This window comes from Thermobacillus sp. ZCTH02-B1 (assembly GCF_002159085.1).
Classification (GTDB): domain Bacteria; phylum Bacillota; class Bacilli; order Paenibacillales; family Paenibacillaceae; genus Thermobacillus.
This window is the reverse complement of the sequence record NZ_LZRU01000017.1, coordinates 1-81,747: the sequence shown is the minus strand read 5'-3', so window position 1 is coordinate 81,747 and position 81,747 is coordinate 1. Positions and strand designations below refer to the sequence as shown.

At 61.9% G+C, this 81,747-nt stretch carries 62 protein-coding genes, 2 pseudogenes and 1 CRISPR repeat array; of the genes and pseudogenes, 45 read left to right on the top strand and 19 right to left on the bottom strand.

What is annotated here, in order from left to right:
- The first annotated feature begins 727 nt into the window (after window positions 1-727).
- Window positions 728-1,303, top strand: a complete 576-nt coding sequence (locus A9Z00_RS07930) for an LOG family protein (RefSeq protein WP_296975638.1) — start codon at window positions 728-730, stop codon at window positions 1,301-1,303.
- 257 nt (window positions 1,304-1,560) lie between these two features.
- On the top strand, window positions 1,561-2,769 hold the full coding sequence (locus A9Z00_RS07925; RefSeq protein ID WP_296975637.1) for an NAD(P)/FAD-dependent oxidoreductase: 1,209 nt from the start codon (window positions 1,561-1,563) through the stop codon (window positions 2,767-2,769).
- 97 nt (window positions 2,770-2,866) lie between these two features.
- On the opposite strand, the gene paiA is transcribed toward A9Z00_RS07925, so the two are convergent.
- Window positions 2,867-3,397 (bottom strand): spermidine/spermine N(1)-acetyltransferase, encoded by a 531-nt coding sequence (gene paiA / locus A9Z00_RS07920; RefSeq protein ID WP_296975636.1) that lies wholly within the window; start codon window positions 3,395-3,397, stop codon window positions 2,867-2,869.
- Window positions 3,398-4,298: 901 nt separating this feature from the next.
- Between paiA and csaA the strand changes: the two genes are divergently transcribed.
- The 7 genes and pseudogenes from csaA to rpiA all read left to right on the top strand — a co-directional run bounded on the left by csaA (window position 4,299) and on the right by rpiA (window position 8,632).
- A complete protein-coding gene (csaA, locus tag A9Z00_RS07915) occupies window positions 4,299-4,628 on the top strand; it encodes a chaperone CsaA (RefSeq protein WP_296975635.1) in 330 nt (109 codons plus the stop codon).
- Window positions 4,629-4,784: 156 nt separating this feature from the next.
- On the top strand, window positions 4,785-5,291 hold the full coding sequence (locus A9Z00_RS07910; RefSeq protein ID WP_296975634.1) for a GNAT family N-acetyltransferase: 507 nt from the start codon (window positions 4,785-4,787) through the stop codon (window positions 5,289-5,291).
- A 214-nt stretch (window positions 5,292-5,505) separates the two neighbouring features.
- Entirely contained in the window at window positions 5,506-5,985 is a 480-nt protein-coding gene (locus A9Z00_RS07905) for a DUF2975 domain-containing protein (protein ID WP_296975633.1), read from the top strand.
- A 10-nt stretch (window positions 5,986-5,995) separates the two neighbouring features.
- On the top strand, window positions 5,996-6,217 hold the full coding sequence (locus tag A9Z00_RS07900) for a helix-turn-helix domain-containing protein (protein WP_296975632.1): 222 nt from the start codon (window positions 5,996-5,998) through the stop codon (window positions 6,215-6,217).
- Between the two features lie 104 nt (window positions 6,218-6,321).
- Window positions 6,322-7,116, top strand: a pseudogene (locus tag A9Z00_RS07895) (DUF817 domain-containing protein); the annotation flags it as partial.
- 98 nt (window positions 7,117-7,214) lie between these two features.
- Window positions 7,215-7,910 (top strand): Dph6-related ATP pyrophosphatase, encoded by a 696-nt coding sequence (locus tag A9Z00_RS07890; protein ID WP_483316284.1) that lies wholly within the window; start codon window positions 7,215-7,217, stop codon window positions 7,908-7,910.
- A gap of 38 nt (window positions 7,911-7,948) precedes the next feature.
- Window positions 7,949-8,632 (top strand): ribose-5-phosphate isomerase RpiA, encoded by a 684-nt coding sequence (rpiA, locus tag A9Z00_RS07885; RefSeq protein WP_296975630.1) that lies wholly within the window; start codon window positions 7,949-7,951, stop codon window positions 8,630-8,632.
- Between the two features lie 128 nt (window positions 8,633-8,760).
- On the opposite strand, the gene A9Z00_RS07880 is transcribed toward rpiA, so the two are convergent.
- On the bottom strand, window positions 8,761-9,759 hold the full coding sequence (locus A9Z00_RS07880) for a helix-turn-helix transcriptional regulator (RefSeq protein WP_296975629.1): 999 nt from the start codon (window positions 9,757-9,759) through the stop codon (window positions 8,761-8,763).
- Window positions 9,760-9,872: 113 nt separating this feature from the next.
- Here A9Z00_RS07880 and A9Z00_RS07875 point away from each other — a divergent pair, with 113 nt between their 5' ends.
- Window positions 9,873-10,796: an SDR family oxidoreductase gene (locus A9Z00_RS07875; protein ID WP_296975628.1), complete on the top strand. Its 924-nt coding sequence runs from the start codon at window positions 9,873-9,875 to the stop codon at window positions 10,794-10,796.
- Between the two features lie 21 nt (window positions 10,797-10,817).
- On the opposite strand, the gene A9Z00_RS07870 is transcribed toward A9Z00_RS07875, so the two are convergent.
- From A9Z00_RS07870 to zwf, 4 genes are all read right to left on the bottom strand, one after another.
- The gene (locus tag A9Z00_RS07870) at window positions 10,818-11,336 is read right to left on the bottom strand and encodes a hypothetical protein (protein WP_296975627.1); all 519 of its coding nucleotides are present in this window, start codon (window positions 11,334-11,336) and stop codon (window positions 10,818-10,820) included.
- Window positions 11,337-11,808: 472 nt separating this feature from the next.
- The gene (gene fsa / locus A9Z00_RS07865; RefSeq protein WP_296975626.1) at window positions 11,809-12,474 is read right to left on the bottom strand and encodes a fructose-6-phosphate aldolase; all 666 of its coding nucleotides are present in this window, start codon (window positions 12,472-12,474) and stop codon (window positions 11,809-11,811) included.
- A 158-nt stretch (window positions 12,475-12,632) separates the two neighbouring features.
- Window positions 12,633-14,624 carry a transketolase gene (tkt, locus tag A9Z00_RS07860; protein WP_296975625.1) on the bottom strand — a complete coding sequence of 664 codons (1,992 nt, stop codon included), beginning with the start codon at window positions 14,622-14,624 and terminating at the stop codon, window positions 12,633-12,635.
- Window positions 14,602-16,104 (bottom strand): glucose-6-phosphate dehydrogenase, encoded by a 1,503-nt coding sequence (gene zwf, locus A9Z00_RS07855; RefSeq protein ID WP_296975624.1) that lies wholly within the window; start codon window positions 16,102-16,104, stop codon window positions 14,602-14,604. The genes tkt and zwf overlap by 23 nt, the downstream gene beginning before the upstream one ends.
- A 120-nt stretch (window positions 16,105-16,224) precedes the next feature.
- Between zwf and A9Z00_RS07850 the strand changes: the two genes are divergently transcribed.
- Window positions 16,225-17,127: a LysR family transcriptional regulator gene (locus tag A9Z00_RS07850; RefSeq protein ID WP_296975642.1), complete on the top strand. Its 903-nt coding sequence runs from the start codon at window positions 16,225-16,227 to the stop codon at window positions 17,125-17,127.
- Between the two features lie 723 nt (window positions 17,128-17,850).
- Window positions 17,851-18,249, top strand: a complete 399-nt coding sequence (locus A9Z00_RS07845) for a hypothetical protein (RefSeq protein ID WP_296975623.1) — start codon at window positions 17,851-17,853, stop codon at window positions 18,247-18,249.
- Between the two features lie 353 nt (window positions 18,250-18,602).
- Here the strand turns inward: A9Z00_RS07845 and A9Z00_RS07840 are convergent, their stop codons facing one another.
- Window positions 18,603-19,292, bottom strand: coding sequence for a putative immunity/bacteriocin fusion bifunctional protein (locus tag A9Z00_RS07840; RefSeq protein WP_296975622.1), 690 nt, complete (start codon window positions 19,290-19,292; stop codon window positions 18,603-18,605).
- 250 nt (window positions 19,293-19,542) lie between these two features.
- Here A9Z00_RS07840 and A9Z00_RS15775 point away from each other — a divergent pair, with 250 nt between their 5' ends.
- The 4 genes from A9Z00_RS15775 (at window position 19,543) to A9Z00_RS07825 (ending at window position 23,419) form a co-directional block, all read left to right on the top strand.
- Window positions 19,543-19,776 (top strand): Ger(x)C family spore germination C-terminal domain-containing protein, encoded by a 234-nt coding sequence (locus A9Z00_RS15775; RefSeq protein WP_367189314.1) that lies wholly within the window; start codon window positions 19,543-19,545, stop codon window positions 19,774-19,776.
- Window positions 19,777-20,213: 437 nt separating this feature from the next.
- On the top strand, window positions 20,214-21,122 hold the full coding sequence (locus A9Z00_RS07835) for a hypothetical protein (protein ID WP_296975621.1): 909 nt from the start codon (window positions 20,214-20,216) through the stop codon (window positions 21,120-21,122).
- Window positions 21,123-21,398: 276 nt separating this feature from the next.
- On the top strand, window positions 21,399-22,475 hold the full coding sequence (locus A9Z00_RS07830; RefSeq protein ID WP_296975620.1) for an NAD(P)/FAD-dependent oxidoreductase: 1,077 nt from the start codon (window positions 21,399-21,401) through the stop codon (window positions 22,473-22,475).
- Between the two features lie 365 nt (window positions 22,476-22,840).
- Window positions 22,841-23,419 carry a glycerol-3-phosphate responsive antiterminator gene (locus A9Z00_RS07825; protein ID WP_296975619.1) on the top strand — a complete coding sequence of 193 codons (579 nt, stop codon included), beginning with the start codon at window positions 22,841-22,843 and terminating at the stop codon, window positions 23,417-23,419.
- Here the strand turns inward: A9Z00_RS07825 and A9Z00_RS07820 are convergent.
- From A9Z00_RS07820 to A9Z00_RS07800, 5 genes are all read right to left on the bottom strand, one after another.
- Window positions 23,409-24,227 (bottom strand): carbohydrate ABC transporter permease, encoded by an 819-nt coding sequence (locus A9Z00_RS07820; RefSeq protein WP_296975618.1) that lies wholly within the window; start codon window positions 24,225-24,227, stop codon window positions 23,409-23,411. The two genes, A9Z00_RS07825 and A9Z00_RS07820, sit on opposite strands and share 11 nt — an antisense overlap.
- Window positions 24,224-25,087: a carbohydrate ABC transporter permease gene (locus tag A9Z00_RS07815; protein ID WP_296975617.1), complete on the bottom strand. Its 864-nt coding sequence runs from the start codon at window positions 25,085-25,087 to the stop codon at window positions 24,224-24,226. Before A9Z00_RS07815 ends, A9Z00_RS07820 begins: the two co-directional genes overlap by 4 nt.
- Before the next feature lie 94 nt (window positions 25,088-25,181).
- Window positions 25,182-26,549 carry an ABC transporter substrate-binding protein gene (locus tag A9Z00_RS07810; protein WP_296975616.1) on the bottom strand — a complete coding sequence of 456 codons (1,368 nt, stop codon included), beginning with the start codon at window positions 26,547-26,549 and terminating at the stop codon, window positions 25,182-25,184.
- A gap of 89 nt (window positions 26,550-26,638) precedes the next feature.
- Window positions 26,639-28,264: a response regulator gene (locus A9Z00_RS07805; protein WP_296975615.1), complete on the bottom strand. Its 1,626-nt coding sequence runs from the start codon at window positions 28,262-28,264 to the stop codon at window positions 26,639-26,641.
- Window positions 28,239-30,044, bottom strand: coding sequence for a cache domain-containing sensor histidine kinase (locus tag A9Z00_RS07800; protein ID WP_296975614.1), 1,806 nt, complete (start codon window positions 30,042-30,044; stop codon window positions 28,239-28,241). Before A9Z00_RS07800 ends, A9Z00_RS07805 begins: the two co-directional genes overlap by 26 nt.
- Window positions 30,045-30,220: 176 nt before the next feature.
- Here A9Z00_RS07800 and A9Z00_RS07795 point away from each other — a divergent pair, with 176 nt between their 5' ends.
- From A9Z00_RS07795 to A9Z00_RS07715, 17 genes are all read left to right on the top strand, one after another.
- The gene (locus tag A9Z00_RS07795) at window positions 30,221-31,126 is read left to right on the top strand and encodes a helix-turn-helix transcriptional regulator (RefSeq protein WP_296975613.1); all 906 of its coding nucleotides are present in this window, start codon (window positions 30,221-30,223) and stop codon (window positions 31,124-31,126) included.
- The gene (locus tag A9Z00_RS07790) at window positions 31,123-33,669 is read left to right on the top strand and encodes a hypothetical protein (RefSeq protein WP_296975612.1); all 2,547 of its coding nucleotides are present in this window, start codon (window positions 31,123-31,125) and stop codon (window positions 33,667-33,669) included. Before A9Z00_RS07795 ends, A9Z00_RS07790 begins: the two co-directional genes overlap by 4 nt.
- Window positions 33,666-34,784, top strand: a complete 1,119-nt coding sequence (bglB, locus tag A9Z00_RS07785; protein WP_296975611.1) for a beta-galactosidase BglB — start codon at window positions 33,666-33,668, stop codon at window positions 34,782-34,784. The genes A9Z00_RS07790 and bglB overlap by 4 nt, the downstream gene beginning before the upstream one ends.
- Complete coding sequence (locus tag A9Z00_RS07780; protein WP_296975610.1) at window positions 34,781-37,267, top strand: TIM-barrel domain-containing protein; 2,487 nt, start codon at window positions 34,781-34,783, stop codon at window positions 37,265-37,267. The genes bglB and A9Z00_RS07780 overlap by 4 nt, the downstream gene beginning before the upstream one ends.
- A 203-nt stretch (window positions 37,268-37,470) precedes the next feature.
- Entirely contained in the window at window positions 37,471-39,135 is a 1,665-nt protein-coding gene (locus A9Z00_RS07775) for a glycerol-3-phosphate dehydrogenase/oxidase (protein ID WP_296975641.1), read from the top strand.
- 130 nt (window positions 39,136-39,265) lie between these two features.
- Entirely contained in the window at window positions 39,266-40,723 is a 1,458-nt protein-coding gene (locus tag A9Z00_RS07770; RefSeq protein WP_296975609.1) for a serine hydrolase domain-containing protein, read from the top strand.
- A gap of 305 nt (window positions 40,724-41,028) precedes the next feature.
- Window positions 41,029-42,945, top strand: coding sequence for a site-specific DNA-methyltransferase (locus tag A9Z00_RS07765; RefSeq protein ID WP_296975608.1), 1,917 nt, complete (start codon window positions 41,029-41,031; stop codon window positions 42,943-42,945).
- A 75-nt stretch (window positions 42,946-43,020) separates the two neighbouring features.
- Complete coding sequence (locus A9Z00_RS07760; protein WP_296975607.1) at window positions 43,021-44,886, top strand: site-specific DNA-methyltransferase; 1,866 nt, start codon at window positions 43,021-43,023, stop codon at window positions 44,884-44,886.
- A gap of 15 nt (window positions 44,887-44,901) precedes the next feature.
- Window positions 44,902-47,964 (top strand): type III restriction-modification system endonuclease, encoded by a 3,063-nt coding sequence (locus tag A9Z00_RS07755; RefSeq protein ID WP_296975606.1) that lies wholly within the window; start codon window positions 44,902-44,904, stop codon window positions 47,962-47,964.
- A 13-nt stretch (window positions 47,965-47,977) separates the two neighbouring features.
- Window positions 47,978-48,889: a hypothetical protein gene (locus A9Z00_RS07750; RefSeq protein WP_296975605.1), complete on the top strand. Its 912-nt coding sequence runs from the start codon at window positions 47,978-47,980 to the stop codon at window positions 48,887-48,889.
- 599 nt (window positions 48,890-49,488) lie between these two features.
- Window positions 49,489-50,559, top strand: coding sequence for an efflux RND transporter periplasmic adaptor subunit (locus A9Z00_RS07745; protein WP_296975604.1), 1,071 nt, complete (start codon window positions 49,489-49,491; stop codon window positions 50,557-50,559).
- Window positions 50,556-51,245, top strand: a complete 690-nt coding sequence (locus A9Z00_RS07740; RefSeq protein ID WP_296975603.1) for an ABC transporter ATP-binding protein — start codon at window positions 50,556-50,558, stop codon at window positions 51,243-51,245. Before A9Z00_RS07745 ends, A9Z00_RS07740 begins: the two co-directional genes overlap by 4 nt.
- Window positions 51,242-52,432 carry an ABC transporter permease gene (locus tag A9Z00_RS07735; RefSeq protein WP_296975602.1) on the top strand — a complete coding sequence of 397 codons (1,191 nt, stop codon included), beginning with the start codon at window positions 51,242-51,244 and terminating at the stop codon, window positions 52,430-52,432. Before A9Z00_RS07740 ends, A9Z00_RS07735 begins: the two co-directional genes overlap by 4 nt.
- Window positions 52,433-52,670: 238 nt before the next feature.
- Window positions 52,671-53,771: an alpha/beta hydrolase gene (locus tag A9Z00_RS07730; RefSeq protein WP_296975601.1), complete on the top strand. Its 1,101-nt coding sequence runs from the start codon at window positions 52,671-52,673 to the stop codon at window positions 53,769-53,771.
- A 537-nt stretch (window positions 53,772-54,308) separates the two neighbouring features.
- Window positions 54,309-55,055 carry a peptidylprolyl isomerase gene (locus tag A9Z00_RS07725; protein WP_296975600.1) on the top strand — a complete coding sequence of 249 codons (747 nt, stop codon included), beginning with the start codon at window positions 54,309-54,311 and terminating at the stop codon, window positions 55,053-55,055.
- 190 nt (window positions 55,056-55,245) lie between these two features.
- A complete protein-coding gene (locus A9Z00_RS07720) occupies window positions 55,246-55,824 on the top strand; it encodes an RNA polymerase sigma factor (protein ID WP_296975599.1) in 579 nt (192 codons plus the stop codon).
- The gene (locus A9Z00_RS07715; protein ID WP_296975598.1) at window positions 55,821-56,372 is read left to right on the top strand and encodes a hypothetical protein; all 552 of its coding nucleotides are present in this window, start codon (window positions 55,821-55,823) and stop codon (window positions 56,370-56,372) included. The genes A9Z00_RS07720 and A9Z00_RS07715 overlap by 4 nt, the downstream gene beginning before the upstream one ends.
- A 23-nt stretch (window positions 56,373-56,395) precedes the next feature.
- Here the strand turns inward: A9Z00_RS07715 and A9Z00_RS07710 are convergent, their stop codons facing one another.
- Window positions 56,396-56,875 (bottom strand): DUF6530 family protein, encoded by a 480-nt coding sequence (locus tag A9Z00_RS07710; RefSeq protein WP_296975597.1) that lies wholly within the window; start codon window positions 56,873-56,875, stop codon window positions 56,396-56,398.
- Between the two features lie 283 nt (window positions 56,876-57,158).
- Here A9Z00_RS07710 and melA point away from each other — a divergent pair, with 283 nt between their 5' ends.
- The 4 genes and pseudogenes from melA (at window position 57,159) to A9Z00_RS07690 (ending at window position 63,400) form a co-directional block, all read left to right on the top strand.
- The gene (gene melA, locus A9Z00_RS07705) at window positions 57,159-58,457 is read left to right on the top strand and encodes an alpha-glucosidase/alpha-galactosidase (protein ID WP_296975596.1); all 1,299 of its coding nucleotides are present in this window, start codon (window positions 57,159-57,161) and stop codon (window positions 58,455-58,457) included.
- A 563-nt stretch (window positions 58,458-59,020) separates the two neighbouring features.
- Window positions 59,021-60,140 (top strand): annotated as a pseudogene (locus A9Z00_RS07700) (BMP family lipoprotein).
- A 108-nt stretch (window positions 60,141-60,248) separates the two neighbouring features.
- On the top strand, window positions 60,249-61,904 hold the full coding sequence (locus tag A9Z00_RS07695) for an ABC transporter ATP-binding protein (RefSeq protein WP_296975640.1): 1,656 nt from the start codon (window positions 60,249-60,251) through the stop codon (window positions 61,902-61,904).
- Complete coding sequence (locus A9Z00_RS07690) at window positions 61,901-63,400, top strand: ABC transporter permease subunit (RefSeq protein ID WP_367189308.1); 1,500 nt, start codon at window positions 61,901-61,903, stop codon at window positions 63,398-63,400. Before A9Z00_RS07695 ends, A9Z00_RS07690 begins: the two co-directional genes overlap by 4 nt.
- A gap of 99 nt (window positions 63,401-63,499) precedes the next feature.
- Here the strand turns inward: A9Z00_RS07690 and A9Z00_RS07685 are convergent, their stop codons facing one another.
- The 4 genes from A9Z00_RS07685 to A9Z00_RS07670 all read right to left on the bottom strand — a co-directional run bounded on the left by A9Z00_RS07685 (window position 63,500) and on the right by A9Z00_RS07670 (window position 68,756).
- Complete coding sequence (locus tag A9Z00_RS07685) at window positions 63,500-65,530, bottom strand: YjhG/YagF family D-xylonate dehydratase (RefSeq protein WP_296975595.1); 2,031 nt, start codon at window positions 65,528-65,530, stop codon at window positions 63,500-63,502.
- Window positions 65,531-65,543: 13 nt separating this feature from the next.
- Window positions 65,544-67,001, bottom strand: a complete 1,458-nt coding sequence (gene gucD / locus A9Z00_RS07680; protein ID WP_296975594.1) for an alpha-ketoglutaric semialdehyde dehydrogenase GucD — start codon at window positions 66,999-67,001, stop codon at window positions 65,544-65,546.
- A gap of 26 nt (window positions 67,002-67,027) precedes the next feature.
- Entirely contained in the window at window positions 67,028-67,927 is a 900-nt protein-coding gene (locus tag A9Z00_RS07675; RefSeq protein ID WP_296975593.1) for a fumarylacetoacetate hydrolase family protein, read from the bottom strand.
- Window positions 67,928-68,000: 73 nt separating this feature from the next.
- Window positions 68,001-68,756 (bottom strand): IclR family transcriptional regulator, encoded by a 756-nt coding sequence (locus tag A9Z00_RS07670; protein WP_296975592.1) that lies wholly within the window; start codon window positions 68,754-68,756, stop codon window positions 68,001-68,003.
- A gap of 271 nt (window positions 68,757-69,027) precedes the next feature.
- Between A9Z00_RS07670 and A9Z00_RS07665 the strand changes: the two genes are divergently transcribed.
- Complete coding sequence (locus tag A9Z00_RS07665) at window positions 69,028-70,632, top strand: glycoside hydrolase family 43 protein (protein WP_296975591.1); 1,605 nt, start codon at window positions 69,028-69,030, stop codon at window positions 70,630-70,632.
- Between the two features lie 117 nt (window positions 70,633-70,749).
- Here the strand turns inward: A9Z00_RS07665 and A9Z00_RS07660 are convergent, their stop codons facing one another.
- The gene (locus tag A9Z00_RS07660; protein ID WP_296975590.1) at window positions 70,750-71,601 is read right to left on the bottom strand and encodes a helix-turn-helix transcriptional regulator; all 852 of its coding nucleotides are present in this window, start codon (window positions 71,599-71,601) and stop codon (window positions 70,750-70,752) included.
- 129 nt (window positions 71,602-71,730) lie between these two features.
- On the opposite strand from A9Z00_RS07660, the gene A9Z00_RS07655 reads away from it, so the two are divergent.
- The 7 genes from A9Z00_RS07655 to A9Z00_RS07625 all read left to right on the top strand — a co-directional run bounded on the left by A9Z00_RS07655 (window position 71,731) and on the right by A9Z00_RS07625 (window position 79,390).
- Entirely contained in the window at window positions 71,731-73,662 is a 1,932-nt protein-coding gene (locus tag A9Z00_RS07655) for a glycoside hydrolase family 127 protein (protein WP_296975589.1), read from the top strand.
- 150 nt (window positions 73,663-73,812) lie between these two features.
- Window positions 73,813-74,529: a lantibiotic protection ABC transporter ATP-binding protein gene (locus A9Z00_RS07650; RefSeq protein ID WP_296975588.1), complete on the top strand. Its 717-nt coding sequence runs from the start codon at window positions 73,813-73,815 to the stop codon at window positions 74,527-74,529.
- Complete coding sequence (locus A9Z00_RS07645) at window positions 74,526-75,290, top strand: lantibiotic immunity ABC transporter MutE/EpiE family permease subunit (protein ID WP_296975587.1); 765 nt, start codon at window positions 74,526-74,528, stop codon at window positions 75,288-75,290. Before A9Z00_RS07650 ends, A9Z00_RS07645 begins: the two co-directional genes overlap by 4 nt.
- A gap of 2 nt (window positions 75,291-75,292) precedes the next feature.
- Window positions 75,293-76,078 carry a lantibiotic immunity ABC transporter MutG family permease subunit gene (locus A9Z00_RS07640; RefSeq protein ID WP_296975586.1) on the top strand — a complete coding sequence of 262 codons (786 nt, stop codon included), beginning with the start codon at window positions 75,293-75,295 and terminating at the stop codon, window positions 76,076-76,078.
- Between the two features lie 133 nt (window positions 76,079-76,211).
- Window positions 76,212-76,901, top strand: a complete 690-nt coding sequence (locus A9Z00_RS07635) for a response regulator transcription factor (RefSeq protein WP_296975585.1) — start codon at window positions 76,212-76,214, stop codon at window positions 76,899-76,901.
- 28 nt (window positions 76,902-76,929) lie between these two features.
- Window positions 76,930-78,387 (top strand): sensor histidine kinase, encoded by a 1,458-nt coding sequence (locus tag A9Z00_RS07630; RefSeq protein WP_296975584.1) that lies wholly within the window; start codon window positions 76,930-76,932, stop codon window positions 78,385-78,387.
- A gap of 106 nt (window positions 78,388-78,493) precedes the next feature.
- The gene (locus A9Z00_RS07625; RefSeq protein WP_296975583.1) at window positions 78,494-79,390 is read left to right on the top strand and encodes a fructosamine kinase family protein; all 897 of its coding nucleotides are present in this window, start codon (window positions 78,494-78,496) and stop codon (window positions 79,388-79,390) included.
- A gap of 236 nt (window positions 79,391-79,626) precedes the next feature.
- Window positions 79,627-81,264: direct repeats of the CRISPR family, unit length 30 nt; unit sequence GTTTTGATCGTACCTATGAGGGATTGAAAC.
- 241 nt (window positions 81,265-81,505) lie between these two features.
- Here A9Z00_RS07625 and A9Z00_RS07620 read toward each other — a convergent pair.
- Window positions 81,506-81,747 (bottom strand): transposase (locus A9Z00_RS07620; protein ID WP_296973011.1); only part of this gene is annotated, 242 nt, incomplete at its 5' end.

The window sequence follows — 81,747 nt, the reverse complement described above, 5'->3', positions numbered from 1 at the left end:
GGTGACCATATCCCCTTCGCTCAACCGGGGTACCCGCCGCCCTCATTTCGATCCTATCCCCTTCGATCAACCGAAGTACCTTCCGCTTCATTTTGATCCTATCCCCTTTGATCAGCGGCATCGGCCGACGGAAGTCGGATTCGGTTGGAAATGCGCCGCTTGTTCGACCGGATCGGTCCCGGAGTCCGGTGACCCGGCATCCGTAACAGGAAGCGGGGGTTGCTGAGCGAAGGGGATAGGATCCGAAAGGGGCGGGAAGAGCCGTCCTGCTGAGCGAGGGGGATATGATCAAAAAGCGAAGGGAATGCAGCAGGGATGAGCGAAGGGGATATGATGGAAAAGGCGCGAAAGACAACCAAGCCCCGCTCGGCTGATTGCGCTGATCTACGGGGACGTCAAGGTCGGCCAAATGGCGCACTTGCGGATGCCATTTTCCGCCGCCCTGCGGAATATCTGCCCCATGCGATGAACCGATTGCGGGACAATCCGACCGAACGCGATCAGCCGACTGCGGATGACCCGCCCGGACCCGGTCATGCCCGCAAGCGGGCGCTTGTCGTCGCGCGAACAGTACCGGCCGGTGAACAGCTTGCATATGTGCATGATCCGATGCTCTTCGGTTGCGTTTTGGATGCGCGATCGCGGGGAGGTGGCGGACGGAGCACGCGGATGGTAAGATGAATGGAAGGTGTACATAACATCAATTCCGGATATGGAGCGTTTGGTCATGAAAGCCATTGCGGTCTATTGCGGCTCCGGAGAAGGCGCCTCCCCCGAATACCGGGAGGCTGCGGCCGGACTGGGGCGGGAACTTGCAAAACGCGGGATTGCGCTGGTCTATGGAGGGGCCAGCGTCGGCCTGATGGGCGCGGTTGCGGATGCCGTGCTGGAGCGGGGCGGAAAGGCGATCGGGGTGCTCCCCCGTTTCCTGCGGGATCGGGAAATTGCCCACGGCGGGCTGACCGAGCTCATTCTGGTCGATACGATGCACGAGCGGAAGGCGAAAATGATGGAGCTGGCGGACGGGTTCATCGCATTGCCCGGCGGCCCCGGGACACTGGAGGAATTGTTTGAAGTGTTCACGTGGGGCCGGCTCGAGCTGCACCGGAAGCCGGTCGGCCTGCTCAATGTCCGCGGATATTACGATCCGCTGCTCGCCATGTTCGACACGATGGAACGCGAAGGGTTCATGAAGCCCGGCAGGCATTTGCGATTGGGCAGGCACGCGCAGATCCTCACGGACAACACGCCCGAAGGACTGCTGGAACGGTTCCGGGCCTTTGAAGAGGAGCGGGAGCCGTAAGCGGCCGGGGGCCTGACGGCTGCGACCGCTGCGGCTCGGTTCGGCGGGATGCCCGCGGAGACAAGTCCGCGGCCAACCAATTTTTTGGTTTCGGGAACGGATGGCATCAGGCAGCCGCCTGATCCGCCATCCGTTTTTTGGGTATTCACAAATCCGTCACAAGATGCTATAGTATGGAGCAAGATCCACGAAGCGGTTATTTTTGTATCGAGTGGATTGTGAAAGAATTCACAAACGATGAAACGGAGGGATCCGAAATGGCCGGGACGAAGAAAATCGTGGTCCTGGGCGGCGGTTATGCCGGTATTTCGGCGGTCCTCGCGCTGCAGAAACGGTTGGGGCGCGGCGAGGCGGAGATTATCCTCGTCAACAAGCACGACTACCACTATTTCACTACCTGGCTCCACAAGCCGGCGGCCGGAACCGACAGCGCGGACAGGCCGAAGGTCGACATCCGGGACATCATCGATCCGCGCAAGGTGTCGTTCCGGAAACGCGATATCCGGCGCATCGACACCGCCGCGAGAACCGTGGAGACCGACGAGGGCGACATCCCGTACGACGTGCTGATCGTGGCGCTGGGCGGGGAGCCGGAGACCTTCGGCATTCCGGGCCTTGCAGAGCACGCCTTCTTCATCCGAAGCCTGAACAGCGCTCGCATCATCCGGGAGCACATCGAGCGCCGGTTTGCGGAATTCCGGTCGGACGAGAGCCGCACGGAGCTGCTCACATTCGTCGTCGGCGGAGCGGGCTTGACCGGGATCGAGTTTGCGGGCGAGCTGGTGAACCGGATTCCGGAGTTGTGCCGGGAACATGGCGTCGATCCGGCTCTTGTGAACATCTATGTCGTGGAAGCCGCACCGACCGCACTTCCGGGATTCGACGCCGGCCTCGTGGAGCACGCGATGGAGCATCTGAAGCGGAAGGGCGTTGTTTTTCAGTTGGGGACTCCTGTGAAAAAATGCACAAGCGAAGGCGTGGAGATCGGCGAAGGGGAGTTCATCCGTGCGGGCACCGTCATCTGGGCTGGCGGCATCCGGGGCAACCGCGTGCTCGAGGCATCGGGGTTCGGGACGACCCGCGGGCGGGTGGCCGTGAATGCGTATTTGCAGGCGCCGGGGTTCGGGGACGTTTTCGTCATCGGCGATTCGTCCATGGTGATGAACGATCAGGGCAGGCCCTGGCCGCCGAGCGCCCAGATTGCGATCCAGCAGGGCGAGGCCGCGGCCCGCAACGCGATCGCGCTGCTGCGCGGACGGGAGATGACGCCTTTCCGTTACGTCCATCGGGGCACGGTCGCATCGCTGGGCAGGGGTGAAGCGATCGGCAGCGTCGGCCGGTGCAAGGTGAAGGGCCTTGCGGCCGCCATTCTCAAGACGGTCATTGATGCGCGGTACCTGTACAGAATCGGCGGAGTGCGGCTGGTGTTGCGGAAGACGGCGTTTTTCCCGCATCAAAGCCGCTGAACGGGCGAGGCAAAACGGCCGCCGGGCACCGCGATGCCGACGGCCGCATGCGTCACCGTTCAGCCGCGGGCAGCCGAAAGGACCCGACGAGAAATCATCATTCGAGCGTCCTCGTCATGATGAGGTCCGTCTGTTCGTCGTCGCCGACAAAGAACGAATGGCTTCCCGTCTGAACGAAGCCCATCCGCTTGTAGAAGGCGAGGGCGTTGTCGTTGTGTTCCCAAACGCCCAGCCAGACTTTCTTCTTTCCCTGCCGCCGGGCGATGTCCAGGGCGTGGGTCATCAGCATTTTGCCGAATCCGCGTTTCTGGAATTCGCGTTTCACATAGAGCCGTTCGACTTCCAACGCATCGTCTCCCATGTCTTCCGTCTGGGCGCCGCCGGTGTTGATTTTCAGGTATCCGGCCGGCTCGAGGCTTGCATGGTCGTCATAGAGGAGAAAAAATTCGGACGACGGGTTGGACAATTCCCTTTCCAATTGTTCAAGGTTGAAGGCCTTCTCCAGATAGGCGTCCATGTTCTCGGACGAAGTGGTGCCGCGGAAAGTCTCGAAGAACGTCCGGCGGCCGATTTCCCGGATGACGGGTGCGTCATCGATCGTGCATTTCCTGATGATAGGCTGCTGCATATAAGTCGTTCTCCTTGTCATGAAAACTTGCATCCAGCACCATTTTACTGTATTTCCGTGAAGAATGCCTTGCGGATTCCGGGGTCGGTTCGGCTTCCATTCCGCCATTCTTTGCTGCCGGCCCGGGAAGGGAACGTGCGGGGCGCAAGAGGGACGGATATCATGATAAAATGGACCCGCGACAGGGAGGGGTTACGGCATGGAAGTTATGGAAGACGGTCATCCGGTGCTGCTGATCTCTTCCGCGCTTCTGTGATCGTCGCGGCCGGCGCATGGGCTGTAGGCAATGCGGGAATACGGGACGAGAGGCCCGGTGCTGCGGGCGCCTATGGGCGGACAACTGCTGCAGCGCGAGGTGGATTTCGGCGCATCGGTGTCTCCCGTTCTGCTGCTTGCGTCTTTCGTCGGCACCGCGGTGGTCTGCGGGATCGTCATCGAGGCCGTCAGGCGAATCAGGAGACAGAAAGGCAAACCGGACGGCGTCCGGAGGGTACCGGATGCCGTCCGGTTTTTGGTTGGGCAAGCCGGAGCCCGACCTACTTCGCAAGCAGGAGGAGCACCGCGGCCGCCGCTCCCGCATACAGCCAGACCGCATTTTTCCGGCTGCATTGCGCGAAGGTTCTCCAACGCATCGCACCCACCTCCGCTTCGGGCAGGACCGGAACTTCCTGATTCCACTATAGCATAACTGGGGCGGGCTGCGGTCGACATTTCCCGGGACGATCGGCGATGGCCGCGATGAGAAGATGCAGCCTGCATCGGGCCTGGCCTGCCGAACGAATGCGGTGCGCCGCATGCCGGCCGCAATAGCGAAATGCGCGATGCCGGATGTTCAGCCACACTGGACAAGAAGCGGGCCAAGTGGAAAGATAATATCAGGGCGATGAGGGAGGTTTTGGATATGGCGACCATCGAAGACTTTCAGAAACTGGACATCCGGATCGGCACCGTGGTGCATGCGGAGCCTTTTCCGGAGGCGAGGAAGCCGGCGATCAAGCTGAAGATCGATTTCGGCGAACTCGGGATCAAGCAATCTTCCGCACAGATCACGCGACGGTATGCGCCGGAACGGCTGGTCGGCCGCCAGGTGGTCGCGGTTGTCAACTTCCCGCCGCGGCGCATCGCGGGGTTCAGCTCGGAGGTGCTTGTGCTCGGCGGCATTCCGGAGGAGAGCGACGTCGTGCTGCTCAGGCCCGATGAGCCGGTGCCGAACGGCACGCCGGTCGCGTAACCGGCCGCGGTCCGTTTCGTTCAGGCGGCGAGGGGACCGGAACTTGCGCCCTTCGTTCGTCTGCGAGTCCGTGTTGCAAGCGCTTTCTATGCATGCTGACCGACCCGAACGGCGTCTGCATCATGCCGGGCGCGGAAGGATAGGGGGAAGGACGGGATGATCGAGGTGGTGCAGGCGGCGCCCGAGCATGCGGCGGGCATCTGCCGGGTGTGCGCAGACGGCTGGCGGGCGGCGTATGAGGACCTGTGCAGCCGGGAGTACATCGAGCGGATCATCGCGGAATTGTACAACGAGGAGCGGGTGCTGAAGGAAATCATGGAGACCGGCCGCGAATGGGGCGGCTGGTTCGTCGCCATCGAGAACGGACGGGTCGTCGGCGCCGGCGGAGACGGGATGACCGGCGAGCGGACGGGGGAAGTGTTCGTGCTCTACGTGGACCCCGACCGGCGGAACGAGGGCATCGGCACCCTGCTGCTGGACGCGATCACGCGGCAGCAGAAGGAGCTCGGCGCCGTCGAGCAATGGGTATCCGTGTTCAAGGGGAACCAGAAAGGCATCCCGTTCTACGAGGCCCGGGGGTTCGTCTTTCATCACGAGCAACCGGCCAACGGCAACCGGGACGGGGAGTCTTACGTGTCGTTGAGGTACAGGAGGTTGATATGAACGCGATCATGCGCCGCCTGCCGCGCTGGCAGGCGGTTTTCTGTCGGAGCGACCTGGCGTCGCCGGGCTGTGGCGAGACTTCCGGGTTGCAGCGAGTTGCACCTTCATATATGCAGCACAACAAAAAATTAATCCGAAAGAATAAAAATTTATTGTAAAACGATAAATCCCGCGCTATACTGGGGGCCGACACCACATCGGAGAGGTGCATGCGGTGAAACTGGAGACGCTTTTTCTGAAAATCGTCGTGGTGCTGCTCGGTGTTCCCGTATTGGCGTTGTGCATATTTGCGGTGCCGGTGCTGGGCGGGATCGCCGCGGAACTGGTGCCGGGCTTTCCTCTGATCGAATATCTCGTCCGCCTGGACTTCTACGCATCCGCGGTTCCGTTCTACTACGCCCTGTACCAGGCGTTCCGGCTGTTGCAGTACATCGACCGGAACACCGCCTTTTCGGAATCGTCCGTCATCGCGCTGCGGAAGATCAAGTATTGCGCCGTCGCCATCTTCGGCTGCCACGTGCTGGTGCTTCCGCTCGTCTACCTGTACGCGCTGGCGGACGATGCGCCGGGCGTCGTCATCGCCGGCTGCGTCGGGCCCTTCGCGAGCGTGGTGATCGCCGTCTTCGCGGCCGTCCTGCAGAAGCTGCTGCGGCACGCCATCGACATCAAGACCGAGAACGAACTGACAATTTGAGGTGAGGCCCGTGGCAATCATCGTCAACCTCGATGTGATGCTGGCCAAGCGGAAAATGAGCGTGACCGAGCTGTCCGAGCGGGTCGGCATCACGATGGCGAATCTGTCGATCCTGAAGAACGGCAAGGCGAAGGCGATCCGGCTGTCCACGCTGGACGCGATCTGCGAGGCGCTCGACTGCCAGCCCGGCGACATTCTGGAATATCGGCGCGACGACGCGCGGAGGTCATGATGCGCGGGACCGCCATGCGCCGGTCGAACGGGCGGGGAGTTGAGGGGGGTGACAGCATCGTGCGCCGGACGGATGGATTCGGGCATGCCATGGGGGGAATCGTCATGCGCCTCGCGATCGTGCGCGGGGGCTCCGTTCGCCGTACATTTGCGCGCCTGGCGGTGCAGCTTGTGCATTTCGGCGTGCAGCAGGCGCTGTCGTGCGTATTTCCCGTTGTCATCTTCGCTTCGCTGGCGCTGACCCGGTACATCCCGCTGCCGCTGATGCCGCGGTACGACTGGCTGCTCGTGATCTGCCTGCTCATGCAGTGGTGGATGGTCCGCTCCGGCCTCGAGACGAAGGACGAGCTGAAGGTCATCTGCCTGTTCCACCTGATCGGCCTCGCGCTCGAGATCTTCAAGGTCAACATGGGCTCCTGGTCGTACCCGGAACCGGGGTTCTTCAAGGTGTTTGGCGTGCCGCTCTACAGCGGGTTCATGTACGCGAGCGTGGCGAGCTACATGTGCCAGGCGTGGCACAGGCTCCGGCTCGAATTGGTGAGCTGGCCGCCCTTTCCCGTGGTCGTGCCGCTCGCGGCCGCGATTTACCTGAACTTTTTCACCCACCACTATTGGATCGACATCCGCTGGTGGCTGACCGGTCTTGTGTTCATCGTCTTCTGGCGGTCATGGGTGCTGTTCGGGGTGAACGGTTCGCGGTACCGGATGCCGGTCGCCTTATCGTTCGTGCTGATCGGCTTTTTCATCTGGGTCACGGAGAACATTGCCACCTTCTTCGGCGCCTGGGAATATCCCGATCAGGCCGGCACCTGGCGGCTCGTCCACACGGGGAAAATGAGCTCCTGGTTCCTGCTCGTGATCGTCAGCTTCCTGATCGTGGCGACGCTGAAGCTCGTGAAGGAAGGCCGGTCCCGGACGGAGCGGACCGCCGGCGGACGGATGCCGGCCGCATACGCGCAGGGGAAGAAAGGGGGGAAGCGCCGGATATGGAAGCGAATATGGCCGCGAAGCCGAACTGGAAACATAACGCGCGCGGGCGCACATTCGTCGCCTCGTTCAGCGGCGGGAAGGACAGCGCCCTGGCGCTGCATCACGCGATGAAATCCGGCGAGCCGGTCGGGCTCATCGTCGTGATGGAGGAGGAAGGGAAGCGCTCCCGGTCCCACGGCATTTCCGAAGCCGTCATCCGCGCCCAGGCGGAGGCGATCGGCCTGCCCGTCCTCGCGGCGCCCGCAAGCTGGGCGGAATACGAGGACGTGTTCATCCGCCTGCTGGAGCAGGCGAAGCGGATGGGCGCGGAAGTGCTGGTCACGGGGGACTTGGACATGCCGGCACACGGCTGCTGGCACGAACAGGTGGCGAGCCGCGTCGGGCTTCTGCTCGGCATGCCGCTCTGGGAGCGGGATCATGTCGGGACGGTCCGGGAGTTCATCGACCTCGGCTTCCGGGCCTTCGTGGTCACTGTCAACCTGTCCATGGGCATGCGGGAAGAGGATCTGGGCCGGCCGGTCACCCATGCCTTCGTGGACGAGCTGATCGCGCGCGGGATCGACCCGTGCGGGGAGAGCGGGGAGTTCCACACGATGGTGTTCGACGGTCCGATTTTCGCCCGTCCCGTCCCCGTTCGCCGACGCGAGGTGGTCCGGGACGGGGAGTACGCCTTCTTGACGCTTGAACTTGACGGCGGGGATTGAGGAGCGAAAAGAGACATCGATTTATGGGGGTGTTAAACGTGCATGAGCAGCAGACGGCGGAAAAGCGGCGGGTTGGCGAAAAGGCGGCCGAGTTGGTTGAAGACGGCATGATCGTGGGACTCGGGACGGGATCCACCGCCTATTGGTTCATCAAGAAGCTGGCGGAGCGGGTCGCGGGCGGTTTGCGCATCACGGGCGTTGCCACATCCGTACGGACCGCCGAACTGGCGGAATCGCTGGGGATTCGCGTCGTGGACGTCAACGAGGTCGGGGAGGTCGATCTGACGGTCGACGGGGCGGACGAGATTGACGATCATTTCAACGCCATCAAAGGCGGCGGGGGCGCGCTGCTGCGGGAGAAGATCGTGGCTTCGATCTCCCGGAGAATGGTGGTGATCGTCGATTCCACCAAGCGGGTCGAGCGCCTGGGGCGTTTTCCGCTGCCCGTCGAGATGGTCCCCTTCGGATACAAACATACGTTGCGGAAACTTGAGCAGGCCGGCTGCGCGCCCAGACTCCGGGAGAAGGACGGGGCGCCGTTCGTCACGGACGGGGGCCATTACATCGTCGACCTGCACCTGGGCCGGATCGACGATCCGGAGCGATTGGCCGGATCGATCGGCAACATGCCGGGGGTTGTCGAGCACGGCCTGTTCATCGGCCTCGTCACCGACGTGCTGATCGCGGAAGACGGGGAAGTCCGGATGATGAAGAGAGCATGACCCGTGGTGATGGCATGACGCTGTATCGGATTACCGGCGGCGCGGTGGTGTTTGACGGGAACAACCGGATGCTGTTGAAGAAAGATCCGGAGCGGGGATGATGATCGGGCGTCCGCACCACCGGCTCCTCATGATGGCGGGGAGGGACCCTTGCGCTTTTCCGCCTCGTACTGCGCCATCGCCGCCTTCGCCTCTTCCACGACGAGCGGGATCAGCGACTCCGGCGACACGATCCGCATCTTCCCGCCGAAGCCGAGCACATACCGCGCCGCCTCTTCCTCCGTCTGGAAAAAAAGCACCGCCGGCCGCCACCCGCCTTCCTCTTCCGCCTCTTCGATCTCCCCGATTTCCACGAACCGCTCCGAGAATGTCAAGCGGCCGACGACCGACGGGTCGGCGAGCACCCGCACTTCGATCCTCGGCAGCGCGTTGACGAACCGCTCCTTGCTCTCCTTCCACCAGGCGGCGAGATCGAAATGCACCGGCCTTTCGAACGTGTCGGGCAGGATTTCGGCGCCGGCGATCCGGGAGACGCGGTACGAGCGGCATTCGCCGTCCGCTTGCATCGCGGCCAGATACCACGCGCTGCCCTTCGCGACCAGCCCGAGCGGACAGACTTCTCGTTCCGTGGTCTCGCCGTCCGCCTTCCGATACCGGATGCGGAGCCTGCGGTCCTCCCAGAGCGCCGCCATCACGGTCTGGAGCGTCTCCGGCTGTCTGCCGCCCCCGGGCTTCCATGTCCCGGTGTCGATATGAATCTTCTCCAGATACTGCCGCGCGCTGCTCCGCATCGCCTGCGGCACGGCGGCCGCGAGCTTGCGCCTGATCCCGGCTCCGCCCGGACGGATGCCGAGCTGCTCCAGCACCTGATCGGACGGCAGGATGAACAGCGATTTCAGCTCGTCCAGCGTCAGGCCGCTGATCGAACTGCGGAACCGGTCGATCAGCTTCCAGCCGCCGGACTTGCCGCGCTCCGCGACGACCGGGATGCCGGCCGCGCTCAGGGCGTCCATGTCCCGCAGAATCGTGCGATCGGACACCTCCAGCGTTTCCGCGAGCTGGCGGGTCGTCATTTTGCCGTTTGCCTGGAGCAGCAACATGATTTGCAGCAGCCGGTCCGCCCGCATCGTTCCCGTCCCCCCTTGCGGTTTCATTTTGCCCGTCAATTATGACAAGAGATGTCGTAATGAAAATCTACCATAAGGCAGGGAATCCTGAAACCGCTCGGGAGGGAATGCCGATGAAACCATTCGCAGGCAAACTGGAAGGCAAAGTCGCGCTGGTCGCCGGCGGAACGCGCGGCGCCGGACGCGGCATTGCGATCGAGCTCGGGGCGGTCGGAGCGACGGTCTACGTGACGGGGCGGACGACGCGGAAGCAGCGCTCCGAATACAACCGGCCGGAGACGATCGAGGAGACGGCCGAACTCGTGACCGAAGCCGGAGGACAGGGGATCGCCGTGCAGGTCGATCACCTCGTTCCCGAACAGGTGAAAGCGCTCGTGCAGCGCATCGAACGCGAGCAGGGAAGGCTCGACATTCTCGTGAACGACATCTGGGGCGCGGAGTACATGACCGAATGGAACGTGCCGATCTGGCAACATTCGCTGGAGAAAGGGCTGCGCATGCTGGATCTCGGCGTGCGGACGCACCTCATCACGAGCCATTTCGCGCTGCCGCTGCTCATCCGCCGGCCGGGCGGGCTCGTCGTGGAGGTGACGGACGGCACGGAGGAGTTCAACCGGAGCGAATACCGGCTGAACGTCTTCTATGATCTGGCGAAAATCTCGCTGAACCGTGTGGCGTGGGCGCTCGCGCAGGAGCTGAAGCCGCACGGGTGCACCGCGGTGTCGCTCACGCCGGGCTGGATGCGATCGGAGATCATGCTGGAGCATTTCGGCGTGACGGAGGACGATTGGCGAAAGGCGGCGGAGAAGGAGCCCCATTTTCTCATCTCGGAGACGCCGCGGTATGTCGGCCGGGCGGTCGCCGCGCTCGCGAGCGATCCGGATGTGAGCCGGTGGAACGGCCGGTCGCTCTCGAGCGGCGAGCTTGCCGAGGTGTACGGCTTCACGGACATCGACGGCTCGCGGCCGAACTTCATGAAGTACTACCGGGAAGTCATCGGGCCGGGCAAGCCCGCGGACGCGGAAGCGTACCGGTGACGGAGTTCCCTGATCGCCCGTTCAATCGGAAACGGACAGCGGCACGGTGATCCTGATCGCTCTTGGTTCCTCCGTGTTCTCGTACCGCAGTTTGATGCTTTCGAAATGGACAACCAACGGTTCCCGGCGGTCGGTGTCCGGCGGAATGGTAAAGGCGACGGTGACGGCAGAGTTCGGCGGAATTTCATCGAACGAACCTTCCAGCACCCGCACCGGCGTGTCCCGCGGCGGATCGTCGGCCGAGGTTGTACCGCCGCCTTCGTTTTTGCCGTCTTGGTTCTCGTGATGCGTGCCTTCGGACGTCTCGGGCACGACGGTCAGGCGATTGCCCGCCAGCGTGACGTTGGGGCTGCGGTTCGCGATTTGGGCCGTCACGTCGATGGAGTGGTCCTGCCGCTTTTCCGCGCTCAGGATGGTCACTTGAATGTCGATGTTGTCCGCGGGAGCAGGCGAGGGTTTCAGCATATCCACCGCCATGACCAGCAGAATGGCCGCAATCAATACGATTGCCCGTTCGACGGGGCTGAAGGCGCTTCTCATGGGCCTTGCCTCCCGGTTCGGTTATGTTCGGGTCATATATCCATTAAACGCCGGAACGGCATGGCCGGGTGCAAATTCGCGGTGAAAAAACAACCGTTTACACCGGAGCCTTTACTTGCGCTGCGGCGTCCGGCCGGCGGGGAACCCTTTTCCCCTGCCGATCCCCATGAGGAGGGCCATGATGATCCTCCTCTCGGGACGTTCTCGGCGATTTGTTGTCTTTCCTGTAAAGCCCGCTTGCTCAATGAAAGTTTCATAAAAAGGGGGATCATCACACGGCTGATTAAATTATGCAGAAAAATAAAATGAAAGGAAATATCCAAATCAATCAAAATCTCCGGTTCCGGGTGGGTTGAACATCAAAGGATGGAAGCAGCAAGCGGGGGGATGCGCGGCACCTGGCGGGAATTGACACAAAAAACGACCGGACAGGAGGTCTGCTCCTGCCCGACCGTTGAACCAACGCTATGCGTTATTTCACGGCGTTTTGCCAGTCGGCGGCGAATTTCGCGATGCCCTGGTCCGTCAGCGGGTGCTTCGCGATCTGCTCGATGACCTTGTACGGGATCGTCGCGATGTGCGCGCCGGCCAGCGCGACGCGGGTGACGTGGTCCGGATGGCGGACGGACGCGGCGATGATCTGCGTGTCCAGCCGGTGGACGCGGAACGCCTCCGCCACCTTCGTCACGAGCTGCACGCCGTCCTCCGAGATGTCATCGAGCCGTCCGAGGAACGGCGAGACGTACGTGGCGCCGGCGCGTGCGGCCAGCAGCGCCTGGTTGACCGTGAAGATGAGCGTGACGTTCGTCTTGATGCCTTTCTGCGAGAGATGGCGGCATGCTTCCAGGCCCTCGAGGGTCATCGGGAGCTTGATCGTGATCTTGGGGTCGTTGTTGTTGAGTTTGGCCAGCTCGAGCGCCTGCGCGATCATCTGCTCCGCCGTCACGGCGTCGGGCGTTACCTCGGCCGAGACCGATTCGGCTTCGGGCACGGCCTGCAGAATCTCGACAATCCGGTCTTCGAACTTGACGCCTTCCTTCGCCACAAGCGACGGGTTCGTCGTGACGCCGGCCAGAATGCCCGTCTTGTAAATCTTCTTGATCTCGTCCAGGTTGGCGGTGTCGATGAAGAATTTCACGCTGCTCGACCTCCTTGGATGGGGGTATCGGTGCGGGCCGTCCTGAACACGCCGGTTAACGGTTCGCGGGACCGTTAACGGGCCGTCCGGCGGCCGAATGGCGGGCGATAACGGTCCGCGGGACCGCTAACCGCCCACCGCCGTCGCCACAAGGTCCGTTATGACAGCTCGCGCGCGAGACGGACAACGTTCTCGACGGAGAAGCCGAAATGCTTCATCACCGCGCCGCCCGGGCCCGAAGCGCCGAACGTCTCGATCGACAGCACCTTGCCGTTCGGTCCCGCGTAGCGCTCCCAACCGAGCGAAATGCCGGCTTCGATCACGAGCCGCTTCGTCACGCCGTCCGGCAGGACGGACTTGCGGTAATCCTCCGGCTGGCGATCGAACAGCTCGCGGCTCGGCATCGCGACGACGCGCGCCTTGACGCCTTCCTTGTCGAGCTCCTTCTTCGCATCGAGCGCCAGCGACACTTCCGAACCGGTCGCGATCAGGATGACGTCCGGCTGTCCTTCCGCGTCGGCGATCACGTAACCGCCCTTCGCGACCGCATCCTTGTTGCGCGCCGTCGCCTCGAGCACCGGCAGGTTCTGGCGGCTCAGCACGAGCGCCACCGGGCCGTCCTGCTTCTCGAGCGCGTACGCCCAGGCGCTGGCCGTCTCGTTCGCGTCGGACGGACGGATGACCGTCACGCCGGGGATCGCCCGCAGCGCGGCGAGCTGCTCGATCGGCTCGTGCGTCGGCCCGTCTTCGCCGACGGCGATCGAGTCGTGGGTGAACACGTACACGACCGGCAGCTTCTGCAGCGCCGCGAGGCGGATTGCCGGACGCAGGTAATCGCTGAACACGAAGAACGTGCCGACGAAGGGTTTCACGCCGCCGTGCAGCGCCATGCCGTTCGCGGCCGCGCCCATCGCGTGCTCGCGGACGCCGAAGTGGACGTTGCGGCCGGCGTACGATTCGATCGCGAACTTCGGCTCGCCCTTGATGTCCGTCATCGTCGAGTGCGACAGGTCGGCGCTGCCGCCGAAGATGGCCGGAATCTTCTTCACGAAATGGTTGATCGCCTCACCGCTTGCGACGCGGGTCGAGATCGCCTTCGCGGGATCGAACGTCGGGATGTCGGCCACTTCGATCGCATATTTGCCTTCGATGGCCTGTTCGAGTTCCCGCGCGAGTTCCGGATACTGCGCCTTGTAGCGCTCGAACAGCCGGTTCCACTCCGCTTCTTTCTCCGCGCCCTTCCGCTTCAGCTCTTCAAAATGCGCCCGCACCTCGTCCGGCACCGTGAACGGTTCCTCATACGGCCAGCCGTAGAACGACTTGGCGTGCTTGGCGTCCTCTTCGCCGATCGGGGCGCCGTGCACCTTGTTCGTGCCGGCGTTCTTGCTGCCGTAGCCGATGATCGTGCGCACCTCGATGATCGTCGGCTGCTCCTTGTTCGCCTTCGCTTCCGCGATCGCGGCCGACACCGCGTCGATGTCGTTGCCGTCTTCCACGCGCAGGTATTGCCAGTTCGCGGATTCCGCGCGCAGCCGGATGTTCTCGCTGAAGCTGAGCCCGAGCTCGCCGTCGAGGGAAATTTCATTGGAATCGTACAGCACGATCAGCTTGCCGAGCTTCATGTGCCCGGCCATCGACATCGCTTCGTAGGAAATGCCCTCCATCAGGCAGCCGTCGCCGACGAGCGCGTAGGTGTAGTGATCGACGACCGGGAAGCCCTCCCGGTTGAACCGGGCCGCGAGATGCGCCTCGGCCATCGCCATGCCGACCGCCATCGCGATCCCCTGCCCGAGCGGTCCCGTCGTCGCCTCGACGCCGTCGGTATGCCCGAACTCGGGATGGCCCGGGGTCCGGCTGCCGAGCTGGCGGAATTGCTTGATGTCGTCGAGCGTCACATTGTAGCCGAACAGGTGCAGCAGGCTGTACAGCAGCATCGAGCCGTGGCCGGCCGACAGGACGAACCGGTCGCGGTTGAACCATTTGCTGTTGGCCGGGTTGTGGTTCAGATGCCGGCTCCAGAGCGCGTACGCCATCGGCGCGGCGCCCATCGGCAGACCGGGATGGCCCGATTTGGCGGCGTTGATCGCGTCGATTGAAAGCGTGCGGATGGTGTTGATGGCAAGTTGTTCAACCGTTCGATTGGCAGACATAGCGTTCCCCCTCGCTCTTGTCGGATTTCGCGTCGCTTCGGTCGTCGAGCCACCAGCGGAAGCCGTCCTTCGCGGGCAGCGCGTCGGATTCGGCGGGGCCGAAACCGCCGGCCGCATACCGGTGGAGCGGCACCCGATTCTCCGCGAAGGCGTCCAGGACCGGCTGGACCCACCGCCAGGACAGCTCGACTTCGTCCCAATGGGCGAAGAAAGTCGGGTCGCCGGCGAGCGCGTCACCGATCAGGTTTTCGTAGGCTTCGGGTGAATTGTCCCCATTGATATCCAATTCGACGGAAACCTGCTCAATGCCTTCCGCCGAACCGGCAAATTGCACGCCGCGCTGCAGCGTGACGCGTTCGTTCGGCCCGATTTCGATGACGAGCAGATCGGATCCGTGCTCCGGCTGCCCCTCGGGCGCCCCGAACTCGACGACGATGCGCGTGGATTTCTCCCTGAGCCTTTTCCCCGTCCGGATGTAGAACGGCACGCCGCGCCAGTCATCGTTGTCGATCTCGAGCCGGGCGGCGATGAACGTGTCCGTCTGCGAGTCCGGCGCGATGCCCGGTTCCGCCGTGTATCCGACGACCGGACTGCCGCCGATGAAGCCCTCGGCGTACTGTCCGCGGACGATGCAGGCGGCCGCTGTCTCCTTCGTGACCGGACGGAGCGCCTCCATGATCCGCTTTTTCCGCTGATGCACGTCTCCGGAACCGCCGCCGGGCAGATGCACCGCCGTCATCATGAGCAGCTGCAACAGATGGTTTTGGAACATGTCCCGCAGGGCGCCGGACTTGTCGTAGTAGCCGGCCCGTTCCTCGACGCCGACCGATTCGTCCGCCACGATCTGCACGTTGGCGGGCCTTCTTCCGGTCCACAGCCCGCGGACGGCCGGATGCCTGCCCAGCGCCTCGAGCCGCTGCACGACCGGTTTGCCGAGATAATGGTCGATGCGGTAAATCTCGTGCTCCGCGAACGACTCGCCGAGCTTCCGGTTCAATTCCCGGGCGGATGCCAGGTCATGGCCGAAGGGCTTTTCGATGACGAGCCGTTTCCAGCCGCGTCCGGAGCCGAGACCGCTCGAGCGGATGTTGTCGGCGATCGGCCCGAAATGCTCGGGGCCCACCGACAGGTAGAACAGCCGGTTTTCCGGTATGCCGAGCTCCGCCTCCCGCTCCTTCACGAGCTTGAGCAGTCTCTGGTAGTCCGCTTCGCGGCCGATGTCGAGCACGCAGTACCGAAACGCCCGCAGGAAGCGGCCGAGCGCAGCCTCGTCGTCCGGCTTCGTGCGGGAGAACCGCCGCAGCGACTGCTCCACGTTGGCCCGGAGCGTCTCGTCGGTCCACTCCCTTCGCCCGAGGCCGATGACGGAAAACGCCGACGGCAGTTTGCCGCGGACGAACAAATTGTAAAGGGCGGGGTAGATTTTGCGTTTCGCAAGATCCCCGGTTGCCCCGAACAGCACAAAGGTCGTCGGCTCCAAAGTCCTTCTCCTTTCCGACTGTCGCATGCCAGGCTGGCTATAAGCCTTACATATCACTATAATACGAGTCAAGGTCATACGAAAAATCGATTGATTTGAGAGGAGATATAGACAATGTCTATGGGAATAAATCACGAACTATACAAGGTGTTTTATTGGGCGGCGAAGACCGGCAGCCTCACGCAGGCCGCCCGGAAGCTGTACCTGACGCAGCCGAGCGTCAGCCACGCGATCAAGCAGCTGGAGGAACGGTTCGGCGTCACCCTTTTCTCCCGGACGGCGAGGGGGGTGGAGCTGACGCAGGAGGGCGCCGTGCTGTATTCGTACATCGAGCAGTCGCAGATGCTCATCACGCTGGCCGAGGAGAAAATGGCGGCGCTCCGCAACCTCGAGAGCGGCGAGCTGCGCATCGGCGGCAGCGACTCGCTGTTCAAGCATTATCTCCTTCCGTATCTGGAAAAATTCCACGAGCGTTACCCCGGCATCCGGCTTCATCTCAACCACGGCACGACGCCGGAAATCATCGGCTTCCTGAAGGAGGGACGGATCGACCTGGGCGTCGCGCGCATGCCGATCGTCGATCCGCAAATCCAGGCGACGGAGACCTACCAGCTCCAGGACTGCTTCGTGGCGGGCATGCGATACGCGCATTTGAAGGACGAGGTGCTGTCCCTGGAACGGTTGCTGGAGTACCCGATCATCCTGTTCTCCCGCAACAGCCGGGCGCGCATGACGATCACGGAAGTGTTCCAGAGCAGGGGGCTTTCGCTCCGGCCCGAGATCGAGGTCGGCAGCGTCGACCTGCTCATCGAGTTTGCGAAGCGGGGGCTCGGCATTTCCTACGTGGCGAAGGAATTCGTGACGAAGGAACTGGAAGAGGGCGTGCTGTTCGAGGTGCGCATCGACGTGCCGCTGCCGCCGGCCAGGGTCGGCATTCTGACGATGAGCAATGTGCCGCTGTCCGGCGCGGCTTCCGCCTTCATCGAGCTGGTGTGCGAGGGAAACGGGAATCGGAATGTTTAGTTCTATTTTTTCATGTAAAGACAAGATAGAGCGTTTCCCGGGACAGGTTCGTATGGAAGCGAAGACGGGAAGCGCTTTTTTTGCGCCGGAAGAAAGATCCGTGAAAATTCCGTGAAGCGGGTGGCCGGATGCGGGTCCGTTCCATCAGGAAGAGGACTGACAGATGTGGAACTTTAACCATGTTGAAGATAAACAGACAAATACATACAATTTTCGACGGTATTATTATGGTATTAACAATTTTATAAAATGTGGTTTTGAAAGACTTGTGTCGCTGAAAGATTGATCTTTCGATTCCGGGTGTCGGAGGTAGAGTCGGTCATGAAACGGAACAGGATCGCACGGTACGTCTCGTGTTTTGGGCTGATGCTGGCGCTGGCTTTTCCACGCCGGGCGGCGGCTTGCCGAGACCCGGGAGAAAATTGTGCGTGCGCTGGGTTGACAGGCGGACCTTCTTCCCGAACCGATCGAGGGTCCATGCGTATAATGGTTCCACAGACGAACATACTTGATCAGAGAATCATCATAGTTTATATAACGAGAGAACCGCAACAGAACCATTATGAAACGAAATCTTTAATGCAGATTTCTTCGGGTCTTTACACCGCATTAAAATGGGATAAGATATAAATAATGGAAATCATGTATGGAATCAGGCGCTCATATATTTGTTCAGTCTCGGTTCGTGGGGAAATTTGAAATTAGCGGGAAAGGAGAGGCACAATGAGAAGAACCGCCGAAATATGGAATTTGACTTTTCGTGCCGCGAATATTTTGATCGGCACCTTGCTTGGATTGGCCCTTGTTTACGTGATCCAGAAAGAGGTGAATTTGAGCGTTTTGCTCGGGGCGTTGACCGGGGCATTGCTCCTGTTCGGGATCAATTTGATCAGGGTTCGAATGCCGAACGGTATCGTTTCCAGGCCCGATGAAAGCTTGCGCAAGAAATCAGTGAAGTTTCTCCTGGTGTCCTCGCATATTCTATTGGGAATTCTTTTTCTTGCCCTCAGCATCATCAATTTCTTGGGAGTGGAGTCTGTTCCGACAAGTTTGCTGTGGTGCGGCATGATCGGCTATTTGCTGATCGCCGGAATCGGTGTGTTTTTCATGAACCGCAAATGAGCGGTGGGCGTTGAACGGAAATTCTCCCAAATTAACGGGTTAACGGGTAAACTCCCCTCAAAGCCTGACACCTGAATTTTAAAATATTCAGGACTGCTTCGAGGGGAGTTTTTCTGTTGGGAAGAAGCGGGGAAGGCAACACCTTCAACGGCATAATCGAAGCGGTGGAGAAGCATCTGCGTGGGCAACGCTAATTGATTGCGTGTGAAGCACGAAAAACGGACTCCGCAATTCACGGAGTCCGACCATTCATTTTTGGTTATTGTAGCTGTCTACTCGACCGGGAGCGGTTCAATCCGGGCTTTTTCTTCTGTTCACTTCATGTGAACTTTGATGATTGATCGCGCGTTTAATCAAGCGCCTGAACAAGCAAATGCAAAGGCAGTGCCACACAGAATATCACAGGTAACCCCTGCGGCCGGATTCACCAAATGCCATATTCCACAATAGGTGATGCAAGCAAACAGCCCTGTGAGACTGCAAGCGAAGGATTGGCCATTGAATTCGAAGTCGAACGGAATGATCTGTCCGGGTGCATTACTATTGGAACCGGCTGAATGGAAGATCAAGTTTACATTTTGTTCTGCATCGATGTGGGTAACCGTGATTTCAAGCAATTTTTTGACTTTCAAATCAACCCAAGCTGCCAGCGTTATATATTCCCCCTTTGCAGCATTGAAATAAACATTATAAAGTACAGCCACGTAATTGTAATTGCGATTGTTGAACTCTACATTTTTAAAACCTTTATACATGTCAGCCCCATTTATGGGAGTGTAATTACGAAATCCGTAAAGTTCGAGTTGTCTTCTGTGAATTGCGAGTTGTCCGTTTACCAGTCCGTTAACAATGGCCTTTTCGTTTGCTTTGAGAGAGTCTACAATTTCAACCCCATTTGCCTCCAATTCACTTCGAATTTGATTCAATGCGATCTCATTTCCGGACGAACATTGGCAATTGGAAGATGCCGTTTGTGCGTTGGCTGAAGGTACAATGAAAGCAAAAACAAGTACGATGGCTAAGCACAGTTTCATAAATTTCATTACATGTTCCCTCCATTCAGAGTTTTTATAATGATGGAGCAAATGATGACATCACAAAGGAGTACCATTATATGGCATCCACATTATAAATCATCTCCTTTATCTATTTGTTGATATGGATGTTTCCATTAATATTGAATTCCATGATGGATGAGAAACAAAATATTGGTATATATAATTGAAATAGGACCATAAAATGGATTATCCAAATCTATCCTAATATTATATCAAATGTTATTAAATTTAAATATTGGAATTTAAGACATCCGATTCCGATGTTCAAGTACGGTTCGAACGTTTTGCAGAGCTGGTACCGGCTGTTCGAGAGAAGCTCGAGCGGACGATTGTTCTCCGCATCGAGCAGACGGTGAAGCGGAACCTGAGGACGGACATCATCGGGATCGCAGAGGTTTTCCATCGCAGGTATCCGCTTGAATGGCGCAAGGTGAAGGTCCGGTGGGATATGAGAAGTTTCCGGAGGTGAAAGTGCGCAAGGAAATGATGCGAGCATCTTGCGGCCAGGCGAGGGACGTTCGACGATTGCACGGCCGGGGGGCGGGAGCGGCCGGCGAAGAAGGGGTGAATGCCGGCTGTCTTTATTCTTGCGGAGGCGCTGATATTTCCGGGGGAACGGCCGGAGATCGGCGCGGCGCGGAAGAGGGAGCGGTCGGCAATTCTGACGCTGCTTGTCCTGGGCGCGCTTCCGGCCGTCTTCCTGCGAATCTTCCCGCGCCGCCCGGGCCGACCGATCTCGTCGAGGCGATGTTCCACCCGCTCGCGAACCCGGACGGCCTGTAGGGGCGCGTCCGGCTGCGGATGCCGTTGATGTTGTGGTAAAATCATGCATAATACCATCATATTGCACGGATTGCGCGGTCATGTCAACGGATGTCCGTTACGGGATGGGGGGTGGATTTGAACATGGCAATCGTCAAACGGACGATTGGACTGTTGATTTTTTCCGTGCTCTTGTTTGCGGCGGCATGCACGGGTCGTTCTTCCGGCAAGGCGCCCGTGTCCGAGACGCCGCGGATCGACGAGGTTTCCGTCCCGCTTCGCCCCGCTCCCCTGAACACCGGGGATTCCGGGACGGATCCCGCTCAGCCGGCGAATGCCGAAAACGGGGACGTGACGTTACGAATACCGGCCCCGGACAAACTGCGGGAATATCTGCAGAAGAAGGAATGGGACGAAATCGTGCTGGTCTGCGAAGATGCGAATTATGCGCCGGCCACGATTCCGATCGAACATCCGAAATTGAAAGAGGAGCTCATATCCATATTCACCTTCATTACCGGAGAAGAGACGCATACTCCCCACAATTTGCTCGAGGTTTATTTTCACCTCGGCGACGGAAACGAGCGGATCCGGATTCAGGTCGGGGATCACGGGCTGATTGCGTTTCCCGACTGGTACGGGATGAAGGGGTTCGGCACGAACGGCGACTTGCGCCCGATCGTGGACGCTTTGCTGAAGCGTCCCGATTACATGCCGGAGGCTCCGTTCGAAGAAAGGCTTTGGGATACGGGGCTGATCTATTTTTATGAAGGGGAAGGAAACCACGATGGATACCTCACATCGACCCATCGCATGAAGCTGGTCGCCCAGAATTTCATCCCGGCTGAAAAGAAACAGGTTCCCGCGCCCGATCCCCATCCGGAAAAGATCCGCTACCTGCTGAGGCTGTATGCCCACGGGGGAACCATCGAATTCGTATCCTACGAGGGATTGGACAACCTGCTCAAAGTGGCGGACAACGGCAAGGAGACGTGGTACGAGATGGACGAATGGACGGTATGGAACTTTCGATATGTCTTCGCCGCCGGTTGACGGATCGCATGTCCCGGCGGTTCGAGACTTGCGGCATCGGGCCGTGATGAGGCATGGCGCGCCCCGTGACGCCGGTTATTGACACGCCGACGGCGCGATGATAATATGGGATGCGGCATTTGATATGATAATGATTCTCAATATCGCAAGGCCAACGGCCTTCTTCGGGCGCCTGCTTCTGGACGGCGCGAAAGAAAATCCGGCAGCGTGACGTGAATCCGGCCGTCCGGCGGTGTCACGGCATGTTGCCGCAAGGACGCAAGGAGAGGAACCGTCATGACGAAAGAACGCGAACTGTTCGACGTGACGATCATCGGCGGCGGCCCGGCCGGCCTGTACGCGGCCTTCTACAGCGGGCTGCGCGAGATGAAGACGAAGCTCATCGAGTGCCAGCCTTTCCTGGGCGGGAAGCTCAACGTCTATCCCGAGAAGGTGATCTGGGATGTCGGCGGCCTGCCGCCGACGACGGGCGAGAAGCTGATCGGGAACCTCGTGCGGCAGGCGATGACGTTCAACCCGGAGATCGTGCTGAACGAGAAGGTCACCGGGATCGACAAAGACGAGGACGGCCTGTTCGTGCTGCGGACGGCGTCGGGCAGGCTGCACCATTCGCGGACCGTCATCCTTGCGATCGGCGGCGGCATCCTGAAGCCGACGAAGTTGAATCTGGAGGGCGCGGAGCGGTTCGAGGCGTCGAACCTGCACTATACCGTGAAGTCGATCGGCCGCTTCCGGGACAGGACGGTGCTCGTCGCCGGCGGCGGCAACTCGGCGATCGACTGGGCGAACGAGCTGAGCGAATTCGCGCGCAAGGTCTATCTGACGTACCGCAGGGACACGCTGAAGGGCCACGAAGCGTCGGTCACGATGCTGGAACGGAACGGCGTCGTATGCCTGCCGAACACCGAGATCATCCGTCTGATCCCGTCGGAGCGGGACGAGGATCTCATCGGCCGGGTTGCGCTCAAGGATCTGGAAGACGGCGCGGTCGCGGAGCTCGAAATCGACGACCTCGTCGTCTGCCACGGCTACGAGCGGGAGACGGACATCATCGGGAACAGCGGCGTCCGCATCGAGATGAAGGACGAATACTGCGTGAAGGGCACGCCGTCCGGCGAGACGAGCGTACCGGGGCTGTTCGCGGCGGGCGACATCCTGTGGCACGAAGGGAAGCTCCATCTGATCGCCGGCTGCTTCCAGGATGCCGCGAACGCGGTCAACCGGGCGAAGCAGTACATCACGCCCGACGCGCCGGGATGGGGGATGGTGTCCTCGCACAACGAGCTGTTCCGGGAGCGCAACCGCGCGCTCAAGAAGCGGCTGTTCGCGGAGCTCGCCGGCGCGCCGAAATGACGCTCCGCCGGACCCGGTCCGCGGCGCGGCGGGGAATGTCCGGGCGGTGCGGCCGCGAATCGTTCCGGGAGCGGAGCGGCCGCGGCTCGTCCCGGAGACGCGGGGCCGTGATCGTTCCGGAAACGGATCGGAAGCGGATTGTCTTTGAGAAGCGGGGCGGGGACCGTTCCGGAAGCGACACGGATGTCAGGGCCTGCCGGCATGATCCGTCGGGATCGCGCCGGCAGGTTTTTTCATCGCATCCGGAGAAATGATGGGCAACCGTGACGGACAACCGGATCCGGTCACGGCCGGACGTCCGGCATCACGGACCGGCTATCGGAACGGACAGGACGGCGTGAGGCCGATTACGGGAGGGATGAGCGGTGGCGACGGACCATCCGTTCGGCGGACAGCGGCTGCTGCCCGCCTTCCGGCATCCGAAGGAACTGGAGCGGCTGCTGAAGACCGAAGCCAGGTGGATCGTCATGCTGGGCGGGCGCCTCGGCCTGCTGCAGTCGTTGGTGAAGCTCGCGGCGGACCACGGCAAGCGCGTGCTGCTGCACGCCGATTTGATCGACGGGCTTAAGAACGATGAATACGCCGCGGAATTTCTGTGCCGGCAGATCCGGCCGGCCGGGCTCATCTCCACGCGGGCCGCGGTCATCCGCAAGGCGAAGCAGAACGGCGCGCTCGCGATCCAGCGGCTGTTCCTGATCGACTCGGGCGCGATCGACACGAGCGTCGAGGTGGCGAAGCAGGCGCAGCCCGACCTGATCGAGGTGTTGCCGGGCCTGCTGCCGCAATGGATCCGCGAGGTGCGCGAGCGGACCGGCGTCCCCGTCATCGCCGGCGGGCTCATCCGCACGCGGGAAGAGGTGGCGGCGGCGCTGGAGGCGGGGGCGGCGGCCGTGACGACGTCGCGGATGGAGCTGTGGGACGGGTGGCTGGGCGTCAGCCCTTGATGCCCGTCATGACGATGCCCTTGACGAACTGCCGCTGGAAGATGAGGAACACGATCAGGACCGGGATCATCGAGACGACCGACATCGCGAGCAGGCTGCCCCAGTCCACGTCGTATTGCCCGATGAAATTGGACAGGGCGAGCTGAATCGTATATTTTTCGGGCGTGCTGATGACGATCAGGGGCCACAGGAAATCATCCCAGCGCCACATGAACGAGAAGATGGCGAGCGTGGCCACCACCGGCGTCGCGATCGGCAGGATCACCCGCGTGTACAGCCGCCATTCGGAAGCGCCGTCGATGCGCCCGGCCTCGAGCAGATCGTCGGGCACGGTCAGCAGGAACTGGCGCATCAGGAATACGCCGGTCGGCGTGGCGGCGGGCGGGATGATGATGCCCCAGTACGAGTTGTACATGCCCAGCCAGCTGATCACCTTGAAGATCGGGATCATGATGACTTCCAGCGGGATCATGAGCGTCGAGATGATCGCGATCAGAATGAACGTGTCCCCTTTGAAGCGATACTTCGCCAGCGCGAATCCCGCCATCGTGTTGATCAGAATGAGCAGCAGCGTGGACGTGATGGTGACGAAGGCGCTGTTCAGGAAATAGCGGCCGAAATTCCCTTCTTCCAGTGCGGTCGTGTAGTTTTCCAGCGTGAAATGCTTCGGAAACAGCCGGGGCGGCCAGGCGTACAGTTCGTTCGCGTCCTTGAAGGACGACAGGACCACCCAGACCACCGGGAACAGGTACAGCAGGGACAGGGCGATCAGCGCGATGTAGAGCAACGCCTTGTTGCGGGCGGTCATTCGATGGCCCCTCCTCTCGTCAGCCGGAACTGGAAGACGGTGAACACGGCGATGATCACGAACAGGACGACCGACATGGCGCTCGCCATGCCGAGCTGCATCTTGATGAAGCCCGTCTGGTAGATGTACTGGACGATGTTGGTCGTCGCTTTGCCGGGACCGCCGCCTGTCAGGGCCATCATGAGCGGGTATTGCTTGAACGCCTCGATGACCGACAGGATCAGCACCAGCAGGCTCGTCGGTTTGAGCAGCGGCAGGGTGATGTTGAAGAACGTGCGAATCCGGTTCGCGCCATCGATCCGGGCCGCTTCATAGTAGTCCTGCGGAATGGATTGCAGGCCGGCGATGAAGATGACCATGTAGAATCCGATCCGGGACCAGAGCGTCGCCAGGATCACCGACAGTTTCGCGTAGGTCGGATCCGACAGCCATTTGACCGGTTCCAGTCCGATCCGCTCCAGCAGGTAATTGACCACGCCGAAGCTGTCGCCGAGGATCCATTTCCAGGTCAGACCGACGATGATGAACGAGATCATGACCGGCCAATAGTAGACCGCGCGGAACAGTCCCCTGCCCCGGATCTCCTGGACCAGCATCATGGCGATCAGCAGCGCCCCCGCGAAAATCAAGGGAACGGCCGTGACGACGTATACGAAGGTACGGCGCATGACCTCCCAGAACTCGCGGCTTTGGAGCAGGGAGGCATAATTCCTGAAGCCGACGAATTCCATCGGGTTCAGCCCGTCGTATTTGTGGAAGGAGTACACGATGCCGAACAGGGCCGGAAAGACGATGAACACGGAGAAGATCAGCAGGTTGGGCATCAGAAACACATAGGGCACATAGGATTTCGGTCGCATGGAATCACCTCGCCGGAACGTGCTGCCGATGGAAAAGGGCTGCCGGATAGGCAGCCCGATCGGCGGAATGCCGCTTGCCATCGGTTGTTGGCGCTCAGTTCGTATTCGCGATGATGGCGTTGATCAGCGCGGCCAACTGATCCATGGCTTTCTGCGGCGTCATGTTGCCGGCCACGGCTTCGACGATTTGGTTGCGCATGTCCGTCGTGAACTGGGTGATCAGTTCCTGCCTGGACCAGTCGTTCGCCGCCTCCGCCGGCGTGTTCGCCAGTTCGTTGGAGAAGATCTCGAACATTTCCTTGCCGAAGGCATAGTCAAGCTGCGCGTTGTCCTTGCGCGGGCTGATGAACAGCGATTCCTGGCAGTAACGGCCGTTGACCTCCTTCGACGAGAGGTACAACAGGAACTTGGCCGCCTCGTCCTCCACGCCGGATCCCTTGAAGGCCATGACGTACTTGCCGCCGGGCACCGACGAACGGCGTTCCGCCTTCGGCATGTAGGTGACGCCCCATTCGAATTCGGTGATTTCCCGGTAGTTGCTGAGCATCCAGTTGCCGGCGAGGTGCGCGGCCACCGTGCCCGTGCGGAACAGGTTGTTCGGATTTTCGCCGCCCAGCCAGACGGACTCCGGAATGATGCCGTCCTTGTGCAGCTGGACGAAATATTCGAGCGCCTTGACGCCCGCATCGTCGTTGATCGCCGCCGCCGTGCCGTCCGCATTGAAAATGCTTCCGCCGAACTGGTACAGCAGCGTGGAATAGCGGTGCGGCGTGAAGTCCCAGACGAGGCCGAACTTGGCGCCGCCCTTCTCCATGACCTGTTTCAGCGCATCCTTGAACTCGTCCCAGGTCCAGACTTCGTCCGGCGATTGCGGAACCTGAACGCCGGCCTTGTCGAACAGCGTCTTGTTGTAAATCAGCCCGTTCGCGGTGACGTCCATCGGCACGGCGATAACCTTGCCGTCCATCACGTAGTACGGTTTGATCGAATCCATGAACTGGGACGTGAACGCTTCCTGATCGCCGATGTAATCATCCAGCGGAAGCGCCTGGTTCTTGTAATACCCCGTATCCGTCACGCGGGCCAGCGCCGGAGGCCTTCCGCCCGCGATCATCGTCCTGAGCTTCGTGCTCAGATCGCTGTAAGCCACTTCCACCAGGTTGATCTTGACGTTGGGATTTTCCGCTTCATAGTCCTTGATAATCGCTTTCATGACTTCGCCTTCGATGCCGTCGGTGAACCAGACGAAGTCCAGCGTGACCTGCTTTCCTCCGGTGTTTCCGCTGCCGCTGTCGTCGCTTGCGCCGGTGTTGCCGCTTCCGCCGCCATCGCCCTCGCTTTGCCGGCTGCCGTCGGAAGCATTGCCGCCTTTGCCGCTTCCGCCGCCGCAGGCGGCCAGTCCGAAGACCAGCATGACGGCGAGCAGCAGGATCCCCAGAATTCTCCCCTTCTTGTTGTCCATTCATCGACACCCCGCATTTCCGAGAAGTTCGACTCGATTATAGGGTCCGGGCAGGTGTCGACGCATTCAATATTCTCGGCAATCGATCTTCAAATTGATCGGTTTCCGTCGCGTCCCAGCTCCCGGTTCCGGTATTCGAGCGGGCTCATGCCCGTCTGCTTCTTGAACACGATGCTGAAGTAGTTCGGATTGGAAAAACCGGTGAGCTCCGAGACATCGACGACCCGGAGCAGCGGATCCTTCAGCAGCGTCTTGGCCTTGTCGATGCGGAGATTCATCAGGTACTCGGTATAGGTTTCCCCGGTGTGCTTCTTGAACAATTCCGACAGATACGTCGGGTTGACGTGGAAGGTCTCCGCGAGCAACCCCAGGCTGATGTCGCTGGACGCATAATTGTCATGCAGATAGCGCTTGATCGCGGTCACGATTTCCGCGCCGCCGGAGGCTTGCGTTTCCCGGACCTGCCGGATGGCGCGGGCAGCGAGATCCGCAAGGAGCGTCTTCATGCGGATCCCGTTCTGCAGCTGCCAGACGCTGTCCGGCATGCCCAGCAGGATGCGGTCGATCTCCGGCGACTCCAGTTCATGCCGCCGGCAGAACGTTTCGAGCACGAACAGGATTTTCAGGAACCGCACGGCAAGGCTGCGGAAGGACAGTTCGGGTCCCAGCAGTTCGTTCAGGCAGGCTTCAAAGGCCCGGGCGTCCAGGTTCTGCAGCTGGGTGGCGAGCTTCCGCTCCGTCTGGGGCGGAAAGCCGGGATCATCCTTCATGGCGCGGTCGGCGAGGATGATGCCGGATTTCAGGCCGGAGGGACTCAGCGACCAGGCGTACAGGCTCGACTGGAATCCTTCCCTCAGGTTCCCGAGTCCGGACACCGCGGAGCCGATGCCGACCACGCATTCGGCCTTGAGATACCGCCGGACGGCGGGTTGCAGCGTCCGGTCCGCCCACGCTTCCACGGCTCGCTCGTCCTCGTCCGCGCCCACGATCAGATGCAGCATGTTCCGCCTGGCCGGATCATGGAAGACGAACGCGTCCCGCCGCCATTCCTGGCAAAGTTCCCGAACGAGATAATAGAACGCGAGAAACAGCAGGTCATCCCGCCGCCCGCCGGGTTCATACATCGATTCGTGGCGGATCTCCGCGACCAGGAAGCGGACCTTCGCGTCATCCGCCAGGTAGGCGTCAAGCCCGAGCCGCGCGGCATGCTCCCGGATCTGTTCGGGAAACGGGCGGTCCGCCCCCTTGACCAGATCCAGCAGGAACTGTTCGCGCAGGAAATGGGCCGTCTGCTCGTTCCAGTCGGACGGCGCCTGCCCTTCCCGCGGGTCCCGCCGCTGCTCCTCGAACTCCCGCCGGATCCGTTCCAGCAGCCCGGTCAGTTCCTTGCGGATGATCGGCTTCAGCAGATAGTCCTTGGCTCCGTAACGAAGCGCGACCTGCGCGTACGAGAACTCGTCGTAGCCCGACAGGACGACCGTCTTCACGTGCGGAAACCGCTCGGCGCACTCCTTGAGCAGCCGGAGTCCGTCCATGACCGGCATGCGGATGTCCGTGAACACGACGTCCGGTTCGTGCGTCTCGATGGCCCGCAGCGCTTCCTCGCCGTCGGCGGCTTCGGCGCAGATCGCGAATCCGAGCGCATCCCAGTCGATTTTCGCCTTCAAGCCTTCGCGGATCGTGACCTCGTCATCCACGATCAGCACTTTGAACATCGTCCGTCACCCCGTCTGCCGGTATGATGAGTGTCATGGTCGTGCCTTCTCCGGGGGCGGACCGGATGTCGAACCGGAACAGGTCTCCGTAATGCAGCCGGCATCTGGCCAGCACATTGGCCAGGCCGATCTTGCTGCCCCCGGAATCGATGACGTCGTAGACGCTGTCCGTTCCGGTTGCCGCCTGTCCGATTCTCGCGATCTGATCCGCATCCATTCCCTTTCCGTTATCCCGGATCGAGATCCGGACGTCGTCGCCTTCCCTCCGGGTCAGGATGTCCACCACGGCCGGATTGGCGTGCTCGACGCTGAACTTCACCGCGTTCTCGACGATCGGCTGCAGCATGAACTTGAGCACGCGGACGTCGCTCGCCGCAGGGTCTTCGTCGATCCGGATCTGCAGCCGGTCGCCGAACCGCGTCTCCATGATGAACGCGTAATGCCGGAGGTTGCGGATGTCGTCCCTGAGCGGTGCGGTTTCCTCGCCGAGCTTCAGCGAGTACCGCAGCATCATGCCCAGCGCTTCCACGACGTCCAGCACCTGCCCATGCTTCCCGCGTGCCGCCAGTCCGCTGACCACTTCGAGCGTATTGTACAGGAAATGCGGATTGATCTGCATGAGCAGCGCCTTGTACTCGGCGTGTTTGCGCCGGAGATTGGCCTTGTATTCCTCGTTGATCAACTGATTCAGGGTGCGGGCCATCCGCTTGAACGTCCGGATCACGTAGCCGACTTCTCCGCCGCGGGGCTCTTGCAGCTGCTCCACGGTCGTGAACACGCCCTGCTCCACCAGGCGCATCGCCTGCGCGAGCCGGCTGAGCGGACGCGCGATGCCCGACGAGATCCAGAACGCCGTCAGCACGGTCATGAACAGGAGAAGCGCGCCGATCCCGAACATGAGCTGCCGCGTGGACACGATGCTGCGGAACAGCTCTTTCTCCAGTATTTTGCCGACGACGATCCAGTTCTGGCCGGGAAGCCGGTTATAGAAGACGAGCACGTTCCGGCCGTTCTCCTCCGTCCGGATCGCGCCTTCGGACCGCGGGCTGTTCTTGATTTCGCCGAGCAGCTCGCCGCCCAGCCATGCCAGATCCGCCGATGCGGAGATGACGGATCTTCCGTCCGGTCCGATCAGTTCAACCGAGTCCGTCTCCCCGATCTTGATCGCGCTGAGCGGCTCCTTGATCAGCGAAGTCAGAAAATTGACCTTGATGGCGCCCACGACTTCGAACGTCCGCAGATTCACCAGCGGGAAGAGCAGGCTGTTGACGGGCTGGGTATGCAAAAATTGCGCCTGATACGGATCCAGATGGGAAGGCAGCCAGACCGCCCCCTGCTCCCTGACCAGATCCACCCATCCGAAATTTCCGTAGGATACCAGCTCGTAGACGGAGTCGTTGCTCACGGCGAAACCGTCCTCATAGAAGACGGCCATGGAGACGATGTTGGAATGGCTGAGCGTGATCGAGGTCAGATAGTCTTTCAGCCTCGCGTTCATGAGATATTTCTCGATCCGGCTGTAGGCGTTCGAGCTGCGGTGCTCGATCCATTCCTGCGTCAGATTGCTCCCCATGACCTGCAGCGCCGCGTCTTCAATCTGCTGGCTGAGCAGGTTCATGAAGGTGTTGTACTGATTCAGGGTCTGGGCCGAGGAGGAGATGAGCACCTGCTGCACGTTCTGCTTCGATTGCTCCGAGAAGATAAGCACCATCATGACGAACGGCACGATCATGATGAGGGAAAAAGTGATCGCCATCCGCGTTCTCAGTTTGTAGACCATCGCACCACCATCCGTTCCGGGCGCAAGTTTTGTTAAATGCAAGACAACTTTTGGGCGGTTCAGAACGCGCGGCCTGTGCTATGATGGGATCAATCCTCCTTCGGTGTTCCGTCCGTGCGGACCGCCGATGTCCGGGTAAGCGTTTCCAATCTTGTGGTCGCGAGGTGCAGCCAGCCGTGTATGTGGAATCCCATTCCATCACCAATCGCGCGATCGAACGGGAGCGGATCTACATCCGCCACCGCGTGACGGAATGGCAGGACAACTGGCCGTTTCATACGCATGACGGATTCGAGATTTATTTCTTTCACGAAGGACAAGCCCATTTTATCATCAACCGCGAAATTTATGTATTGTCACCCGGCGACATGCTGTTGTTCAGGGGAGACGTGCTCCACCGGCCGAACCCCTCCAGGGACGTGCCGTACATCCGGAGCTACATGAATTTTTCCGCGGATTACGTGCGCGAGATGGTCGGAGCGGACTGGCACCGGCAGCTCATGCGGCTCTTCGCGAATCCGAACGGACTCCTGGTTCATTGGGACGAAGAGGAAGCCGCGGAGATCGAGCGCGTCTTCCGGGAGATGCTGCGCGAGCAGCAGGAGAAGGCGGCCGGATACGAGTGGATGCTGCAAAGCATGGCCGCGCAGCTCCTGATCCGGATCTTGAGGAAAACGGAGCGGAGCGGTTCGCTGCCGGCGGCGGTCGCCCCGACCCGGAAGGAGCGCATCGTGCGCGAGATTCTCGCGTATCTGGACGAGCATTACCGGAGCCCCGTCTCCCTGGACATGCTGGAAGCCCACGCGCATCTCAACAAATATTACATTTGCCATTGCTTCAAGGAAGTGACGGGCATGTCCATCCGCCAGTACATCCTGCGCCGGCGAATCAACGAGGCCAAGAAGCTTCTGTGGCTGACCGACGAGCCGGTCGAGGCGCTGTCGGAGCGTCTCGGGTTCGGCTATCCGATGCATTTCAGCCGCATGTTCAAGCTGATGACCGGCGTATCTCCGCGCCAATACCGGCAGCAGGCCCGGGCCGCCGGCAAGGTTCCGGATTCCGGTCGGGAGGTGTCCAGATGAGCGCCGTGCTCCGATACCGCCCGCTCGCATTGGGCCGGCAGGTGATCAACCGCTGGCTGATGACCGGCGTGCTGACCCGGAACGAACGTTTTGTTCCCGTCACGATGGAAGGCGATGTCAACGATTGGCTGATTCGGGGGTTCTCCATCCACGAGAATCCGTGCCGCAGGGAATTCGTGGAACGGCGGCGCGCGGCGAAGCCGGAGCTTCCGGTCCGCAAGGCGCCGCTGCCCGGCGAGCGCGTGTCGCTGTGGGGGAAGGAAGCGGTGTGGAACGTCTATTTTCCCTGGGGGAATCCGCGGGTGGAGGAATCCGGATTCTACTATGTTCCGACCCATCTCAAGCGTTACGGCTACACGGTCGTCCGCAGCCCGGCCGCACACCGGGCGGTCTTCGTGCTGGGGACGTGCGGAAGCGTCACGCTGTGGGTGAACGGCGGGATGGTCTGCGATTTTGCGCCCTTCACCCGGAACATCGAGCAGAAGCTGGAGATCGAAGTCGAACTGCTGGCCGGGGACAACACGTTCGTCGTCTGCCACGAGGACCTGGCGGAACGCGATACGCTGTACCATTTTACGCTGGAGTACGCGGGTCCGGAAGAGCTCGAGCTTCTTCTTCCCGTCGCGGACGAAGCGGCGGCGGAGGCCGTGCTGCGGCTCGAGGAGGCGCTGGAAACGGCGTACTTCCCGGCCAACCACGCGACCGACGGCGAGGTGCGGCTCGAGTTCGAACGTGCCCTGGACGAACCCGTTACCTTCCGCGTCCGCACCCGGTCGGATTTTCCGAGCGTTCCCCGCGATCCGGAAGAGCCGCTCCGGCGGACCCTGCTTCCCGGCGAGCGGCATCTGGTCCTCGGCCATACGCGGGATTGGGGAACGCGCTACCAGTATTTCATCCTGGAGGCGGACGTCGGGGACATCACCGTTCAGCGGCGCATCGGCATCGAGCTCTACGACGGCAGCTTCCAGCCCGAAGACAGCGGGCGGTTGAGCGTGAAGGAGCGCAAGCGGATCGCGCTGTCCTGCGTGGCCCGCTACGGAAGCCCGAACATCCATACGGCGATGGCCCGGCTGGCCGCGGGCGAGTCGCCGGCGCGATGCAGGGAGTTGATTTTGGAGGGGCTGGGGGGCATCCGGGAACGGCACGATTGCGCGGATTTTTACCTGGTGGCGCTGTTCAGGCTCTGGCGGGACTACCGCGACAGCGGCCTGTTCGACGAGGCGTTCTGGGCCGCGATCAAGGAAGCCGTCCTCGGCTTCCGGTACTGGATCGACGAGCCGGGCGACGATGTCATGTGGTTCTTCAGCGAGAACCACGCCCTGCTGTTCCACACCTGCCAGCTTCTGGCCGGGCAGCTATTCCCGGACGACCTGTTCACGAACAGCGGGGAAACCGGCGCCGAGCGGCGCGGGAAGGCCGAACGGCTGCTCCGGGCCTGGTTCGACCGTTTCTTCGCGGAAGGGCTTGCGGAATGGAACTCGAGCGCCTATATACCGATCGACGTGCTCGGGCTGGTGCACCTCCACGACCTCGCGGAAAACCCGGAGCTCCGGGAGAAGGCGAAGCAGGCGCTGGACCTGCTGTTTCACTACATGACGGCGGAGGCGCACGGAGGGATGCTCGCGTCCACCTTCGGGCGAAGCTACGAGAAGGAACTGATGGGCCATCGCGCGGCCGGCACGACGTCCCTGATCTGGGCCGCATACGGAGCGGGCTGTGTCAACTGCCATTCGTACAACGTTCCGTTCTATCTGTCGGATTACGAGCCGCCGCGCGAGTACGCCCCGCGGCTGCGGATCGGGCTGCGGGAAGAGCTGGAGTTCCGGCTCGAGCAGGGCAAGGGCGGCTACGCGCGGCTGGTCCACTACCGCACCCGCACGTTCGTCCTGAGCAGCGTATCCGATTTCCGGCCGGGAGCGGCGGGCTACCAGGAGCATGTGCAGCATCTCGCGTTCTCGCCGGAAGCCCAGATCTGGGTGAACCATCCGGGCGAGCTGCATCCGTTCGGTTACGGACGGCCCTCGTTCTGGGCGGGCAACGGCTGCCTGCCGAAGGTCGGACAATACAAGGGGCTGGCCGTGCTCATGTTCGACATCGATCCCGGCCACGACGCGGATTATACGCACGCCTATTTCCCGGTTCCCGCGTTCACCCGGGTGGAACGGCGGGGGAACTGGATGTTCGCCTCCTTCGGCGATGAGGCCTGGGCCGCCGTATTCGCCTTGAACGGGCTCGGCATGACCGGCCGCGGGCCGAACCGGGATCGCGAGCTCGTCTCGCCGGGAAGGCGCAATATCTGGATCGTCCGGGCATCCGACCGCCTGGAATTCGGCACGTTCGAAGCGTTCGCGGATGCGATGACGCGCATGCCGCTGGATGCGTCCGCGGATGAACAACGCGTACGGCTCACGGATCCCGCATACGGAACCGTCGCGATGGATCGGCACGCGCCGCTGACCGTGAACGGACGGCCGGCGTTCGCCGAAGGATGCGGCGTGCGGGGCGTTCTGACGATCAGGGAGAGGGGGACGGCCGGCGAATGAACCGCGAAATGCTGCTTGACGCCATCCGCCGGGTATCCGGCGCGATGAAGACGATGAAGAACGAAGGGATGCGGGAGATCTACCCCATCGGGCTGATCGACATTCACCTTTGGGAGTGGCCGCAGGGAGTCGGACTCTACGGGCTGTATCAATATTTCGAGCATACCGGGGATCCGGACGCGCTGCGGTTCCTGCTGGACTGGTACGACGCCCGGATCCGGGAAGGACTGCCGGAGCGGAACGTCAACACCTGTTCCCCGCTGCTGACGCTGATCCGCCTGGGGCTCAAGACGGGCCGGGAGGATTTCCTCCACGTGTGCGAGGACTGGAGCCGCTGGATCATGGACCCCGTGTCCGGCCTGATCCGGACGGGGGACGGCGCGTTCCAGCACATGATCACCGGCGATCCGAACGACGGGCAGATGCTGATCGACACGCTGTTCATGACCGTCCTCTTCCTCGCGAAGGCGGGCGTCGCCTTCGGCCGCCCGGACTATGTCGAGGAAGCCGTCAGGCAGTTCCTCGTGCACATCAAATATCTCCATGACCGCCGCACCGGTCTGTTTTTCCACGGATGGGATTTCAACGGACGCCACAATTACGGGGCCGTGCGGTGGGGACGCGGCAACGGCTGGTACACGGCCGGCGTCGTCGAGTTTCTCGATATCGTCGAACCGGGACCGGCCGTCCGGGACTACCTGCTGGACACGTTCCGCGGCCAGGTGCGGGCGCTGGCCTCCCTCCAGGCGGAGGACGGCATGTGGCACACGGTGCTGGACGATCCGTCGTCCTACAAGGAAACGTCGTGCACCGCGGCCTTCGCTTACGGGATCCTGAAGGGCGTACGCCTGGGCTATCTCCCGGAGGAATTCCTGCCCGTCGGACGGAAGGCGCTGCGGGCGGTGCTGGACCGGATCGACGAATCCGGCATCGTGCGGGAGGTGTCCTACGGGACGCCGGTCGGTCCCGACGTTCAATTCTACAAGGAGATTCCGATCTCGCCGATGACCTACGGGCAGGCGCTCGCGCTGCTGGTCCTGATCGAAGGGCTTCGCCATGCCGACGCCGCGGAACGGCAGGCCGCGCCGTCGCGGGAAGGGGGCGGGAAGCCGTGAAGGTCTGCCGCAGATTGATCGGGTACGAAAATCACGTCCGCCATCTCGATCTGCTGACGGACGCCGCCCGGTTCCGCCTTTATCTGCTGACCGACGACATCATCCGCGTGCGGTGCGCGTTCGGCGACGGGTTTCCGGAGGAGGCGTCCTACGCGCTCGTCCTGACCGCCTGGCCGGATCGCCTCGACGGGGTCATGCCGGAACGGAGAACCGTCGATCCCGTCCCGGTGGAAACGGAGGACCGGCCGGATGAGCTGGTTCTGGCGACGAAGCATCTGCGCATCCGGGTGCGGAAGGATCCGTTCATGATCGCCATCACCGACAGGGACGGCAGGGTGCTGCATGCGGATCTGCCGGGCAAGCCGTGGATGCAGGACGGTCTCGGGCGATTGTACCACTACAGCCGCATGGGCGAGCGGGATTGTTTTTACGGATTCGGGGAAAAAGCGGGCCCGCTCAACAAAAGGCACCGGCGCATGCGCATGCACAACGTGGACACGATCGGCTACGATTCCGAGCTGACCGATCCGCTGTACAAGCACATCCCGTTCTACATCCGGTGGGACGGCGAGAACCGCATCGCTTCCGGCCTGTTCTACCACAACGCGCATGACGCGGTGTTCGACATGGGCTGCGAGCGCAGCGGATACTGGGACAAATACACCTACTACTGCGCGGACGGCGGCGAGCTGGACGTCTTCTTCATCCACGGGCCGAATATCCGGGACGTCGTCCGGCGCTATACGGATCTGACCGGCAAGACGGTCCTGCAGCCCAAGTTCTCGCTCGGATACATGGCATCCACCATGTACTACACCGAGCTCGACCGGGATTCGGACCAGGCGATCCTCGGGTTCCTGGACCGGTGCCGCGAGGAAGGCATCCCCTGCGACGGGTTCTTCCTGTCCTCCGGTTACACGACCGGCCGGGACGGCAAGCGCTACGTGTTCAACTGGAACCGGGAGCGGTTCCCCGATCCCGGATCGTTCATCCGGCAGGCGGCCGAGCGGGGCGTGGCCATCGTGCCGAACGTCAAGCCGGGCATGCTCGTCACGCATCCGCTTCATGCGGCATTCGACCGGGCCGGCGCCTACGTGCGGGACGGCGACGGGAAGTCGCTGACCGACCGGTATTGGGGCGGCATGGCGTCCTTCGTCGATTTCACGAATCCGGAAGGCCGCCGCCTGTGGAAGCAGCACATGAAGGAAGCCCTGCTCGATCTCGGCATCCTGTCCGTCTGGAACGACAACAACGAATACGAGATTCACGACGAGGACGCCGTATGCCACGGCGACGGCGCGACGCAGAAGATCGGCGGGCTGCGGCCGATCCAGCCGAACCTGATGGCCCGGACGGCGCACGAGGTGGCGGAGGAGGCCCGTCCCGGCATGCGCCCGTATGTGGTCAGCCGGGCGGGATTCGCCGGCATCCAGCGCTACGCGCAGACCTGGGCGGGCGACAACAGCACGAGCTGGAAGAGCCTGAAATTCAACATTCCCCTCATCCTGGGCATGGGGCTGTCCGGGGTGGCCAATCAGGGCTGCGACATCGGCGGGTTCCACGGTCCGGCGCCCGAGCCGGAGCTGTTCGTCCGCTGGGTGCAAAACGGCATCTTCCAGCCGCGATTTTCCATTCACTCGTGCAACACGGACAACACGGTCACCGAACCCTGGATGTATCCGTCCTGCACCCGTTACATCCGGGACGCCATCCGGCTGCGCTACCGACTGGTCCCCTATCTCTACTCCCTGTTTCACGAGGCGTCGACGGAAGGATCGCCGATCATGCGGCCGCTGGTGTACGAATTCCAGCATGACGAACGGGTGTGGGAGGAAAGTTTCGACTTCATGTTCGGGCCGTTCCTCTTGGTCGCCAACGTGTTGGAGAAAGGGGCGCAGACGCGACGGGTCTATCTGCCCGAAGGGGCGGAATGGGTGCATTGGGAAACGGGGGAGCGGCATGCCGGCGGACAGACGGTCGAGCTGCCGGTGACGCTCGGTTCCATTCCGATGTTCCTGCGGAGCGGAGCCATCGTGCCCATGGCGCCGGAACTGACGAACCTTCACCGTGACACGGTGGAAGAATTGCACATTCTGATCGAGCCGTCGGCGGAATCGCGGTTCGTCCTGTACGACGATGACGGGGTGACGAACCGCTACCGTCAAGGCGAATATTTGCGGACGACGATCGACATCCGGAGGGACCGGGATGTGACGATCGCCTTCACCCACGAAGGCGCCTGGGATCCCGGATGGAAGAGGCTGCGCCTCGATGTGCTGTTCCGGGAGATCGCGCCCGCCGAAATCCGGCTGGGGGATGCGGTGCTGCCGCGTTTTCTCGACCCCGTCCGGTGGGAACGGGCCGGTATCGGCTGGTATTGCGACATGGAAACGCGGACGGCCCGGATCAAGGTGCCGTGGCGCCGGGAGGATGGCCGGGTTCGGATCCGGTTCGACGTCAAGGATCTGATCTCCGTGTTCTGACCGCGTTCCGGGAACGGCCGGTCGGCATCGGACTGTCCTTTTTCGACGGATTCGCGTATAATGGGATGAAGACAGACAAGTTGATACCGGTTGGAGAGCAGGAGAAACCGCGTGTTGGACTTCCGTCGTTTTCGCAGCAGCGGACGGCGGGGGTCGGGCGCGGTTTTGTTTTTTTCCGGCCGGGAGGGGAGGATGTGATCACCATGCATGCGAAGCGTTTCGTCTGGTCGGCTCCGGACCGGGAGTGGATCCTGCGGTCGCTTGCCGATGAGACGGTGGATCTTCTGGTCATCGGCGGCGGCATCACCGGCGCGGGCATCGCCCTCGACGCGGTCAGCCGGGGCTTGCGCACGGCGCTCGTGGAGATGCAGGATTTCGCGGCCGGCACGTCGAGCCGTTCGACGAAGCTGATCCACGGCGGGCTGCGGTACCTGAAGCAGCTGGAATTCCAGGTGGTGGCCGAGACCGGGCGGGAACGGGCGGTCGTCTACGAGAACGGGCCGCACGTGACGATGCCGGAGTGGATGCTGCTGCCGTTCTACCAGGGCGGACAGCTCGGTCCGTTCACCACGAGGGTGGGGCTCACGCTCTACGATTGGCTGGCGCGTGTCAAGCGGGACGAGTGGCATGTGATGCTGAGCCCGAAGGAGACGCTGGAGCGCGAGCCGCTGCTGCGCCGCGAGGGACTGAAGGGCGGCGGTTACTATGTCGAATACCGGACGGACGACGCGCGGCTGACGCTGGAGGTGCTGAAGCGGGCGGTCGAACTCGGCGCTTCGGCCGTCCATTACGCCGAGGTCACGGAGCTTCTGTATGACGGCGGTCGGATCGCGGGGGCGGTCGTGCTGGACCGGATCGGCGGCGAAACGTATGAACTGCGTGCGCGCCATATCGTGAACGCGACCGGGCCGTGGGTGGACGGCATCCGCGAGTTGGACCGCTCGAAGCGTGGCAAGACGCTGCGGCTCACGAAGGGCGTCCATCTCGTGTTCGACGGGGCGCGGTTCCCGCTGCGACAGGCCGTCTATTTCGACACGCCGGACGGGCGGATGGTGTTCGCGATTCCGCGCGACGGCAAGACGTACGTCGGCACGACGGACACGGACTACGCCGGCGATCCGGCGCATCCGCGCATGGAGGCGGAGGATCTCCGCTATCTGCTCGACGCCGCCAACCACATGTTCCCGTCGCTGAATCTGAAACCGGAGGATGTGGAATCGAGCTGGGCGGGCCTCCGGCCGCTCATCCGGCAGGAGGGGAAAAGCCCGTCGGAGATTTCGCGCAAGGACGAAATCTTCGTGTCGCCGTCCGGCCTCATCTCGATCGCGGGCGGCAAGCTGACCGGCTACCGGAAAATGGCCGAGCGGATCGTGGACCTCGTCTCCCGGAAGCGCGAGGCGGAAGGGTTGTCCGCGCTGCCGGCGAGCCGCACGCGGACACTTCCGATCTCGGGCGGCGACGTCGGGGGAAGCGCCGGATTCGAGGCGCATGTCCGCCGGCAGACCGAAGCCGGCATCGCCGCCGGGCTTCCGGCGGACGAGGCGGAGCGGATCGCGCGCCGCTACGGCTCGAACGCGCCCCGGCTGTACGAGCTGGCGGGTGAATCGCGCGATTTCGCGGCACGGCACGGGCTGCCGCTCGCCCTCGCGGCGGAGATCCGGTACGCCGTCGAAGCCGAGATGGCCGCGACCACGGCGGACTTCTGGATCCGCCGGACGGGCCGGCTGTACTTCGACCGTCCGGGCGTGCTGCGATGGAAGGACGCGGTGTCGGCCGCGATGGCCGAGCTGCTCGGTTGGAGCGCCGAACGGCGCGAGGCGTGCGACCGGGAGCTGGAGCGGCTGCTCGCGGAGGCGGTGCAGCCGTAAGCATGCCGTCGGGAATCGGATTTCTTCGGCCCCGTCCACCCGATCATGCGGACGGGCCGAAGAAGGAATGCGGCCGTTTCCTGCCGAACTGAATGGGGTGTGATGCCAGCGGGAAAGGCGGGATGTTTGCATGCTACAGGCTCGGGCCGGCGGCGGATTGCCGGGGAGCGATCCGGAATCGCAGGGAATCCGGTCGGAGGCGATCCTCGGGTTTCTGCGGCGGATCGAGGCGGACGATCTGGAATTGCACGGCCTCATGATCGTGCGGAACGGGCATGTCGTGGCGGAGGGCGCCTGGGCGCCCTACCGGACGGACGTTCCCCATGTGCTCAATTCGCTGAGCAAGAGCTTCACTTCCACGGCCATCGGGCTGGCGGCGGAGGAGGGCCGGCTTACGCTCGATGATCCGGTCATCTCCTTCTTTCCGGAGGAGGTGACGCCGGCGATCGAAGCGAACATGGGGGAACTGAAAATCCGGCACCTGCTGTCGATGACGACCGGCCACACCGTCGACACGATTCCGATCATGCACGCGCGCCGGGACGGCAACTGGGTGAAGGCGTTCCTCGAGACGCCGATCGAGCGGCCGCCGGGGACGCATTTCCTCTACAATACCGGGGCGTCGTACATGCTGTCGGCCATTCTGCACAGGGCGACCGGCGAACAGCTGCTCGACTGGCTGAGGCCGAGGCTGTTCGAACCGTTGGGCATGGCCGGGGTGAAGACGGTGACCTGCCCCCGGGGCATTCACGCGGGCGGCTACGGGATGTACATGAAGGTGGAGGACATCGCGAAGTTCGGGCAGCTGTATCTGCAGGAGGGCGTCTGGGAAGGCCGGCGCATCCTGTCCGCGGAGTGGGTGCGCATGGCGACGTCGAAGCAGGCCGACAACGGCGACGATCCGTCCAGCGACTGGGCGCAGGGGTACGGCTTCCAGTTCTGGCGGTGCCGGCACGGGGCCTACCGGGGCGACGGCGCCTTCGGCCAGTTCTGCGTCGTCATGCCGCACAAGCGGGCGGTCGTCGCGATGACCGCGGGCGCGATGGAGATGCAGGACATGCTGAACGCGGTGTGGGAAGAATTGCTGCCGGGCATGGAAGATGCGCCGGTCGGGCGTCCGGATGCCGCGGCGCGCCGGGCATTGGCCGATCGGTTGCAAACGCTCTCGTATCCGGCCGCCGTATCGGCGAAGACGGGCGACGCGTCCCGTTGGTCGGGCAGGACGTGGCAGGCCGCGGACAATCCGGCGGGCATCCGGACGCTCGGAATCCGGTTCGCCGACGGCGGCGCCGAACTGGAGCTCGGGTTCGCCGCCGGCACGCAGCGGCTCATGATCGGGCACGGGGAATGGCGGGCGGGAGAGCTGCACATCGCCGGCATGTCGCTGCCGGTTGCGGCCTGCGGACGCTGGATCCGGCGCAATGTCTACGAGCTCGATCTCCGCTACCTCGACCAGCCCTTCCATGACCGGCTGACTTGCCATTTCGTGGACAACCGGCTCAGGGTGACCGCGGTGCGGAACGTTTGGATGACGCCCGGTTTGTCCGACGCCTGGCTGCTGCCGGAACTCTATGCGGAGAGCCGGTGAAGATCGGATGCGGTATACGGGATGCCCCCGCCGGGAAGGCGGGGGTTTTTTGTTGGACGAGTATGAAGTCTTTCCCGGCATGACCTTGAAGTGATCCAAATCGAATCGGCCGTCCGCCGGTTCAACCGAAGCAAGGATTTTCACGAACGATATCGAAATGCATAAGGATGGCGCTGTTCTGACCGACACATAAAAAGCCAGTCGTGCGGCAGGGGCGGAGGCTCGTTCCGCCTCTCCCGCTTTCTTTGTCAGAATGGATAAAATCTCAATGGATAAAACAGAACGCGATAAACGGGAGGAAACCGATGCGAAAATTGACGATGAAGTCCCCGGATCTAACGCAGTCCAACATCGACCGAATCGCGGAATGGTTCCCGCACGTAATCACGGAGACGCGGGACGCGGACGGGAACCTGAAGCGCGCTATTGATTTCGAGCTGCTTCGGCAGGAATTGTCCGGCGATCTGGTCGAGGGTGATGGGGAGCGGTTCCAACTAACCTGGCCGGGGAAGAAGCGGGCCATCCTGCTCGCGAATGCGCCTACCGACAAGACGTTGCGGCCTGTCCGGGAAGAAAGTGCGGACTGGGAGAACACGCGGCATCTGTACATTGAGGGCGACAATCTCGACGTGCTAAAGCTGCTTCAGGAGTCGTACCTGAACAAAGTGAAGTGTATCTATATCGATCCGCCGTACAATACGGGCAAGGACTTCATCTACAGGGACGATTTTCGGATGTCTAAGCGGGAGTACTTAGAATCCTCCGACCAGCTCGACGTGGAAGGGAACCGACTCTTCCTGAACACCGAGTCCAACGGCAGGTTCCACAGCGACTGGCTGACGATGATGTATTCCCGCCTTAAGATAGCGCGGAACCTGCTGCGCGATGACGGCGTCATCTTCATCAGCATTGACGACCACGAACTCGAGCATCTGCGCATGATCTGTAACGAGATTTTTTCCGGCAATTTTGTTGCGCAGATCACGCTGCTATGCAATCCGAAGGGAAGGTCGCAAGACAAGTACTTTGCGACCAACCACGAGTACATATTGGTCTATTCGAAGTCGGAGCTGCCCAAGGGGTACTTCTCGGTCAGCAAGGACGAGGAGCAGATCGAGGCGGAGTATCCCGAAATCGACGAGCACGGAAGATATCGGCTGCTCGAGCTCCGGAACACACATCGGGAATTCGGACGGCACAACCGGAAGAACCTGTTTTATCCTTTCTATGTAGATCCGGAGACGGCCGACGTGTCGCTCGAGCCCGGGGAAGGACGCGTGAAGGTGGAACCGATTTGGGACGACGGGTTCGAGGGCTGCTGGACGTGGGACCGGAATAAGGCGCGGCGGGAACTGCATCTGTTGACAGCGAAGCGCTCCGCGAACGGCAGTTGGAAAATTTACCGCAAGAGTTACGCCGAGGGCGCCGTGAAGATGCTGAAGACGATCTTCGATGACAGAAGATTCTACACGGAGAAGGGACAGGCCGCGTTTTCGTCCCTGTTTGGCACGAAGGCGAAGCTGTTTCAGGCGCCGAAATCCGTGGAGCTGATCAAGACGCTGCTCCGCACCGTCACGAAGGACGACGACATTGTGCTCGACTTCTTCTCCGGCTCGGCCACGACGGCGCAGGCAGTCATGGAGCTGAACGCGGAGGACGGTCATCGGCGACGCTACATCCTGGTGCAGCTGCCGGAGCCGACCAGAGAGGATTCGGACGCTTACCGGGCGGGGTTCCGGACGATCGCCGAGATCGGCAAGGAGCGGATTCGCCGCGCAGCCCGGAAGATCCGGGAGGAGACCGGCGCTGGCATCGATGGCGGCTTCCGGGTGTTCCGGCTCGACTCCTCCAATATAAAAGACGTGTATTACACACCAGGTGAGTTCGTCCAGACGGAACTTTCCGGCTTTGTCTCCAACATTAAGGAAGACCGCACGGGAGAGGATCTGCTCATCCAAGTCATGCTCGAGCTCGGACTGGATTTGTCCCTGCCCATGGAGTCGCGACGGATTGACGGGAAGACGGTCCATTACGTCGCCGGCAATTCGCTCATGGCCTGCTTCGAGGACAACGTGCCGGAATCCGTGATTCGCAAGATCGCGCAGGAACGGCCGTTGCGGGTTGTTTTCCGCGACGGCTCGTTCGCGGACGACGCCGCGCGCATCAACGTGGAAGAGCTGTTCCGGATACTGTCGCCGGGGACAGACATCCGCGTGCTGTGAAATGCGAAAACTTCATACTGCTACGCAGAAAGTGGGGAGCGAACCGCCACACGAATTTCGACAGGGGGTAGCCCGATGCGGAAGCTAACGATGAAGTCGCCGAATCTGACCCAATTCAACATCGATCGGATCGCCGAATGGTTACCAAACGTGATCGTCGAGACCTGCGACGAGGCGGGAAACGTCCGGCGGGCCATCGATTTCGAGCTACTGCGGCAGGAACTGTCCGAGATTCTTGTGGAAAGCGACAAGGAGCGGTATCAGTTGACATGGCCGGGAAAAAAACGGGCTATCCTTATCGCTAACACGCCTACGGATAAGACGCTGCGTCCCGTCCGGGATGAAAGTGTGGACTGGGAAAATACGCGGAACCTCTACATCGAAGGCGACAACCTGGAAGTGCTGAAGCTGCTGCAGGAATCGTATCTGAATAAGATCAAGCTGATCTACATCGATCCGCCGTACAACACCGGGAACGACTTCATTTACCGGGACGATTTTCGGGATTCCGTGCAGGAATATCTAGAAGCGTCAGGGCAGAAGGACGCCGAAGGTAACCGCCTCGTGCCGAATCCGGTGACCTGGGGCCGATATCACAGCGATTGGATCACCATGATGTATCCGAGGCTAAAGGTGGCCCGAAATCTTCTTGCGCAGGACGGAGCCATTTTCATCAGCATCGACGATCACGAAGTGCACAACATGCGTAAGCTGTGCGACGAAATCTTCGGGCCGGGGAACCACGTGGCGACGATCGTCTGGCAGCGCGCATTCTCGCCCAAAAACGACTCTAAATTTTTCTCAACTAATCACGATTACATCTTGGTATACGCCCGCGATATTGATCGGTTCAACATCAGGAAGTTGCCGCGGACCAAAGAATCCATCAACCGATACAAAAATCCAGACAACGATCCGCGCGGTCCGTGGATGTCTGACAACCTGACAGTCAAGACGTTCACGGAGGACTACTATTATCCGATCACATCCCCGAGCGGCAAGGTGATCTACCCAACTAAGGGGAGATGTTGGTTTACGTCCCGCGAGAACATGCAGAAACTGATCGACGACAACCGGGTCTGGTTCGGGGAGACGGGAGATAATATGCCGCGACTCAAGCGGTTCCTGAGCGAAGTGCAAGAAGGCATGGTGCCGCTCACAGTCTGGCTGTACAACGAAGTCGGGCATAATCAGGAGGGGCGTCAGGAACTGAAGAAGCTGTTCGACGGAGATGCGTATTTCGACGGTCCGAAGCCAACGCGGCTGCTAAAGCAGATTATTCGTATCGCGAACTTAAGGTCGGGGGACATCGTGCTTGACTTCTTCTCGGGGTCGGCTTCTGTAGCGGATGCAGTCATGCAACTGAACGCAGAAGACGGAGAGCGAAGGCAATACATCCTCGTTCAGCTTCCGGAAGAAGTGGAGGAACATTCAGATGCGTATAGAGCAGGTTTCAAAACCATCTGCGACATTGGCAAAGAGCGAATTCGCCGAGCAGCCAGGAAAATCAGGGAAGAAACCGGTGCCGACATCGACTACGGTTTCCGAGTGTTCCGGCTCGATTCCTCGAATATGAAGGATGTTTATTATAAGCCGGACAAGCTCAACCAAATGGAAATCGGCAATCTTGTTAGCAACATTAAGGAAGATCGCACAAGCGAAGATCTGCTCATTCAGGTTATGCTGGAACTGGGACTGGAGCTTTCCTTGCCCATGGAGACACGACAAATCGAAGGCAGGACAGTCCATTATGTCGATGAAAATTCGCTGATCGCTTGCTTCGATGATGACGTACCGGAATCCGTGATTCGCGAGATAGCGAAGTCGCAGCCGTTGCGGGTGGTGTTCCGGGACAGTTCGTTCAGGGACGATTCCTTACGCATCAATGTGGAAGAATTGTTCAAGATGCTTTCACCGCTAACGGATGTTCGTGTACTGTAAGGTGGTGAACAGACATTGAAGATCAAATTCAAACACCAGCAATTTCAGTTGGACGCGGTGCAAAGTGTCGTTGATTGTTTCTGCGGGCAGCCAAATGAGACATCACAATTTACCCTGGATCGTGGCAACAGACGAAAACCCGAACAGCTTCGATTGGGGGAAAATCTTGAACGGGTAGAAATTTGGGACGTCGGTTTCAGGAACAAACCGATTCAATTGACTGACCTGGAAGTGCTGGAGAATATCCGGACGGTCCAGCGCCGAAACGGGCTGAAGCCCTCGGAGAAAATCGAGCGAAGAAAAGGCGAGACGATTTACAACCTGACGGTTGAGATGGAGACGGGAACCGGAAAGACATATACGTATATTCGCACGATGTTCGAATTGTACCGGACATACGGATGGAGCAAGTATATTGTCGTCGTGCCGTCCATCGCGATCCGGGAGGGTGTGCTTAAAACGTTCCAGATAACGGAGGACCACTTCATGGCCGAATACGGCATGAAGGCGCGGTATTTTGTGTACAATTCGAAACAACTGCATCAGATCGAGAGTTTCGCCAGCGATGCGGGACTCAATGTCATGATTATCAATTCGCAGGCATTCAATGCGAGGGGCAAGGACGCTCGGCGGATTCATATGGAACTCGATGATTTCCAAAGCCGTCGTCCGATTGATGTGCTGGCGGGCACAAATCCAATTCTGATCATCGACGAGCCGCAATCAGTCGAAGGTAAGCAAACGATTGAGTCTTTAAAAGCATTCAACCCTTTATTTACTCTGCGCTATTCGGCCACCCACCGGGAAGAATTCAACAAGGTGTATCGCCTGGACGCGCTGGACGCCTACAATCAGAAGCTGGTCAAGAAGATCAGCGTCAAGGGGATTTCAGTCAAAGGGACAAGTGGTACGGACTGCTATCTATATTTGGAAGGAATTGACATAAGCGCGAATCATGCCCCTGTGGCTCGTATGGAACTGGATGTAAAGACGAAAACCGGCCTCACAAGGAAAACGCTAAAAATCGTCCAGAACGATGATCTGTACCAATTGTCAGGTGAATTGGAGCAATACAAAGGATTCAGGGTTGCCGAAATTAACGGACTGAAGGGTAGCGTAAGCTTCGCCAACGGAGTGACGCTTTATGCGGGTGATGTCCGGGGGGATGTAAGCGAACTGCAATTTCGTCGGATCCAGATTCGGGAGACGATCAAGTCGCATTTCGAGAAGGAACGGATGCTCTATCCCAAAGGCATCAAGGTGCTCTCGCTTTTCTTTATCGACGAGGTAGCCAAGTACCGTGTGTATGACGAGGACGGTACGCCAAAAAACGGCATTTACGCGGATATTTTTGAAGAGGAATATACGGCGCTGCTAAACGAGCAATTGTCCCTGTTTGATGATGATCCTTATATTCAATATCTGAAGCGGATTGACGTGAAGAAAACCCATAACGGCTACTTCTCGATCGACAAGAAGAGCAACCGGATGGTCGATCCGAAGGTGTCGGCCCGGGAGACCGACTCCGACGACGCGGAAGCCTACAGTCTCATCATGCGGGAGAAGGAGCGGCTGCTGAGCTTGTCGGAGGATGTGCGGTTCATTTTCTCGCACTCGGCGCTCAAGGAAGGCTGGGACAATCCGAATGTGTTCCAGATCTGCACGCTGAAGCACAGCGATTCCGTCGTCAAGAAGCGGCAGGAGGTCGGCCGCGGGCTCCGGTTGTGCGTGAACCAGCACGGGGAGCGGATGGATGCGAGCGTCCCCGGCATCGATGTCCACGAAATCAACGTGCTGACGGTCATCGCGAGCGAATCGTACGAGCAGTTCGCAAGGCAATTGCAGCAGGAGATCGCCGAGACCCTGAGCGACCGTCCGCGAACGGTCGACGAACATTTCTTCCGGGACAAGGTGCTGACGAACGAGCGCGGCGAGCAGTGGAAGCTGGACGAAGCGGCGGCGAGAAAACTGCATGTCGCGTTCATCAAGAATGATTATGTGGATGATCAGTTTCATCTCACAGACGACTATTTCCGTGCGGTCGAGGCGGGTGAGCTGAAGTTACCGGAGGAATTCGCGGACTTCGGGGAATCGATTGTCAAACTGTTAAAATCGGTCTACATTGAGGGCAAGACGAACCTGGCCGAGGATGAGAGGAAGAAGACGCTTGTCAGCGTCAATCAGAATTTTTACAGAAAAGAGTTTCAGGAACTCTGGAATCGAATCAACCGGAAATCGGTATATACTGTTAAATTTGATTCCGAAGAATTGATTAAAAAATGCATTCAGGCGTTGGACAGCCAATTGTATGTGCCAGCGATCCGGTTTTCGATTCGGCATGGTGAAATGCGGAAGATTGACAGCAAAGAGCAACTGCAGTCGGGAGAAGCCTTCGAAATGCGCGAATCTGGAGTGGAGACGATAGAGACGGGCTCGGGCGTTCGGGTGAAATACGATCTGGTCGGGAAGCTGGTGGATGAGACGAAGCTCACGCGGAAGACGATCGTCGCGATCCTGACCGGGATCCGAGAATCAACATTCTTGCAATTCCGCCGAAACCCGGAAGAGTTTCTGATCCGCGCCGCTCGGATCATCAACGAGCAGAAAGCCACTACGATCATTGAGTCCATCACCTATGACGTACTGAACGACCGGTTCGAGAACGAAATCTTCACGAAGAACACGCTTTCGGGCAAGCAGGGCGAGAACATGTTGCCGGCGCAGAAGCACATCTATGATTATGTCGTGACGGATTCGAAGATCGAACTCGATTTTGCTAAAAATTTGGAATCCAGTGAAGAAGTCCAAGTGTACGCCAAGCTGCCCAAGGGTTTCTTCATCCCAACGCCAGTAGGCAACTACAATCCGGACTGGGCAATCGTGTTCCGGGAAGGACACGTGAAGCACATCTATTTCATTGCCGAGACGAAGGGCTCCATGGAATCGATGGAGCTCCGGGAGACGGAGAAGGCGAAGATCGAGTGCGCGCGGAGGCATTTCGCGAAGCTGGGCGACGGGCGGGTCCGCTACGATGTCGTCGACAGCTACGAGAAACTGCTCGAGATCGTGAAGGGATGAGGCGCGGGAAGCAATGCGGGATTTGCCGGAAACGCCCGTTCGCATGACGCGCAAGGCGCCGCCCGTTCGTGCCGGGCTGCGCCTTCAAACTTTTTCCACCCATGGATCGTCTGGTATCAGGCAAGTTCGCAACATGATCCGATGTTCCGCGCAAGGGTGGGACTTGAAGATGCGATGGCTTTGGGCAGCATGGTTGTCGGTTTGGTTGGTATCGGGATGCATGGACACACGGGGAACCGGTGATGCGGGTGTCGGGATCGGGGAAGATCCGGCTGCGCCCGTCCGGGAGGAGGCGCCGGACGCGCTTCCTCTTCAAGTGCCGCATGGCGGTCGACGAGGTGATCCAGGAGCAGCTCCGGAAGAGCAATCGCAGGCGCCCAAGGAGCCGCCGGAGCAAGCCGCTCAACCCCGGACGCATGACGAACCGTCCTCGGCGCATGACGAACAGTCGCCGGCCGACCGCTCGCCGTACATTGCGCCCGACGGGTATCGGGTCGTGGAGGCGGACCGGTTTACCTTCGCGGTGCCGGATGACTGGCAGGTCGGGGAGAAGCAGCAGGACGAGTTCACGTTTCGGGTCGATGGAGAAAAGGTCGGGGAGACCGAAATTCTGGGATGGTTCGACGCGGATAGCTGGCCGGATTTCAAACCCAACCATTCGGAGCAGACCGGTTTCGAGGAGCGGGAAGACCTGACGGCCGGACGGAACGGGAGCATCCGGATTTACCGGATCGAACTCATCCACACGAAGCCGGCCGCGGATCGGGATCCGGAATGGCGGTATGAAGAGATCCGATGGTACGTGGCGGACCGGGATGACGGGCGCGCGTACGGCTTCTGTTTCGCCGACGGGAAGGTGGACGAAGCGGTAATGGAAACGATCGTGTCCTCGTTTCGATTGCGCGAAGCAAAGGATGGCAAATGAAACGCGGTGGCTGCCGGGGCACGGGATCTACGCGGATCGGGAGGGCTGTTCAGGTCCCGCAGACCGGCATGAGGCACAGCCCGCACATGGAGCCGGGCCGCGCCGTTCTGCAGAGGGTCAACGCCGGACGCAGCTTCGCTTGATGGCGGGCTGCGTTTTTGCTTCTGAGCGATGCAAAACCGAGAAACGATTATGCCGCTCCCTGTCGTGACCATCGGGTTCCCGTGGAACCACCGGACGAAGCGGGCAGATTGTCCGCGCCGATCAACGGGACGGCAGCCAAGTTGAAACGTTCAATCCAAGAGAACGTAAGAGAGAAGCGGGAACTCCTCACCAGCGGTTCGCACGATCCGAGCGCATGCCGGCGACAAACGACCTTTGACGAACTTCCGCGGGGACGGGTCCGGCAACTTCCTTGAGCCGGGCTCAGGTCCGGCATCACACCCGGACTTGAGTCGGTGGTTGAAACGGGACAGACGGTTATAGTGAAAGGTAAGTCCGAGGTCTTTCTCCGGTTCAAGCCCGCCATTCGTTGATGACATAAATTTTTGATACCATTAATTTTTTACATATTTGGATTGGAACGGGTGAGTCGCTTGTTGAAATGGTTGAAGAAGAAGCGGTTTTGGTTTGCCGTCATCGGTCTGGCGGTCATCGCGTTTATCGCGGCCCATATGCTGAACGCGATGAACCGGGAAATCGAAGTGCAGGTCGCCGTCGTGGAGACGGGCAAAATCATCGAGCAAATCTATGCGAACGGCAAGTTGGAGCCGGCTGAGACGACCCGGGTGTACGCTCCTGCGAGCGGAGTGGTGGAAGAGGTCAAGGTGAAGCCGGGCGATACGGTGGAGGAAGGACAGGTTCTCCTTACGCTGGACATGAAGCAGGTACGGGATCAGCTGGAGAAGGAGCGCATCAATCTGGAACTGGTCGAGGCGGAACGGCTGGCGGCCCGGAAGCAGCATTTCGAGCGCTTCAGACAAGCCCGTCTCGCAAACCCGGACGCCGAACCGGAGGAGCTGGATCTCACCGCCTATGATCTGCGCATTCGTGCCATTCAACTGACCATCGAATCGCTCGAGAAGCAGCTCGCCAACCGGCAGGTGCTGGCTCCCGCCGGCGGCGTGGTGACCAAATTCGCGGTGAACGCCGGCCAAATGCTGGCCGAAGGCAGCGAAGTCGCCGTGATTGCCGATGTGAACCGGCTCAAGGTCGTGGCGCACCTGAATGAGCTGGACGCGGGCAAGGCGGAACCGGGGATGAAGGCCGTGGTGACCGGGGAGGCTTTTTCGGGCCGTTATGAGGGCAGCATCTCGTACCTGGCTCCCGTGGCCGAGGCGATCGATCCGTCTTCCCGGGACGCGGCGGTGGAGATGGAGGTCATCCTGGATCAGACATCGCCGGAGCTTCGTCCGGGTTACAATGTCACGGTGGAGTTGGAAATTCCGGACCAGGATCGCCTGCTCGCGCCGATCGAAGCGGTGCGGTACGACGGCGAACAGTCCTACGTCTACAAGGTGCAGGGCGATGTCGCCGTCAAGGTGCCGGTGACGACGGGGAAGGAAGGCGACGAGCTGATCGAGCTGGTCACCGGGGCGGCCGAAGGCGATCGGGTCGTGGTGGCAGGCGGCGAACGGCTGCGGGACGGCGCCCGGGTGAAGGTGAAATGATCACGCTCAGAGGCATCACGAAAGTCTACAAAAACGGCTCCCTGGAGGTGCAGGCGCTGCACGGCATCGATCTGCACATCGGAAAGGGCGAGTTCGTGGCCATCATGGGGCCGTCGGGTTCGGGGAAATCGACGCTCATGAACATCATCGGCTGCCTGGACGTCCCGACCTCCGGCAGCTACGAGCTGGACGGCATCCCGGTGGAGTCGCTGAGCGAGCGGGAGCTCGCCCGCATCCGGAACCGGAAGATCGGGTTTGTCTTCCAGAGCTTCAACCTGCTGCCCCGGCAGACGGTTCTGCAAAACGTCATGCTGCCGATGATGTACGCCGGCGTTCCCCTGGAAAAGCGCCGCGAGCGGGCGCTGGAGCTGCTGCGCAGGGTCGGGCTGTCCGAACGCGTCAAGCATCGTCCGAACGAGCTGTCCGGCGGGCAGAAGCAACGGGTGGCGATCGCCCGGGCGCTGACGATGAACGCACCGGTCCTGCTGGCGGACGAGCCCACCGGGAACCTGGATACGAAATCATCCCGCGAAATCATGGCGCTGTTCAAAGAGATCCACGCCGACGGAACGACGATCGTGCTGGTGACCCACGAGCCGGACATCGCCGAGCATGCCGAGCGGATCATCACCTTCGGGGACGGCCGGATCCTGAGCGACAGGCGCAAGGGAAGTGGCGGCGGATGAGCATCCGGGAGAGCATCCTCGTCGCCCTGGACAATCTCCGGGTCAACAAGATGCGCTCGTTCCTGACGATGATCGGGATCGTCTTCGGCGTCGCCGCGGTGGTCACGGTCGTGTCCATCGGCCAGGCCGGACAGCACGCGATCATGGCGGAACTGTCGAATTACGGGGACGGGTACTTTCTGATATATCCTAAGGGCAGCGCCGCTGAAGAGGGCAATCCCTTTTTCCGGCTGCGGGAGCTTGCGGAGATTCGCAAGCTTCCGGGGGTCCGTTACGTCTCGACGTCGCAGACCTTCGGGATGACCGGCAGGCACAAGAAGGAAACGCTGCAATTCAAAGTGACGGGAACGACGTCGGATTCGCCCAGAATGAAAAAAATCGACATGGTGGCGGGCAGATTTTTCACTTCGCAGGAGGAGCGGGCGCGTCAGAAAGTCCTTGTCGTGGAGACCAAATTTGCCGACAAGGCATTCGGGTCTCCGCAAGCGGCGATCGGCCGGAGCGTTCAGCTGTCCGGCGGGGTTTTCCGGATCGTCGGGGTCTACAAGGAGCAGGAAGGTTTGATGGTCAACGTTGGGGCGCGCTATTCCGCCTACGCGCCGATTACGGCCATTCCGGGCGGAGCATGGGTCAGCGAAAATCTGAGCATGCTTGAAATCCTGCCCGCATCGCCGGAGCGCATGGACGAGACGATCCGGGAGCTCAAGACCTGGCTGGCGGAGCGGAAGCGCGTCAGCAAGAACGCGTATGCGACGGAATCGGCCAAGGATGCGGAGCAAATGATCAAAAACACGTTCTCCATCCTGCAGCTCGTCATCGGTTCGATCGCCGGCATTTCCCTGGTCGTCGGGGGAATCGGGGTCATGAACATCATGCTGGTCTCCGTCACGGAACGGACCCGGGAAATCGGGATCCGCAAGGCGATCGGCGCGACGCCGGGAAATATCATGTTCCAGTTCCTGGTCGAGGCGGTCATGCTCTCCTTTATCGGAGGCGCGATCGGCGCGCTGTTCGGGCTGCTGGTAGCCTTCGGGTTCGCCGTGATGACGGGATTGCCGTTTGTCGTCTCGATGGAGGCGATCGTGCTGGCCTTCTGTTTCTCGGCCGCGGTCGGGATTTTCTTCGGCCTGTACCCGGCCCGCAAAGCCGCGAAGCTGCAGCCGATCGAATCGCTGCGTTACGAATAGCGGGCATCAACCGGAACCCGTTCCGGCAGGGCCGGCATGCGGGCCCGAAACGCCGCGGGTTCGGGGAAAGATTCCGGAGCGGTCAGCCGCTCCTTTTTTCTTTTGGGAGACGGGAACCCGGCATGTCCGTTCCGGGGAATGGTCGTCATTTGAAAAATAAAAGGTCGTCTTTCGGCAAGCGCATCCGCGCCGCATGGGCTAGAATGAAATATCAAAACATCCGGGGGAGGAGTCCGACATGAACTACGAGCAATTGCTGGCCGCATTGCGCGCGAGAGCCCGCACGGAGCAGCGGGACGGATATGAATGGATCGTCAAGCCCATTCCGGATTCGGAGGAGGGATGGGGCGAGCTGGACCCCCGCGTCCTGGAAGTCCACAAGGAGACGGCCGCCCGGATGAAGGGGCAGCAGCCGCCCGAGATTCCGGAAGACCCGGTGGAGTTCGCGAAGATGATGCGGCGGATGATGGGATGGGAAAACCGCGACGTAACCGGTGGCGCCGTCGCGACGGAATGCCGGGAGATTGAAGGAAGCGAGACGAACATTCCGGTCCGCATCTACACGCCTCCCGTGGGCGGGAAACGGCCGGCCGTCGTGTTTTTCCATGGCGGCGGATTTATCGGCGGATCGCTCAAGACGGTCGAGAATCCGTGCAAATGTCTGGCGTATCACGCGGGAGCGGTGGTCGTGTCCGTCGATTACCGGCTCGCGCCCGAACACCCCTATCCCGCGGGGCTGACCGACTGTTTCGATGCCGTTCGCTGGGTTCACGATCATGCGGACGAGCTCGGCGTCGATCCGGCGAGTATCGCGGTGGCCGGGGACAGCGCCGGCGGCAACCTGGCGACGGTATGCGCGATGATCGACCGGGACAGGAAACTGGGGCTGATCAAGTACCAGGCGCTGATCTATCCGTCGGTCAACATGGCGGGCGCGGAAGAAGAAGGGCACAGATGGTCGCTGGAAGCCTATGAGATCCGCAATCACCGGGAATACATCGAGCAGATTCTCGGCTTCGTCGGCGCCGATCATGGCCGTCCCAAGCTGCACGAACTGTATTTGCAGGGCCGCATCGACGTGACGCATCCCCACATGTCGCCCCTGCTGGCCGATTTGCACGGGATGCCCGAGACGCTCATCATCACCGGCGAGTTTGACTTTCTGCGGCTGGAGAATGAAGCCTATGCGCGCAAGCTGGCCCGTTCCGGCGTAAAGACGACGGTGATTCAATACAACGGCGTGGATCACGCGTTCATGGACAAGATCGGCCTTTACCCGCAGGCGGAAGACTGCATGACGGAAATCGCCCTGAGGGTCCGCCGCAAGTTCAACCGGTGAAATTCGCTTTCCGGGTTGTCGCTCCTCTTGTTGTCTGCGATTGTCTGCGGGCGACGCGTCCGCAAGCGATACAATGAGAAAAGGCGACTGCAGCAAGGGAGACACAGAATGCGCAACCGCCTCGCGTCATCCGAACAGCTCTGCACGGCCCCCGCAGCCGGGACACCCCTCCGTCAAGTGACAGCCCGAAGCAGCGACGTTTCGGACGGGACGGGAGCAAACGCTTCTTCGCGTTCCGGATCAAGGGGGCCCCATTCCGTCTCAATCCCCGCTCTTGCCAAAATCCAGTTGATTCAATATCCAAAATTGTTTAATAATAAAAGAAAAAGTATCAAAATGTATGAAAACCGTGCAACCTCCTCGTCAATTAAAGTGTTATTACCTTATGAAGGGAATAACACCGGATCGGGTACAGGTGAATCGCGCTCTGCCCGCGGTTTGCATCCATTGCCGGGGCAAGCGTCGGTGCATCGATATCCGCACGCGGATGCCAGTCCCTTGGCCTCTTGATCAAAACTTCGGAAAAGGCGGGAGTTTATGAATTTTCGTCTGTCATGGGGGATATTTTTGCTGCTTGCGTGTTTGCTGGGGGGTTGTTTTGGCTCGAATGACCGCAATGCTCTCCCTGATGCCCCAAACATGGAACCGTCAGCTCCATCTGAATCCCGGGATCGTACAGCGCCTGCGCCATCCGATGACGCCGACGCGGACGATCGGGATGATACACCGGTTGATGTCGCGGAAGATGAGGTTCCGCAGCTGTACATTTACAATCTGTCGGACCGATGGAATGCCGCCGCGGCGGCCGTTCTGGAGGAAACGGAACACCATGACCTGGGCAAATTTGAAGTATCGGGATGGGGAGAATCCCTTGAAATCCGCCGTGCCTGGGGAGATGAGAAAAACGATGACTTCGTCATGCTGACGGGATATGTCCGCAAGGACGACGGACGAATCGAACGGTTGTACATCAGGGGAAAACAGACCGCGTTTGACGAGTCTCATCTAAGGCATCTGCAGCCCTACTATGAGATCTTGATTGCCGCAAGCAACCCCGGTTTGTCCTCCGATGAACGCGCCTCGCTGATGAACGAATTGTCACTTGCCGGAGATGTCGCAACCTTGGCCGAACGTTCCAGTGAGGATGGGAAAAATTCCGTTACGAAGCATTCGATCCAATATGATGTGGCCATCATTTCGTCCGGCGAGGGAAGAACATACGCGCTTGTCGTGACAATGGACGCGGCCTGCAACGGCAACAGCATACTTTCGTCTTGTCGATAAACCTGTGCCGAAATCAAGGAGTGTTGTTGCGCCGTCCGAGGAATCGGACGGCGTTTTGCTCGTGTATTGGAAACCGTATACAAGCGAAATCGAATTGCGGAAAAAGAAAATGCGGCGTGATTCAATCAAACATGAACCTTGATACGAGCAGCGACCGGATGACGGCTTTCGGGCAAGGAGAGGGGAAGGGATGACGGAGGGGATTTTGCTGCTGATGGCGTCACCCGATTTTCCAAGCTTGAGCATGCAGACGCAACAGAAAGTATACCAAGCCTTCTACAGACTTGCTTATCAAGTCATCATTCAGATCACCAAGGATCATGCGGCCACGGAGGATATCATTCAGGAGTCGTTCCTGAAGGCCATTGACCACAAACCGGCGATTCGGAGCGAAGCCCAACTGATCAATTGGCTGAAGGTGGTGATACGCAATTCCACCTACAATTACTTGAGAAAACACAAGAAGCGGTTGAACAAAGTGGATGTGGAAAGCGTCTTCATCGACAATACGATCGATTATGCGACCGAAGTGGATTTCATCGAAAGAGAGATCAATGTCAAAGAACTTGAAGCAGCGATCGGCAAATACCTTCAGGAGTTGAAACCGGATTTTCGATGTCTGATCGAGATGCGCTGGAAATACGACATGTCCTACAAAGAAATCGCGGAGGTTCTGGGCACGGACGAAAAAACCGTCAAATACAAACTCCATCGGGCAAGATCGGCCATCAAGTGCAAATTTCTCCAAGAATGGAGTGAAAGTCTGTGAACCGGACCGAGTTTGACAAACTGTTCGATGAAATTTTCGAGAAGGTGGTGAAGGAGCAGCAGGTTGTTCCCGATCCGGATGTGTCGTGGAACCGGATCAAGGACAAAGTGGGCGCCCGGGCAAAAAACAGGTCCCGCAGGAAATACGCCGCCATCGCTGCCATTTTTGCCGCGGTTGTCATGGTGATCGCCAGTCCGGCCATCCCGGAGGCCTACAATCCATTTCGGTCCATCATCCAATCCATACGGCAGGGCACGTTGAGTTTCATATTGGAAAATGCCGTTGAACATCGGGGGACAACCCCTCCGCCGGACGATAGGACCGGCACCGTGCTCTATGAGTATACGGCCCGGAAGCTGATCTTCGATACCTGGGATGAAGCCAAAGCCCTGTTCGCCACCTCCCCGCCGGAGATTGGCTATATCCCGGATGCGTACAACCCGGATATCGTGATTCTGCGAAGTCTCGAGGAAGCATTTGTTGCCATCCTCAAGGCGGATCCGGAAGATGCCCATGTCGGGTTTCATCTGTTTGTACGGTTCGATTAACGCTTTGCGGCGGTCGGCCAAGTTCAGTACCCCATTTCTTTCAGCAGCCTTGACAAGACGCGCAGCCGCTCGCCGAGCGTCTCGCCCTGTTCGCCAAGCGCCTGGTTGAACAGGCGGATGTCTTCGTCGATCATCTCGTTGTCTGTGCATACCTCCACCGTCATCGCGTCGCCCTGAAGGCCGACCCGGTCGATCCGCGGGTTGGCCGGGTCGTACAGCTTTTCGTACCGGTAGGCATCCTGGAAATAGAGCTGGGCGCGCACGATCAGGATCGCGAGATCGAGCACGCGGTGCAGCGGCAGCTCTTCCGACTGCCTCGACCATTTTCCGCCGGTGTGGCGCCACACCTTGGCGGAGATATCGATCCGGCCGCGGTCGTTCCATTGTGCGAGGCCCAGGGAAAGTCCTTTCGCGTCCGAATGATAAGCGTATTTGCCGTCGACGTTCCCGTAGTTTTCGCAAACAATGACCGGTTTGTGCTTGAGGTTTGTCGGGATTTTCATGTGCAATCGCCTCGGTCGGTGAATGAAATTGCTGATTTAGTAATTTACTTAATCAGTAGTTTGATTATAGCCCGGGGGCGGGAAAGTGTCAAATGGCGTATTCACGGACCTGCTTGCGGCGGTTTGGGGTTAAATTTGGCACCGGGATTCAGGTTTGCGCCGTGCCGCGAACAACCGGTCCTACATTCATCCATATGGGGCTGGCATCCTTCCATGTTGCGAATGCGGCGCGTGAAGTATAATCGAGTCAACCATATCCGTCGGGAAATGGAGGCCATGGACCATGTCGAAAATAACATTTCTCGGCGCCGGCAGCACCGTCTTCGCGAAAAACGTCCTCGGCGACTGCATGCTGACGCCGGCGCTGCAAGGCTTCGAGCTCGCGTTGTACGACATCGACCACGAGCGGCTGAAGGATTCGGAGAACATGCTGAACAACCTCAAGGCGACGACCGGCAGCACCTGTCGCGTGAAGGCGTACACCGACCGGAAAGAAGCGTTGCGCGGGGCGAAGTACGTCGTCAACGCGATTCAGGTCGGCGGCTACGACCCGTGCACGATCACCGACTTCGAAGTGCCGAAGAAGTACGGGTTGCGCCAGACGATCGGCGACACGGTGGGGATCGGGGGGATTTTCCGCAATCTGCGGACGATCCCGGTGCTGCTCGGGTTCGCCCGCGACATCCAGGAGGTCTGCCCGGACGCGCTGTTCCTGAACTACACGAACCCGATGGCCGTGCTCACGAACGTGATGAACACTTACGGCGGCGTCCGCACCGTCGGCCTCTGCCACAGCGTGCAGGTGTGCGTGCCGCACCTGTTCGAATCGCTGGGCATGGACCCGACCGGCGTGCAATGGAAGATCGCGGGCATCAACCACATGGCCTGGCTGCTCGAAGTGACGAAGGACGGGATCGATCTCTATCCCGAGATCAAGCGGAGGGCGCGCGAGAAGCAGAAGGAAAAGCACCACGACATGGTGCGCTTCGAGCTGATGTTCCGCTTCGGCTACTACGTGACGGAGTCCTCGGAGCACAACGCCGAGTATCATCCGTATTTCATCAAGAAGAGCCGCCCCGAGCTGATCGAGAAGTACAACATCCCGCTGGACGAGTATCCGCGCCGCTGCGTGAAGCAGATCGAGGACTGGAAAAAGATGCGGGATTCGCTCGTGAACAACGTCCATCTGACCCACAAGCGCACGCACGAGTACGCTTCATATATCTTCGAGGCGATCGAGACGAACGTGCCGTTCAAGATCCACGGCAACGTCATGAACACCGGCCTGATCACGAATCTGCCGAAGGAAGCGTGCGTCGAGGTGCCGTGCCTGGTGGACGCGAACGGCGTGCAGCCGATATACGTCGGCGCGCTGCCGCCGCAGCTCGCCGCGCTGAACATGACGAACATCAACACGCAGCTGCTGACCATCGAGGCCGCGATCACGCGGAAGAAGGAACATATCTACCACGCGGCGATGCTCGATCCGCACACGGCGGCCGAGCTGACGCTCGACGAGATCGTCGCGCTGTGCGACGACCTGATCGAGGCGCACGGCGACTGGCTGCCGAAGTTCCATTGAAACTTGCGACCGGGCAACTTGCGGTTCATATGGAGGATGCGATTCGCCCCGAGCGCCGGCGGGCTTCAGGCCCGCCGGCGCCCGGGGCATCGTTTTGGTCTTCGGCCGGACCTGCCGCGCCGCGCTGCCCCGCCGATCCAGACCCGGCCGGGACAGGCAGTATCGGGGAGATATGTGTAATATAAGATAACATAAATTGATAGATCAGAGCGGTATTCGGGACGGAAAAGGCGGGGGGTTGTGCGATCTCCACAATATACGGGCCGGTTTTTAGTTTTCGTACGGAATTCGGGCGGATTTTTCTTTGGTTTATGTCAAGAATATTTACATACAAATTCGTCTCAGATATACTGGAGCAAAATGCTGAATACATATTTTACATCTTGTTGATCGAAGGCCCTGCGGCCATGTTTCATTCCGCCGGCCCGAAGCCGGGCGGACGAAGGGGGTGAACGGCGGGACCGACGGGAGGGAACCATCGGACAACGGAAGACGGAGCGGAATGGCGGGAGCATTTTTTTTCGTGCACGCATTCATCCGATCCGGAGAGGGGTTATGTGCAGATGTTGGCCTGGCGCAGATGCCAAATCGCCTTGATCGGGATCATCTTTGCGCTTGCCGTCATGGCGGCCGGCTGCGGAGGTGCGGAGAACCGTTCGGGCGGCGGCTCGAACAGCGGTCAGAGCGCCGGCACCGGGACCGCGGAGACGCCGGGAGGACAGCAGCCGGCGGAACAGCCCGCGGAATCGGGCACGGATTCGCCCGGCGGTACGGACAAGCAATATTTCGTCGCGATGGTCACCGACATCGGCGGCGTGAACGACAATTCGTTCAACCAGAGCGCCTGGGAAGGCCTGCAGGCGTTCGGCGCGGAATACGGCGTTAAGGTCGATTATCTGCAAAGCCAGAGCGACGCCGATTACGTGCCGAACCTGACCCGGTTCGTGCGGAACGGAGCGGATCTGACCTGGGGCATCGGATTTCTGATGGCCGACGCCGTGAGGCAGGTCGCCGAACAGAACCCGGACGCGAAGCTGGCCATCATCGACGAGACGGTGGATGCGCCGAACGTCGCTTCGGTCACGTTCAAGGAGCATGAAGGCTCGTTCCTCGTCGGCGTCGTGGCGGGGCTCATGACCAGGACGAACAAGATCGGCTTCGTGGGCGGCATGGAAATCCCCGTCATCAAGCGGTTCGAAGCGGGCTTTACGGCCGGCGTGAAAGCCGCCAATCCGGACGCGGAAGTCATCATCGACTACACGGGCGCCTTCGACGCGCCGGACCAGGGGAAAGCGTCGGCGGCGACGCTGTACAACAACGGCGCGGACATCATCTTCCACGCGGCGGGCGCGACGGGCGACGGGCGTGTTCAACGAAGGCAGCGAGCGCAAGAAGGCGGGCGCCGACGTCTGGGTCATCGGCGTCGACAAGGACCAGTCGATCACCTTCGGGCACGAGATCACGCTTACGTCCATGATGAAGCGGGTCGACCGGGCGGTGGCGAAGATCAGCGCCGATCTCGTGAACGGAAGGTTCACGCCGGGTAGCGTCGTGCTCGGCCTGGCGGATAACGGCGTCGGCCTGCCGGAGAGCAATCCGAACCTTCCCGACGATGTGCTGGCCAAGGTGAAGGAGTACGAGCAGAAGATCATCAGCGGCGAGATCGTGGTGCCGACCGAGTAGCCGGATGCGAATCCACAACGCGGCCCGGGCGGGACGGACGCGCGCGTCCCTTCCGCCCTGCCGCCACAAGCGGGGGATGAAGCGGTGAAAAGCGGGATCGCGGTGGAGATGCGGGGCATCACGAAGCGTTTCCCCGGCATTGTCGCGAACGACCGCATCGATCTGCAGGTCCGGAAGGGCGAAATCCACGCCCTGCTCGGCGAGAACGGCGCGGGGAAGACGCCCCTGATGAACATCCTGTTCGGCCTCTGTCAGCCGGATGAGGGCGAGATTTACATCCACGGACGGAAGGTCGGGATCACCGGTCCGCAGAAGGCGATCGAACTCGGGATCGGGATGATCCACCAGCATTTCATGCTCGACGAACCGTATACGGTGCTCCAGAACATCATTCTCGGCGCGGAACCGCGCAAGGGCGTCATGATCGATTACCGGGAGGCGCTCGCCCGCGTGAAGGAACTTTCCGCGAAATACGGGCTGCACGTGGATCCGCACCGGACGATCCGCGAAATCTCCGTGGGGATGCAGCAGCGGGTGGAAATTTTGAAAACGCTGTACCGGGGCGCGGACATCCTCATTTTCGACGAGCCGACCGCCGTGCTGACGCCGCAGGAGATCCGGGAGCTGATGGCGATCATGCGCCGGCTGGCGGGCGAGGGCAAGACGATCATCCTGATCACCCACAAGCTGAAGGAGATCATGGCCGTCGGCGACCGGGTCACCGTCATTCGCCGCGGCCGGGTGGTGGGCAGCCTGCCCGTCCGGGACACATCGCCCGAAGAGCTGGCTTCCATGATGGTCGGGCGCAACGTCAGCTTCGTCATTCCGAAGAAGGAAGCGCGGCCGGGCGAGACGATTCTGGAGATCGAGAACCTGACGGCCCACGATGAACGGGGCATCCAGGTGCTGAAGGGGCTGTCGCTGGAAGTGCGCAGGGGCGAGATCCTCGGCATCGCGGGCGTGGAAGGCAACGGCCAGCGCGAACTCATCGAGATTCTCACCGGGCTTCGCACGGCGGCGTCCGGGGAGATCCGCGTGGGGGGCCGTCCCGTCCGGAACGAACCGCCGCGCCGGATCGCGGAATCGAAGGTCGGCTTCATTCCCGAGGACCGGCAGAAGCGGGGGCTCGTGCTCGATTTCAGCGTGGGCGAAAATCTGGTGCTGAAAAATTATTACGCTCCCCCGTTCAGCAGGCGCGGCCTGCTGAAGTACGACCGGATTTTCGACCACGCCGCCGGTTTGATCGGGGAGTACGACATCCGCACGCCGGACGAGAAGACGCCCGCGCGGGCGCTGTCGGGCGGCAACCAGCAGAAGGTGATCGTCGCGCGCGAGGTGGCGGGGGATCCCGATCTCCTCATCGCGACGCAACCGACGCGCGGGCTGGATGTGGGCGCCATCGAGATCATCCATCGGAAGCTGATCGAGCAGCGCGACAGCGGCAAGGCGGTGCTGCTCCATTCGCTCGAACTGGACGAGATCCTGAACCTGTCGGACCGCATCGCGGTCATGTACGAGGGCCGGATCGTCGGCGTGCTGGACCCGCGGGAGACCGATGAGCAGGAGATCGGCCTGCTGATGTCCGGCGGCGGCGTATCCGGAGGCGGGACGGGCGGCGACGGGAAGGGGGAAGGCGGTGCGGCCGCCGATGGGGAGAGGGAAGTCGCAGTCGGCGACGGGACGGCTGAAGGCCGTGCGAACCGCGATGATGGATCCGTAGGCGGAGCGGGAGACCATGCGGACGGAAGCGGGGAACGCGCATGAACGGGTTTGTCAGGCGGCCGTTCGGAGAATCGGCGCTGATCCCCGCCGCTTCCGTCGCGGTCGGGCTGCTCCTCGGCGCCGTCATCATGCTGGCGGGCAGCTACAATCCGATCCTGGCCTACGGATCGCTGTTTTCGCGGGCGTTCGGAGACCTGTACAACCTCGGCGAGACGATCCGGCAGATCACGCCCTACATCTTCACCGGGCTGGCGGTGGCCTTCGCGTTCCGGTCCGGCCTGTTCAACATCGGGGCGGAAGGCCAGTTCATCATGGGGGCCGTTGCCGCGGCCGCGGCCGGCATCCTGCTGGAGCTGCCCTGGTATCTGCACGTTCCGCTGGCGCTTGTCGCCGGCGCGCTGACCGGCGGCCTGTGGGGGGCGATCGTCGGCTGGCTGAAGGCGGCGCGGGGCGTGCACGAGGTGATCACGACGATCATGCTCAACTGGATCGCCCTGCACCTCGCGAATTACATCGTCCGCAGCGCCCTGCTGGAGAAGGGAATGGCGCGCTCGCGATATCTCCATGAGAGCGCGTGGCTGTCGACCCCGGATCTCACCGGGCTGTTCGACAACGCCCGCATCCACTATGGCATCCTGGTCGCGCTCGTCCTGGCCGCGCTGTTCCGGTTCCTGCTCTGGAAGACGAGGCTGGGCTTCGAGTTCCGCGCCGTCGGGTTCAACCCGGACGCTTCCGAATATGCGGGCATCAACGTGAAATCCGCGTTCGTCAAGGCGATGTTCATCAGCGGCCTGTTCGCGGGGGCAGGCGGCGCCTGCGAAGTGATGGGCGTGAACGCCGTGGCTTCCATTGCGTTCCGGGCGGATCAGGTGGTCAGCGGCGTCGCGCTCAACCTGCTGGCGTCGGGCGCCACGATCTACGTCTGCAAGATCCTGCTGGACGGCGCGGCCCAGACGCCGACCCTGAAGAACGTGTTCGCCAAATGGGCCGTTCCCCTGCTGTCGGACATTCCCTATCTGGGACAGGCGCTGTTCATCGCGTATCCGACCAGCTACATCGCGTTCCTGCTCGTCGCCGTCGTCTGGTTCGTGCTCTACCGGACGCCCGCGGGGCTCAGGCTGCGCTCGGTCGGCGAACATCCGGAGGCGGCCGATTCGCTGGGCATCCGCGTCCATCGCGTCCGCTATGCCGCGGTCATGATCAGCGGCGCGCTGGCCGCGATGGGCGGCGCGACGATCACGCTGACGACGACCAGCAACTTCTCGCACAGCACGATCTCGGGGCAGGGCTTCATCGCGCTTGCCGCGCTCATTTTCGGCAAGTGGAGGCCGGCAGCGGGCATGTTCGCCGCCCTGTTCTTCGGCATCGCCTCCGCGCTGAAGTCGGTGTTCCAGGTGCACGGCATCACGGACTCCATACCCGTCGAGTTCATCTACATGTTCCCGTACATCCTGACCGTTCTCGTGCTGGCGGGATTCGTCGGGCGCGCGGTCGCTCCCGCCGCCGCCGGCAAGCCGTACCGGAAGGGCGAACGATAGGGGGCGAAAAGCGCCGGCGGGCCGGATGGCCTCCGAGCCCGCCGCAGCACAGCTGTTTGCGTATACGTCTGGCCTGCCGCGTCTCCGGCGCGTCCGCGCTCACCCGCCGCCGGCACGCTCCGCGTCCGGAGCGCAGGCGGCCGCGCCGCTTCCCCGGGAAGCGGCCAGCGCCTTCATGCCGGCTTCCAGAACCTCGACGATCCGGTCGACGTCGTACACGCAGCCGCGCCACGTGCCGCCGCTCGCCGCCTGGAGCGCGGCCCACAGCCGCGTGTCGTCGGGCAGCAGCGGATGGGACCGGAGTTCCGGATGCGGGCCGCGGCGCGCCAGCACCGCCGCCCCCTCTTCGGGCGTCCCCGGCGTCTCGCCGTCGCCGACCATGTCGATGCGTCCTTCGAGCCGGTGCAGGTCGATGCGGATGTCGATCCAGTCGCCGTCGCGCAGCCGGCCGACCGGCCCGCCCGCCAGCGCCTCCGGTCCGATGTGGCCGATGCAGGCGCCGGTGGACACGCCGGAGAAGCGCGCGTCGGTCAGCAGCGACACCTTGCCGCCGAACGGCAGCGCCTTGAGCGCCGACGTGAGCTGGTACGTCTCCTCCATGCCGGTGCCCGACGGCCCGCAGCCGATCAGCACGAGGATGTCGCCGGCTTCGATGCGGCCTTCCTTGATCGCGCGGATCGCCGCCCGCTCCGAGGTGAACACCTTCGCCCGGCCGACGTGCCGGTATACGCCGTCCGCGTCCGCGAGCGCCGGGTCGATCGCCGCCGACTTGACGACCGAGCCTTCCGGCGCGATGTTGCCGACCGGGAACGTGACGGTCGACGCGAGGCCGGCGGCGCGCGCCTTGTCCGGCGGGTAGATGACCGCGTCCGGGTCGACGCCGTCCCGCTCGATCAGGATGCGCCGCATCCGGTGCCGCCGCTCGGACGATTCCCACCAGTCCAGCACGGCGCCGAGCGTCTCGCCGGTCACCGTGAGAACGCGCTCGTCCAGCAGGCCGAGCCGACGCAGATGGAGCATCACCTCCGGTACGCCGCCCGCCAGAAACACGCGCACGGTCGGATGCGGCACCGGCCCGTTTGGCAGCACGCTGACGAGGCGCGGAACGGACCGGTTCACTTCGATCCAATCGGAGACGTCCGGCACGCGCAGGCCGGCCGCGTGCGCGACCGCGGGCAGGTGCAGCAGCAGGTTCGTGGAGCCGCCGAACGCGGCGTGCACGGCCATCGCGTTGCGGACGGCCGCATCGGTCAGGATGCGGCCGGCGGTCAGGCCGCTCTCCGCCATGCGCAGCGCCGCGCGCGCGGACTGCCGCGCCATCTTCGTCCACACCGGCTGCCCCGAAGGGGCGAGCGCGGCGTGCGGGACCGTCAGGCCGAGCGCCTCGGCGACGACCTGCGACGTCGCGGCGGTGCCGAGGAACTGGCAGCCGCCGCCCGGCGTGGCGCATGCCCGGCAGCCGAGCTCGGCCGCCTCCTCGAGCGAGAGCTCGCCGCGCGCGAACCGGACGCCGATCGTCTGGATTTTCCCGGCGTCCTCCCCGCGCGCCGGCGGCAGCGTGACCCCGCCGGGCACGACGACGGACGGCAGGTCGCGCATGCCGGCCAGGGCGATCATCATCGCCGGCAGCCCCTTGTCGCAGGTGGCGACGCCGAGCACCGCCCGCCGGGTCGGCAGCGAGCGGATGAGCCGGCGGATGACGACGGCGGCGTCGTTCCGGTACGGCAGCGAATCGAACATGCCGGTCGTGCCCTGCGAGCGGCCGTCGCACGGGTCGCTGACGTATCCGGCGAACGGGATGCCGCCGGCCGCGGCGATCTCCTCCGCGGCGGCCCGCATCAGCAGGCCGACCTCCCAGTGGCCCGTATGGTAGCCGAGCGCCACCGGCCGGCCGTCTTCGGCGCGGATGCCGCCCTGCGTGCCGATGATCAGCACCTGCGGTCCGAGCAGCCGCGCGGGGTCCCAACCCATGCCAACGTTCTGCGACCAGCCGAACAGGTCGCCGCTCGGGCTCTCGCGCAGCAGCTCCGGCGTCAGCGGCAGCCGGCCTTCCGGTCCGGGCGCGCTCGTCTCGATGCGAAAGTCTTCGTCTTCGGGGCGACCCAGGATGGCTTCGAGCGCGGATGACATGGACGGTCGCTCCTCAGGCCTTCACGAACACGGTCTTGATCGCGGTGTAGAACTCGATGGCGGCCGTGCCCTGCTCGCGCGAATGCGAGCTCGAGCTCTTCATGCCGCCGAACGGCGCCTGCAGCTCGACGCCGGCCGTTTCCTCGTTCACCCGCACGAGCCCGGCGTCCATCTCCCGGATGAACGTCAGGATGCTGCCGATGTCCCGCGTGAAGACGGACGCGCTCAAGCCGTACTCCGAATCGTTGGCGAGACGGAGCGCCTCCTCGAGATTGTCCGCCTGCACGAGCGCGATCACCGGACCGAAGATCTCTTCGCGGAAGATCGTCATGTCGGGCGTGACCCTGTCAAACACGGTCGGCGCCACGAAGAACCCGTTCGCCAAATTCCCCTCGCTCAGCCGCTTGCCTCCGCACAGGAGCTCGGCTCCCTCCTCGATCCCCTTGCGGATGTAGCCGAGCACCGTCTCCATCTGGCTCTCGCTCGCGCACGGTCCGAGCCACGTCGACGGATCCATGCCGTCGCCGACCTTGAGCTGCGCGATCTTGTCCAGCAGCTTCTCCCGGAACGCCGGGTAGATCTCCTTTTCCACGATGACGCGGCTCGTCGCGGTGCATTTCTGGCCGGTCGAGCGGAACGCGCCGCTGATCGTCGCGTTCACCGCGAGCTCCAGATCGGCGTCCTTCAGCACGATGACCGGGTTCTTGCCGCCCATCTCCAGCTGGTACTTCGCGCCGCGGGCGACCGCCGCCTGGGCGATCCGCTTGCCGACCGCGTTCGAGCCGGTGAACGTGACGCCGTGGATGCCGGGGTGTTCGGCGATCCCCTGACCGATGACCGACCCGCTGCCGATCACCAGGTTCAGCACGCCGGCCGGCAGGCCCGCGTCATGGAAGCATGCCATGATCTTCGCCGCGGTCACCGCCGTCTCCGTCGCCGGCTTCCAGACGACGGTGTTGCCGTAGATGAGGGCGGGCGCGATTTTCCAAATCGGGATCGCGACGGGGAAGTTCCAGGGCGTGATGACGCCGACGACGCCGAGCGGCACGCGCGTCGTGAACATGAGCGCGCCGGCGTCGGTGGACGGGATCACGTCGCCGATCTTGCGCATGCCCTCGCCGGCGTAGTAGCGGAGCAGCGCGACGCCGCGGGCGGTTTCGCCCTTCGCCTCGCCGAACGTCTTGCCCATCTCGCGCGTCATCGTCTCCGCGATGTCTTCGAGGCGACTCTCGAGGATGTCGGCGGCCTTGTACAGGAATTGGCCGCGCGCCGGTCCCGCCAGATCGCGCCACGCCTTGCGGGCCGCGTCCGCCGCGGCCACGGCGCTCTCGAGGTCGTCCCGGCCCGAGCTCGGCACGATGCCGACGATTTCTTGGCGGTTGGCCGGGTTGACGCTGGCGACGGTTTCTCCGTTGGAGGGAGCGCGCCATTCGCCGTTGATGTAATTTTGGTAAACCGGTGCGTTCACCATCGATCATTCCTCCCGTTGAATGCAGATTAGGCCGTGATGGTGGCGTCCGCCGCCGCGACGGGGTTGATCAGCGTGCCGATGCCGGAGATTTCGATCTCGATCCGGTCGCCGGGCTTCAGCGTGAAGCGGCCGGGCGGCACGATGCAGGTGCCGGTCAGCAGCACGGTGCCGTCGTACACGACGTTGTCCTTCGTAAGCCAGGACGCGAGTTCGTCCAGCTTCCGCCGGAGCTGGCCCGTGTTCGCCGATTCGTTCACCGCGAGCTCCCCGTCCCGGTAGATGCGGCAGACGATCGTCAGGTCGTACGGGTTCGGCACGGTCTCGGCCAGCCGGATCGCCGGGCCGAAGGAGCAGGAGCGGCGCCAGATTTTGGCCTGCGGCAGGTAGAGCGGGTTCTCGCCCTCGATGTCGCGGCAGCTCATGTCGTTGCCGGCCGTGTAGCCGAGGATCCGGCCGCGGCTGTCCAGCACGATGCCGAGTTCCGGTTCGGGCACCTGCCAGTCCGAGTCGCTCCGGATGCAGACGGGCGACCCCGGCCTTGCGGTGCGGGCGCCCGTCGATTTGAAGAAAATCTCCGGCCGCTCGGCCCGGTACACCTTGTCGTAGAACGTCTCTCCGCCGGTCGCGCCGCCCGTCGATTCCTCGTTGCGCGCCTCCCGGCTGCGCTCGTAGGTGACGCCGGCCGCCCACACTTCGGGCGCGTCGACCGGCGTGAGCAGGCTGAACCCGCGCCAGTCGCCGGTAAGCGGCTTCGCCCCTTCGATCTGCCGGCGCACCGCCTCGAGCGGGGAAATGCCGGCGGCCTCCGCCTCCTTCACGAGCGCGATGAAATCCGGCGAACGGAGCGGATAGGCCTGCTCCCCGTCGGTCACCGCCGCGAGGCGAATCGTCCCGTCATGGTCGTCGATGTAGCGGATGATGCGCATCCGTGTCCCTCCCATCAAGTGTTTTTGGATGGATAAGCTTAGGCGTCCGGCACGGGCGGCCGGCGTCTTGGCGTCAGCGGTGTCCCAGCCGGGCCGAGATCTCCGCCGCCGTCATCCGCACCCGCTCCGACAGCCGTTGCGCCTCGGCTTCGTCGACCCGGGCGGTCATGCAGGAGAGGCTCATCGCGGCGACGAGCTGCCCGTCATGGCCGAAGATCGGCGCGGCGATGCACAGGACGCCGGGTTCGTTCTCCTCCCGGTCGAAGGCGCAGCCGGCCCGTCGCACCTCCTCCAGTTCGCGGCGGAATCGCTCCTCGGAGTCGATCGTGTTCGGCGTGTGCCGCGTGAAGGTGTAGCCGGCGAGAAGGCGCTCGAGCGTCTCCGGCGGCTGGAAGGCGGCCAGCACCTTGCCGCTTGCGCTGCTGTGGAGCGGCACCCGGCGTCCGATGCGGGAATAGCGGATGGCCGCCAGCGGACCTTCCACTTTATCGATGTATACTCCCTCCCGGCCGTCGAGGATGAGCAGGTGCGCCGTCTGGCCGGTCTCCGCGGACAGCGCCTGGAGGTGCGGCCGGGCGACGTTGCGGATGTCGAGGTGTTGCAGGAGAAGCTGACCTTTCTCCAGCAGGCGGAGGCCGAGGCGGTATTTGCCGCTCTCCGCGTCCTGTTCGACATAGCCGTGGAGCTGCAGCGTCCGGAGCAGCGCGTGCACCGTGCTCTTGTGCAGGTTCATGCGCGCGCTGATCTCGGTCAGCTTCAGCTCGGGGGTGTGCTCGTCGAACAGGTCGAGGATGCGCAGCGCCCGGTCAAGGGCCTGGATGATCGGCATGTCGGTCAGGCACTCCTTTTGTCGAATTGTTTAATACTATAAAACTCGGTTTGACGATTTCTGCTTATTATAGTACGCTTGGAACCGGAAGGTTGTAAATCGTGAATTTTCCGCCATTCGGACCGGGCGGGCGACGGCGGCGGTCTGGCGAGTGATCGCGGCGGTCCGGATCGGCCGCGGAAGGCCGTCCGGTTCCGGTGCGGTTCCGGAAGGCCCGGTCCCGTTGCACACCCGAAGTGCGAGTTCCGTAACGGCAAGGAGGCTGATCCCCGTGAAGACGATCCGCAATCCCGTGCTGCGAGGCTTCAACCCGGACCCGTCCATCCTCCGGGTGGGGGACGACTACTACATCGCGACCTCGACGTTCGAGTGGTTCCCCGGCGTGCAGATTCACCATTCCCGCGACCTGCGCCACTGGCGCCTCGTCGCCCGGCCGCTCGACCGCAGGAGCCAGCTCGACATGCTCGGCAACCCCGATTCCGGCGGCATCTGGGCGCCCTGCCTCAGCTACGCGGACGGTCTGTTCTACCTCGTGTTCACCGACGTGAAAAGCCACATCGGCCCGTTCAAGGACACCCACAACTATCTCGTGACCGCGCCGAGCATCGAAGGTCCGTGGTCCGAGCCGGTTTACCTGAACAGCAGCGGCTTCGACCCGTCGCTGTTCCATGATGACGACGGCCGCAAGTGGCTGGTCAACATGATCTGGGATCACCGCAAGGGCAGAAACAAGTTCGGCGGAATCGCGCTGCAGGAGTATGATCCGGTCGAGAAGCGCCTCGTGGGGCCGATCCGCAACATTTTCCGGGGAACGGAGCTCGGGCTCACGGAAGGGCCGCACATCTACAAGCGCAACGGCTGGTATTATCTGGTCACCGCCGAAGGCGGCACCCGCTACAACCATGCGGTCACGGTGGCGCGTTCCCGGTCGCTGTTCGGGCCGTATGAAGTCCATCCCGACAATCCCGTCCTCACCGCGGCGGACAAGCCGGACCTCGAGCTGCAGCGGGCCGGGCACGCGAGCCTCGTCGAGACGCAGACCGGCGAATGGTATTTCGCCTATCTGTGCGGCCGGCCGCTCAAGTCTTCGCGGCGCTGCATCCTCGGGCGGGAGACGGCGCTCATTCCCGTGGAGTGGAGCGAGGACGGCTGGCCGCGGCTGGCCGGCGGGGGGAACGGCCCCCGGACGATCGTGCCGGCGCCCGACCTGCCGGATCACCCGTTCCCGCCCGAGCCGGAGACGGATCATTTCGACGGCGGCCGGATCAGCATCCACTTCCAGACGCTGCGCGAGCCGCTCGACGAATCGTGGGCGTCGCTGACCGCGCGTCCGGGCTATCTGCGGCTGAAGGGACGCGAATCGTTGAGCTCCCATCACCGGCAAAGCCTTGTCGCGCGCCGGCAGCAGGCGTTTGCGGTTGAGGCGGAGACGGCGGTCGAGTTCGAACCGGACACGTTCCAGCAGCTTGCGGGCCTCATCCACTACTACAACACGCGGAACTACTACTATCTGTACGTCAGCCGCGACGAAGAGCTGGGCAAATGCCTGAACATCATGTGCAGCGACCGCGGCCTGTACGATGAGCCGCTGGAACGGCCGGTGTCGATCGAAGGGTGGGACCGCGTCCACCTGAAGGCGTCGATCGATCATGAACGGTTGCAGTTCTACTATTCGCGGGACGGCCGGGAATGGACGCCGATCGGACCGGTGCTGGACGCGAGCGTCATCTCCGACGAGAACGCGGAGGCGCGGCTTGAAGGCCGCCTGATCGACCAGGGGTTCACCGGCGCTTTCCTCGGCATCTGCGTGCAGGATCTGAGCGGACAGGGGAAATGCGCGGACTTCGACTATTTCACGTATCGCGAGCTCGGGTAAGGCGGGCAGCGCCGTCTAGGAAAGCGACGGGTCGAACCGCGCGTGCGGGCAGCGCCGCCGGAGCCCGGACAGGAAGCGCTCCTTGTCCCGCGGGATGACCGCCCGGCCGCCTTCCGCTCAGCGCCAGTACCGCCTGCGGTATTCGACCGGCGTCATGCCGGTCAGGCGCTTGAAGCAGGCGGAGAAGTGCGGCGCGTAGCGGAAGCCCGTCTCGTCCGCGATCCGCTCGACCGGCCAGCCGGTCGAGACGAGCAGCCGCTTCGCCTGCTCGATCCGGTACCGCAGCAGGTAGCGGGCGGGCGTGACGCCGTAGACCTGCTTCATGCAGCGCACGATGTAGCTGGGGTGATAGTGCAGCCGCCCGGCGAGCGACGCGCTCGTGATATCCTCGCGGTAATGCCGCTGCAGCAGCCGGGCGGCACGCTCGGCGACCCGCGCGGCCGGCGTTGCCGCGTCCCCGTTCCTCCCGCGCCCGATCAGGTCGAGCAGCCGGAAGAAAAGCTCCTGCCTCTCCCAGAAGGCATCGCCGATCGGAAGCGCCGCCAGTCTGCGGAAGATGTCGAAGGCGGGCTGCGGATCGGGCAGGCGGACATGCTTCGGCAGCCGGACCGCCTTCGGCCGGTCGAAGGGCGCTTCCCGCACGGGCAATTCCGCATCGGCCGGATCGGCGATTTCGCGCCAATCCGGATGCCCGAAATGCAGCCACCAGAACGATGTCTCTTCTTCGCACGGCTTCACCGCGTAATGATATCCCCTGGGCAACAGGATCAGCACGTCCCCTTCGCCGAGCCGCCATTCCCGCCCGTTCTCCCCGATGTGGAGCGTGCCGTTCACGCCGAGGAGCAGATCGAACACGCCGAAATCGGCGCGGTTCGGATGCCGGTCCCCGGGACGGTACTCCGCGAGGCCCGATTCCAGATAGTACGGAAGCGGCGGCGCCGCAAGTTCGATGAGGGCGGTTCCGCGCACGGACATCACCTTCGGAAGCAGTCTCGTTTTTTATAAGAAAAAGCGCGTTCTTCCACTGGTTCATTCCTACAATACTTCATATACTCGCCTCTGGAAAGGGTCAAATTTTATCAGGGCAGGTGGGACGGCATGGACAAACCGCATGTTCGGATACACGACGATTTCTGGGGCGGCTATCAGCATCTGGTGGCCGATACGGTCATTCCGTACCAGTGGGAGGCGCTGAACGACCGGGTCGAGGGGGCGGAGCCGAGCCGCGCGATCCGCAACTTCCGCATTGCGGCCGGGCTGGAGGAGGGAGAGTTCTACGGATTCGTGTTCCAGGACAGCGATCTCTACAAATGGATCGAGGCGGCGGCATACGCGCTGCGGCGCACGCCGGATCCCGGGCTGGAGCGGACCGTGGACGAGGCGGTCGAGCTGATCGGACAGGCCCAGCAGGCGGACGGGTATATCAACACGTACTTCACGATCAAAGCGCCGGACAAACGGTGGAAGAACCTGTACGAGGCGCACGAGCTGTATTGTGCGGGGCATCTGTTCGAGGCGGCCGTCGCGTATTACGAGGCGACGGGCAAGCGGCGGCTGCTCGACATCGCGTGCCGGTTTGCCGATCTGATCGACCGCACGTTCGGGCCCGGCGAGGGGCAGCTGCGCGGCTATTGCGGGCATCCCGAGATCGAGCTGGCGCTCGTGAGGCTGTACATCGCGACGGGGGAGGAGCGGTATCTCAGGCTCGCGCAATTTTTCGTGGATGAGCGCGGGAAGGAGCCGAACTACTTCATCGAGGAGTGGAAGCGGGGACGTCCGCCGATCTGGGGCTCGGGCCGGCCGAATCTCGAGTACAACCAGGCCCATCTGCCCGTGCGCGAGCAGACGGAGGCCGTCGGCCATTCGGTCCGCGCCGTCTACCTGTACAGCGCGATGGCCGATCTCGCCCGGCTGACCGGAGACGCTGGCCTGCGCGAGGCGTGCGAACGCCTCTGGCGCAACGCGACGGAAAAGCGGATGTACATCACGGGCGGCATCGGGTCGACGCATATCGGCGAGGCGTTCACGTTCGACTACGATCTGCCGAACGATCTCGCCTACGCGGAGACGTGCGCGTCGATCGGCCTCGTCTTCTGGGCGCGGCGGATGCTCCGGCTGGAGCCGCGGAGCGACTATGCCGACGTGATGGAACGGGCGCTGTACAACAACGTGCTCGCCGGCATGTCGCGGGACGGGAAGCATTTCTTCTACGTCAATCCGCTGGAGGTGTGGCCGGAGGCGAGCCTGAAGAATCCGGACCGCCGGCACGTGAAGCCGGTGCGTCAGAAATGGTTCGGCTGCTCGTGCTGCCCGCCGAACGTCGCGCGGCTGATCATGTCGCTCGATGATTACATCTATGACATCGACGGGGCGGCGGGCCGGGTGTACGTGCACCTGTACGTCGGAAGCGAGGCCCGGTTTTCGGCGGGCGGGCGCGAGGTGACGCTGCGTCAGCGCTCGGGGCTGCCGTGGGACGGCAGGGTGGAATTGGGGCTCTCCGTCGCCGGCGGAGGCCCCGTGCGGCTTGCGCTCGCGCTGCGCGTGCCGAATTGGTTCCAGAAGGGCGCGCCGGCCCTCAAGGTGAACGGAGAAGCCTGTTCGTACCGGATGGAACGGGGCTACGCGATCGTGGAGCGGGAGTGGGCGGACGGCGACCGCGTGGAATGGCTGCTGCCGATGGAGACGACGCTCGTCGGCGCGCGCCCGGAGATCCGGGCCAACGCCGGCAAGGCGGCGATCCAGCGCGGCCCGCTCGTCTACTGTGTCGAGGAGGCGGACAACGGCGCGCCGCTCGCGGCGCTGTCGCTGGCGGAGGAGCCTGCGCTGAGCGAGCGGTTTGAGCCCGGACTGCTGGGCGGCTGCGTCGTCATCGAGGGGAACGGCCGGGTGCCGGCCGGCGCGGATTGGCCGGACGACGCGCCGTACCGGCCGCTGGACAGGGCGACCCGGCCGATCCGGTTCCGCGCGATTCCCTATTTCCTGTGGGGGAACCGCGAACCCGGCGAGATGAGCGTGTGGATCCGGTATTAGACCGCCCGCTCCGCAAGCGCCGCCCGTCTGCGGGACGATGTTCCGCAGACGGGCGCTTTTTTATGCCCGCGCTTTATCGATTCTTTATTTTTATCTGGTACGCTTCAGTCATCGAACGACTCACAGGGATGAAGATGAGGGATGCAAACGATGGCTGAGCGTTATGTGCTGCAAACCGAAGGTCTGACCAAGCGGTATGGCAAAACCGCCGTCGTCGACCGCGTGTCGATCGGCGTGCGCGAAGGCACCGTCTACGGCCTGCTGGGGCCGAACGGCGCGGGCAAGACGACGCTGCTCCGGATGATCGCCGGACTCGGCAGGCCGGACGGCGGCCGCATCCTGTTCGACGGCAAGCCGTGGAGCCGGGAATGCCTCGGCAGGATCGGCGCGCTGATCGAGGCACCGGCCTTGTACGGCAACCTGACCGCGCGGGAAAATCTGAAGGTGCACGCCCTGATGCTGGGGCTTCCGGACAGCCGCATCGACGAAGCGCTGGAGACCGTGGGCCTGGCCGGCAGCGGACGGAAGCGCGCCGCGGCGTTCTCGCTCGGCATGAAGCAGCGGCTCGGGATCGCGATCGCGCTGCTCAAGCAGCCGCGGCTGCTCATTCTCGACGAGCCGACGAACGGGCTCGATCCATTGGGCATCCGGGAACTGCGCGCATTGATCCGCTCGTTTCCCGCGCGGGGCGTCACCGTGCTGGTGTCGAGCCACGGCCTCGCGGAAATCGGGCAGCTCGCCGACGACATCGGGATCATCCACGGCGGGAAACTGCTCCATCAGGGCCGGCTGGACCGGAACACCGACGTCGAGGCGCTGTTCATGGACGTGGTCCGCGCAAGCGGAAGGGAGGCGGATGCGAGATGATCCGGCTGATCGCGGCTGAACGCCTCAAGTACCGCCGCAGCTTTGCGAGAAGGCTCGCGCTCGGCGCACCGCTCTTCTTCGCGCTTTACGGCGCGGTGGTCCGCTTCCTGTTGCCGGAGGACGGGACGAACGAGGTCCGGGAAGTGCTGCTCGCCATGATTTTCAACTGGTGGACCGTGCTGTTCGTTCCGTTCGGGGTCGCGCTGCTCGGCGTTCTGGCGGAGAACCGGGAAAGGAAGGCGGGACGCTACCGCGGGCTGCTCGCCAACCCCGTCCATCCCGCAAAGCTTTGGCTGAGCAGGATTGTTGTGCTAGGCTATTATCAGTTCATGGCATCCGTCGTACTGATCGCGGTCGCGATCGCCGCCGCTGGGCTGATCCCGGCCGGCGGAGGCATCCCGCTTGCCGCCATCACCGAAGCGGGCCTGCTCGCGTGGCTGAGTTCATTTGGGCTTGCGCCGGTGCATCTCTACGCGGCGTTCCGGTTCGGAACGCTGCCGGCGCTTGCGCTCGGGACGGCGGGCATGATTGCCGGCGTTGTCGCGGCGCCCGAACCGTATTGGATCGCGGTGCCGTGGAGCTGGCCGATCCGGCTGATGGCGCCGGTCATCGGCGTTCACCCGAACGGCGTGATGCTGCCGCTTGACGATCCGCTGCGTGACGCGGCGGCCATCCCCGCCGGCATCCTGGCCTCGATGCTGTTCCTGGTCCTGACCTCCGCGCTGACCGCCGCGTTGTTCGCGCGCCGGGAGGTGCGCTGACCGTGGACGGATTGCGCGCGACGGGACGGGAACGAAACCTGGCCTTGATGCTCCGGCTGATGCGGGCGGATTGGCTGAAGACGCGCAGGACGCCGCTCCGCTTTGCCGTCCTGACCGCGCCGGCGGCGTATGCGCTGCTGATGCTTTTCTATTTCGCGAACCGGCGGATCACGCCGGAGCTGCCGCGGGAAATGGCTTCCGTCTTCTTCGAGGGCTGGACCGTGATGCTGCCGCTGGCCGTCGGCGTGCTGGCCGGGCTCCTGGCCCTGCAGGAGGAGCACGCCGGGAATTTCGCGGCCTGGCTCGGCGCTGCGCCCAGATCGGCCGTCTACGCTTCGCGACTGCTGTTCCTCGTGCTTCTTCACGCCGGGAGCGTGCTGTGCGCGGCGGCATGGTTCCTGGCCGGCATGCTGGTCCGGCCGGGCATGCCGGCTCCCGACGCGGGTGCGCTCTTCGCGGGCGCGCTCCTGGCCGCGGCCGGCTCGCTCCCGCTGATCGCGCTGCACCACTGGCTCGCCCTCGCCGCCGGCTGGGGAGCGAGCGCCGGCGTCGGCGGAGCGGGGCTGCTCGCCGCCGCGATCATCGGGGCGACCGTCGTCGGCGACCGCATCTGGCTGTATGTGCCATGGGCCTGGCCGGTGCGGCTGTCGCAGGTTCCGCTGGCGCCGGACCGGATGCCGGCCGCGCCGGAGAAGGGATTGCTCCTCTCGCTCATGCTGTTCGCCCTGACGGCCGCGGGCGGTTCCGTGTGGTTCCGCCGGTGGGAGGGGCGCCGCGGCGAAGATTGACGGCGAAGGAATGGAAGCGGGCAAAGGATTGAAAGCGGGCGGAAGGGATGAAGGCAGGCGGATGCATTTCGGGACCGGGGCCGGATGTGCCCGATCTTTCGGAAAGCCTGGCACAAAAGGACGGGATGACGGAATGGCCTGCATTTTGATCATCGATGACGAAGAAGATCTCGTCAGCCTGCTGCGGGAGGAGCTGGAGGCGAGGGGGCACGAGGTGCTCACGGCCGCCGACGGCGAGGAAGGCGTGAAGCTGGCCCGGAAACAGCCGGATCTCATCCTGCTCGACATCATGATGCCGCATCTGGACGGCTATGAAGTCTGCCGGGCGATCCGGGACGAGGTGATGTGTCCGATCCTGTTCCTGAGCGCGAAGCAGTCGGAAATGGACCGGATCACCGCGTTCAATCTCGGCGGGGACGATTACATTCCGAAGCCGTTCGGCCTGCGCGAGCTGATGGCGCGGATCGAGGCCAATTTGCGGCGGGAGCGGCGCGCCCGGGATCTGGGCGCAGGGAGGATGCGGTCGAAGCTCTGGTTCGGCCGTCTGTCGCTGGACCGGAAGGAGCGGTCCGTCGCGATCGGCGGCCGGCCGATCCCGCTCACCCGCCGGGAATACGACGTGCTGGAGCTGCTCGCCACGCACGCCGGGCAGGTGTTTTCGCGCGAGCAAATCTACGAGAAAATCTGGGGATACGATGCGGAAGGCGATTCCTCGACCGTCGTCGAGCACATCAAGAAGATCCGCGCCAAGCTGGCCGCCGTCGATCCGGAGACGGAGTACATCGCGACGGTGTGGGGAATCGGCTACAAATGGAACCAATGATGACGATTGACGCAAGGAGCGCGTCCACGTGAGCGACAGACCGCTGAAATCGCAAATCCGCCTCACGATCGCGCTGATCATCGCCTCGAGCCTGCTGGCGACAGCCGCGACGTATGCGGCGGGCATCCTGCTGTTCGATTATTTGTTGAACCGAAAAATTAACCCCGCAAATTATTATGAAACCCGCATACCGGTCATCGAGGCGTACATCCGGGAGCAGGGGGCGGCGCTGCTCGATCCGGACGCGCGGGAACGGCTGGAGCGGATCGTGCCGACGGAAGGGATGGATTATCAGGTGTACAATGCCGGCGGGGACCGGCTGTACGGTTCAACCGACGCGGCCTATCTCGATGCGCCGGAGGAGCTGATCCGCCGGCTCAACACGACCTTTGCGGCAAAGGGCAGGTTCGTCAGGGTCGTGCCGGTTCCGGACGGGGAGGCCGGGCTGGCCGGCGCCGTGCTGCTCGCCTATGATCTCAAGGTGTCGCCGGCATCTTCCGACGGCCGATACTGGATCGCGGCGTTGGCGGCCGGCATGGTTGCGGCGCCGTTCGTCTGGTTTCTGCTGGCGCTCCTGTTCTTCACGCGCAGGTTCGCCGCCCGCGTGAACCGGCCGCTGGCGATGCTGATGGAAGCGGCCAACCGGATTCGGGAGCGGGATCTCAACTTCGAACTGGATTACCGGGCCGACAACGAGCTCGGGCGGCTGGTCGCCGCCTTCAACGAAATGAAGGACGAGCTGAAGCGTTCCCTGTCCGCCCAGTGGCGGATGGAAGAGGAACGGCGCACCATGACCGAAGCGCTGGCGCACGATCTGAAGACGCCGCTCTCGCTCATCCTCGGATACGCCGAAGCGCTGCTCGACGATCCCGGCACGGAGCGGTCGCCGAAGCAGGCCCGGTATCTGTCCATCATCCGCGAGAATGCGGAGAAAAGCGCCTCCCTCGTGCGGCACATGCTGTATGTCTCCGAGCTCGAAAGTCCGGCGTTCCATCCCCGTCCCGTCGAGGTCCGGATGGGGCCGTTCCTGGAACGGAAGCTGTCCCACTACGAGCTGGAGGCGGAGAGGCGCGGCGTCCGCATCGAGGCGGAGATCCGGGGCGACGCCGGGTCGCCCCTCCGGTTCGATGCGGAAATGGCGGAGCGGATGCTGGACAACGTGATCACGAACAGTCTGGAGCATACGCCGCCCGGCGGGCGGATCCGGATCGCAGTCGACCTTCTCCCCGGCCGGGTCGCGTACGAAATTTGCAACACCGGGCCGCCGTTCGGCAAGCGGGATCTGGAGCGCATGTTCGACAAGTTCTATCGCGGCGGAGAGGGACGGAGCGGCAAGGGCGGCCACGCCGGGCTGGGCCTGTACATCGTCCGGCGGCTCGCGTTGAAAATGGGCGGCGATGTCCGGGCGTACAACGCCGCATCCGGGGAGGCGTGCGTCGCGTTTCACCACGCGGTCGGGCCGCCTGAGGGAATAGATGCGGATTGATCTCCAATCGGCTCCGGGCCAAGATTAATGGCGGGAGCCATATTGACCGCTTGCGATACGGCTGCATATGCATGTGACTTTCCATACCATGGTCGGAGAGGCGAAAATGAAACCCAATTGGATCGGAGACGCCGTCCTGCGAGCCGTTCCGGGGCTTGCGGGCGAGGGAATCGCCGCGGTCCGGGAGGCGAGGGGCGGCGACATCGGCGAATCCTGGTGCGTCGAGACGGAGCGGCGGAAGCTGTTCGTGAAGGTGCGGCGGGACATGACGGCCGATCTGTTCCGACGCGAGGCGGAGGGCCTGCGGCTGCTCGGGCGGGCGGAGGCGATCGCGGTGCCGGAGCCGCTCTATGCCGGGGAGATCCCGGGACGCGCGGGCGGCATGCTCGTGCTCGAGTGGATCGAGACCGGACCGGCCCGACCGGAGACGGTCGGGGCGCTCGGCGCCGGCCTCGCCGCGCTGCACCGCCGGACGAGCCCGGACGGGCGGTACGGGCTGCACGAGGACAATTACATCGGGCTGTTGCCGCAGGAGAACGGCTGGCTCGATTCCTGGATCGCCTTCTACCGCGACCGCCGGCTGATGCCGCTCGCGAGACTGGCGGAGGCGCGCGGCCTGCTGCCGAAGGGCCGATGGGAGTCGCTGCACCGGCTCATGGAGCGGCTGGACCGGTGGCTGCCGGACCGGCCCGCCGCGTCGCTGTTGCACGGCGACCTGTGGAGCGGCAACTGGCTGGCCGGCGCGGACGGGCGCCCCTGGCTGATCGATCCGGCGGTGTATTACGGCGACCGGGAGTGCGACCTGGCGTTCTCGGAGCTGTTCGGCGGCTTCCCCGCGCGGTTCTACGCCGCCTATCGCGAGGCGTATCCCGTCGATCCCGGATACGAGGAGCGCAAGCCGATCTATCAGCTGTACCATCTGCTCGTGCATCTCATTCTGTTCGGGGAAGTGTACGGCCCGTCCGTCGACCGGGTGCTGCGGCGGTATGCCGGGCATGCGTGATGGAACAGGGAATATCCGGCTGGAACCATCTTATCAAATGAATCCGAACCCGATTTCGCACGTACGTTATTTGTCGTCGACCTCCGGTAGCGCAAAAACCCCCGGGGGTCGACGACAAATGCAAACGACGGAACATGCGGCCGGGACAAGCGTTCTGTGATATACTGGAGGAGAAAGTCGTTATTTGCGGTTCATGTCGCGATGAACCAAAACCTTGATCGTTCGCGATTTTTGGGGTTTTGATCGTACCTATGAGGGATTGAAACTCACCAGCTGCCGAAAGACGTTTCCTGCAGGCCTGCGTTTTGATCGTACCTATGAGGGATTGAAACGTGGATGAAAACGACAGCTACGAACATCCGTACATGGTTTTGATCGTACCTATGAGGGATTGAAACTACGAGGATCGGAAATCTTCTGTATTGGTCGTTTCACGTTTTGATCGTACCTATGAGGGATTGAAACCGTCTTTCCACTCGGACTTACCACATAACCGCCACATTGTTTTGATCGTACCTATGAGGGATTGAAACGAAGCATCGGAATCGCATAGGTTTTGGGCAATCCGTTGTTTTGATCGTACCTATGAGGGATTGAAACCGGCCCTTGCGGTGGATGCGGCCCGGCACCACAACGTTTTGATCGTACCTATGAGGGATTGAAACCACCGAAGGAGGATCGGAACTGACCATGTTCCGCGGCGGTTTTGATCGTACCTATGAGGGATTGAAACATCGATCGGCAGCTGGAACCTCCGCGCAATAGCGAAGTTTTGATCGTACCTATGAGGGATTGAAACATAAAAAAATACTGAAGTTGTTGTAATCGCCAGGGCGTTTTGATCGTACCTATGAGGGATTGAAACGGCTTTAGGATCGGAGTGAAGCACAACACGATTTCCGTTTTGATCGTACCTATGAGGGATTGAAACTTCATACGGGTAGCCACCCTTTGCAGACTTCAACCGCACGGTTTTGATCGTACCTATGAGGGATTGAAACCTGAAAATTACACCGAGTACATTTACATGCCGCGGGACCGGTTTTGATCGTACCTATGAGGGATTGAAACCTGGATAATGATTTGAGCCACCGCGAGCAAAAAAAGAGTTTTGATCGTACCTATGAGGGATTGAAACGCAGGCCATGGACGAGCTGCACACCCGGGCATACCAGGTTTTGATCGTACCTATGAGGGATTGAAACACTTTTGTCGGAAACGTTTCGCGTTCGATGTCGTCAAGTTTTGATCGTACCTATGAGGGATTGAAACTCAATGGGAAGTTACAACATTTTTTACGCGATCCGGCGTTTTGATCGTACCTATGAGGGATTGAAACCTGAAATGCCGATGAGGTTTGGCGATGTATTTCAGGGTTTTGATCGTACCTATGAGGGATTGAAACTCCCAGGAAGAGCGCGCGGTGTATGAAATCATCGTGGTTTTGATCGTACCTATGAGGGATTGAAACTGCTCTTTGCGCCGCACCTCAGCGATCCGGTACGTCGTTTTGATCGTACCTATGAGGGATTGAAACCGCGCGGTTCGTGTTCGCGCGGGGCTGAGCCAGGAGGGTTTTGATCGTACCTATGAGGGATTGAAACTTCTGAATGGTACGAGCGCTATGTAAGGGGTGGATAAAGTTTTGATCGTACCTATGAGGGATTGAAACAGCGGGAAGATCATCCGTTCACCGTCAAGCTGGTACCGTTTTGATCGTACCTATGAGGGATTGAAACACCTGGGGCAATGCAGATGTCGCATGGAGTGATGCGGGTTTTGATCGTACCTATGAGGGATTGAAACCCCGTATTTTAAACCGGGGCCGTGTCTGATTGCAAGCGGTTTTGATCGTACCTATGAGGGATTGAAACTTTTTCAGACGCTTGGGCGGCGCCTCGGATCTCCCCGTTTTGATCGTACCTATCCCGAAAATTAAACCTAAATTTCGAAAGCCCATTGTTTCGGTAAAATCACGAGATGTTAGCGCATAACACCCTGTAAATAACAGGGAAGTTCCCAGCCAGACAACTCCCCGTCAGCGTTGAAAGGTATTCCTCCCCCCTCCCCCACCGCAAGGGGCTTTTGGTTTTCCATGTAAAATTGTGGGAATCTCTAACCTGACATGGTCGCCAGCCGCGCTTCGATTCGCTTCCACGCATGGCGGTATGGAAAGTCGTGAGCCAGTTTCAGGATGAGCTTCCTGCTGTGCCGAACGATCGTCGCCGCCCAATGGAAGAACTCCAGCCGAAACCTGGCGATCGTATAGCCCCAATGAACGGGTTCGCAATAGTCCCGCTTGAACCGCTCATAGAGGTTGTAAGCCAGCATTTTGATCAGCAAATCCAGCTCGTTGG

Excerpts from the sequence above, each read along its gene's own strand:
- A9Z00_RS07930 (WP_296975638.1), top strand. The coding sequence starts at position 728 with ATGAAAGCCATTGCGGTCTATTGCGGCTCCGGAGAAGGCGCCTCCCCC.
- A9Z00_RS07925 (WP_296975637.1), top strand. The coding sequence starts at position 1,561 with ATGGCCGGGACGAAGAAAATCGTGGTCCTGGGCGGCGGTTATGCCGGT.
- paiA (WP_296975636.1), bottom strand. The coding sequence starts at position 3,397 with ATGCAGCAGCCTATCATCAGGAAATGCACGATCGATGACGCACCCGTC.
- csaA (WP_296975635.1), top strand. The coding sequence starts at position 4,299 with ATGGCGACCATCGAAGACTTTCAGAAACTGGACATCCGGATCGGCACC.
- A9Z00_RS07910 (WP_296975634.1), top strand. The coding sequence starts at position 4,785 with ATGATCGAGGTGGTGCAGGCGGCGCCCGAGCATGCGGCGGGCATCTGC.
- A9Z00_RS07890 (WP_483316284.1), top strand. The coding sequence starts at position 7,215 with ATGGCCGCGAAGCCGAACTGGAAACATAACGCGCGCGGGCGCACATTC.
- A9Z00_RS07880 (WP_296975629.1), bottom strand. The coding sequence starts at position 9,759 with ATGCGGGCGGACCGGCTGCTGCAAATCATGTTGCTGCTCCAGGCAAAC.
- A9Z00_RS07875 (WP_296975628.1), top strand. The coding sequence starts at position 9,873 with ATGAAACCATTCGCAGGCAAACTGGAAGGCAAAGTCGCGCTGGTCGCC.
- A9Z00_RS07870 (WP_296975627.1), bottom strand. The coding sequence starts at position 11,336 with ATGAGAAGCGCCTTCAGCCCCGTCGAACGGGCAATCGTATTGATTGCG.
- tkt (WP_296975625.1), bottom strand. The coding sequence starts at position 14,624 with ATGTCTGCCAATCGAACGGTTGAACAACTTGCCATCAACACCATCCGC.
- A9Z00_RS07850 (WP_296975642.1), top strand. The coding sequence starts at position 16,225 with ATGGGAATAAATCACGAACTATACAAGGTGTTTTATTGGGCGGCGAAG.
- A9Z00_RS07845 (WP_296975623.1), top strand. The coding sequence starts at position 17,851 with ATGAGAAGAACCGCCGAAATATGGAATTTGACTTTTCGTGCCGCGAAT.
- A9Z00_RS07840 (WP_296975622.1), bottom strand. The coding sequence starts at position 19,292 with ATGAAATTTATGAAACTGTGCTTAGCCATCGTACTTGTTTTTGCTTTC.
- A9Z00_RS07835 (WP_296975621.1), top strand. The coding sequence starts at position 20,214 with ATGGCAATCGTCAAACGGACGATTGGACTGTTGATTTTTTCCGTGCTC.
- A9Z00_RS07830 (WP_296975620.1), top strand. The coding sequence starts at position 21,399 with ATGACGAAAGAACGCGAACTGTTCGACGTGACGATCATCGGCGGCGGC.
- A9Z00_RS07820 (WP_296975618.1), bottom strand. The coding sequence starts at position 24,227 with ATGACCGCCCGCAACAAGGCGTTGCTCTACATCGCGCTGATCGCCCTG.
- A9Z00_RS07815 (WP_296975617.1), bottom strand. The coding sequence starts at position 25,087 with ATGCGACCGAAATCCTATGTGCCCTATGTGTTTCTGATGCCCAACCTG.
- A9Z00_RS07810 (WP_296975616.1), bottom strand. The coding sequence starts at position 26,549 with ATGGACAACAAGAAGGGGAGAATTCTGGGGATCCTGCTGCTCGCCGTC.
- A9Z00_RS07805 (WP_296975615.1), bottom strand. The coding sequence starts at position 28,264 with ATGTTCAAAGTGCTGATCGTGGATGACGAGGTCACGATCCGCGAAGGC.
- A9Z00_RS07800 (WP_296975614.1), bottom strand. The coding sequence starts at position 30,044 with ATGGTCTACAAACTGAGAACGCGGATGGCGATCACTTTTTCCCTCATC.
- A9Z00_RS07790 (WP_296975612.1), top strand. The coding sequence starts at position 31,123 with ATGAGCGCCGTGCTCCGATACCGCCCGCTCGCATTGGGCCGGCAGGTG.
- bglB (WP_296975611.1), top strand. The coding sequence starts at position 33,666 with ATGAACCGCGAAATGCTGCTTGACGCCATCCGCCGGGTATCCGGCGCG.
- A9Z00_RS07775 (WP_296975641.1), top strand. The coding sequence starts at position 37,471 with ATGCATGCGAAGCGTTTCGTCTGGTCGGCTCCGGACCGGGAGTGGATC.
- A9Z00_RS07770 (WP_296975609.1), top strand. The coding sequence starts at position 39,266 with ATGCTACAGGCTCGGGCCGGCGGCGGATTGCCGGGGAGCGATCCGGAA.
- A9Z00_RS07765 (WP_296975608.1), top strand. The coding sequence starts at position 41,029 with ATGCGAAAATTGACGATGAAGTCCCCGGATCTAACGCAGTCCAACATC.
- A9Z00_RS07760 (WP_296975607.1), top strand. The coding sequence starts at position 43,021 with ATGCGGAAGCTAACGATGAAGTCGCCGAATCTGACCCAATTCAACATC.
- A9Z00_RS07750 (WP_296975605.1), top strand. The coding sequence starts at position 47,978 with ATGCGGGATTTGCCGGAAACGCCCGTTCGCATGACGCGCAAGGCGCCG.
- A9Z00_RS07740 (WP_296975603.1), top strand. The coding sequence starts at position 50,556 with ATGATCACGCTCAGAGGCATCACGAAAGTCTACAAAAACGGCTCCCTG.
- A9Z00_RS07735 (WP_296975602.1), top strand. The coding sequence starts at position 51,242 with ATGAGCATCCGGGAGAGCATCCTCGTCGCCCTGGACAATCTCCGGGTC.
- A9Z00_RS07730 (WP_296975601.1), top strand. The coding sequence starts at position 52,671 with ATGAACTACGAGCAATTGCTGGCCGCATTGCGCGCGAGAGCCCGCACG.
- A9Z00_RS07725 (WP_296975600.1), top strand. The coding sequence starts at position 54,309 with ATGAATTTTCGTCTGTCATGGGGGATATTTTTGCTGCTTGCGTGTTTG.
- A9Z00_RS07720 (WP_296975599.1), top strand. The coding sequence starts at position 55,246 with ATGACGGAGGGGATTTTGCTGCTGATGGCGTCACCCGATTTTCCAAGC.
- A9Z00_RS07710 (WP_296975597.1), bottom strand. The coding sequence starts at position 56,875 with ATGAAAATCCCGACAAACCTCAAGCACAAACCGGTCATTGTTTGCGAA.
- melA (WP_296975596.1), top strand. The coding sequence starts at position 57,159 with ATGTCGAAAATAACATTTCTCGGCGCCGGCAGCACCGTCTTCGCGAAA.
- A9Z00_RS07695 (WP_296975640.1), top strand. The coding sequence starts at position 60,249 with ATGCGGGGCATCACGAAGCGTTTCCCCGGCATTGTCGCGAACGACCGC.
- A9Z00_RS07690 (WP_367189308.1), top strand. The coding sequence starts at position 61,901 with ATGAACGGGTTTGTCAGGCGGCCGTTCGGAGAATCGGCGCTGATCCCC.
- A9Z00_RS07685 (WP_296975595.1), bottom strand. The coding sequence starts at position 65,530 with ATGTCATCCGCGCTCGAAGCCATCCTGGGTCGCCCCGAAGACGAAGAC.
- gucD (WP_296975594.1), bottom strand. The coding sequence starts at position 67,001 with ATGGTGAACGCACCGGTTTACCAAAATTACATCAACGGCGAATGGCGC.
- A9Z00_RS07675 (WP_296975593.1), bottom strand. The coding sequence starts at position 67,927 with ATGCGCATCATCCGCTACATCGACGACCATGACGGGACGATTCGCCTC.
- A9Z00_RS07670 (WP_296975592.1), bottom strand. The coding sequence starts at position 68,756 with ATGCCGATCATCCAGGCCCTTGACCGGGCGCTGCGCATCCTCGACCTG.
- A9Z00_RS07655 (WP_296975589.1), top strand. The coding sequence starts at position 71,731 with ATGGACAAACCGCATGTTCGGATACACGACGATTTCTGGGGCGGCTAT.
- A9Z00_RS07650 (WP_296975588.1), top strand. The coding sequence starts at position 73,813 with ATGGCTGAGCGTTATGTGCTGCAAACCGAAGGTCTGACCAAGCGGTAT.
- A9Z00_RS07645 (WP_296975587.1), top strand. The coding sequence starts at position 74,526 with ATGATCCGGCTGATCGCGGCTGAACGCCTCAAGTACCGCCGCAGCTTT.
- A9Z00_RS07635 (WP_296975585.1), top strand. The coding sequence starts at position 76,212 with ATGGCCTGCATTTTGATCATCGATGACGAAGAAGATCTCGTCAGCCTG.
- A9Z00_RS07625 (WP_296975583.1), top strand. The coding sequence starts at position 78,494 with ATGAAACCCAATTGGATCGGAGACGCCGTCCTGCGAGCCGTTCCGGGG.